General features: G+C 60.9%; 98 protein-coding genes and 1 pseudogene (1 of these 99 running past the window's edge). 54 read left to right on the forward strand and 45 right to left on the reverse strand.

The features are described 5' to 3' along the window. Positions 1-254: 254 nt before the first annotated feature. Both CKW21_RS15920 and CKW21_RS15925 read left to right on the forward strand, forming a co-directional pair. Positions 255-674, forward strand: coding sequence for a cupin domain-containing protein (locus tag CKW21_RS15920; protein WP_095194908.1), 420 nt, complete (start codon positions 255-257; stop codon positions 672-674). A gap of 228 nt (positions 675-902) precedes the next feature. Further along, positions 903-1,613, forward strand: a complete 711-nt coding sequence (locus CKW21_RS15925; protein ID WP_095194909.1) for an ATPase — start codon at positions 903-905, stop codon at positions 1,611-1,613. 167 nt (positions 1,614-1,780) lie between these two features. Here the strand turns inward: CKW21_RS15925 and CKW21_RS15930 are convergent, their stop codons facing one another. Continuing rightward, positions 1,781-6,688, reverse strand: coding sequence for an NAD-glutamate dehydrogenase (locus tag CKW21_RS15930; protein ID WP_095194910.1), 4,908 nt, complete (start codon positions 6,686-6,688; stop codon positions 1,781-1,783). A gap of 505 nt (positions 6,689-7,193) precedes the next feature. Here CKW21_RS15930 and CKW21_RS15935 point away from each other — a divergent pair. From CKW21_RS15935 to CKW21_RS15980, 10 genes are all read left to right on the forward strand, one after another. After that, on the forward strand, positions 7,194-7,547 hold the full coding sequence (locus CKW21_RS15935; RefSeq protein WP_095194911.1) for a hypothetical protein: 354 nt from the start codon (positions 7,194-7,196) through the stop codon (positions 7,545-7,547). A gap of 288 nt (positions 7,548-7,835) precedes the next feature. Further along, entirely contained in the window at positions 7,836-8,795 is a 960-nt protein-coding gene (locus CKW21_RS15940; protein ID WP_003218556.1) for a MoxR family ATPase, read from the forward strand. Between the two features lie 5 nt (positions 8,796-8,800). Further along, positions 8,801-9,745, forward strand: a complete 945-nt coding sequence (locus CKW21_RS15945; RefSeq protein ID WP_095194912.1) for a DUF58 domain-containing protein — start codon at positions 8,801-8,803, stop codon at positions 9,743-9,745. Next, positions 9,742-10,236, forward strand: coding sequence for a DUF4381 domain-containing protein (locus tag CKW21_RS15950; protein WP_095194913.1), 495 nt, complete (start codon positions 9,742-9,744; stop codon positions 10,234-10,236). The genes CKW21_RS15945 and CKW21_RS15950 overlap by 4 nt, the downstream gene beginning before the upstream one ends. Beyond that, positions 10,229-11,308 carry a VWA domain-containing protein gene (locus CKW21_RS15955; protein WP_095194914.1) on the forward strand — a complete coding sequence of 360 codons (1,080 nt, stop codon included), beginning with the start codon at positions 10,229-10,231 and terminating at the stop codon, positions 11,306-11,308. The genes CKW21_RS15950 and CKW21_RS15955 overlap by 8 nt, the downstream gene beginning before the upstream one ends. Continuing rightward, positions 11,305-13,044 carry a tetratricopeptide repeat protein gene (locus tag CKW21_RS15960; RefSeq protein ID WP_095194915.1) on the forward strand — a complete coding sequence of 580 codons (1,740 nt, stop codon included), beginning with the start codon at positions 11,305-11,307 and terminating at the stop codon, positions 13,042-13,044. Before CKW21_RS15955 ends, CKW21_RS15960 begins: the two co-directional genes overlap by 4 nt. After that, positions 13,041-14,681, forward strand: a complete 1,641-nt coding sequence (locus CKW21_RS15965; RefSeq protein ID WP_095194916.1) for a BatD family protein — start codon at positions 13,041-13,043, stop codon at positions 14,679-14,681. Before CKW21_RS15960 ends, CKW21_RS15965 begins: the two co-directional genes overlap by 4 nt. Before the next feature lie 212 nt (positions 14,682-14,893). Beyond that, positions 14,894-16,138, forward strand: a complete 1,245-nt coding sequence (locus CKW21_RS15970; RefSeq protein ID WP_095194917.1) for an exonuclease SbcCD subunit D C-terminal domain-containing protein — start codon at positions 14,894-14,896, stop codon at positions 16,136-16,138. After that, complete coding sequence (locus tag CKW21_RS15975) at positions 16,135-19,776, forward strand: AAA family ATPase (protein WP_095194918.1); 3,642 nt, start codon at positions 16,135-16,137, stop codon at positions 19,774-19,776. The genes CKW21_RS15970 and CKW21_RS15975 overlap by 4 nt, the downstream gene beginning before the upstream one ends. Beyond that, positions 19,773-20,369 (forward strand): glutathione S-transferase, encoded by a 597-nt coding sequence (locus CKW21_RS15980; RefSeq protein WP_095194919.1) that lies wholly within the window; start codon positions 19,773-19,775, stop codon positions 20,367-20,369. Before CKW21_RS15975 ends, CKW21_RS15980 begins: the two co-directional genes overlap by 4 nt. A 149-nt stretch (positions 20,370-20,518) precedes the next feature. On the opposite strand, the gene CKW21_RS15985 is transcribed toward CKW21_RS15980, so the two are convergent. From CKW21_RS15985 to CKW21_RS16020, 9 genes are all read right to left on the reverse strand, one after another. After that, positions 20,519-20,776 (reverse strand): hypothetical protein, encoded by a 258-nt coding sequence (locus CKW21_RS15985; RefSeq protein WP_095194920.1) that lies wholly within the window; start codon positions 20,774-20,776, stop codon positions 20,519-20,521. Continuing rightward, positions 20,773-20,985 (reverse strand): hypothetical protein, encoded by a 213-nt coding sequence (locus tag CKW21_RS15990; protein ID WP_095195122.1) that lies wholly within the window; start codon positions 20,983-20,985, stop codon positions 20,773-20,775. Before CKW21_RS15990 ends, CKW21_RS15985 begins: the two co-directional genes overlap by 4 nt. Positions 20,986-21,100: 115 nt before the next feature. Beyond that, positions 21,101-21,226, reverse strand: a complete 126-nt coding sequence (locus CKW21_RS31815; RefSeq protein WP_256590244.1) for a hypothetical protein — start codon at positions 21,224-21,226, stop codon at positions 21,101-21,103. Between the two features lie 207 nt (positions 21,227-21,433). Beyond that, positions 21,434-21,613 carry a hypothetical protein gene (locus tag CKW21_RS15995; protein WP_095194921.1) on the reverse strand — a complete coding sequence of 60 codons (180 nt, stop codon included), beginning with the start codon at positions 21,611-21,613 and terminating at the stop codon, positions 21,434-21,436. 155 nt (positions 21,614-21,768) lie between these two features. Continuing rightward, positions 21,769-22,938 (reverse strand): lactonase family protein, encoded by a 1,170-nt coding sequence (locus tag CKW21_RS16000; RefSeq protein WP_095194922.1) that lies wholly within the window; start codon positions 22,936-22,938, stop codon positions 21,769-21,771. Next, positions 22,931-23,227: a DUF5629 family protein gene (locus tag CKW21_RS16005; RefSeq protein WP_095194923.1), complete on the reverse strand. Its 297-nt coding sequence runs from the start codon at positions 23,225-23,227 to the stop codon at positions 22,931-22,933. The genes CKW21_RS16000 and CKW21_RS16005 overlap by 8 nt, the downstream gene beginning before the upstream one ends. A gap of 203 nt (positions 23,228-23,430) precedes the next feature. After that, a complete protein-coding gene (locus tag CKW21_RS16010) occupies positions 23,431-25,011 on the reverse strand; it encodes an aldehyde dehydrogenase (NADP(+)) (protein WP_095194924.1) in 1,581 nt (526 codons plus the stop codon). A gap of 10 nt (positions 25,012-25,021) precedes the next feature. After that, positions 25,022-26,014, reverse strand: a complete 993-nt coding sequence (araD1, locus tag CKW21_RS16015; protein ID WP_095194925.1) for an AraD1 family protein — start codon at positions 26,012-26,014, stop codon at positions 25,022-25,024. 155 nt (positions 26,015-26,169) lie between these two features. Beyond that, entirely contained in the window at positions 26,170-27,492 is a 1,323-nt protein-coding gene (locus CKW21_RS16020) for an MFS transporter (protein WP_095194926.1), read from the reverse strand. 193 nt (positions 27,493-27,685) lie between these two features. Here CKW21_RS16020 and CKW21_RS16025 point away from each other — a divergent pair, with 193 nt between their 5' ends. Beyond that, positions 27,686-29,422: an IlvD/Edd family dehydratase gene (locus CKW21_RS16025; RefSeq protein WP_011334608.1), complete on the forward strand. Its 1,737-nt coding sequence runs from the start codon at positions 27,686-27,688 to the stop codon at positions 29,420-29,422. A 124-nt stretch (positions 29,423-29,546) separates the two neighbouring features. After that, the gene (locus CKW21_RS16030; protein ID WP_170948679.1) at positions 29,547-30,266 is read left to right on the forward strand and encodes a FadR/GntR family transcriptional regulator; all 720 of its coding nucleotides are present in this window, start codon (positions 29,547-29,549) and stop codon (positions 30,264-30,266) included. Between the two features lie 178 nt (positions 30,267-30,444). Here the strand turns inward: CKW21_RS16030 and CKW21_RS16035 are convergent, their stop codons facing one another. From CKW21_RS16035 to CKW21_RS16075, 8 genes are all read right to left on the reverse strand, one after another. Next, positions 30,445-32,829 (reverse strand): RND family transporter, encoded by a 2,385-nt coding sequence (locus CKW21_RS16035; RefSeq protein WP_095194928.1) that lies wholly within the window; start codon positions 32,827-32,829, stop codon positions 30,445-30,447. Between the two features lie 28 nt (positions 32,830-32,857). Continuing rightward, complete coding sequence (locus CKW21_RS16040) at positions 32,858-33,910, reverse strand: YCF48-related protein (protein ID WP_095194929.1); 1,053 nt, start codon at positions 33,908-33,910, stop codon at positions 32,858-32,860. A 1,192-nt stretch (positions 33,911-35,102) separates the two neighbouring features. Beyond that, positions 35,103-37,760, reverse strand: a complete 2,658-nt coding sequence (gene pepN, locus CKW21_RS16050) for an aminopeptidase N (protein ID WP_095194930.1) — start codon at positions 37,758-37,760, stop codon at positions 35,103-35,105. A 10-nt stretch (positions 37,761-37,770) separates the two neighbouring features. Further along, positions 37,771-38,601 carry a DUF2797 domain-containing protein gene (locus tag CKW21_RS16055; RefSeq protein ID WP_095194931.1) on the reverse strand — a complete coding sequence of 277 codons (831 nt, stop codon included), beginning with the start codon at positions 38,599-38,601 and terminating at the stop codon, positions 37,771-37,773. Next, complete coding sequence (locus CKW21_RS16060; RefSeq protein ID WP_095194932.1) at positions 38,598-38,858, reverse strand: YeaC family protein; 261 nt, start codon at positions 38,856-38,858, stop codon at positions 38,598-38,600. Before CKW21_RS16060 ends, CKW21_RS16055 begins: the two co-directional genes overlap by 4 nt. A 33-nt stretch (positions 38,859-38,891) precedes the next feature. After that, a complete protein-coding gene (locus tag CKW21_RS16065; RefSeq protein WP_095194933.1) occupies positions 38,892-39,761 on the reverse strand; it encodes a rhomboid family intramembrane serine protease in 870 nt (289 codons plus the stop codon). 13 nt (positions 39,762-39,774) lie between these two features. Further along, complete coding sequence (locus CKW21_RS16070) at positions 39,775-40,749, reverse strand: metallophosphoesterase (RefSeq protein ID WP_371917526.1); 975 nt, start codon at positions 40,747-40,749, stop codon at positions 39,775-39,777. Further along, positions 40,746-41,636 carry an NAD(+) kinase gene (locus CKW21_RS16075; RefSeq protein WP_034146463.1) on the reverse strand — a complete coding sequence of 297 codons (891 nt, stop codon included), beginning with the start codon at positions 41,634-41,636 and terminating at the stop codon, positions 40,746-40,748. Before CKW21_RS16075 ends, CKW21_RS16070 begins: the two co-directional genes overlap by 4 nt. Positions 41,637-41,748: 112 nt before the next feature. Here CKW21_RS16075 and CKW21_RS16080 point away from each other — a divergent pair, with 112 nt between their 5' ends. After that, positions 41,749-42,699 (forward strand): DUF1853 family protein, encoded by a 951-nt coding sequence (locus CKW21_RS16080; RefSeq protein ID WP_095194935.1) that lies wholly within the window; start codon positions 41,749-41,751, stop codon positions 42,697-42,699. Positions 42,700-42,804: 105 nt separating this feature from the next. Here CKW21_RS16080 and CKW21_RS16085 read toward each other — a convergent pair whose 3' ends face one another. Together CKW21_RS16085 and CKW21_RS16095 are read right to left on the reverse strand one after the other, a co-directional pair. After that, complete coding sequence (locus CKW21_RS16085) at positions 42,805-44,088, reverse strand: arsenic transporter (RefSeq protein ID WP_095194936.1); 1,284 nt, start codon at positions 44,086-44,088, stop codon at positions 42,805-42,807. Between the two features lie 175 nt (positions 44,089-44,263). Beyond that, positions 44,264-44,818: an NADPH-dependent FMN reductase gene (locus tag CKW21_RS16095; RefSeq protein WP_095194938.1), complete on the reverse strand. Its 555-nt coding sequence runs from the start codon at positions 44,816-44,818 to the stop codon at positions 44,264-44,266. Between the two features lie 182 nt (positions 44,819-45,000). Between CKW21_RS16095 and CKW21_RS16100 the strand changes: the two genes are divergently transcribed. Together CKW21_RS16100 and CKW21_RS16105 are read left to right on the forward strand one after the other, a co-directional pair. Beyond that, positions 45,001-45,225, forward strand: coding sequence for a hypothetical protein (locus tag CKW21_RS16100; protein ID WP_095194939.1), 225 nt, complete (start codon positions 45,001-45,003; stop codon positions 45,223-45,225). 88 nt (positions 45,226-45,313) lie between these two features. Beyond that, complete coding sequence (locus CKW21_RS16105) at positions 45,314-46,207, forward strand: LysR substrate-binding domain-containing protein (RefSeq protein WP_095194940.1); 894 nt, start codon at positions 45,314-45,316, stop codon at positions 46,205-46,207. Here the strand turns inward: CKW21_RS16105 and CKW21_RS16110 are convergent. From CKW21_RS16110 to CKW21_RS16130, 5 genes are all read right to left on the reverse strand, one after another. After that, the gene (locus CKW21_RS16110; RefSeq protein WP_095194941.1) at positions 46,173-46,787 is read right to left on the reverse strand and encodes a GNAT family N-acetyltransferase; all 615 of its coding nucleotides are present in this window, start codon (positions 46,785-46,787) and stop codon (positions 46,173-46,175) included. The two genes, CKW21_RS16105 and CKW21_RS16110, sit on opposite strands and share 35 nt — an antisense overlap. 14 nt (positions 46,788-46,801) lie before the next feature. Further along, on the reverse strand, positions 46,802-49,057 hold the full coding sequence (locus CKW21_RS16115) for an Orn/Lys/Arg decarboxylase N-terminal domain-containing protein (RefSeq protein WP_095194942.1): 2,256 nt from the start codon (positions 49,055-49,057) through the stop codon (positions 46,802-46,804). A 298-nt stretch (positions 49,058-49,355) separates the two neighbouring features. Beyond that, positions 49,356-50,114 carry a DNA polymerase III subunit epsilon gene (gene dnaQ / locus CKW21_RS16120; RefSeq protein ID WP_095194943.1) on the reverse strand — a complete coding sequence of 253 codons (759 nt, stop codon included), beginning with the start codon at positions 50,112-50,114 and terminating at the stop codon, positions 49,356-49,358. Between the two features lie 197 nt (positions 50,115-50,311). Next, positions 50,312-50,764, reverse strand: coding sequence for a ribonuclease HI (gene rnhA / locus CKW21_RS16125; RefSeq protein WP_095194944.1), 453 nt, complete (start codon positions 50,762-50,764; stop codon positions 50,312-50,314). 93 nt (positions 50,765-50,857) lie between these two features. Beyond that, positions 50,858-51,616 carry a methyltransferase domain-containing protein gene (locus tag CKW21_RS16130; RefSeq protein ID WP_095194945.1) on the reverse strand — a complete coding sequence of 253 codons (759 nt, stop codon included), beginning with the start codon at positions 51,614-51,616 and terminating at the stop codon, positions 50,858-50,860. 65 nt (positions 51,617-51,681) lie between these two features. Here CKW21_RS16130 and gloB point away from each other — a divergent pair, with 65 nt between their 5' ends. From gloB to fabI, 8 genes are all read left to right on the forward strand, one after another. Beyond that, on the forward strand, positions 51,682-52,449 hold the full coding sequence (gene gloB / locus CKW21_RS16135; protein WP_095194946.1) for a hydroxyacylglutathione hydrolase: 768 nt from the start codon (positions 51,682-51,684) through the stop codon (positions 52,447-52,449). A gap of 99 nt (positions 52,450-52,548) precedes the next feature. Next, positions 52,549-53,997 carry a transglycosylase SLT domain-containing protein gene (locus tag CKW21_RS16140; protein WP_095194947.1) on the forward strand — a complete coding sequence of 483 codons (1,449 nt, stop codon included), beginning with the start codon at positions 52,549-52,551 and terminating at the stop codon, positions 53,995-53,997. Between the two features lie 342 nt (positions 53,998-54,339). Beyond that, a complete protein-coding gene (locus CKW21_RS16145) occupies positions 54,340-56,148 on the forward strand; it encodes an extracellular solute-binding protein (RefSeq protein ID WP_371917527.1) in 1,809 nt (602 codons plus the stop codon). Further along, a complete protein-coding gene (locus tag CKW21_RS16150) occupies positions 56,145-57,986 on the forward strand; it encodes an extracellular solute-binding protein (protein WP_095194949.1) in 1,842 nt (613 codons plus the stop codon). The genes CKW21_RS16145 and CKW21_RS16150 overlap by 4 nt, the downstream gene beginning before the upstream one ends. Before the next feature lie 4 nt (positions 57,987-57,990). Next, positions 57,991-59,064: a microcin C ABC transporter permease YejB gene (locus CKW21_RS16155; RefSeq protein WP_095194950.1), complete on the forward strand. Its 1,074-nt coding sequence runs from the start codon at positions 57,991-57,993 to the stop codon at positions 59,062-59,064. Position 59,065: 1 nt separating this feature from the next. Continuing rightward, a complete protein-coding gene (locus tag CKW21_RS16160) occupies positions 59,066-60,085 on the forward strand; it encodes an ABC transporter permease (protein WP_095194951.1) in 1,020 nt (339 codons plus the stop codon). Position 60,086: 1 nt separating this feature from the next. Then, positions 60,087-61,697 carry an ABC transporter ATP-binding protein gene (locus CKW21_RS16165; RefSeq protein ID WP_095194952.1) on the forward strand — a complete coding sequence of 537 codons (1,611 nt, stop codon included), beginning with the start codon at positions 60,087-60,089 and terminating at the stop codon, positions 61,695-61,697. A 21-nt stretch (positions 61,698-61,718) separates the two neighbouring features. Further along, the gene (gene fabI, locus CKW21_RS16170) at positions 61,719-62,513 is read left to right on the forward strand and encodes an enoyl-ACP reductase FabI (RefSeq protein WP_007956947.1); all 795 of its coding nucleotides are present in this window, start codon (positions 61,719-61,721) and stop codon (positions 62,511-62,513) included. 171 nt (positions 62,514-62,684) lie between these two features. On the opposite strand, the gene CKW21_RS16175 is transcribed toward fabI, so the two are convergent. Continuing rightward, positions 62,685-63,545, reverse strand: coding sequence for a LysR family transcriptional regulator (locus CKW21_RS16175; RefSeq protein WP_095194953.1), 861 nt, complete (start codon positions 63,543-63,545; stop codon positions 62,685-62,687). Between the two features lie 115 nt (positions 63,546-63,660). Here CKW21_RS16175 and CKW21_RS16180 point away from each other — a divergent pair, with 115 nt between their 5' ends. Beyond that, positions 63,661-64,086 (forward strand): VOC family protein, encoded by a 426-nt coding sequence (locus tag CKW21_RS16180; RefSeq protein ID WP_095194954.1) that lies wholly within the window; start codon positions 63,661-63,663, stop codon positions 64,084-64,086. Between the two features lie 124 nt (positions 64,087-64,210). Here CKW21_RS16180 and CKW21_RS16185 read toward each other — a convergent pair whose 3' ends face one another. From CKW21_RS16185 to CKW21_RS16210, 6 genes are all read right to left on the reverse strand, one after another. Next, positions 64,211-64,783, reverse strand: coding sequence for a GGDEF domain-containing protein (locus CKW21_RS16185; RefSeq protein ID WP_095194955.1), 573 nt, complete (start codon positions 64,781-64,783; stop codon positions 64,211-64,213). A gap of 74 nt (positions 64,784-64,857) precedes the next feature. Continuing rightward, positions 64,858-65,439 (reverse strand): hypothetical protein, encoded by a 582-nt coding sequence (locus CKW21_RS16190; protein WP_095194956.1) that lies wholly within the window; start codon positions 65,437-65,439, stop codon positions 64,858-64,860. Position 65,440: 1 nt separating this feature from the next. Beyond that, a complete protein-coding gene (locus CKW21_RS16195; protein ID WP_095194957.1) occupies positions 65,441-67,609 on the reverse strand; it encodes a xanthine dehydrogenase family protein molybdopterin-binding subunit in 2,169 nt (722 codons plus the stop codon). A 7-nt stretch (positions 67,610-67,616) separates the two neighbouring features. Then, positions 67,617-68,072, reverse strand: coding sequence for a (2Fe-2S)-binding protein (locus CKW21_RS16200; RefSeq protein WP_095194958.1), 456 nt, complete (start codon positions 68,070-68,072; stop codon positions 67,617-67,619). A 269-nt stretch (positions 68,073-68,341) separates the two neighbouring features. Continuing rightward, the gene (locus CKW21_RS16205; protein ID WP_095194959.1) at positions 68,342-69,496 is read right to left on the reverse strand and encodes an NnrS family protein; all 1,155 of its coding nucleotides are present in this window, start codon (positions 69,494-69,496) and stop codon (positions 68,342-68,344) included. After that, complete coding sequence (locus CKW21_RS16210) at positions 69,496-69,744, reverse strand: transmembrane sensor/regulator PpyR (protein ID WP_095194960.1); 249 nt, start codon at positions 69,742-69,744, stop codon at positions 69,496-69,498. Before CKW21_RS16210 ends, CKW21_RS16205 begins: the two co-directional genes overlap by 1 nt. 367 nt (positions 69,745-70,111) lie before the next feature. On the opposite strand from CKW21_RS16210, the gene CKW21_RS16215 reads away from it, so the two are divergent. Then, the gene (locus tag CKW21_RS16215) at positions 70,112-70,615 is read left to right on the forward strand and encodes a VOC family protein (RefSeq protein WP_095194961.1); all 504 of its coding nucleotides are present in this window, start codon (positions 70,112-70,114) and stop codon (positions 70,613-70,615) included. 33 nt (positions 70,616-70,648) lie between these two features. Then, positions 70,649-71,488 carry an AraC family transcriptional regulator gene (locus tag CKW21_RS16220; RefSeq protein ID WP_095194962.1) on the forward strand — a complete coding sequence of 280 codons (840 nt, stop codon included), beginning with the start codon at positions 70,649-70,651 and terminating at the stop codon, positions 71,486-71,488. Positions 71,489-71,662: 174 nt separating this feature from the next. Here the strand turns inward: CKW21_RS16220 and CKW21_RS16225 are convergent, their stop codons facing one another. Next, a complete protein-coding gene (locus CKW21_RS16225; RefSeq protein WP_095194963.1) occupies positions 71,663-72,250 on the reverse strand; it encodes a LysE family translocator in 588 nt (195 codons plus the stop codon). Positions 72,251-72,338: 88 nt separating this feature from the next. Beyond that, complete coding sequence (locus tag CKW21_RS16230) at positions 72,339-73,670, reverse strand: PLP-dependent aminotransferase family protein (RefSeq protein WP_095194964.1); 1,332 nt, start codon at positions 73,668-73,670, stop codon at positions 72,339-72,341. Positions 73,671-73,759: 89 nt separating this feature from the next. Between CKW21_RS16230 and CKW21_RS16235 the strand changes: the two are divergent. From CKW21_RS16235 to CKW21_RS16275, 9 genes and pseudogenes are all read left to right on the forward strand, one after another. After that, positions 73,760-74,655, forward strand: a pseudogene (locus CKW21_RS16235) (DMT family transporter). A gap of 91 nt (positions 74,656-74,746) precedes the next feature. Further along, entirely contained in the window at positions 74,747-75,367 is a 621-nt protein-coding gene (locus tag CKW21_RS16240; protein WP_095194965.1) for a LysE family translocator, read from the forward strand. A 188-nt stretch (positions 75,368-75,555) separates the two neighbouring features. Next, positions 75,556-76,638, forward strand: coding sequence for a bifunctional transcriptional activator/DNA repair enzyme AdaA (locus CKW21_RS16245; RefSeq protein WP_095194966.1), 1,083 nt, complete (start codon positions 75,556-75,558; stop codon positions 76,636-76,638). A 32-nt stretch (positions 76,639-76,670) separates the two neighbouring features. Further along, positions 76,671-77,483, forward strand: coding sequence for an isocitrate lyase/phosphoenolpyruvate mutase family protein (locus CKW21_RS16250; protein ID WP_095194967.1), 813 nt, complete (start codon positions 76,671-76,673; stop codon positions 77,481-77,483). A 4-nt stretch (positions 77,484-77,487) separates the two neighbouring features. Then, complete coding sequence (locus tag CKW21_RS16255; RefSeq protein WP_095194968.1) at positions 77,488-78,105, forward strand: DNA-3-methyladenine glycosylase; 618 nt, start codon at positions 77,488-77,490, stop codon at positions 78,103-78,105. A 64-nt stretch (positions 78,106-78,169) separates the two neighbouring features. Beyond that, the gene (locus tag CKW21_RS31520; protein WP_170948678.1) at positions 78,170-78,448 is read left to right on the forward strand and encodes a hypothetical protein; all 279 of its coding nucleotides are present in this window, start codon (positions 78,170-78,172) and stop codon (positions 78,446-78,448) included. Further along, positions 78,445-79,947, forward strand: a complete 1,503-nt coding sequence (locus CKW21_RS16265; RefSeq protein ID WP_095194970.1) for a serine protease — start codon at positions 78,445-78,447, stop codon at positions 79,945-79,947. Before CKW21_RS31520 ends, CKW21_RS16265 begins: the two co-directional genes overlap by 4 nt. A gap of 137 nt (positions 79,948-80,084) precedes the next feature. Further along, the gene (locus CKW21_RS16270; protein WP_095194971.1) at positions 80,085-80,573 is read left to right on the forward strand and encodes a GFA family protein; all 489 of its coding nucleotides are present in this window, start codon (positions 80,085-80,087) and stop codon (positions 80,571-80,573) included. Positions 80,574-80,674: 101 nt separating this feature from the next. Continuing rightward, on the forward strand, positions 80,675-81,463 hold the full coding sequence (locus tag CKW21_RS16275; RefSeq protein WP_095194972.1) for a MipA/OmpV family protein: 789 nt from the start codon (positions 80,675-80,677) through the stop codon (positions 81,461-81,463). Between the two features lie 114 nt (positions 81,464-81,577). Here CKW21_RS16275 and CKW21_RS16280 read toward each other — a convergent pair whose 3' ends face one another. The 3 genes from CKW21_RS16280 to CKW21_RS16290 form a co-directional block, all read right to left on the reverse strand. Beyond that, positions 81,578-82,864 (reverse strand): ATP-binding protein, encoded by a 1,287-nt coding sequence (locus tag CKW21_RS16280; protein ID WP_095194973.1) that lies wholly within the window; start codon positions 82,862-82,864, stop codon positions 81,578-81,580. Further along, on the reverse strand, positions 82,865-83,572 hold the full coding sequence (locus tag CKW21_RS16285) for a winged helix-turn-helix domain-containing protein (RefSeq protein ID WP_095194974.1): 708 nt from the start codon (positions 83,570-83,572) through the stop codon (positions 82,865-82,867). 149 nt (positions 83,573-83,721) lie between these two features. Next, positions 83,722-84,330 (reverse strand): tRNA-(ms[2]io[6]A)-hydroxylase, encoded by a 609-nt coding sequence (locus CKW21_RS16290; protein ID WP_095194975.1) that lies wholly within the window; start codon positions 84,328-84,330, stop codon positions 83,722-83,724. Positions 84,331-84,492: 162 nt separating this feature from the next. Here CKW21_RS16290 and CKW21_RS16295 point away from each other — a divergent pair, with 162 nt between their 5' ends. Next, a complete protein-coding gene (locus CKW21_RS16295; RefSeq protein WP_095194976.1) occupies positions 84,493-85,356 on the forward strand; it encodes a universal stress protein in 864 nt (287 codons plus the stop codon). A 101-nt stretch (positions 85,357-85,457) separates the two neighbouring features. Here CKW21_RS16295 and CKW21_RS16300 read toward each other — a convergent pair whose 3' ends face one another. Continuing rightward, complete coding sequence (locus CKW21_RS16300; RefSeq protein ID WP_095194977.1) at positions 85,458-85,928, reverse strand: DUF1289 domain-containing protein; 471 nt, start codon at positions 85,926-85,928, stop codon at positions 85,458-85,460. Between the two features lie 459 nt (positions 85,929-86,387). Between CKW21_RS16300 and acnB the strand changes: the two genes are divergently transcribed. Then, positions 86,388-88,988: a bifunctional aconitate hydratase 2/2-methylisocitrate dehydratase gene (acnB, locus tag CKW21_RS16305; protein ID WP_095194978.1), complete on the forward strand. Its 2,601-nt coding sequence runs from the start codon at positions 86,388-86,390 to the stop codon at positions 88,986-88,988. A 199-nt stretch (positions 88,989-89,187) separates the two neighbouring features. On the opposite strand, the gene CKW21_RS16310 is transcribed toward acnB, so the two are convergent. Beyond that, entirely contained in the window at positions 89,188-90,468 is a 1,281-nt protein-coding gene (locus CKW21_RS16310) for a serine/threonine transporter (RefSeq protein WP_095194979.1), read from the reverse strand. Between the two features lie 775 nt (positions 90,469-91,243). Between CKW21_RS16310 and CKW21_RS16315 the strand changes: the two genes are divergently transcribed. The 3 genes from CKW21_RS16315 to CKW21_RS16325 all read left to right on the forward strand — a co-directional run bounded on the left by CKW21_RS16315 (position 91,244) and on the right by CKW21_RS16325 (position 93,381). Further along, positions 91,244-91,627 (forward strand): tautomerase family protein, encoded by a 384-nt coding sequence (locus CKW21_RS16315; RefSeq protein ID WP_095194980.1) that lies wholly within the window; start codon positions 91,244-91,246, stop codon positions 91,625-91,627. Positions 91,628-91,657: 30 nt separating this feature from the next. Next, positions 91,658-92,248: a TetR/AcrR family transcriptional regulator gene (locus CKW21_RS16320; protein WP_095194981.1), complete on the forward strand. Its 591-nt coding sequence runs from the start codon at positions 91,658-91,660 to the stop codon at positions 92,246-92,248. Between the two features lie 164 nt (positions 92,249-92,412). Beyond that, complete coding sequence (locus tag CKW21_RS16325) at positions 92,413-93,381, forward strand: 2-hydroxyacid dehydrogenase (RefSeq protein WP_095194982.1); 969 nt, start codon at positions 92,413-92,415, stop codon at positions 93,379-93,381. Here the strand turns inward: CKW21_RS16325 and tssA are convergent. From tssA to CKW21_RS16350, 5 genes are read right to left on the reverse strand one after another with little or no spacing between them, the layout of a single operon-like run. Further along, positions 93,378-94,466, reverse strand: a complete 1,089-nt coding sequence (tssA, locus tag CKW21_RS16330; protein ID WP_095194983.1) for a type VI secretion system protein TssA — start codon at positions 94,464-94,466, stop codon at positions 93,378-93,380. The two genes, CKW21_RS16325 and tssA, sit on opposite strands and share 4 nt — an antisense overlap. Next, complete coding sequence (locus CKW21_RS16335; protein ID WP_095194984.1) at positions 94,463-98,275, reverse strand: type VI secretion protein IcmF/TssM N-terminal domain-containing protein; 3,813 nt, start codon at positions 98,273-98,275, stop codon at positions 94,463-94,465. The genes tssA and CKW21_RS16335 overlap by 4 nt, the downstream gene beginning before the upstream one ends. Beyond that, a complete protein-coding gene (locus CKW21_RS16340) occupies positions 98,272-99,030 on the reverse strand; it encodes a DotU family type IV/VI secretion system protein (protein ID WP_095194985.1) in 759 nt (252 codons plus the stop codon). The genes CKW21_RS16335 and CKW21_RS16340 overlap by 4 nt, the downstream gene beginning before the upstream one ends. Before the next feature lie 18 nt (positions 99,031-99,048). Then, positions 99,049-100,380 (reverse strand): type VI secretion system baseplate subunit TssK, encoded by a 1,332-nt coding sequence (gene tssK, locus CKW21_RS16345; protein WP_095194986.1) that lies wholly within the window; start codon positions 100,378-100,380, stop codon positions 99,049-99,051. 50 nt (positions 100,381-100,430) lie between these two features. Next, complete coding sequence (locus CKW21_RS16350) at positions 100,431-100,883, reverse strand: type VI secretion protein (RefSeq protein ID WP_095194987.1); 453 nt, start codon at positions 100,881-100,883, stop codon at positions 100,431-100,433. A 227-nt stretch (positions 100,884-101,110) separates the two neighbouring features. On the opposite strand from CKW21_RS16350, the gene tssB reads away from it, so the two are divergent. From tssB to CKW21_RS16400, 10 genes are all read left to right on the forward strand, one after another. Further along, the gene (tssB, locus tag CKW21_RS16355; RefSeq protein ID WP_095194988.1) at positions 101,111-101,659 is read left to right on the forward strand and encodes a type VI secretion system contractile sheath small subunit; all 549 of its coding nucleotides are present in this window, start codon (positions 101,111-101,113) and stop codon (positions 101,657-101,659) included. 28 nt (positions 101,660-101,687) lie between these two features. After that, positions 101,688-103,169 (forward strand): type VI secretion system contractile sheath large subunit, encoded by a 1,482-nt coding sequence (gene tssC, locus CKW21_RS16360; protein WP_095194989.1) that lies wholly within the window; start codon positions 101,688-101,690, stop codon positions 103,167-103,169. Positions 103,170-103,377: 208 nt separating this feature from the next. Next, on the forward strand, positions 103,378-103,875 hold the full coding sequence (locus CKW21_RS16365; RefSeq protein ID WP_095194990.1) for an Hcp family type VI secretion system effector: 498 nt from the start codon (positions 103,378-103,380) through the stop codon (positions 103,873-103,875). A gap of 15 nt (positions 103,876-103,890) precedes the next feature. Next, positions 103,891-104,334, forward strand: coding sequence for a type VI secretion system baseplate subunit TssE (tssE, locus tag CKW21_RS16370; RefSeq protein WP_095194991.1), 444 nt, complete (start codon positions 103,891-103,893; stop codon positions 104,332-104,334). Then, a complete protein-coding gene (gene tssF / locus CKW21_RS16375) occupies positions 104,318-106,111 on the forward strand; it encodes a type VI secretion system baseplate subunit TssF (RefSeq protein ID WP_095194992.1) in 1,794 nt (597 codons plus the stop codon). Before tssE ends, tssF begins: the two co-directional genes overlap by 17 nt. Beyond that, positions 106,075-107,100 (forward strand): type VI secretion system baseplate subunit TssG, encoded by a 1,026-nt coding sequence (gene tssG / locus CKW21_RS16380; protein ID WP_095194993.1) that lies wholly within the window; start codon positions 106,075-106,077, stop codon positions 107,098-107,100. The genes tssF and tssG overlap by 37 nt, the downstream gene beginning before the upstream one ends. Before the next feature lie 2 nt (positions 107,101-107,102). After that, positions 107,103-109,646: a type VI secretion system ATPase TssH gene (gene tssH / locus CKW21_RS16385; RefSeq protein ID WP_095194994.1), complete on the forward strand. Its 2,544-nt coding sequence runs from the start codon at positions 107,103-107,105 to the stop codon at positions 109,644-109,646. A gap of 115 nt (positions 109,647-109,761) precedes the next feature. Next, complete coding sequence (locus CKW21_RS16390; RefSeq protein ID WP_095194995.1) at positions 109,762-110,787, forward strand: hypothetical protein; 1,026 nt, start codon at positions 109,762-109,764, stop codon at positions 110,785-110,787. Between the two features lie 42 nt (positions 110,788-110,829). Continuing rightward, complete coding sequence (gene tssI, locus CKW21_RS16395) at positions 110,830-112,839, forward strand: type VI secretion system tip protein VgrG (protein ID WP_095194996.1); 2,010 nt, start codon at positions 110,830-110,832, stop codon at positions 112,837-112,839. Between the two features lie 12 nt (positions 112,840-112,851). Continuing rightward, complete coding sequence (locus tag CKW21_RS16400; protein ID WP_095194997.1) at positions 112,852-113,394, forward strand: toxin-antitoxin system YwqK family antitoxin; 543 nt, start codon at positions 112,852-112,854, stop codon at positions 113,392-113,394. 175 nt (positions 113,395-113,569) lie between these two features. On the opposite strand, the gene CKW21_RS16405 is transcribed toward CKW21_RS16400, so the two are convergent. After that, positions 113,570-113,965, reverse strand: a complete 396-nt coding sequence (locus CKW21_RS16405) for a DUF4280 domain-containing protein (protein WP_095194998.1) — start codon at positions 113,963-113,965, stop codon at positions 113,570-113,572. A 191-nt stretch (positions 113,966-114,156) separates the two neighbouring features. Between CKW21_RS16405 and CKW21_RS16410 the strand changes: the two genes are divergently transcribed. After that, entirely contained in the window at positions 114,157-115,224 is a 1,068-nt protein-coding gene (locus CKW21_RS16410; RefSeq protein WP_095194999.1) for a phosphotransferase family protein, read from the forward strand. A 44-nt stretch (positions 115,225-115,268) separates the two neighbouring features. Then, on the forward strand, positions 115,269-115,343 hold the beginning of the coding sequence (locus CKW21_RS16415) for an SDR family oxidoreductase (RefSeq protein ID WP_095195000.1). Its footprint extends 693 nt past the window's final position; only the first 75 of its 768 coding nucleotides appear in the window; it begins with the start codon at positions 115,269-115,271; its stop codon lies off the right edge, out of view.

The following is a 115,343-nucleotide window of genomic DNA, read 5'->3' on the forward strand; positions in this document are numbered from 1 at the left end:
CTGGAGCACGATCTACATCACAGGCAAAAAGCCTAAGGAGCTGCACGGCTTCCAAGTCCCTCCCTCGATGATCAGTCGAGAACTATCGCTCCTGATGGAGCGATAGTCGAGATACAAGGAGCTGCCGAAGGCTGCGATCTTTTGTTTTTACATCCCGATTGGTCCCCTGGCCTTCTCGAATATTGGCTGTTTGATTGCCCGCCACAGCGCACTAGATTGGTTCCTGACCACTAAACCACCGCAGGTGATGAACCATGAACGTTTTGCGCTTCTGTGCCGCCCCTTTTGTCGCCCTGACCTTGACCGTATCCGCCTCGGCCTTCGCCCATGAGGCGGGTAATCCGTCGGAAAAGGTCACGGTATTGCAGGACAAAATGCTGAAAAACGTACCGGGCAAAAAAGCCTTGATGATCGAAGTCGACTACAAGCCCGGCCAGGCGTCCATTGCCCACAGGCACGACGGCACCGCCATGGCTTACGTTCTGGAGGGGGCCGTCACTTCGCAGGTGAAAGGCGAGAAAGAAGTGACCTACAAGGCCGGGCAATACTGGTACGAAGCGGCCGGTTCCGAGCATCTGGTCTCGAAAAACGCCAGCGCCACCCAACCGGCCAAGTTACTGGTATTCATGGTGTTGTCGCCGGACGAAGAAGTTCTGGTCCCCCTGAAAAACTGATCGCTGAACGGTTAGCCATAAATAAAAAGGCCCGAATTACGCATTCGGGCCTTTTTATTTCTTCGGGTAATTACGCCGACATCTTTACATCAAACAAAACTAGTGGCTCCCCCATAAAGACTGATATTGGCTATTTCATTGTGCCCATCCCGGTTTAGTCTGGATGCACCGCCGGTTATTTCCGGCACCCTAACTTTCCGACTGATGTTGTTTCACTGGAGAAACACCATGAAACTTGCACTTGTCAGTACGTTGACGATAACGGCGCTGTTAACCGGCTGTTCGATTCCCACTGCACCGTCCGCGGTTTCCTCGCTGGACGGTATCTTCAGTGAACCGGTGGGTCGCAGCAGCGTAACCGGCGTTCCCAGCGGTAGCCATGTCTCCCTGGGCGTGGTGTACAGCCGCAATACCCAGGCCAACCGCGCCTATCTGCAGGACTACCAGGCCAACGCCGGCACCGGTTTCGGCCAGAGCCTGCTGGTGCAGTCGATCCACGACGCCTACGTGGCCACGTCCAATCCCGACCTCGCGGTAGACTGGATCAAGGCCTCGTTGCAACGGCAGTTCGGATCGGTCACGGTGTATCCGGACATGCAAAGCCTCAAGGCCGCCAAACCGGATGTCATCGCGGTGGTCGACAGTCGCAGTCAACTCATGACTTCGCGCAGTTCCGATATTGAAGCGGATGTCCGTGCGCACTTCTACGACCGTAACCTCAACTATATTGCCACTGCACAAGGGCATGACGCCAAAGCACTCAGCCCGGTGTGGGCAGACTACAAGCGCAGTGAAGAAATTGTTGCAGATATAAATGAACAACAAAATGTGCAAACAAGGGCGCTGCAGAAGTTTGACCAGTCTCTCAGTAATTTATTGACCAGCCCGACAGATAAAGTATCGATGACAGATAATAAACCAGGCATGAATTTGTATTGATATTAATGGCCCCTTCGCGAGCAGGCTCGCTCCCACATGTTTTTGCGTTGCACATAGAACCAGTGTGGGAGCGGGCTTGCTCGCGAAGGGGCCATAACAGGCACCCAAAAAAATCAGGCAAAAAAAACCCGCATCTCTCAATGCGGGTTTTTTCATTCAACAGCCTATCAGGCAGCCGGCTCCAGCTCGGCATTGGCCGAGACAGTAGCAGGCGGCACTGTCGGCGTTTGACCGCTCAACGCCACGTCCAGCAACTCACGGTTGGCGACCGCGTACATGGCGTAGTCCGTACCGCTGGCGGCACGGATCTCCACCAGCATGGCACGCCAGCGTTCGATCGTGCTTTCGTGCTGCGCCATCCACTGCGTCAGGCGTGTTTCCACATCCTGGCTGCCGTCGCCCTGTTGCAGGACCGAGATGGTGATCGCGCGTTGCTGCCAGTCGACGTCATCGCGGAACGCTTCACGGGCCAGGGCTTGCCAGTTGTTTTCAACCGGCAGTGCGCTGATCTGTTGCAGGTACCAGGTGATGTCCAGCGCACTGCCCACGGCGAAGTAGGCCTTGGCCACGTCCGCAGGGTCCTGGCCGGTCACGTCGGAGGCCTCGATGATCGGCAGCAGGGTGTACAGGTGCGTGGTACCCGCCACCATGCGCGCCAGCAACTCCGGCACACCGGCTGCGACGTAGGCCTGGTAACGGGTCTGCCAGGTTTCGCGGATCTCGCCACTGAGCAGTTCGTCGAGCTTGAGGCCCAATGCCGCCAGATGCGGACCGAAATGCGCGACGTCACGGGCAGCATTCTGCTCGTTGCGGCGGGCACGCAGGAACCAGCGCGTGGCGCGACGGCCCAGGCGCATCAGCTCGTCCATCAGCTCCAGTTGCACATCGGCGGAAACCTTGTAGTCCAGGTTTTCAATCTGACGGAACCAGTGCGGGAGATGGAAAATGTCGCGCACGATCACGTAGGCGCCAGCCACGTTCGCCGGGCTCATGCCGGTCGACTCCTTGAGTCGCTGAACGAAAGTGATGCCCATGTGGTTGACCAGGTCGTTGGCGATCTGGGTGCTGACGATTTCGCGCTTCAGGCGGTGACGACGCATGGCTTCGGAGAACTTGCTCACCAGGCTCGGCGGGAAAGCGGTTTCCATGTCGCGGGTCAGGTAGTCGTCGTCCGGCACCAGGGAGCCCAGCAGCTGCTCCTTGAGGTCGATCTTGCTGTAGGAGATCAGTACCGACAGCTCGGGACGCGTCAGGCCATGGCCTTCAGCGACGCGCTCGTTGATCGCGTCTTCGGCCGGCAGGAACTCGATGGCGCGATCCAGCTTGCCGCGGCCTTCCAGATCGTTCATCAGACGCTTGTATTCAGCGATGCGTGGCAGGGCACGACGAGCCGCCAGGGACAGGGCCTGGGTCTGCTTGTAGTTGTTGCCCAGCACCAGGCCACCGACTTCGTCGGTCATGCTTGCCAGCAACTCGTTGCGTTGCTTGGCGGTCATGTCGCCGGCCTGAACCACTTCGTTCAGCAGGATCTTGATGTTTACTTCGTGGTCGGAGCAGTCCACGCCACCGGCGTTGTCGATGAAGTCGGTGTTGGAACCGCCGCCATTGAGGCCGAATTCGACACGACCCAGCTGGGTCATGCCGAGGTTACCGCCCTCGCCCACGACTTTGCAGCGCAGCTCGTTGCCGTTCACGCGCAGTGCATCGTTGGCCTTGTCGCCGACATCGGCGTGGCTTTCGCTGCTGGCTTTGACGTAGGTACCGATACCGCCGTTCCACAACAGATCCACCGGTGCCTTGAGCAAGGCGTTGAGCAGTTCGGTCGGGGTCAGCTTGTCGGCCTTGATGTCGAAGCGCTCTTGCATCTGCGGGGAAATCGCGATGCTCTTCGCGCTGCGGGAGAAAATACCGCCGCCTTCGGACATGATGCTGGTGTCGTAATCCGACCACGCCGAACGCGGCAGGTCGAACATGCGCTGACGCTCGGCGAAGCTGGTCGCCGGATCCGGATTCGGGTCGATGAAGATGTGCATGTGGTTGAATGCCGCGACCAGTTGCAGCTTGTCGGACATCAACAAGCCGTTACCGAACACGTCGCCGGCCATGTCGCCGACGCCCACCACAGTGATGCTGTCTTCCTGGACATTGATGCCACGCTCGCGGAAGTGGCGCTGTACGCCAACCCACGCGCCCTTGGCGGTGATGCCCATTTTCTTGTGGTCGTAACCGGCCGAACCACCGGACGCGAACGCGTCACCCAGCCAGAAGCCGTAGTCGATGGCGATGCCGTTGGCGATGTCGGAGAAGGTAGCAGTGCCCTTGTCCGCTGCCACGACCAGGTACGGGTCATCGTCGTCATGACGTACGACGTTGGCCGGTGGCACCAGAGCGCCGTCCTTCAGGTTGTCGGTGATGTCCAGCAGGCCGGAAATGAAGATGCGGTAGCAGGCAATACCCTCGGCCGCGATCTCGTCTCGGCTGCCGCCCAACGGCAGGCGACGCGGCAGGAAACCGCCCTTCGCGCCCACCGGCACGATCACCGAGTTCTTCACTTGCTGGGCTTTTACCAGGCCCAGGACTTCGGTACGGAAGTCTTCTTCACGGTCGGACCACCGCAGGCCACCGCGAGCGACGTTGCCGAAGCGCAGGTGCACGCCTTCGACGCGTGGCGAGTAAACGAAGATTTCGAACTTCGGCACAGGCTTGGGCAGTTCAGGAATCAAGTGCGGGTTGAACTTGAAGCTGAAGTACGACTTGTTATGGCCGTTGGCGTCGGTCTGGTAGAAGTTGGTCCGCAGGGTGGCCTTGATCAGGTCCAGGTAGCGACGCAGGATGCGGTCTTCGTTGAGCACCTGGACGTCGTCCAGTGCGCTCAGGATCGCGTGTTCCAGGCGCTGTTGCTTGTCGTCCAGATCATCGGCGGTGAGCTTGCGCGCCAGGTAGAAGCGGGTCTTGAACAACCGGGTCAACTCGCGGGCGATGTCGGTGTGGTTGTTCAGGGTGCTGGCGATGTAACCCAGGTCGAAGCCCAGGCGGATCTGCTTCAGGTAACGGGCGTAGGCACGCAGCAGTGCCACATCACGCCATGGCAGGCCGGCGGTCAGTACCAGGCGGTTGAACGCATCGTTTTCGGCATCGCCACGCACGATGTGGACGAACGCGTCCTGCAGGGTGTCGTTGAGCTGCTGGATGTCCAGCTCCAGGCCTTCGGCGGCGGTGAACGCGAAATCGTGAATCCAGAACTCGCGGCCGCTGTTGTGACGCAGGCGATACGGGAACTCGCCCAGCACGCGCAGGCCGAGGTTTTCCAGGATCGGCAGCACGTCGGAGAGTGCCAGCGGGGTGTCGGCGTGGTACAGCTTGCAATGCAACTGGCGCTGACCGGAGACCTGGCCCAGCGGCTGATAGAAGCTCATCACCAGCGGGTTTTTATCGCTCAGGTTCAGCAAGTGCTGCATGTCGACCACAGCCGAATGCGCTGCGAAACGCTCGCGGTAACCGGCCGGGAAGCCTTTCGGGAAGTCGGCCAGCACGTTGGTGCCCTGGGCTTCGCCGAAGCTTTCGACGGTCAAGGCTGCGTAGTCGTCCTGCCAGCTGCGGCAGGCCTGGATCACTTCGTTTTCCAGTTGCTGCGGGTCGATGTCGATGCGGTTTTTCGGATCGACGCGCAGGATCAGCTGCACGCGTGCCAGCACGGACTCAGAGAAGAAGGTCCAGAACTCGCAATCCGAGGCTTTCAGGCGATCCATCAGCACCTGCTGGATCTTCTGGCGCACTTCGGTGGAGTAGATGTCACGCGGCACGTAGGCCAGGCAGTAGCAGAAGCGGCCGTACGGGTCCTTGCGCAGGAACACACGGATCTTGTTGCGCTCCTGGATCTGGACGATCGACATCACGGTGCTGAACAGCTCATCCACCGGGGTCTGGAACAGATCGTCGCGCGGCAGTACTTCGAGTACCTGCGCCAGTTCCTTGCCCAGGTGAGCCTTGGCCTGGAAGCCGGAACGGTTTTCGATTTCCGCGACCTTGTGGCGGATATAGGGAATGGTACGCACGCTCTCGCCGTACACCGACGAGGTGTACAGGCCCATGAAGCGGCATTCCTTGATGACCTTGCCGTTGGCGTCGATTTCACGGATCGACACATAGTCAGGATAAGCCGGACGGTGCACACGGCTCGGGTGTGCGGCCTTGGCGAACGACAACAAGGTCGGTTCGCCCAGGTAGTTCACCGCGTAATCTTCGATGCGCCGGTCATCGTAGGTCAGGCCGGTACGCAGCAGTTTGGTCAGGCCGAGGAACGAGTTCTGGTCGTATTCGATGTGACCGCCATCAGGCTGGTCGGTGACCACGAACTCTTCGTAGCCCAGGAAGGTGAAGTGGTTGCCCACCAGCCATTCCAGGAAGCTCTTGATTTCGCTCTTTTCGTCGGCATCGACTGCGAACTGGCTGTTGTCCAGCTTGGTCAGGATTTCCTGGACCTTGGCTTTCATCGGTTCGAAATCGGTGACCGCGACGCGCACTTCACCGAGTACCTGCTCCAGCTCTTTGGTCAGGACGTTCAGTTCGGCGGTGTTGGCGCAGCGGTCGATTTCCAGGTACATCAACGATTCGTGCAGAACGTCGTCGCCCTGGGTGCCTTTGGGCAGGATTTCCAGCAACTCGCCCTTGCTGCCACGGCGTACGCTCAGCACGGTGGTTTGCAGGGTATGGATGCTGTAGCCACGGCGGTTCAGCTCGGTACGCACCGAATCCACCAGGAATGGCAGGTCGTGGTGCAGCACTTCGACCGCGGTGTGGGTCGACTGCCAGCCGTGACGTTCGTAATCGGGGTTGAAGACGCGCACTTGCGGTTGCGCGTGATCGAAGCGCTCAAGCAGGCGCCACGCAGAAAGGGTACAGCCAGCGAGGTCGGACAACCGACGTTGGGTCAGTTCGTCCAGGGAAATGATGCCGAAGAATTGTTCAGCGAACAGCGCCACTTGTGGCAGTGCCTGTTCACTGATGTGCTGCGCCAGTGCCGCTTGCAGTTGGTGCTGGAAGTCGGCTTTGCTGGCTGCGGTGAAGAACGCCATCTGTGGTACTCCGCTTGGGCTTGTTATTGATGGAAGCGTCGCGTGCAAAACCCCTATCGGGGCTACCCGTCACCCTGTTCCTGATTCTCGGGCAGAGGAAACAGGGCGACAGGTGGGTGAAGCTGGACGAGACACTCGGGTCACATTCACCTTCCCTGAATGGGCATCTGCAAAAACGACTGGGCTGCGGGCAGCGCAATGCCTTTACAGGTGCTCATCCGTTGCGCAGCTTAACGAGTGCGGCAAGGCCCGTGCTTGCGATGCTGCGACATATTCGGTCAACGGTATGCAGCTTGGTGGCGGTGCATCGCACAACACTAGCAGTCGCGCAGGAAAATGGCGGTTTTCTGTCGGTTTTTTGCGGCACATACGTACCAGAAATGACCAGCAACACATTGACCGTCCACATCACGCCCTTCGACACTCGGGCGAGCAGAAATTCGCCGGGACTGGCAGAATCACCTTTTGTTCGCCTTCATTACGCTCGTCGAGCCAGGAACTACCCATGCAAATGACCACCGCCCTCTTGATCGTCAACCCGTGCGACGACGAAGAAGACAACATGGCCATGCTCTGCTGCCACAGCGACAAGGGCGAAATGTTCCTGATGAGCCGCTACCCGGACGAGGATGAACTGGAAATCACCCTGGACGGCGAACCCTCGACCCTGGACGGTGTGAAAGTCACGCTGAGCCCTACCCGCCTGTTGATCGAAATCGCTGCGGCGGATGCGGATGCGTTGAATGGGGATGATGTGCTGGAGATCACCCATAGCACTGATGCCAGCGATCTAGCCGAGGTGGAAGAGACTTTGCAGAATATTCTCAAGGGGGCCGGGACCTACATCAGTCAGCTCTAGCATTCAGTAGCTGTACCGGCCTCTTCGCGAGCAGGCTCGCTCCCACAATTGATCGCGTCCTTTGCGAAAGAATCCGGCCACCTGTGGGAGCGAGCCTGCTCGCGAAGAGGTCCGAAAACACGACGCCGCTCTCCCACCCGTACAAACTTCCAACATTTTTCGCCAACCATTTCCCGCACTTTGCTCAAAATGCCGTTAGTCGCCGCCCCCCGCGATGGATTAAAGTAACGCCCCCAGCCCTGGCGTTATACGAACGTCTTCGGTCACCCTTTCCAGGAACAGTCATCGATGGAACATCGTGAAGCGCTGCTCGCGCTGCGAACCTTTCTTTCAACGCAGATTCTCGGCCAGGAAAAACTCATCGAGCGCTTGCTCATCGCCCTGCTTGCTGATGGCCATATGCTGGTCGAGGGCGCCCCTGGCCTGGCCAAGACCAAGGCCATCAAAGAACTTGCCGAAGGCATCGAAGCCCAGTTCCACCGTATCCAGTTCACCCCCGACCTGTTGCCGGCCGACATTACCGGCACGGAGATCTATCGCCCGGAAACCGGCAGCTTCGTGTTCCAGCAAGGCCCGATCTTCCATAACCTGGTACTGGCCGACGAAATCAACCGTGCCCCGGCCAAGGTTCAATCGGCGCTGCTCGAAGCCATGGCCGAGCGCCAGGTCAGTGTCGGGCGCAGCACTTATGAGCTGTCGCCGCTGTTTCTGGTAATGGCCACGCAAAACCCCATCGAGCAGGAAGGCACCTATCCGCTGCCCGAAGCCCAGCTCGACCGTTTCCTGATGCATGTGAAAATCGGTTTCCCGGACGCCGCCGTTGAACGCCGCATCCTGCAACAGGCCCGTGGCGAAGCCCTGAACGGCGAGACCAAGCCCGAGCGCCGGGTCAGCCAGCAGGCGATTTTTGCCGCGCGCAAGGAAATCCTCGGCCTGTACATGGCCGATGCCGTGGAGGAGTACCTGGTGCAACTGGTCATGGCCACGCGCACCCCGGCCAAATTCGACCCCGAGATGGCCGAGTGGATCGCCTACGGCGCCAGCCCTCGCGGCTCGATCGCCCTGGACCGCTGCGCCCGGGCCCACGCCTGGCTCGCCGGGCGCGATTTCGTCAGCCCGGAGGATATTCAGGCAGTACTGTTCGATGTGTTGCGCCACCGCATCATTCTTTCCTTTGAAGCCGAAGCCGCCGGCATCGACCAGGACCGCGTGGTCCAGCGGATTCTCGACGTCGTAGCTGTCGCTTGACCCCGATGAACGCCCTCCCGCCAGCCCAGCCAGGTATCCGCGTCACGCTCGCCGAGCTGATCGAGATGCGTCATCGCGTACGCGAAGTGCAGCTGTTCTCTACGCCAAGTCAGCGCAGCCCGCTGATCGGCCTGCATCACTCCAAGCTGCGCGGGCGTGGCGTGGACTTCGATCAGGTGCGGGTCTATCAGGCCGGCGATGACGTGCGGACCATCGACTGGCGTGTCACCGCGCGGACCCAGGAGCCGCACACCAAACTCTTCCACGAGGAACGCGAACGGCCGATTTTCATCATGGTCGAGCAAAGCCGTCGCCTGTTTTTCGGTTCGGGGCTGATGTTCAAATCGGTGCTCGCCGCCCAGGCCGCGAGCCTGATCGGCTGGGCTGCGCTAGGGCATAACGATCGGGTCGGCGGGCTGGTGTTCGGTGACAACGAGCACTACGAAATCAAACCGCGACGCAGCAAACAGAGCCTGCTGCAATTGCTCAACCGCCTGGTGCGGGTCAATCAGTCGTTACATACCGAAAGCGAACCTGACCGTGATGCCTTCGGCATTGCCCTGCGCCGCGCCCGCGAGGTGTTGCGTCCAGGCAGTCTGGTCATCGTGATTTGCGACGAGCGCGTCTTGTCCGAAAGCGCCGAACAGCAGCTGAGCCTGCTGTCGCGCCACTGTGACCTGTTGCTGTTGCCGCTGTCCGATCCGCTGGATCACGCCCTGCCCGCCGCCGGTTTGCTGCGTTTTGCCGAGCGCGGCGCGCAACTGGAACTCGATACGCTGAATTTCGAACTGCGCCAGACCTACCGCGCTCAGGCCGAAGCACGCATCGCCCGCTGGGAGTTGCTGGCGCAAAAGCTACGGGTGTTGCTGATGCCGTTGAGCACCCAGAGCGAAATGGTCGAACAACTGCGCGAGTACCTGAACCCTCAGAATTCGGGGAAAGGTCGATGAACGGTCTGGATCAACTGCAACCGTTGATTTCTCCACCCCCAATCGCCTTCTGGCCGCCTGCGCCGGGCTGGTGGTTGTTGCTGTTGCTGCTGCCTGCCATCGGCTTCGGCCTGTGGAAACTGCGGCGCTTCATTCCACAAAAACGCCGCATCGTGCGCGCCGAGCAACCGCTGGACCCGGTACGCCTCGCCGCGCTGGCGGAGCTGGCGCTGATGCCCAAGCCGTACGACGGCGCCCCCGCCGGTGCCTGGCTGCAGCAACTCAACGGGCTGCTCAAACGCCTGTGCCGCAACCATTACCCCTACAGCCAGAGCCACACCCTCAACGGCCGCAAATGGCTGGCTTTCCTCGACAACCGCTGCCCCGCTGCCGGGCTGACCCGCTGGATGGTGCTGGTCGAAGGCGCCTACAAACCCGAGTGCAGACTTGACGACAAGGCCATCGCCGGGCTGACCCAGGCTGTCGATACCTGGATTCGCAAACATGTTTGAGTTCGCCTGGCCATGGATTTTCGCCCTGCTGCCGTTGCCGTGGCTGATGCGTCTGGTGCTGCCTGTGGCCGACAGCGGCGAACCGGCGCTCAAGGTCAGCTTCCTCGGTGACCTCGAAGGCCTCGCCCGGCGCCGCGCCCGCGCCAACCTGCCGGCGTGGCGCCAACAGGCGCCGTTCCTGCTGCTGTGGTTGATGCTGCTGACCGCCGCCGCACGCCCGCAGTGGCTCGGCGAACCGCTGCCCATTGCCGCCAGTGGCCGCGATCTGTTGGTGGCGGTAGACGTTTCTGGCTCCATGGACTTCCCCGACATGCAGTGGCAGAACGAAGAAGTCAGCCGCCTGACGCTGGTCAAGCACCTGCTCGGCGATTTCCTCGAAAGCCGCGAGGGTGACCGGGTCGGTCTGATCCTGTTCGGTAGCCGGGCCTACCTGCAAGCACCGCTGACCTTCGACCGGCATACCGTGCGCGTCTGGCTCGACGAAGCACGCATTGGCATCGCCGGCAAGAACACCGCCATTGGTGACGCCATCGGCTTGGGTCTCAAACGCCTGCGGCAACGCCCGGCACAAAGCCGCGTGCTGATTCTGGTGACGGACGGCGCCAACAACGGCGGTGAAATCGATCCCCTGACCGCAGCGCGCCTGGCGGCCAAGGAAGGGGTGAAAATCTACCCGATCGGTATCGGTGCCGATCCGGAAGAAAGCGGCACCCTGGGTTTCCTGGGTATCAATCCGAGCCTGGACCTGGATGAGCCTTCCCTGACAGCAATCGCGCAGGCGACCGGCGGACGCTACTTTCGGGCGCGGGACGCCAAGGAGCTGCTCGCGATCAAAAACACCCTCGACCAACTGGAACCCGTGACCCAGCAACCGACCCAGGCCCGCCCGGCCCAGTCGCTGTATCACTGGCCGCTGGCGATGGCGCTGTTACTGAGCATGCTGTTGGTGGTCCGCGAGCTCTGGCCGGACAATCCACTGCAACGGCTGTTTACCAAGGACCTGTTTTTGCAATCGCAACTGCCCGACTGGCGCCAGCGTCTCAAACGCCTGCGCCTGCGGAGGCGCCGATGAGCGCGCTCTGGCCTTACTGGTTCCGTCCCTGGTGGCTGCTGTTGTTGCCCCTGCTCGGCTGGTTGCTGTGGCAACTCTGGCATCGACAGAAACGCGCCGGGCGTTGGCAGATGATTCTGCCACCGGCCTTTCATGCGGCGTTGCTCAGCGGCGGCAGCGGGCGTAACAGCAAGCTGCCTTGGGTGGCCCTCGGAGTGGCGTGGCTGCTGACGGTGTTCGCGTTACTGGGTCCGGGCTGGGAGCGTGTCGAACAGATCAGCCAGAAACCTGCCGACCCCTTGGTGGTGATCCTTGAACTGACCCCGGAAATGCTCGCCACCGACGTTCAACCCAACCGCCTGGAGCAGGCCCGGCGCAAGCTCCTGGACCTGCTGCAAAACCGCAGCGACGCGCAGACCGCCATCGTGGTCTACGCCGGCAGTGCGCACACGCTGGTGCCGCTGTCGGACGACCTGTCCACCAGCCGCAATCTGCTGGATGCCCTCAAGCCGTCATTAATGCCCGAAGCCGGTCATCGCGCCGACCTGGCGGTGACCAAAGCCCTGGCCTTGCTGGAGCAAGGCGCCCTGGGCGACGGCCGGATTCTGTTGATCGGCTCGACCCTGACGGAACAGGAACGCCTGGGCATCCGTCGTGCACTGGGCGGCAAATCCACCCAGTTCCTGATGCTGGGCGTCGGCACTGCCGAAGGTGCGCCGATTACTCAGGAGGACGGTAGTTTCATGAAGGACGAACAGGGTGCGATTCTGGTGCCGCATCTGGACGACCCCGGCCTGAAAGCCTTCGCCAATGATCTGGACGGACGCTATCGCCATGCGCGCCTGAGCGACTCCGACCTGCGCGCGCTGGGTCTGCTCGACGGCCCACGCAACCTGCGCGACGACGGCCAGACCCTGCGCCTGGATGCCTGGGCCGATCAGGGTTACTGGTTGCTCTTGCCATTGCTGCTGCTGGCCGCCTGCGCCGGTCGTCGCGGCTGGTTGTTCTGCCTGCCGCTGTTGCTGGCGCTGCCACAACCGAGCCATGCCTTCGATTTCCAGGACCTGTGGCTGCGTCCCGACCAGCGAGGCCTGCACCTGCTCAAGCAGAAACGCCCGGCCGAGGCCGCCCAGCACTTCGAAGATCATCAGTGGCAAGGCGTCGCGCTCTATGAGGCCGGCGACTACAGCGGCGCCGCCCAGCGGTTCGCCGAGGGCAACGATGCCCACGCCCACTACAATCGAGGCAACGCCCTGGCCAAAAGCGGTGAACTGGAGGCCGCGCTGGATGCGTATGATCAGGCACTCGAGCGGCAGCCCGACCTGCGTCCGGCCCTGACCAACAAGGCATTGGTGGAAAGCCTGCTCAAGCTCAAAGCCAACCCGCCCGCCGCCGAACCGGATAAAACCGCCAGCGAAGAGCCTCAGGCGCAGCCTCAAGAACCGCCACCCGGCGCTGCCGCCCAGGCGCAGAGCACCGGCGAGCCGAAGAGCGCTGACCAACAGACCGGCTCCGATGACGAGCAATCGCCCACGAGGCCGCCCAAACCAGGCACCAACGAAGTCCCGGGCAGTGAACTGGGAGACGAACAACAGACCACGCCGCCCATGCGCCCCGCCAGCGACAGCATCGAGGGCGAACAGCAGCAAGCGCTGGAGCAATGGCTGCGGCAGATCCCGGATGACCCGGGGGAACTGCTCAGACGCAAATTCTGGTACGAACAGCAACAACATCAGGATCAGGAAAAAACTCGATGACCCGCTTCACCGCTTTCATGTTCGCCTTTGTGTTGTGGACCGTTCAGGCCCAGGCAGCCGAGCTGGTCGCCAGTGTCGATCGCACGCGTCTGAACTCCGGCGAGACGATCGAGCTGACCCTGGAATCCAACGACGTGACCCAGTTCGGCAAGCCGGACCTGACGCCGCTGGAACCGCTGTTCGAAGTGCGTGGCACCCGTCAGGTCAACCAGTTGAACACCCTCGGCGGCGACAACCGCGCCACCACCCGCTGGATCGTCACCCTGCTGCCGCTGCAAAACGGCAGCGCGGTGATTCCTGCGCTGAAACTGGGCGAAATCCAGAGCCAGCCGATCACCGTGCAAGTGGTCGAGAGCGAAACCCAGGAAACCTCGAACAAACTGGCCCCGGTGTTCATCGAGGCCAGCCTCGATCAAACCAGCGTGTATGTGCAGGCCCAGGCGATCCTGACCTTGCGCATCTACCATTCGGTGTCGCTGTACGACGACAGCAGCTTGCCGCCGCCACAGATTCCCGATGCGCGCATCGAACAGCTGGGTGAATCGCGCACCTACGAAAAAGACATCAACGGCGTGCGCCATGGCGTCATTGAAATACGCTACGCGATCTACCCGCAGCACAGCGGTGAACTGATCATTCCCGGGCAGATTTTCAATGCCGCACTGGTGGATGCCCAGCCCACCCAGGATGCCACGTCGCAGGCGCCCAAGTCCGGCAAACTGATGCGCATCAGCTCCAAGGAAATGCTGCTGACGGTCAAGGCCAAACCCATCACCTACCCCGCCGACTTGCCCTGGTTGCCGGCACGCAGCCTGACCTTGAGCGAGACCTGGAACCCGGAGCCGGAACACGTTCAGGTCGGCGATTCGTTGACCCGCAGTCTGACAGTGAAAGCCGAAGGCCTGGCCAGTTCGCAGCTGCCACCATTGCCCGGCACCGAGGTCAGCGGCTTGCGCCGCTATCCGGATCAACCGGTGCTGGGCAACCAGAACAACGAACGCGGCCTGGTTGGCAGTCGCGAAGACCGTGAAGCCCTGGTGCCGGCCCGTAGTGGTTCAATCGAGTTGCCGTCGGTTGAAGTGGTCTGGTGGAACACCTTCGAAGATCACCTGGAACACAGCAGCCTGCCGGCCAGAACCCTGCAGGTGGCGACCAATCCGAGCCTGATGGTCGACACGCCGGCCGGCACCTCGCCACTCAATGCGACGGCCGACAGCGAAACCCTGTGGCGCTGGAAAGTCAGCACCCTGATCTTCGCGTGCACCACCCTGCTGGGCTTCGGCCTGTGGTGGCGCGCGCGCTGGCAACCGGCAATCCTGCGTGCCGCGCAAACCGGCCCAAGCCCGCGCACCGTGCTCGACGACCTCAAGCGCGCCTGCCAGGCCAACGACTCCCACGCCACCCGCCAGGCCCTCGACGCCTGGGCCCGGCAGCAACCGGAAACCCTGGCCGACATGGCCGCCCGCTTCGTCCCGCTGTCCGACGCCCTCGACGGCTTGAACGGCGCGCTGTACAGCGAAACCGGTCAGCACTGGCAGGGTGAGGAACTTTGGCGGGCTATCCGCACGATCCCGACGGCCGAACGGGTTCAAGACCCGGTAGGCGACAGCGGGCTGCCGCCGCTTTATCCCAAGTAATACTCCGAGCGAGGCAAACCTGTGGGAGCGAGCCTGCTCGCGAATGCGTTGTGTAAGAGACCTCGTTGTTGAATGTGCCGCCTTATTCGCGAGCAGGCTCGCTCCCACAGTTAATCGTGTACGTCCGCAAACGCGTTTGCCAGTAAACTCTCTCCCCTTTCGCCGCTGTCATTTTCCTAGCGGCCATCACCTTTCCAATAGCGGAGTTCGCCTTGCGTCTGTTTCACACCTCCGACTGGCACCTGGGCCAAAATCTGCACGGCCAGGATCGCGATTTCGAGCACGGCTGTTTTCTCGACTGGCTGCTGCGTCAGCTCAAACTCGATCAGCCCGATGTGCTGCTGATCGCCGGCGATATCTTCGACACGGTCAACCCGCCGGTCAAAGCCCAGGAACGCCTGTACGACTTCATCGTCAGCGCCCACGAACAACAACCGTTGTTGACCATCGTGATGATTGCCGGCAACCACGATTCCGGCTCGCGGATCGAACTGCCCGCGCCCTTGATGCGCCGCTTGCGCACCCATGCGCTGGGCCGGGTGCTGTGGCTGGATGACGGCCAACTGGACGCCGAACGTCTGTTGCTGCCGCTGCCCGATGCCAGCGGCAACATCGCCGGCTGGTGCCTGGCACTGCCGTTCCTGCGCCCGGCCGAGGTGACCGGAGCGCATCTGGGTGACGATTACCTGCGCGGCATCGGTCAGGTACACGAATGGCTGATCGAAGCGGCCAACGCCAAGCGTCAACCAGGTCAGGCGCTGATCGCCATCAGCCACGCCCACATGGCCGGAGGTTCGGTGTCGGAAGACTCCGAGCGCAGCCTGATCATCGGTAACGCCGAAGCGCTGCCCGCCAGCCTGTTCGGACCGAGCATCAGCTACGTCGCCCTCGGTCACTTGCACAAGCCGCAGAAGGTCAACGGCGAAGAGCGGATTCGCTACAGCGGTTCGCCGATCCCACTGTCATTCTCCGAAATCAGTTACCAGCACCAGATTCTCGACATCACCCTGGAGGGTGAGACCCTGGTCAGCGTCGAACCCCGGCTCATTCCCCGCGCGGTGAATCTGCAACGCCTCGGCCCCGCGCCCTTGGCAGAGATCCTGCTGCAACTGGCCGACTTGCCGAACATCGACCTGCTAGCCGACTACCAACGCCAGCCCTGGCTGGAGGTGCGAGTACGCCTGGACGAGCCGCAACCGGACTTGCGCCATCAGGTGGAAACCGCCCTGCAAGGCAAGGCCGTACGCCTGGTGCGCATTGCGGCTGAATACGCCGGCAATGGCAGCCGTGAAGGCGCCGAAGACGGTGCCGCGTTGATCGAACTGGACCAGTTCACGCCCCAGGAACTGTTCAGTCGCGCCTGGATGGACAATTACGGCAGCGAGGTCGACGAGCAAACCCTCAAGGACTTTGCCGAACTGCTGCAAGACGTGCAGATGGAGGGCGAACAGCCATGAAGATCCTCGCCATCCGCCTGAAAAACCTCGCGTCCCTGGCCGGCCCCTTTGATATCGATTTCACTGCCGAGCCCTTGGCCAGCGCCGGCCTGTTCGCCATCACCGGGCCGACCGGCGCGGGTAAAAGCACCTTGCTCGACGCCTTGTGCCTGGCGCTGTTCGGCACGGTGCCGCGGCTCAACAGTGTTCAACCATCGGCCAAGGCACCGGACATCGACGGTGATATCGGCACCGCAGATCCACGCACCCTGTTGCGTCGCGGTACCGGTGAAGGCTATGCGGAAGTCGATTTCGTCGGCATTGACGGCCGTCGCTATCGTGCTCGCTGGGAAGCCAACCGTGCGCGGGAGAAAGCGGGCGGCAGGCTGCAGGCCAGTCGGCAAAGCTTGCGTGACATCGATCAGGACCAATTGCTGGCCAGTCAGAAGCTCGAATTCAAAAGCCGTATCGAGTCCGTACTGGGCCTGAACTTCGAGCAGTTCACCCGCGCCGTGTTGCTGGCGCAAAGCGAGTTCAGCGCCTTCCTCAAGGCCGATGACAACGATCGCAGCGAACTGCTGGAAAAACTCACCGACACGGCGCTCTACACCCGCCTGGGCCGTCGTGCTTTCGACAAGACCAAGGAAGCCCGCGAAACCCACAAACTGCTGCAGGATCAGGCCACCGGGGTCACACCGCTGGCGCCCGAAGCCCGGGCAGCACTGGATGAGCGCTTCAATACCGCACAGCAACAACTCAAATTGCAGCAAGCGCAGCTCAAGCAACTTGAGTTGCAGCACACCTGGCTCAAGGATCTGCGTCAGTTGCAGGACGCGCAACACAGTGCCTGCGAGCAGCTGCAATCGGCACAGGCCCAATGGCAAAGCCTGGCCGGCGAACGCCTGAAGCTGAACCGCCTGGAGCAACTGGCGCCACAACGGCACCAGTTCGCCCGCAAGGCCGAGATCGACGCGCAACTGACCCCGTTGGCAGCGCATATTGCCGGGCAAACCCGGCAGCATGCCGAACTCGCCGAGCGTCAGACCCAGCTGGAGCAACAGCTCGGCGCAGCCCGGATCGCGTTGAGCCAGGCGCAGCAACAACAGACCGACAGCACACCGTTGTTGCGTCAGGCCTTCGAAGAACAAAGCACCCTCGCCCGCCTCGCCAAGGACACCGCCCTCGGCGCCGAAACCAAACACAACGCCGAACAGGCCTGTGCCCAGGGCCAGAGTGCGATTCAAGCCTTGCTCGACCGGCAGGCCCAGGTCGCCGAACACCTGCAGCGCATGGCTGCCGGGCTGGAACAAAGCGCTCATCTGGCACCGCTGAGCGATGCCTGGAATGCCTACCGAGATCGCCTGCAACAGTTGATGTTGATCGGCAACCGGCTGAATCAGGGGCAGGCCGAACTGGCCACTCTCGAACAGAATGCCAGCCGTACCGCGCAAGCATTCACCGCGCAGAAGCAGCAACTGGAAGTGCTGTTCAAGGAAGCCGGCGCCGAACCGGATGCCGTTGCCGAGCAGATCGGCATTCTCGGCAGCCTGTTGCAGGACAACCGCAAACAACTGCGGGCCATCGAAGACCTGGCGCGGTTGTGGGCCAGCCAGCAGGATCTGGACAAGCGCGCTGCCGAGCTGCAACAACGCCAGCTCGCCGCACAACAGGAACGCGATCGCCTGACTCAGGACGGGGTTAAAGCCAAGGCTGATCTGAGCGTCGCCGAGCAAACCCTTAGCGTTACCCGCGAGCTGCTGGAGCGTCAGCGCCTGGCCCGCAGCGCGAGTGTCGAGGAACTGCGCGCGCAGTTACAGGATGATCAGCCGTGCCCGGTCTGTGGCAGCCACGAGCATCCGTATCATCGGCCCGAAGCGCTGTTGCAAAGCCTTGGCCGTTTCGATGAAAGCGAACAGGCCAACGCCCAGAAAGCTGTCGACGTGCTCAAGGAAAAACTCACCGACCTGCGTGCCGAGGTCGGCGGCCTGATCGCCCAACAAAAGGAGCTGCTGCAACAGCAGGAGTTACTGGCGGCGCAACAGCAAGCCCTGGCGCCTACCCTTGCAGCGCACCCGTTGGCCACCTCGCTGTTGAATCAGGACGCGGACAAACGCGACGCCTGGCTCGCCCAGCAAAACAGCCAATTGAATCAAAGCATCACCCAGGATGAGCAACGGCAAACGGCCCTGCTCACTTTGCAACAGGATGCGGCGCGCCTGACCCAGCAACTGCGCCAAGCCGAAACCGCGCACCAGCAAGCGGCCCAGCACCTGGACAATCAACAGCGCGAACTGGGCAGCGACCGTCAGCGCCTGGACGAAGAACTGGCCACGTTCGCCAGCCTGCTGCCGGCCGAGACCCTGCAAGCGCTGCGCGTTGAGCCGGCCGCGACCTTCATGCAGCTCGATCGCCAGATCAGCGAGCGCCTGGCACAACTCGAGCAACAGAAGGAAGAACTGGTCGAACAGCAACAACGTCAGCAGAACCTGGAAAAGGAACAGGATCGGCAGCAGACCCGCGTCCTGCAACTGCAAACCGCGCAGCAGCAATTCAGTGCGCTGCTGGAACAGCAGCAGGCGAGCCAGCAGAAACTCGGGCAGCTGCTCGGCGAACACAGCAGCGCCGAGCATTGGCAACAGCAACTGGAACGGGCCGTGGAAACCGCACGCAGCGCCGAAACCAGCACCGCCCAGGAACTGCAAAGCGTACATACGCAACAGGTACGAATCGCCGCCGAGCTCAAGGCGCAGCAGGAACGTTTGCAGGCTCTTGAAAGCGAACACACGGAACTGGCGGGCAAGATCGCCGACTGGCGCGGCCGCCATCCGGAGCTGGATGACGGTGGCCTGGAAGACCTGTTGCGGGCCGACGACGCGCAGGTCAGCGAGTTGCGTCAACGCTTGCAGCTCTGCGAAAAAGCCATTGAACAGGCCACGGTCCTGGTGGAGGAACGCGACAAGCGCTTGCTCGATCACCAGGCGCAGCACAACGGTAACCTTGACGCAGAACAACTCGACAGCGCCCTCAGCGAGTTGCAAAACCAGTACGCCGTCAACGAACAGCTCTGCGCCGAACTGCGCGCCGAACAGGCCGAGGACCAGCGCCGGCAGAATGCCAATCAGGCGCTGGCGCAGCAAATTGCCGAGGCTTACGCCGAGTATCAACGCTGGGCGCGCTTGAATGCATTGATTGGTTCGGCCACCGGCGACACCTTCCGCAAGATCGCCCAGGCCTACAACCTCGATCTCTTGGTGCACCATGCCAACGTGCAACTGCGTCAGCTGGTGCGGCGCTATCGCCTCAAGCGTGGTGGCAGCATGCTCGGTTTGCTGGTGATGGATACCGAGATGGGGGACGAGCTGCGTTCGGTGCATTCGCTGTCCGGAGGCGAGACGTTCCTGGTGTCGCTGGCCCTGGCGCTGGGTCTGGCCTCGATGGCGTCAAGCACGCTGAAAATCGAATCGCTGTTCATCGACGAAGGCTTCGGCAGTCTCGATCCGGAGTCCCTGCAACTGGCCATGGATGCCCTCGACGGCTTGCAGGCCCAAGGGCGCAAGGTCGCGGTGATTTCCCACGTTCAGGAAATGCATGAGCGCATTCCGGTGCAGATCCAGGTCCGCCGTCAGGGCAACGGCCTGAGCACGCTGGAGGTGAAATGACCACGCTCTACTCTTTCCGGCGCTGCCCTTACGCCATGCGGGCGCGCATGGCCCTGCGCTACGCCGGGGTTGCCGTGGACATCGTCGAAGTCAGCCTCAGGGCCAAGCCCGCCGAGATGCTCGCGCTGTCGAGCAAAGGCACAGTGCCGGTGCTGAGCGTCGACGGTCGGGTCATCGATGAAAGCCTGGACATCATGCGTTGGGCCGTGGCCCAGCATGATCCGCAGGACTGGTTGCTCAAGGACGATCCGCAAGGGCAGCTCGCCCTCGCGGCATTGATCGAAGAGAACGATCAGGCGTTCAAAGTGCACCTGAACCGCTACAAGTACGCCGAACGCTATCCCGAACAGCCGATGGCGTTTTATCGCGCCGAGGGCGAGGCGTTCCTGCGTACGCTGGATGAGTTGTTGGAAGGTCGCGACTATTTGCTGACCGACCACCCGACGCTGGCCGACGTGGCGTTGATGCCGTTCATACGGCAATTCGCCCATGTCGATCGCGAGTGGTTCGCGCAGACGCCGTATCGACGGCTGCAGGACTGGTTGCAGCGGTTTCTGGGGTCAGAACTGTTTACCGGTGTAATGCAGAAATAAGAGCACTGTTTTTTGTGGCGAGGGAGCTTGCTCCCGCTGGGCTGCGAAGCGGCCCCAAATGGTTTCAAGCGAATGACGCATAGCGGTTGCTGCGCAACCGAGCGGGAGCAAGCTCCCTCGCCACAAAAGCAATAGATGACCGTTGGCTCTTACGCCAAAACTTCACACATGCCGATCACCGAGCAATCGACATGGAATGGCCCGAAAAACCCGCTATCGGGTTTGAGCGGCGGGTTGCCGGCCAGCATCCCCATGGCCTTGGCTGTCTCTATGTTGCGCGTGATGTTGTGGTTGGCCTCGATGGCCCGTGCCACCCCGCCTACCGAACCTTGACCGATCCCCAACAAGGAAAATCCATTGGTGATGAATGCCAGGAAGGCGATAACCAAAAGTTTGCAACGGTTCATACGCCGCCCACTCCCGCGAGATCAGCCTGATCCGCCAGCGCCTGTTGCGCGCGGTGTTCAAACTGGATGCCAGGATGGGCGACGTGAATCGGCGGTTCGACGGTTTGTTGCGATTGCGGCGAAAGACTGACAACCAGCACCATGACCAGGTAAAGACCGATAGCCACATAGGCGCCGTGTTTGGCAGAAGTGATGATTGCGCTGGCCATGATGAACTCCGTGGACATGTTTCAGAGTCCACAGAATCGATCAAAAAAGCATCGACCACCAACTAGACGTGTCTATATCAACTATCAGCTGCGTTGATCATTAAGCCAGACTATCTCAGTCTTCGATAAAACTAATCATGCGCTCGCGGGCAGCGTCAGGCTCCCCGGAAATGGGCTCTGCCGCGGACAGGATGGGAGTGGAATAGAGAAACAGCAGCACCACTGCAAGACGCATCGCCATGTCATCGATCCTTTTCTTGAGAAGGAGTCAAAAAATCAGCGTCAAAGTTAAACGCATGGCCATGTGATATCAAGCAATAGATTGATGGCGATATGATGCTGTCGTAAACGCGTTATGCAGGAGCGACATCACTTCAGACTTTTCGAACGCTCAACGCTCGATCGGCAAGTGACTTCGCTCCTGCATAAAGGGTGCGGGGAGACAATTTCAGTGCTGGGCTTTGTGATCCAGCGCGGCGTAGAAGTTGGCGCTCTGTTGCAGGTATTTCTGGGTGTAGCTCTGGGCGTGGGATTTTTTGTCGCTGATTTCAACGTTGGCACTGGCTGGCAGAGCAACGGTGGCCGAGATGGCGGAAGCGGCGATTACAGAGAAGAGATTGAAGTTCATGCGGTATTCCTCGGAGTCAGTTGGCTTGCTTGCCCGGTGGGGCCGTGAAGCAAACTTAACCCTCGAGGAACGAGGCCTTGAAATGCTTTGTAGCATTACCAAATATCAGTCTCATTGATAGAAAGCTGCAGGCCCCGCGCACCGGGGCCTGCGGCCTATTGTCGCAGCACAAACTTGAGATCGCTCGGGGCGTCCATCGGCAGTTTTTGCACGGTTTTGCCCAGCAGACCGCTCTTGGCATCGCGCTCGACGACGACAATCTGGTTGCTTTTCTGGTTGGCGATCAGCAGGAATCGGCCACTGGGATCGAGGCTGAATTCCCTTGGATGGTCACCCTCCACCGAGCGCCGTTGCAGTTCCTTGAGATGGCCGGTCACAGGGTCGATGGCGAACACCAGCAATTGATTGGCAGTGCCGCGGTTGCTGACGTAGAGGAACTTGCCATCCTTTGATGCATGCAGTGCAGCGGCCGCCTTGTCCGACACCGGCTGACCGGCAGCCAGATCGACCATTTGCGTCTGCTCAAGCTTGCCGTCGCGGTAATCGAACACTGCCACCTGGGCGCTCATTTCCATGGTCAGCCAGGCGTGTTGGCCATCGGCGCTGAACAGCAGATGACGCGGACCGCTGCCGGGTGGCAGCTGGACGAATGCCGGCGTGGCCGGGGTCAACGGCAGGTCCGGATTGGCCTTGGGGTCGAAGCGGTAGACAAAAACCTTGTCCGCGCCCAGGTCATTGGAAAACACGTACCTGCCATCCGGCGAGGCAATCGTCGAATGCACATGCGCCGACATCTGCCGTTCGGGATTGACCCGGCTGGCCGGATGACTGCTCATCTGCACCACCGGTTTGAGCGCGCCATCGGCGCCCACCGGCAGCACCGCCAGGGTACCGCCCGGGTCTTCGGCTACCGAGTAATGACTGACAAACAGATGGCTCGCCTCTGCGCTGAGGCTCGAATGGGTCGGTTCGTTGCCCAGGCTCTGCACCTGATTGATCAGGCTCAGCTCATGGCTCTTGGGGTCGATCGCATAACTGCTGACCCGACCGACCGGATCAGTCTGGCCGGGGCCATTTTCGTTGACCACGAACAGCCGCCGCTGATCCTTGCTCAAGGTCAGCCATGATGGATTTTCGCTGTTGATCACTTGCAGCGGCCTGGCGTCGATCTGCCCGGTTGCACTGTCGAAACTCAGTCGATAAATGCCCTGACTTTGCCCGGCGGTATAGGAACCCACGAGCAATTGATAGTCGTCGGCGCAGGCGGCCTGAACACCCATCGCGCCGATGCTGCCGGCGATCAACAGAGGCCAGAGGTTACGCATCCTCTTGGGCGTCGTCTTCGTTATCGCCGCTGATGACATCACCGAGGCAGACCAGACGGTGTTCACCAGAATCACCGGTGATCAACCAGCTTTGCAAGGTGGTGTCGTAGGTCGCCGCCTGGACCTGTGCCGGGGTGAATTCCCAGTGCTTGGCCGCTCGGCCATCCATGCATTCGATGTGCAGGTTGTCGTCGACATCAAGGGCAAATTCGAAGGCATGCAGCCCGTCGATTTCCACCATTCCGCAGTGTTCGAGGGCATTGAGCAAGGTATCGGTTACAGCAGTCATGGCAGTCAATCTTTGAGTGGGAAAAACGCAATGATAGCTCAATGTGGGCACTCATCAGTGCCCGTCACAGCACTCCAGGACCACACTGAACAATTGTGGGAGCGAGCCTGCTCGCGAAGGCAGAGTGTCAGTCGATAAATTTCCGGACTGTTCCGCCGCTTTCGCGAGCAGGCTCGCTCCCACAGGGGGTTAGTGCGTGACGGTTAGATCGCGCTCTGTGACGGCTTGCCATCCACCAGTCGCTGGATGCCCAGCGGATTGGCATTTTTCAGCGCATCCGGCAGCAGGCTGTCCGGGTAGTTCTGGAAACACACCGGGCGCAGGAAACGGTCGATGGCCAGGGTGCCCACCGACGTGCCGCGCGCATCGGAGGTCGCCGGATACGGTCCGCCATGGACCATCGAATCACAGACCTCTACCCCGGTCGGATAGCCGTTGAGCAGGATCCGCCCGACCTTCTGTTCCAGCAACGCCGTCAGCTCTGCGAACTGCTCGAAATCCGCGGGCTCGCCGATGATCGTCGCCGTCAATTGACCGTGCAGCCCATTCAACGCAGCACTGAGTTGCGCCTGATCCGCCACTTCGACCACCACCGTGGTCGGGCCGAACACTTCCTCTTGCAGAACCTCATCACCGTTGATCAGCAGGCTGACATCAGCCTTGAACAACTGCGGCTGTGCCTGGCGTCCTTGTTGCGGGTGACCCGCCAGGTGCTCGATGCCTGGATGATCGAGCAGTTTCTGCAAACCTTTGCCATAGCTGCCCAGGGTCCCGGCGTTGAGCATGGTTTGCGCCGGTTGATCAGCCATCATGTCTGCCAACAACGTCAGGAAAGCGCTGAACTGTGGCGAACGAATGCCGATCACCAGTCCAGGGTTGGTGCAGAACTGGCCGCAACCCTGAACCACCGAAGCCGACAGGCCACGGGCGATGGTTTCCGTGCGTTCGTGCAACGCCTGGGGCAGGACGATCACCGGGTTGATGCTCGACATCTCGGCGAACACCGGGATCGGTTGCGGGCGTGCCGCCGCCATGTCGCACAGCGCCCGACCGCCCTTGAGCGACCCGGTAAAGCCCACCGCCTGAATCGCCGGGTGCTTGACCAGCGCTTCGCCGACCCCGCCGCCGTAGATCATGTTGAACACACCCGCCGGCATCGCGGTTTTTTCCGCCGCGCGCAGGATCGCATCAGCCACTGACTCAGCCGTGGCCATGTGGCCGCTGTGGGCCTTGAACACCACCGGGCAACCGGCGGCCAAGGCCGCGGCGGTGTCGCCACCGGCGGTGGAGAACGCCAGGGGAAAGTTGCTGGCACCAAACACCGCCACCGGACCGAGGCCGATGCGGTACTGGCGCAGGTCGGGACGGGGCAGCGGTTGACGCTCTGGCAAGGCCAGGTCGATGCGCGCACCGTAGAAATCGCCACGACGCAGCACCTTGGCGAACAGGCGCATCTGGCCGCTGGTGCGCCCGCGCTCACCGATGATCCGTGCCGCGGGCAACGCGGTTTCGCGACAAACCAGGGTCACGAAATCATCACCCAGCGCGTCCAGTTCATCGGCAATCGCATCGAGAAACTGCGCACGCCGCTCGGCGCTCAAGCCGCGATAGGTCGGGTATGCAGCAGCGGCAGCCTTGGCGGCGGCATCGACTTCTTCCGGCGTGGCCTGGATGAAATCGTGGGGCAGCGCCTCGCCGGTTTGCGCATCGACGCTGTGCAGTTTGACCCTGCCCAACGCACTGCGCTGGCCGCCAATATAGTTATGACCAAGAATTCGGGTCATCAGTAACTCCTCAAAGTGAACCGACGGTGCCGGGTTCGAAAGCCGCTTCAACCGGTGCGATGCCATTGATCAACGGCGCGCCGAACTCAGCCTGGCTGATCTCGAACACATCGCCGGGCCGGGTGCGCACGCCATCGGCGAACGACAGGGTCGCGGTGCCGAAGAAGTGGATGTGCACATCCCCCGGACGCAGGAACTGGCTGTACTTGAAGTGGTGATACTCGAGGTTCGCCAGGCTATGGCACATGTTGGCCTCGCCACTGAGGAACTCGTTTTGCCACAGCACTTCACCGTCACGCAGGATGCGGCTGGTACCGGCCAGATGTTGAGGAAGTTCACCGACCCGCAGTTCCGGGCCGTAGCTGCAACTGCGCAGCTTCGAGTGAGCCAGGTACAGGTAGTTCTTGCGCTCCATGACGTGATCGGAGAACTCGTTGCCTACCGCGAAACCCAGGCGATAGGGCTTGCCGTCGTGACCGATGACATACAGGCCACTCAGCTCAGGCTCTTCACCGGCGTCTTCGGCAAACGGCGGCAACGGGAACGGCTGGCCCGGGCGCACGACGATGCTGCCGTCGCCCTTGTAGAACCATTCCGGTTGCACACCGGCCTGCCCTTCTGCGGGTTTACCGCCCTCCACGCCCCATTTGAAAATGCGCATGGTGTCGGTCATCGCCGCTTCATCGCCGGCCTGCTGATGCATCTTGTCCCGGGCTGAAGCGCTGCCCAGGTGAGTCAGGCCGGTGCCGCTGACCAGCATGTGCGCCGGATCCGGATGATCCAGCGGTGGCAGAATGCGCAGTTGTGCCAGGAGTTCGGCGTAGTCGTGACTGATACCCAGCCCCATGCCTTGCACCTGTTGCTCAAGGTTGACGCCCGCCTCGATCGCCGCCAGGGCCAGGTCGCGAACCGTGCGTGCGTCCCGCACTTCGCGCACCAGCCCTTCCTCGACCATGCCGACCCGGCGTTCGCCGTTACTCAATTCAAATTGCACCAAACGCATGAATTTTCTCCTGTAAGCAGAACTGCCCCCCACCAATCCCTGTGGGAGCAGGCTTGCCCGCGATAGCGATCTGTCTGGCTCATCAATGTTGAATTGCCGCCGTCATCGCGGGCAAGCCCGCTCCCACAGGGTCAGTGGTCATTTTGTGTTTTGTGTCAGGTACGGGATGCGCCTCGGGCGCTGGCCGCAAACTCATCCGCCGGCAGCACGTGCTTGCGCTCCAACAGGCGATACACCACGCCGGTCAGCACCAGGCCGAACAGCATCACGCAAGACAGGAAGTACAGGCCCGAGGCCAGGTTGCCGGTGTACTCCTTGAGCGCGCCGATCACGAACGGGCCGATGTAGCCGCCCAGGTTGCCCACCGAGTTGATCAGGGCAATCCCCGCCGCCGCACTGGCGCCGGCAAAGAACCGGCCGGGCAAGGTCCAGAACACCGCAGTGCAGGAAAACAGCGCAAACGCCACCAGGCACAACGCCGCCAGTTGCAGCACCGGCACCGACAGCCAGGCACTGAGGAACAGGCCCAGCGCGCCCAGCACATAAAGCACCGCCAGGTGGCCGTAGCGATCATTCAAACGGTCGGAACTGCGCGGAATGATCAGCAGGCCGATGATCCCGAAAATGTACGGCACCGAAGACACGAAGCCGGTCACCAGGTCGCTGCCGCCGAACTGCTTGATCAGGGTCGGCAGCCACAGGCCCAGGCCATAGATGCTCAGGGTCACCGGCAGGTAGAACAGCGCCAGCAACAGCACACGCTTGTCCTTGAGGGCGTGCAACGGGTTGCCATGACGGGTCTGGCCGTACTGCTCCAGGTCCTTTTTCAGCTCGCCGGCCAACCAGTCTTTTTCAGCCTGATCCATCCACTTCACCTGTTGCGGGCCGTCCGGCAGCCAGCGCAACGTCGGCCAGGTCAGCAGGATCGCCGGGGCGCCGATGACGATGAACAGCCACTGCCAGCCATGCAGCCCCAGCACGCCGTCCATGCCGAGCAAGCCACCGGACACCGGACCGGTAATCATCATCGCGATTGGTTGCGACAGGATGAACAGCCCGAGGATCTTGCCGCGATGGCGCACCGGGAACCATTGGGTGATGTAGTAGAGAACGCCCGGGAAGAACCCGGCTTCCGCCGCACCGAGCAGAAAGCGCATCAGATAGAAGCTGTTCGGTCCCTGGACGAAGGCCATGCCGATGGTGATGGCGCCCCAGGTGACCATGATCCGCGCGAACCAGCGCCGTGCGCCAAAGCGGTCAAGCATCAGGTTGCTGGGGATTTCCAGCAGGAAGTAGCCAATGAAGAACAGCCCCGCGCCCAGACCGTAAGCCGCGTCACCGAGGCCGATATCGGCCCCCATGTGCAATTTGGCGAACCCCACGGCGGAGCGATCCACATAGGCGATCAGGTACAGCAGGATCAGGAAGGGAATCAGTTTCAACGTGATGCGACGGATAAGCCGCAGTTCCTGGCTCATGAGATCGGTCTCCGATTGTTGTTTTTATAGAACCTCGGGGGACGCCTCTCACGGCAAACCGTCAGGGCCATCCCTCCGCTGAAAACGACTATATAGTAATACTAATTAACCAACAACACTTCCAAAGCGATGAGTTTGCGCTTATGTTACGCTTCAGCTCGAACAATATAGTCATACAATAAGAGAATCGATCATGTCTGATAAGAAACCCACCCTGCGCTCCGCCCAATGGTTTGGCACCGCCGACAAGAACGGCTTCATGTACCGCAGCTGGATGAAGAATCAGGGCATCGCCGACCATCAGTTCCACGGCAAGCCGATCATCGGCATCTGCAACACCTGGTCGGAACTGACCCCGTGCAACGCGCATTTCCGCCAGATCGCCGAACACGTCAAACGCGGCGTGATCGAGGCCGGAGGCTTCCCGGTGGAATTCCCGGTGTTCTCCAATGGCGAATCCAACCTGCGCCCCACCGCCATGCTCACCCGCAACCTGGCAAGCATGGACGTTGAAGAGGCGATCCGTGGCAACCCGATTGACGGTGTGGTGCTGCTCACCGGTTGCGACAAAACCACCCCGGCCTTGCTGATGGGCGCGGCCAGTTGTGATGTGCCGGCCATCGTCGTCACCGGCGGGCCGATGCTCAACGGCAAGCACAAGGGCAAGGATATCGGTTCGGGCACCGTGGTCTGGCAGTTGAGCGAGCAGGTCAAGGCCGGCACCATCACCATCGATGACTTCCTGGCGGCCGAGGGTGGCATGTCCCGCTCGGCCGGTACCTGCAACACCATGGGCACCGCCTCGACCATGGCCTGCATGGCCGAAGCACTGGGCACTTCCTTGCCCCACAACGCGGCAATTCCGGCGGTCGATGCGCGCCGCTATGTGTTGGCGCACATGTCCGGCATGCGTGCAGTGGAAATGGTTCGCGAAGACTTGAAACTGTCGAAGATCCTGACCAAGGAGGCCTTCGAGAACGCCATTCGGGTCAACGCCGCGATTGGCGGTTCGACCAATGCGGTCATTCACCTCAAAGCCATCGCCGGCCGCATCGGCGTGGAACTGGATCTGGACGACTGGACCCGTATCGGTCGCGGTATGCCGACCATCGTCGACCTGCAACCGTCCGGGCGTTTCCTGATGGAAGAGTTCTACTACGCCGGCGGTTTACCCGCGGTACTGCGCCGCCTGGGTGAAGCCAACCTGATCCCGAACCCCAACGCCTTGACCGTCAACGGCAAGTCGATTGGCGAGAACACCAAGGACGCCCCGATCTACGGCGAAGACGAAGTGATCCGCACACTCGACAATCCTATCCGCGCCGACGGCGGCATCTGCGTGCTGCGCGGCAACCTGGCGCCGCTGGGTGCAGTGCTCAAGCCCTCGGCCGCCACACCGGAGCTCATGCAGCACCGTGGCCGCGCCGTAGTGTTCGAAAACTTCGACATGTACAAGGCACGGATCAACGACCCGGAACTGGACGTTGACGCCAACTCGATCCTGGTGATGAAAAACTGCGGTCCGAAGGGTTATCCGGGCATGGCCGAAGTCGGCAACATGGGCCTGCCGGCCAAGCTGCTGGCCCAGGGCGTAACCGACATGGTGCGCATTTCCGATGCACGCATGAGTGGTACGGCGTACGGCACCGTGGTCTTGCATGTTGCACCGGAAGCGGCGGCTGGCGGACCTTTGGCGGCGGTGAAGGAAGGCGACTGGATCGAGCTCGACTGCGCCAGTGGCCGCCTGCACCTGGACATCCCGGATGCCGAACTGGCGGCGCGCATGGCCGACCTGCAACCGCCGCAACAATTGTTGGTCGGTGGCTACCGTCAACTGTACATCGACCATGTGCTGCAGGCGGACCAGGGTTGCGACTTTGACTTCCTGGTCGGTTGCCGCGGGGCTGAGGTACCGCGCCACTCTCACTGACATCCCCCATCCTCCTGTGGGAGCGAGCCTGCTCGCTCCCACATTTGCCTTTCACCCAGCTCAAGATTGCGCCGTGCCTGTTATCATGCGCGGTACCCTATCGCACAGGACCGCGTCGCTCCCCATGGATTACCGCAAACCCTCCGACCGCAAAAGCATGCACTCGCGTATCGTCCAGGAACTGGGCATGCAGATCGTCTCGGGACGCTTCCTGCCCGACGACAAACTGCCCGCCGAAGCGCTGTTGTGCGAGGAATATGCCGTCAGCCGGCCCGTCCTGCGCGAAGCCACGCGGGTGCTGGTCGCCAAGGGCCTGGTGTATTCCCGTCCGCGAGTCGGCACCGTGGTCAAGCCGCGCAAGGACTGGCATATGCTGGACCCGGATGTGCTGCACTGGTTGATGCAAAGCAGCCCGCAGAATGAGTTCTTCGACTTGCTCACCAGCGTGCGCAGCATCATCGAACCGGCGGCCGCCGCCCTCGCCGCGCAATTCGCCACCGACGCCGACATTGCCTCCATCGGCGAAGCCTACCAACGCATGGAAGCCGCCCCCACGCCGGAAGCCTTGCTGCAACCGGACCTGGATTTCCATAGCCGCATCGCCGATGCGACCCACAACGATCTGCTGGCCAACCTGTGCAACATGCTCTCGGTGGCAATTGCCGAAGCGTTGAAGCATTCCAACCAGCGACCGAACCTGCATGAACTGGCGCTGCCACGGCACAAGGCGATTCTCACGGCGATCGAGAACCGTGATGCGTTGGGTGCGCGGCATGCGACGCTGGTGCAACTGGATGACGCGCGTAGTGCGCTGAATGTTGTGCTGGGCAGCGATCCTTCATAAACACCCAATAACCTTGTGGGAGCGAGCCTGCTCGCGAAAGCGGTGTTTCAGTCAATGCTGCTGTCGACTGACACTACGCCTTCGCGAGCAGGCTCGCTCCCACAGGGATGTTGTTTGGATTTGAGATGTAAAAAAGCCGCAACCCTGAGGTTGCGGCTTTTGTGTTTCTGATCGTGGATCAGTGAGCAAACAGCGAGTTGCCCTTCTGCCCCGCCAGTTTCTCCGGCTTGATCAGGAAGCGCGCCAGCGCCGGCAACAGCCACAGTGCGCCGAACATGTTCCACAGCAACATGAAGGTCAGCATCAGCCCCATGTCGGCCTGGAACTTGATGGCCGAGAAGATCCAGGTGCACACGCCGATGGCCAGGCACAGACCGGTGAACAACACGGCTTTACCGGTGGACTTGAGCGTCTGGTAGTACGCCTCTTGCAGCGGTAGCCCGGCACGCAGGAAGCTTTCCAGACGGCTGTAGATGTAGATGCCGTAGTCCACGCCAATCCCCACACCCAACGCCACCACCGGCAGGGTCGCGACCTTCACGCCGATACCCATGAAGGCCATCAGGGCGTTGCCGAGTACCGAGGTCAGCACCAGCGGCAGCACGATGCACAAGGTCGCCGCCCAGGAGCGGAAGGTGATCATGCACATGACCGCCACGCAGATGTACACCAGGATCAGGATGGTCAACTCGGACTTCTTGATCACCTCGTTGGTGGCCGCCTCGATCCCGGCGTTACCGGCCGCGAGGATGAACTCCAGGCCGTCCTTGTTGTTTTCCTTGGCGAACTCTTGCACCGCGTGCACCGCGCGATCCAGGGTCTCGGCCTTGTGATCGTTGAGGAACACCAGTACCGGCGCTAGCGAGCAGCTGTTGTTGTACAGGCCATCGGCCCGGGCAATGGAGTTGTTCAAAACGTCCGGGTTACGCGACAGGGTTTCCCATTTCAGGTTGCCCTCGTTCATGCCCTTGATCATCTGCTTGGACACGGTCACCAGGGAAATCGCCGACTGCACGCCCTCGGTGTTCTGCATCTTCCACATCAGCTCGTCGATCGGCGCCATCGCTTCATAGCGCGAGCAGCCTTCGGACTTGGTCTTGACCATCACCACCAGTACATCGGAGCTGGTGGAGTAGTTGCTGATGATGAAGTTGTTGTCCTTGTTGTAGCGCGAGTCCGGACGCAGCTCCGGCGCGCCCTGGTCGAGGTCGCCGATTTTCAGGTTCTGGCTGTACCAGAGGCCGCCGCCAAAGGCGATCAACGCCAACAGGATCGAGACCGGAGCGACTTTCGCGCTGGCAAAATTCGACAGCAGGCGCCAGAACGGATGCTCGCGGGTCGCGTCTTTCTTGCTGCGATCCACGGCACGCTTGCTGATGCCGACGTAGGAAATCGCCACCGGCAGCAGGATCAGGTTGGTGAACACGATCACCGCCACGCCGATGGATGCGCCGATGGCCAGCTCACGGATCACGCCGATGTCGATGATCAGCAGCGTGATGAAACCCACGGCATCGGCAAGGATCGCGATCATCCCCGGCAGGAACAGTTGACGGAACGTCCGGCGCGCCGCGGTCAGGGCGTTGTCCGCTTCACTGGATTGCAGGGCAATGCCGTTGATCTTCTGCACGCCGTGGGAAATACCGATGGCGAAGATCAGGAACGGCACCAGCATCGAGTACGGATCCAGGCCGAAACCGAAGAAGTGCATCAGGCCCAGCTGCCAGATCACCGCCACCAGCGTCGTGCTCAACACCGCCACCGTACTGCGCATGCAGTTGGTGAACCAGTACAGCAGGATCAGGGTGATGACGAAGGCCACACCGAAGAACATCACCACCATCACCAGGCCATCGATCAGGTCGCCGACCTTCTTGGCGAAACCGACGATGTGGATCTTGACGTTGGGGTTCTGCGCTTCGAATTTGTCGCGGATCTTTTCTTCAAGATCGTGGGAGAACTTGCGATAGTCCAGCGCCAGCAACTTGCCCTGGTCCTGCGGGTCCGGGTAGGACTCCAGCAGCGGGATGTCGACGATGCTCGACTTGAAGTCGTTGGCCACCAGCCGCCCGATCTGCCCGGACTTGAGCACGTTGTTGCGCAGCAGGTCGAGACTTTGCTGGGAGCCGTTGTAGCTCTGCGGGATCACTTCACCACCGGCGAAGCCCTCCTCCGTCACCTCGGTCCAGCGCACGCTCGGACTCCACAGCGACTTGAGGCCGGAGCGGTCGACACCAGAGATGTAGAACACTTCGTCGTTGATCTGGCGCAGGGTCTCCATGTACTCCTTGGAGAAGATGTCGCCGTCGGTGGCTTCCACGGAGATCCGCACGGTGTTGCCCAGGTTCGCCAGATCGTTGCGGTGCTCCATCATTTTCTGAATGAACGGATGCTCGAGCGGGATCATTTTTTCGAAGCTGGTAGACGGCCGGATCAGCGTCGCCTGCCAGAACAGGAAGATGCTGACCAGCAGGCAGATGGTGATCACTGCCGGGCGGTTGTTGAAAATCAGGCGTTCAAGAAACGTCGCCTTGTCCTGATGATGAGTGCTCAAGGAAGTCATAGCCCCGCCTTCTTATTATTAACGTAGCTCATTTGCCCAGCTCCGCGCCGTTTGGCGAAGTGGCGCGAACGCCGCCTTGTCCACCCAGAATCAGATTGCCGTTTCCTGCACCGACCACCGAAGAGATGGAAATACGATCCCGGCGGTTGAAGACACTGAAAGTCTGTCCGTCATCGCTGCTGCTGATCACCGAACCGCCGTTGCCGACGATCACGATGGAACCGTCGTCGAGCAGCGTGCCGCCGGACAGACCGAACTCCAGGGCACCGCGTTCAGCCTCGAGCTCGACTTGCTCCCAGGTGCTGCCGAAATCCGTGGAGCGGTAAAGATTGCCGCGCAGGCCATAGGCCAACAACGTATTGGGTTGTGCGGTGCCGATCACGCCGAAAAACGAACCTTCGTACGGGCCTTCGAGCTTCTCCCAGGTCTGGCCCCAATCGGCGGAACGGAACATGCTGCCCTGCTCGCCGACGATGAACAGCCCGGCGTCCTTGACGGCGGCAATGGCGTTGAGGTGGTACTGGTCTTCGTTGTCCAGGCGGTCGCTGACGTCTTCCCAGTTCTTTCCACCATCGGTGGTGGCCATCAACGCACCGTAAGCGCCCACGGCAAAGCCGCTGTTGGCGTCCTGGAACCAGACGTCGAGCAGCGGCGATTCGCGATTCAGATCTTCGAACTGCTTGGTCCAGGTGACGCCACCGTCCTCGCTGGCGAGAATCTGCGCGTCATGACCGACGGCCCAGCCGTGCTTGTCATCGACAAAGAACACCGAGGTCAGCAGTTGCCGGGTCGGTACCTTGGCCTGGGTCCAGGTCGTACCCTGGTCATCGGAATACAGAATATGCCCGCGATCCCCGACCGCCACCAGACGCTTGCCTGCGTGCACGACATCGAGGACCAGGCTTTTGCTGGCCTTGGCCGATTCAACGGAATAAACAACGTCGGATGCCGGCGCATCAGCCGCCAGCACAGGTGCCGACCACACGGCACAGCCCAACAGCGAGAGCGCTGTAGCCAGCAACGCGAATTTGCGTAAAGCCGGCGGGCGGCAAATACCCACACCCATGACAGGCTCACTCATAGACCTTCCCCCTTTATTATTGTTAGGTCATTCAACCTTTCAGGGCGCCGCAAGGGTGCGTATCGGGATGACCTGTTTCAGAGCATAGTCCTGAAACCCGCAATCCAGAGCCCCTTCGGAAGCTGGCTTATCCTATCGGTGTTTTTCGACGGCTGACAATCGACGGTGCGTTATGTTTTGTTAACCGTGGGGGGTATGGGGGGAGCTGAATGATGGGGTATTTGGTGGGGTGATTGGGTTTTGGTTTTGGTTTTGGTTTTTGTGATCGGTGTACATATCCGTTGCTGCGGTAACGGCTACTTATGGTTTCGCTCTTACAGCGAGTCCCTTTTTCAAACGCCAAAAAGGAACCAAAAGGCTTCGCCCCGGCGTACGGCACCTCGCTGAGGCTCGGTGTTCCCTCGCTACGGTGTCCATCAGGGGGCATCGCCTACGGTTTGCTTCGCTGTACCTCCTCTCGATGTGTGCGGCTTCGCCGCACGGCGCTACGCGCCTAACCCCCTGATGAACACCTACGCTCGGCCTGCCGAAGGGGCGAAAGATCAAAAGCAAAAGCAGAGCGAGGCGGCCTGACAGCCGACCTGACTTTGGCGGATGTCCTCATACCCCTGTGGGAGCGAGCCTGCTCGCGAAGGACGTCAACGATAACGCGGCCTGTCTGAATGACTGCGTTGCCTTGATGTTTTTCGCGAGCAGGCTCGCTCCCACAGGGGATCCGGGTATATCTGCAAGAAATTGGTCGGCTGGCAGGCCGTCTTCGCGAGCAAGCCCGCTCCCACAATGGGTCGACGTACACCCGCTGCTTTTCACCACTCATCAGGCCGAGCGTTAGCTCGCCTTAAGCTTTTGATCTTGATCCACCCGCCCCTTCGGCAGGCTGAGTGGAGGTGTTCATCCGGGGATTGGCGCGCAGCGCCGTTCGACGCAGTCGAACACATCGCATGTAGGTGCCAGCGAAGCCAACCGGAGGGCGATGCCCCCGGATGAATGCCGGAGCGAGGGAACGCCGAGCCCCAGCGAGGGGCCGAACGCTCGGGGCGAGACTTTTTGGTTCCTTTTGTGTCGTTTGACAAAAGGGACTCGCCGTAAGGGCGAAACCATAAGTGGCCGTTACCGCAGCAATGGATATGTACTCAATCAACCAAGAACCTGGTCGGCCCGAAGGCCGCCAAGTCCAAGGCCAAACCGAAGATCAAGCCAGGCTCTTGCTGACCACCTCAAACACATCACTAGACAGTTGCCCCGAAGCCCGAATCCGTTCCAGCTCCCCTTTCATCAACGCCTGACGGGAACTGTCGTACTTGCGCCAGCGCGTCAAAGGCGCCAACTGCCGAGAAGCGATCTGCGGATTGAACCCGTTCAGCTCGATCACCAGATCCGCCAGGAAGCGATACCCGGAACCATCCGCCGCATGGAAGTTGATCAGGTTCTGCCCGGCAAACGCGCCGATCAACGCCCGCACCTTGTTCGGGTTCTTGATGTTGAACGCCGGATGCTCCATCAACGCCTTGACCCGCTCCAGACCACCCGGCAACACACTGCCCGCCTGAACACTGAACCACTGATCCATGACCAGCGGGTTGTCACTGAAGTGCGCGGCGAAGCTGGCCAGGGCCTTGGCTTTCTGCTCTTCGAACGGCGAGTTGACCAACACGGCCAGCGCAGTCAAACGCTCGGTCATGTTGTCGCATGCGTCGAACTGCTCCAGCGTCGCCGCCAGAACTTCCGGCTTGCCACTGAGCATCAGGTACGACAGCGCAATGTTCTGCAACGCACGACGGGCGAAGTGTTCGGCCTCGGCCACGTACGGGGTTTGCTTGGACAGGTCGCGGTTGGCCTGATAACGCAGCCACAGGCCTTCGAACAGCGCGTCGGCCAATTGCTTGCGGGCAAATTCGCGGGCGATGTGAATGGCTTCGACATCCGCCACGTCACTGATTTCAGTCAAGTACGCTTCGCTCGGCAGCGAGAGCATTTCGGCGACCATCGCCTGATCCAGCGACTCATCGGACAGCACCGTGCGCAAGGCCGAAACCAGTCGCTGATCGAGGACCAGCGCTTCGCCTTTCTGTTGCTGGGCGATCAGTTCTTGCAGCACCTGCACCGACAATTGCTGGCCGGCATCCCAGCGATTGAATCCGTCGCTGTCGTGCTGCATCAGGAACATCAGCTGATCGCGGTTGTACGGGAAGCTCAGTTTCACCGGCGCGGAGAAGCCGCGCAGCAACGACGGCAGTGGCTGTTCGGCGATGTCGACGAAGGTGAAGGTCTGTTCGGCTTCGGTCACCGAAATGACCCGAGAAGTACCTTGCGCCGCCGCTTCACCGGCAAGGCGCAGGGCAATTTCGGCGCCCTTGCTGTCCAGCAGGCCCAATTCAACCGGGATCACGAACGGCAGTTTTTCCACCTTGTCCGGGGTTTGCGGGCAGCTCTGGCGGAAAGTCAGGCTGTAGGTTTTCGCCACCGCATCGTAAGACTCGCTGACCGCAAGGCGTGGCGTACCGGCCTGGCTGTACCAGCGCTTGAATTGGCTCAGGTCGACAGCGTTGGCATCTTCCATGGCCTTGATGAAGTCATCGCAGGTTACGGCCTGGCCATCGTGGCGCTCGAAGTACAGGTCGCTGCCTTTACGGAAACCTTCGGCGCCCAGCAAGGTGTGGATCATGCCGACCACTTCCGAACCCTTTTCGTACACGGTCAGGGTGTAGAAGTTGGAAATCTCGATGAAGCTGTCCGGACGTACCGCGTGGGCCATGGGGCCGGCATCTTCAGCAAACTGGTGGGTGCGCAGGTAGGCCACGTCCTGGATGCGCTTGACCGTGGCCGAATTCATGTCAGCGGAGAAATGCGAATCGCGGAATACGGTGAAGCCTTCCTTGAGCGACAGCTGGAACCAGTCGCGGCAGGTCACGCGGTTGCCCGACCAGTTGTGGAAATATTCGTGGGCCACGATGGCTTCGACCCGCTGGTGCGCGGCGTCGGTGGCGGTTTCGGCCTTCGCCAGCACGGCGCTGGAGTTGAAGATGTTGAGGCCCTTGTTCTCCATCGCGCCCATGTTGAAGTCGTTGACCGCGACGATCATGAAGATGTCCAGGTCATACTCGCGACCGTAGACTTCTTCGTCCCAGCGCATGGACTTCTTCAGGCTGTTCATCGCGTGCTGGCATTTGTCGATGTTTTCCGGCTCGACATAGATGCGCAGCGCCACGGTGCGCTCGGTCATGGTGGTGAAGGTGTCTTCGACACACCACAGATCACCGGCCACCAGGGCGAACAGGTACGCCGGTTTCTTGAACGGGTCTTCCCAGGTCGCCCAGTGCCGGCCGTCTTCGCCGGGACCGCTGGCGATCGGGTTGCCGTTGGACAGCAGCACCGGATAGCTGTGTTGCTCGGCAACCACGGTTGTCGTGAACGTGCTCATCACGTCCGGACGGTCAAGGTAATAAGTGATCTTGCGGAAACCTTCGGCTTCGCACTGGGTGCAGAACATCGTGCCGGACTTGTACAGGCCTTCCAGCGCAGTGTTGGTTTCCGGGTGGATGCGCACGCTGGTGTCGACCGTGAAACTGGCGCTGGTCGGGTGCAGCGTCAGGTGATTCTCGGTCAGTTGATAGTCGGCGGCCGTCAGATCGCGATCAGCCAACTTGACCGACAGCAGGTCGAGTTGCTGACCGTCCAGCACCAGCGGCGGCAGGCCCGGGCCGCGCTCGGGGTTGCGGCGCATCACCAGTTGCGCATGGACCAGGCTGTGGTCCTCGAACAACTCGAAGGTCAGGTGTGTTTCGTCGATCAGGTACTCGGGCGCCTGATAGTCCTTCAGGTAGATCATCTTCGGTTGTTCGGTGCGCATGCTGGAGTCCTTACTGATGCACGGCGAGTTGATAGGCCGTGTACTTACGAATGTTGATCACGCCGGTATCGAAGATCAGGTATTGCCCCTTGATCCCCAGCAGCGTGCCTTCGGCAATCGGGTTCTTGTCCAGGTTGAAGCTGACGATCTTGGCCGGGTATTGCTCCACCGGAAAACGGATTTCAAGCGGTTCGACATCGCTGATCGTCTGGATCGCCTGCAGGCCAAATCGTTCCTGCAAACCTTGCAGGCCTTCGGCGCAGCTGTCGAACAAGTGGTCGCGAACCCCGGCCAGATCCACCGAAACCGCATCACCCTTGAGCAAGGCCCGCCAGTTGGTCTTGTCGGCGACCTGACTGCGGAACAAGTCTTCGACGAAACCGGATTGCTGGCGGGTCGCGACGCGCACGATCGGCAACGCCTGGCTGGCGCCCTGATCGATCCAGCGGGTCGGCAACTGGGTGGCACGGGTAATCCCGACCTTCACCCCGGATGAGTTCGACAGGTAGACGATGTGATCGGTCATGCAGAATTTTTGGCCCCACTCCGGCTCCCGGCAGGTGCCGGCGTCGAAATGGCAGCGTTCCGGGCTCATGATGCACACGTCACACTGGGCCAGTTTGGTCATGCACGGATAGCAATAGCCCTGGCTGAAACTGGTTTTGGTCTTGCGTCCGCAATGGATGCAATGGATCGCACCCAGGTATTCCAGGCGCACCGTGGTGCCGATCAACGGATTGACCGGAACCTCGACGTCGCCCAGACGAAATGCGTATTGCACGTTCGGCCCGTCCAGGCGCGCCGACATTTTACTGATTGCACCGCGGCCAATCTCGATCAATGGATGGCATCCGACTTGAACAGGATATTCGGCACTTCGATCGACTTCGACGCACATTCCTGCGGACCCATGTAGCCAGTGCGCTCTTCCTCGGGCAGGTTCTGGATTTCCCAGGCGATCATCGCTTGCAGCGATAATTCGCGTTGCTCGGTGGTGAGCTTGCCACCGTCGGACCATTTACCGATTTCCACCGCCAGTTTCAGGCTCTGGTAGATGTCCGGGGTGATGTTCTTGATCATTTCGTTAAAAGAGGACATTGGGTCTCCGCGTTCTCTACTTACAAGACTGTTTCAGACGGCCAGTTTACGGCGGTTGTACAAACCACCCAACAAACCGGTCAAGCATCCGACGAGCAACCCGCTGACATGGGCCGCGTTGGCGATTTCACCGAAGCCGATCATCGAGACCAGCCCCGACAGGCACAGCAGCAACCAGACCAGCATCATCACCAGTACCCCGCGAGGCAGGCGATAAGCGGCGTTCGGCGACAACAGCTGGAAGATCCAGCAGTGTCCGAGCAGGCCGTACAGCACCCCGGACAACCCGCCGAACAGGCTCGGGCCGCTGAAAAGAAATTGGGTGTAATTGGATACAAGGCTGAACAGCAAGGTCAGGCCGATCAGGTTGACGCTGCCCTGGCGCGACTCGATGCGCCGTCCCAGCTCCCAGTACCACATGCCGTTCATCGCCAGGTGCAGGATGCCGAAGTGGATCAGCATCGGCGTGACCAGTCGCCACCACTGCCCCGCCGCCAGGCTGTCGGCCAAAGGCGTGAAGTGGATGTACTCGCCGACGATGCGGAAATCGAGGAAGGTCAGCCAGTGCATCGTATTCAGGTTGTCGCCCAGCATCGTCAGCGCGCCGACCAGCAGGCTCAACAGCAAGACCAGCGCAGTGGCTTTGGCGTAGCGCAGCTGCTCGACGAAACCCGGACGGCGAACGGTTTGTGCCACGGGAACATCCAGTTGCTGATCGGGATCGCCCTCCGGAAACCGCTCATACAAGGCGCGCACGTCTTCGCTGATGTTGTCCGGCACCCACAACACCTGCTCGCCCGCCTCTTCGCTGACCCGGTGCGGCACTTGCATGCGCTGCAACAATTTGACGAAACCGCTGAGGTCCACCGCCAGCGGCAGACGCAATACCGCCACAGCACTCATTGCAACCTCTCTTTCATTGCAAAACCTCTGGCCGCTCGACATCGACCCAGACAAATTTATGCGGATCGAGCCGCGTTTCCTGATCCAGCCGATAGGCGACCAGTTTGCCGTAGAGCACGGCGCTGTAATCCAGGCACGCCAGGTTCGGGCGGATCGGCGCGGGTTTGCCGCTGCGCCAGTAGTGGCCGACAAACAGCAACGGCTCGTCGATGCCGTAACGCAGCAGGTTGTTCTTCTCACTGGACGACAGCGGCGTTTGCGCCACCGGGTCGGGCAGCGCATCGGGCTGGAACACGATGTCGCCATAGGTCTGCGGGTCGTCCTCCCAGAATTTGGTGCGGAAGAACGAACGGGTCAGGCCATCGCCGCTGGTCATGGTCAGGCCATGGGGCAGGCGCATGTCGGTGCCGCGCAGCAGGCGGTCGAACACGGTGCAGGCGAAACTGCCCGGCATGGCCGACGCCTGCAGGAAGTGTTCATCGACGCACCCATCGGGAAACAGCGCCCGCAGCGGTTCGATCAGGCCGGCGTCCCAACAGGCATGCACCACCCGGAAGCGTCCGGCGTCGACGAACAGCGGCAGCTCATAGAACCATTGCTGGAAGTCATGCCAGTCACCCGGATGATGTTCGAACTGGGTCAGGGTTTCATTCAGCAATCGGGCGTGGCGCGGCGTGTGCTCACGGACGAACTGCTTGCCACTGCCAGGCAGCGCCGGCGTGACCCAGCCCAGGGCGTTGAATTCATGGTTGCCCATGATGCACAGCGCCTGACCGGCCTCGACCATGTCGTGGACGATGTGCAGCGCCTCGCGAATCCGCGGGCCGCGGTCGATGATGTCGCCGACGAACACCGCCATGCGCGAAGGATGGCGCCAGACGCCACCTTGTTTGTGATAACCGAGCCGGTCGAGCAAATGCTCAAGGGTCAGAGCGCAACCGTGCACGTCACCGATCAGGTCGTAGCTACGCGCGGGATCGAGCATCAGTCGCCTCCACCACCCAACTTGCTGCCCCAGCCGAGCTTGGTCCGGCAGACTTCGTAGTAGTTGTGGTCGAGCGGGTGGATCAGCCGCAACTTCTGGGCTTTCTTGCTCACGGTGATGGTATCGCCGGGCGCGCAGGTAAAGTGGTTCTGCCCGTCACACGAGACTTGCGGGTAAATCTGCATATCCTTGGACACGACGATTTTCAGCTCACTGTTGCCATCGACCACAATCGGTCTGCCCGACAAGGTATGGGGGTACATCGGCACAATTACAATGGCGTCGAGCTTGGGGTGCATGATCGGTCCACCCGCCGACAGCGCATAGGCGGTCGAACCGGTGGGCGTGGCGACGATCAGGCCGTCGGCCTTTTGGCTGCAGACGAACTGGCCGTCGATGTACAGTTCGAACTCGATCATCCGCGTCGATTTGCCAGGGTGCAGCACCACGTCGTTCAGCGCATCGCCCTGGCCGATGGCCTCGGCATGGCGACGGACTTCGGCCTGCAGCAGGAAGCGGTTTTCCACCAGATAATGACCGTCGAGCACCTCGGCGACCTTGACTTCCAGCTCATCGGGACGGATATCGGTCAGGAAACCCAAACTGCCCCGGTTGATCCCCAGCACCGGGATATTGTGCTTGGCCAGCGCCCGGGCGGCGCCGAGCAGGCTGCCGTCACCGCCGACCACAATCACCATGTCACACACTTCGCCGAGCATCTTGCGCGACGAGGTTTGCAGGCCGTGGCCCGGCAGGACTTCGGCGATGGTGTCTTCGAGGATCACGTGCAGGTGACGATCGAGCAGAAACCGTTTCAGTCGGCGGACGGTATCGAGTACCTGCGAACTGCCGAGACGTCCGATGATGCCGATATTACGAAATTGCTCCATGGGGTCCCTAAGCTCTGCGACGGCGAAAAGCACGATTATGGGCGAAAGCTCGGGATAGACAAAATCCTTTCAGCGACAAGGATGTACTCCTGTTTGAGGCTATGCTCGCAAGATGATCCTATTTCCAGATTTGTTGCAGTTACCCCACCGGTTGCACCACCCCGAAGTGCGCGACCTGGCGTGGGTCATCCTGGCGCCGCCGATGCTCGCCGACACGCCGTGGCCGCAGCGCCATCCGCTGGCCGGCAGCGACTGGGTACAGGCGCCGGATCGCCTGGAACACTGGCTGCGGCGCCTGGACCAGGACAGCTACGGTTTGCTGCACTGGTTGTCCCAGGCCCGCACCCGGCGCCTGGGCCTTTACTACGAGCGTCTCTGGCAATTTGCCGTCGAACACGCACCGGGCATCGAACTGATTGCCGCCAACATGCCGATCCGCCGTGAAGGCCACACCCTGGGCGAACTGGACATGCTGCTGCGCGATCGCGACGGCGTGCATCACCTGGAACTGGCGATCAAGCTCTATCTTGGCCCGCAGAATGGGGATGGACGCGACACCGCACAGTGGCTCGGACCCGGGTGCCACGATCGACTGGATCGCAAACTCACGCACCTGAGCCAGCATCAACTGCCGATTTCCGCCCGACCGGAGAGCCGCGAAGTCCTCGCGGCGCTGGATATCCGGCAATTCAGCGCACATTTGTGGCTGGGCGGCTACTTGCTGTATCCGTGGCCCGGCCCAGCGGTGCCTCCGGGCGGTGCCCATCCACAGCATCTGCGCGGTCGCTGGCTGCATCAGAAGGATTGGCCCGAATTTATCGGGCAAAGTCCACCCGGTCGCTGGCAACCCCTGCCCCGCCATGCCTGGCTGGCGCCGGCGCATTACCCTGCCGAACAGACCTGGAGTAACGGGCAATTGCAGGCGTGGTTGAGTGAGTTGTCGCCCGTAGCACCGGCGCAGTTGTTGGTGCGGTTGACGGAAAATGCCAATGGCGACTGGGAAGAAGCCGAGCGGTTGTTTCTGGTGGCGGATCTTTGGCCGAACGTGCCGGGCCAGGGTTGAGATTTTGTAGTGACTGGACCGGCCTCTTCGCGAGCAGGCTCGCTCCCACAATTGGAATGCATTTCCCTGTGGGAGCGAGCCTGCTCGCGAATGAGCCAACGCGGTTTAAAGAGATAACCGCAAAGCCAACGCCGCCAACGTCGCCAACAACACCGGCACCGTCAACACAATCCCGACCTTGAAGTAATACCCCCAGCCGATCCGGATACTCTTGCGCTCCAGTACATGCAACCACAACAGCGTCGCCAGGCTGCCGATCGGGGTGATTTTCGGCCCCAGGTCGCTGCCGATGACGTTGGCGTAGATCATTGCCTCCTTCACCATCCCCGTCGCCTGGCTGGCATCGATGGATAACAGGCCGATCAGCACCGTCGGCAAATTGTTCATGATCGAAGACAACAGCGCCGTCAGCACCCCGGTGCCCATGGCTGCGCCCCATACGCCATATTCGGCGAAACCGTTCAGCCACCCCGCCAGGAACCCGGTGAGCCCGGCGTTGCGCAAACCGTAGACCACCAGGTACATGCCCAACGAGAAGATCACGATCTGCCACGGCGCTTCTTTCATCACTTTGCGCGTGGAGATCTTGTGGCCGCGGGCAGCGATGGCCAGCAACAGGGCGGCACACACTGCCGAAATCGCGCTGATCGGAATGCCCAGCGGCTCCAGCGCAAAACAACCGAGCAACAGGATGACCAGCACCGCCCAACCAGCATAAAACGTCGCTTTGTCGTGGATGGCGGACGCCGGATGCGCCAGTTGCTCAGGGTCATAATCCCTTGGAATGTCACGACGGAAAAACCACATCAGCATGGCAAGCGTCGCGGCAACGCTCACCAGGTTGACCGGGATCATCACCGCCGCGTAGCGATTGAAACCGATGTCGAAGAAGTCCGCGGAAACGATGTTCACCAGGTTCGACACCACCAGCGGCAGGCTCGCGGTATCGGCGATGAAACCGGCGCCCATGACAAACGCCAGGGTCGCCGCCGGGGAAAAACGCAACGCCAGGAGCATGGAGATCACGATGGGCGTGAGAATCAGTGCCGCACCGTCGTTGGCGAACAACGCCGAGACCAGCGCCCCGAGCAGCACCATGTAAGCGAACAACTTGCGCCCGTTGCCTCGCCCCCAGCGGGCCACATGCAGCGCTGCCCAGGCAAACAGCCCGGCCTCGTCCAGCAACAGGCTGATGATGATCAGCGCGATAAAGGTGCCGGTGGCATTCCAGATGATCTGCCACACCACCGGAATGTCACCCAGGTGCACCACGCCGAAAATCAGCGCCAGCACCGCGCCGAACACCGCACTCCAGCCAACGCCGAGGCCTTTGGGTTGCCAGATCACCAGGGTAATGGTCAACAGGAAAATCAGTGACGCGACAAGCATTCAAGGCAGCCTTGGAACAAATGAGCAAACAGGATGACAGGCCGCCCAACCGACGTCACCTTCCGAAAAAAACAGAGCCCTGTAGGAGCGAGCTTGCTCGCGATGAACCCGAGAGCAACTCGCTTAACCAGAAAACACGCGTAATCGTTTACGACCATCGCGAGCAAGCTCGCTCCTACAGGTGCTGTTCGACCCATTTCGCGTAAGCGTCGATGAATTTTTGCAGAAACGGCCGGACCGACTCGGACGGATTGCCCGCCTCGTCGAACGCCGAGCCGGCGCCGCCCAGATAAGATTCAGGTTGCTGCATCATCGGTACATCGAGAAACACCATGGACTGGCGCAAGTGATGGTTTGCCCCAAATCCGCCAATCGCACCCGGCGAAGCACTGAATACCGCACCGGGTTTGCCGCTCCAGGCACTCTTGCCGTAAGGGCGTGAACCTACGTCAATGGCGTTCTTCATCGGGGCTGGCACCGAGCGGTTGTATTCCGGGGTGACGAACAGCACTGCGTCGGATGAACTCACTTGTTGTCGGAAAGTGCTGTAGGCTGCCGGCGGTGAATCGCCGTCAATGTCCTCGTTGTAGAGCGGCAGATCGCCGATCTCGACAATATTCAGCTTCAGGTTGGCCGGCGCCAGTTCCGCCAGCGCGAGGGCAACCTTGCGGTTGATCGATGCTTTGCGCAGGCTGCCGACCACTACGGCGACGGTATAGACATTGCTCATGGAAGACTCTCGATTGTCCGTGGGAGGAGCCAGTAGTTATAGATGATCAGGCGGCGGTTCACCCAGTGAACACAGGTATATCCGCGTCCTGATTATTTTTTTTACGCAGGAAAACTTACCGTGCTCGGTGGTGGTCTACACAGCCGCAAATCAAGCGTTTTATCTCCAGAGGTTCTAAGCAGATGGCAGCAGTACTCGTCGGTCAGTTCCATGCAAGAGACGCGGAAGGCCGCATTTATTCCGTGCATGAGTTCCAGGACTCCACACCGTCGGCAGACGGCGCGCCTGTCACCACGTACAAACTGGCAATTGGCGATCGCGTCAACAAACTCGATGACAACGAGTTTCAGTTGGTGCAAACGGGCGTAACCCTGACCCGTGAACCGGAATCGATTGTCGCTTCATAACTTGGCGTTATGAGCAGAAGTCATATGCTTGGACTTGGGTTAGGATTCAGTCACTGACTCCTTCACCTGCTGAACATGGACTTCACGCATGCGTTTACGCCATATCGAAGTGATCCAGGCACTCCTGCAGACCGGTCACCTGGGCACCGCCGCCGAATGGCTGCAATTGCCGGTGACCGAGGTCGAGCGCATTTTGCGCGAGGCCGAGGATCAGTTGGGTTTCATGCTGTTCTCCAGCGTACGCGGGCGTTTGCAGGCCACCCGCGAAGCGCGGGAGTTGCAGGTGGAAATTGCCCACGTCTACGATGCGCTCGAACCCGTGCAGCGCTTGGCCAACAGCCTGCGGCAATACCTGGCCCCGCCGCTGCGCATCATCTGCACCCCGCCCCTGGCCCAGCAATTGTTGCCGCAGAGCATCGCGGCCCTGCGTCGACGCTTGCCCGACGCGCCCTGCACTCTCCTGAGCCAACCCACCCGTGACATCGTCAGAAGCCTGTTGCTGCGTGAAAGCGATCTGGGCCTGAGCCTGCATGATCCCGATCGCGCCGAGATTCATTGCCAGGTGATCGCCCAAGGCAAGCTGCAACTGCTCGCCCCCCACGGCTGGTTGCAACCGAAACAGAAGTACATCTCGCTGCAGGATCTGGCCGGGCAAGCGATGGTCGGTCTCGAAGGCCATGATCCACTCAGCCCGGCCCTGGAGCACAAGCTGCACGCCCTGCGCCCGGCGCCGGTGATTCAGACCCGGGTCCAGACGCATCAGATGATGCGCAGCATGGTCGAGGCCGGAGAAGGCCTGGCCATCGTCGACCCCTTCACGGCCCTCGGCGCCAAATCCGCCGGCCTCGACGCCTGCCCACTGGCACCCGCGGTGCCGGTCAGCGTCTACGCCCTGACCCTGAAGAACGGCGAACCCTCGCCGGCCGTTCAGGCTCTGTTGGACATCATCACGGAACAAGCCGCGGCGATGCTGGGGAGCTGATCGGGTTTTCCAGCGGGTTATCGAACATTCGATACCAGAACAGCGCCACCTCGGCGGTATTGGGGTCGATGCCCCGATAGCGCAAATGATCGATGCCGCCGATCACATAGCCGCAACGCTCATACAAGCGGCACGCGCCGAGGTTATTGTTCTGGGTTTCCAGCATGATGCCCGGCAGTTTCTTCTTGCGACTCCAGAACTGCGCCACGTCCAGCAACGCCTTGGCCACGCCGTGGCGTCGCGCCGGGGCATGCACCGCCAGTTCGTCGATATGGGCGAAACCATTCCAGTTGGTACTGATCACCAGGTGCCCCACCGGCTCGTCATCGAGGAAGGCCATGAAGATTGCACTGTCGGCGGCGTCGCGAAAACTGCTGAACTCTTCAGGATCGATGCCATAACATTTGCGATAAGGCGTAATCGGTGTGACCGACCATTCTTCCACCGACCGGCTTATTTCCGGCGCACCGTAGGCAGCCACTTCAAAACTGAAATCACTGCCCCAGATGTAGGCGGCAAAGCCGTCGTCGGCGACGCGCACCGACAACCCCGGGTGATTTGGATTCATGACAGGTTGCATACTCGCAAAGGTCCTCATTCCTTGATGCAATCGACGGTGTAATGCCGTCCATTGCCCTCATCTTCGTGTTGCAAGCCGTGCACATCGGCGACGAACCCCGGAAAACTGCTGTCGAACGTGCGGGCAAACGCCAGGTAGTCGATGATCGAACGGGTCGACTCGGTAAAGCGTTCACCGGGCATGATCAACGGAATGCCCGGCGGGTAAGGCACCAGCATCACGGCGGCGATGCGCCCATCCAGCGCATCGATCGACACCGCCTCGACTTCGCCACGCACCAATTGATCATAGGCATCAGCCGGCTTCATCGCGACTTCCGGCAGCACCGTGTACATGCGCTTGAGATGTTTGGCCGTGGCATTGCTGCGATAGCAGCTGTGCAACTGGTTGCACAGGTCGCGAAGGCCCATGCCCTGATAGCGCGCGACATTTTGTTGCGCCACGCACGGCAGGCAGGTCGCCAGACTGACGTTGGCATCGTAACTGCGCTTGAACTCCAGCAGCTCGGTGAGCAGCGTGCTCCATTTGCCCTTGGTGATGCCCATGGAGAACAGCACCAGGAACGAATACAACCCGGTCTTTTCCACCACCAGCCCGCGCTCCCAGAGGAATTTGCTGACGACCGCCGCCGGAATCCCGCGCTCGCTGAGTGCGCCGCCCGCGGTCAGGCCCGGCATCACTAGCGTGACCTTGATCGGGTCAAGCAATACGTAATCGTCGGTCACGTCGCCAAAGCCGTGCCAGTCAGCCGTCGGTTGCAGCAGCCAGTCCTCGGTCGCAATCTGGTCGATGCCCTCTTCCGAAGGCGGCTGCCAGATGGAAAACCACCAGTCGTCCGCTGCGATGTGCTGTCGCAAATTGGCCAGCGCCCGGCGAAAGCTCAGGGCTTCGTCGAACATTTCCTGCAACAGCGAACGCCCGGCCCCACCCTCCATCATCGCCGAAGCGACATCCAGCGAAGCGATGATGCCGTATTGCGGCGAGGTGGAGATGTGCATCATGAACGCCTCGTTGAAGCGATCACGGTCAAGCTGCCGGGCACCGCCGTCCTGTACGTGAATCATCGACGCCTGACTGAACGCCGCCAGCAGCTTGTGAGTGGAATGGGTGGTGAACACCAGCGGACCGTCATGGCTGCGCGAGGTGCCCATGCCATAACGTCCGGCGAAAAACTCGTGGAAGGCCGCGTAGGCGTACCAGGCCTCGTCGAAGTGCAGCACCTCGACACTGTTGCCCAATTGCTGCTTGATCAGTTCGGCGTTGTAGCAGAGGCCGTCGTAGGTCGAATTGGTCACCACCGCCAGTTTGACCTTGGGCGCCCGGCCCTTGGTCAGCGGGCTGGCGTCGATCTTGGCCCGAATCGATTGCGGACTGAACTCGCTCAACGGAATCGGGCCGATGATCCCCAGCTCATTGCGCTCCGGGCACAGGTACAAAGGGATGGCGCCGGTCATGATGATCGAGTGCAGCACTGATTTGTGGCAGTTGCGGTCCACCAATACCAGGTCATCGCGGGCCACCATGGAGTGCCAGACGATCTTGTTGGCGGTCGAGGTGCCGTTGATCACGAAGAAGGTGTGATCGGCGCCGAAGTTGCGCGCAGCCCTGGCCTCGGCCTCGGCCAGCGGCCCGGTGTGATCCAGCAGCGAACCGAGCTCGGGCACCGAGACCGACAAATCCGAACGCAGGGTGTTTTCACCGAAGAACTGATGAAACGCCTGCCCCACCGGACTCTTGTGATACGCCACGCCCCCGCCGTGACCGGGGGTGTGCCAGGAATAATTGGAATCGGCGGTGTGCTGCACCAACGCCTTGAAGAACGGCGGCAGCAGTCCATCCAGGTACTTGCGCGCCGCCCGTGCCACCTGCCGCGCGAGAAATGGCACGGTATCTTCGAACAGGTAGAGAATCCCGCGCAGTTGATTGAGCTCGGCCATGGCGTCGGCGGGCGCATTTTCCAGGGTCACTTGCTCGCCCAGGGCGAAGATCGGCAAATCCGGCGCGCGTACCCGCGCCAGTCCGATCAGTTCAGCCATATTTTGTAATAAATGCGAGTGGGCGCTGGCGTCTTCCGCCGCGATCAACATGCACGAGAGGCCGTGATGCGTCGAAGCAACCAGGCGCCCTTCGGCGTAATCCATCGCCGAGACGATGCTGAAACCTTCCTGCTCCAGCTCCCGGGCGATGCCCCGCACACGATCGCCGGCGACGGTATCGGCCTTGATGTCGCGATGGACGATCAGCACCGGGAATTTCAGATCTTTATACATGAGGCTCAGTGTCCTGAGGCGGCAGGCCAGAGCCTGCCAATCACCTCAGGGTAGAGGGTTGAAGCGGATGTGGCGAGTGCGATGCACTGAAGCGGGTCAGTCGCCGCACCATGCCAGAGCAAAAAAAAGCAATTTGGTACGAACCTTTGTGGCGAGGAAGCTTGCTCCCGCTCGGCTGCGAAGCAGTCGTAAATCCGACCAGCTCGGTTTGGCTGAAGGAGCGCTTGGGGGCTGCTTCGCACCCCAACGGGAGCAAGTTCCCTCGCCACAAAAAGCGCTTTTGCCTTACATCTGCAAATTACGCCTGCGCTTCAGCCTCGGCCAATTGCAACCACAACGCCGGCCCACCCGCCGACTTGCTGATGATCTCCAGACGCGCCGCGTGCCGGGCCAGGTCGTCTTCACTGGCGTGAATGATACGGGTCCGTTTGCGGTCGGCCGGCAGGCGACGAATTTCAGTGGCCGAGTTGTCCGCGCCCTCACCGGAACCGTTGCCATCGGAGGCATTACCGGCCAGGGACAGGCTGGTCTGGCCGCCGGTCATGGTCAGGTAAACGTCGGCAAGGATCTCGGAGTCGAGCAAGGCGCCGTGCAGTTCACGACCGGAGTTGTCGACGCCATAGCGTTTGCACAGGGCGTCGAGGCTGTTGCGCTGCCCCGGGTGACGCTCCCGGGCCATCATCAGGGTGTCGAGGATCGAGCAGTGTTGCGTGATGTCCGCACGGTCGTGCTGACCCATCAAGGCAAATTCGTTGTTGATGAAGCCAACGTCGAACGCCGCGTTGTGGATGATCAGCTGCGCGCCTTTGATGAACTCGAAGAATTCTTCAGCCACCTCGGCAAAACGCGGTTTGCCCACCAGGAACTCGTTGGTGATGCCGTGGACGCCGATGGCGCCTTCGTCACTTTCGCGGTCCGGTTGCAGGTAAACGTGAAAATGCCGGCCGGTCAGGCGCCGACCGATCAACTCGACACAACCGATTTCGATAATCCGGTGGCCGTCGGTCACCGGCATGCCGGTGGTTTCGGTATCGAGTACAACGGATCTGGTGGCCATCAGTGCTCAGCTCTCAACGGGTCATTCTTGCAAAAGCGGCGATGTTAACACGCTCGCCGGGGTCTTTCAGATAGACCGTGTGCACCCATTCGCGAGCAGGCTCGCTCCCACAGTTGATCTCCAGTGAACACAACTTTGTGTCCACTCCAGATTCCATGTGGGAGCGAGCCTGCTCGCGAAGACCGCAACTCGGTCGTTCAGGCCTGCTTGAACCCGCGCACTTCATCCACGCCCCGGTTGGCCAGTTGGTCGGCGCGCTCGTTGCCGTGGTGGCCGATGTGCCCGCGCACCCATTTCCAGGTGACGTTGTGGCGGTTGACCTGTTCGTCGAGCATCTTCCACAGGTCGGCGTTTTTCACCGGTTCTTTCGCGGCGGTTTTCCAGCCGCGTTTCTTCCAGTTGGCCATCCATTCATTGATGCCTTTCATCACGTACTGGGAGTCGGTCACCAGCAGCACGTCGCAGGGACGCTTGAGCTCTTCCAGGCCACGGATCGCGCCCATCAGCTCCATGCGGTTGTTGGTGGTGTTGGCTTCGCCGCCCCAGAGTTCCTTTTCAACGCCCTTGCACACCAGCAACGCCCCCCAGCCGCCAGGACCGGGGTTGCCTTTGCAGGCGCCATCGGTGAACAGTTCTACGCTATCGCTCATGCCAATCTATCCAGAAAATGCGGTGGCTCGCCGATGGGTGATCGACAACGCCCGAGACCGGGGGCAACCCCGGCCGGAAAAATAAAGTAGGTATTACGGCTCGATGCGGCGGCGGTTGACCTTGGCCATCGGCAATGGAATAAGCTTGCCCATCGGTTCGCGGCGTTCCTGACGGACCGGCCGCAGGCCCACCACGATCTTGCGCGCCACCAATAAATAGAAGCCGCCACCGGACAATTGCCAATCACCGGCCTTGCGCTCCCAGCCGGCAAGACGGGTCTGCCAGGCGGGCGAAGCAAGCGGCGGACGATAGCACCCGAAGCGGCGTTTCTCCAGCGCGAAGCCCAGCAGATTCAGCCAGTCGGCCACCCGCGACGGAGAAATGCAGCGCGCCTTGCGCAAGGCATCGTGAGCAAACACATGACGCAGGCCCCAGCTGCTCCAGGGGTTGATCCCGATGATGAGCAGATGACCGCCCGGCCGCACGCTGCTCGCCGCTTCCCGCAACAAACCATGTGGCGACAGGCAGAAATCCAGCCCGTGCTGCAACACCACCACATCGGCGGCATGCTCGCTCAACGGCCAGGCTTGTTCCTCGCAGACTATTTCGACCCCCGGCAACGGCGCACCCAGGCGCACATTGCGCTGCACCTGCGGCGCCGACGGTGGCGTCTGGGCCGAGGGACCGTAATGCACCAGGTAACCGCCGAAGAAACGGCCCAGCTCTTCTTCGAGCATCAGCCGCTCTTCATCCAGCAAAAACTGTCCGAGTGGACCGGACAGCCACTCACGGGCGGCGCTGATCAACGCCAGCCAGTCAGGATCGGCCTGAGCGAACGCTTTATCGGTCATTGCATTCTCCAACGCGCCAGGAAGTTCTAAGATGCGCCATTGTTTTCCGCTTGGCGAATCCGACGATGATACAGATCAGTGCCCTGCCCGCCTTTACCGACAACTACATCTGGTTGTTACAAGACCCCAGCACCCGGCGCTGCGCGGTGGTCGACCCGGGCGATGCCGCGCCGGTTCAGGCCTGGCTCACGGCTAATCCGGGCTGGGTGTTGAGCGATATTCTGATCACTCACCATCATCATGACCATGTCGGCGGCGTCGACCAGTTGAAGAAAGCGACGGACGCCAACGTCTACGGTCCGGCCAGCGAAAGCATCCCGGGGCGCGACATCGCGCTCAAGGATAACGATCGCGTCAATGTGCTGGGCCATGACTTCGAGATCATTGCCGTCCCCGGTCATACCCTGGGGCACATCGCCTATTATCACCCCGGCCTGCTGTTCTGTGGCGATACCCTTTTCGCGGCGGGTTGCGGACGCCTGTTCGAAGGCACGCCTCAACAAATGTACACCTCGCTGTCGCGCCTTGCCGCGCTTCCCGAAGACACCAAGGTGTACTGCACCCATGAATACACCCTGAGCAATCTGCGCTTCGCCGCGGCCGTCGAACCAGGCAATCCGGACACCCTCGAACGCCTGGGCAGTGTCACCCGTCAACGGGAAGCGGGGATCATCACGCTGCCTTCGACGATAGCCCTGGAAAAGCGCACAAATCCGTTTTTACGTGCCGGAGAAACATCCGTTAAAGAAAAAGCGGACGAACGGACCGGCACCGATAACTCTGCGCCCGATATGGTTTTTGCGACACTGAGGGCTTGGAAAGACACGTTCTAAACAGCTTGCACGATGGTACGAAAACCATGAATGGTTGACCGTTAGGGGTGCGCTTTCTAGAATCGCCCGACATTTTTGCCCGGAACTTACTTCCAGCCAATGTCGTCATCTATTCGCAAAGCCATCAATTCGGACGCTCTGACCCGCCTGGCGCAAGCCATAGCGGTGGCTGTGTCCGCGACATTGGCGGGCTGTTCCAGCCATGCGCCGCAGACCGATGCGACGCATGCTCCGAATATTGCCGCGCGTGCCAAGCAGAAGCCCATCTGGATCAGCGAAAAGCCGAGCCCGCAGATCCCGCAGGATGTCTGGGAGCGCATGCGCCAGGGCTTCCAGCTGCAGGACGGCTTGGGCGTCAACCCGCGCATCGAGCAACAGCGCCTGTGGTTCGCCAGCAATCCATCGTTCCTCGAAAACGCCGGCGAACGCGGCAGTCTCTACATTCATTACATCGTCGAACGTCTTGAAGAACGCAACATGCCGCTGGAACTGGCATTGCTGCCAGTGATTGAAAGCGCCTACAACCCGATGGCCTACTCCCGGGCCAATGCGGTTGGCTTGTGGCAATTCATTCCATCCACCGGACGTTACTTCAACCTGCGTCAGACCCGCTTCTATGATGGCCGTCGCGATATCACCGCTTCGACCACCGCCGCAATGGACTACCTGACCCGTCTGCACGACATGTTCAACGGCGACTGGCTGTTGGCCCTGGCCGCTTACAACGCCGGTGAAGGCACGGTCAGCCGGGCCATCGAGCGCAACGAAAAGCTCGGCCTGCCGACCGACTACTGGAACCTGCCGCTGCCCGCCGAAACCCAGGCCTATGTGCCGAAGCTGCTGGCCTTGTCGCAAGTGGTACTGGCGCCTGACGCCTACGGCGTGAACCTCAACCCGATCGCCAACGAACCGTATTTCCAGGTCGTCGAAATCAACCAGCGCATGGACCTGTCCAAGGTCGCGGCGGTGGCCAACATCGACGAAGACGAACTGTTCCAGCTCAACCCGGCCTTCAAGCAACGCACCACCATCGACGGCCCCCAGCATTTGCTGGTGCCAACCTCCAAGGCACAACTGCTGACCACCAGCCTGCAGACCATGCGTCCTGAAGAGTTGATCAGCAAGAAGCAGCTCAAGCCGGTCTTCGACGGCGCGGACGAGACCCAGGTGGCCGTTGCCAAACGCAACTACCGGGTCAAGCGCGGCGACAACCTGGGCTCCATCGCCAAGGCCAACAATGTCGACGTCAAGGACCTGCAGCGCTGGAACAAGCTGAGCGGCAAGAACCTCAAGCCCGGCCAGACGCTGGTTATGCAGGACACCAGCAAACGCGGTAAGGGGCGCATCAACACCGTGGTTGCGGCCAACGCCAAAACCAGGGGCGATGCCAAAAAGCCACAGACCCAATACAAGGTCAAGCAAGGCGACTCGCTGTACATCGTGGCCAAGCGCTTCAACGTTGAAATGCAGCACCTCAAGCGCTGGAACCCGAAAATGGGTCAGGCGCTGAAGCCGGGGCAGATGCTGACGGTTTCCAATCCGCACTAAAAAAACGAGCCCCTGATTATCAGGGGCTTTTTTTTGTTTTTGCGGCATCGAAAGACTTTGTGGCGAGGGAGCTTGCTCCCGTTGGGCTGCGCAGCAGCCCCAAACCCTGCCCCCTGGATAATTCTGACATACCGCGTGCACAGGGTTTACGACGGCTTCGCCGCCGCGCGGGAGCAAGCTCCCTCGCCACAGGATGGGCGCAAGCAGAACTGTCTCGTCCGCAATTAACAGCGCATTAACCCCCCGTCTTTTTCCTGTCCATACAAGCTGTTACTGTACGAGCCACAAAGCCCAAGCCGCCTGGATCGGATTCACTACTTGAAGCGTCCCCTCCTCTCGCTCCTGATCAGCCTGGCCTTGAGCTCCACCGCAAGCGCGACGATCAGCGAAAGTCATGGTTATGCGCAGTTCGGCACGCTCAAGTACCCGGCCAGATTCACCCACTTCGATTGGGTCAACCCGCAAGCGCCCAAGGGCGGTACGTTGCGGGTGATGGCGTTTGGCACGTTCGATACGCTCAACCCTTATACCTTCAAGGGCACCAGCCCGGTTGCCACGCCGAATTTCCTGCAATATGGCATCAACGAGCTCAACGAGCCGCTGATGGTCGGTACCGGCCAGTACGCCCCCTCCGGGGACGAACCGACCTCCAGTTATGGCCTGATCGCCCAATCGGTGGAATACAGCGAGGACCGCAGCTGGGTGGTGTTCAATCTGCGCCCCGAAGCACGCTTTCACGATGGCACGCCGATCACCGCCTACGACGTGGCGTTCTCCTACCGCCTGCTGCTCAAGGAAGGTCATCCGCAATACCGCACCAACCTGCAGGAAGTGTTGCGGGTCGATATCCTCAATCCCCGGCGCATTCGTTTCGTCTTCAAGCGTGCCGGCAATCCCTTGCTGATCCTGCGCCTGGGTGAGTTGCCGGTGCTGCCGCAGCATTACTGGAAAGATCGCGACTTCAAGGCCACCACCTTCGAACCGCCGCTGGGCAGCGGGCCGTACCGCATTACCTCGGTCACGCCGGGGCGGCAGATCGTGTTCGAACGGGTCAAGGACTACTGGGGCAAAGACCTGCCGGTCAATCGCGGCAAGTACAATGTCGATCGGATGCAAGTCGAGTTCTACCGCGACAGTGACGTGGCGTTCGAAGCGTTCAAGGCCGGTGAGTTCGACATCTATATCGAGCATCAGGCGAAGAATTGGGCCACCGGCTACAACTTTCCGGCGATACGTCGTGGCGATGTGATCAAGGCGCAGATCCCGCACCAGATCCCGACCCAGACTCAAGGGCTGTTCATGAACGGCCGGCGCCCCACCCTGTCCGAAACCAAGGTCCGTGAGGCGCTGGGGCTGATGTTCGACTTCGAGTGGACTAACCGCACGCTGTTCAGCGGTGCCTACAATCGCGCCATGAGCTACTACCCCAACAGTGAATTTTCTGCCACGGGTCTGCCGGTCGGCCATGAATGGCTGTTGCTCAAGCCCTGGCGCGAGCAGTTGCCCGCCAGATTGTTCAGCGAACCGTTCAGTCTTCCGCAGACTCAGGGCCGCGGCATTCCCCGAGACACCATGCGCCAGGCACTGAGCCTGCTCGCCGAGTCCGGCTGGAAGCTCAACGGCCAGCGCTTGCAGAACGCCGCCGGGCAGCCGTTGCGCCTGGAAATCCTGCTGGTCAATCCGAACCTGGAACGCATCCTTCAGCCCTACGTCGAGAACCTCGCCAGCATCGGCATCGACGCACGGCTGCGCACGGTCGATCGCGCCCAGTACAAACAGCGCCTGGATCAGTTCGATTTCGACATGATCCTGATGACCCTCAACCAGACCCTCAGCCCCGGTCTGGAACAGTGGCAGTACTTCCATTCCAGTCAGGTCGGGGTCAAGGGCAGCAAGAACTACGCCGGCATCGCCAACCCGGTGGTCGATCATCTGCTCGATCAATTGCTCGCGGCCAAGACCCGCGATGAGCAAGTCGCCGCCGGCAAGGCGCTCGACCGGGTGCTGCTCTGGCAGCACTACATCATTCCCAACTGGTACCTCAATTATCACCGCCTGGCTTACCGCAACCGGTTCGCCTTCGTCAGCACGCCGCCCTACACCCTGGGCCTGAGTGCGTGGTGGCTGAAATCTTCGGAGAAAGATCGATGAAACCCATCAGCGCCCTGCTGTTGCAGGCCAGCGCCCTGTTGTTCGCAGGGTGGGCCTGTGCCGCCCCGCAACATGCCCTGACCCTGTACAACGAGCCGCCGAAATACCCGGCCGACTTCAAACACTTCGAGTACGTCAACCCGGACGCGCCCAAGGGCGGCATCTTCCGCCAGGCCGGTTTCGGCGGTTTCGACAGCCTCAACCCCTTCATCAGCAAAGGGGTATCGGCCAACGACATCGACCTGATCTACGACACCCTGGCCAGGCAGAGCCTGGATGAACCCTTTACCGAATATGGCCTGATCGCCGGCAAGATCGAAAAAGCCCCGAACAACGACTGGGTGCGTTTCTACCTGCGGCCCGAAGCCCGTTTCAATGACGGCCATCCGGTGCGGGCCGAGGATGTAGTGTTCAGCTTCCAGACCCTGATCAAGGATGGCGCACCGATGTACCGCGGCTACTACAACGACGTCGAAGACGTGGTCGCCGAAGATCCGCTGACCGTGCTGTTCAAGTTCAAGCACAGCAATAACCGCGAGCTGCCGTTGATCCTCGGCCAATTGCCGGTACTGCCCAAGCACTGGTGGGCCACTCGCGATTTCAACAAAGGCAACCTGGAAATTCCGCTGGGCAGCGGCCCGTACAAGGTCACCGAGGTCAAGGCCGGGCGTTCGGTACGCTACGAGCGGGTCAAGGATTATTGGGGCAAGGACCTGCCGATCAACCGCGGGCTCTACAACTTCGATGTCATGACCACCGACTACTACCGCGACAACACCGTGGCGCTGGAAGGCCTCAAGGCCGGGCAATTCGATTACTGGCTGGAGATGACCGCGAAGAACTGGGCCAACGCCTACAACATTCCAGCCGTCACCGAAGGCCGCCTGATCAAGGAACAGATCCCCAACGGCAACCCCACCGGCATGCAAGGCTTCGTGTTCAACCTGCGCCGCCCGGTGTTCCAGGACGTGCGCGTGCGCCAGGCACTGACCCTGTTGCTGGACTTCGAATGGACCAACAAGCAGTTGTTCAACGGCGCTTACGCGCGCACCCGCAGTTACTTCGAGAATTCGGAAATGGCCGCCACCGGCCTGCCGGATGCCGATCAGCTGGCGATCCTCGACCCGTTTCGCAGCAAACTGCCGCCACAGGTGTTTTGCGAGGCCTTTGAGAACCCGACCACCGATGGCAGCGGCATGATCCGCACCCAGCAACGCCAGGCCTATCAACTGCTGCAAGAGGCCGGCTGGCGCATCGTCGATGACAAGATGGTCGACGCCACCGGCAAACCGGTGAGCATCGAATTTTTGCTCGCCCAGACCGAATTCGAACGCGTATTGCTGCCGTTCAAGCGCAACCTGAGCGACCTGGGCATCGAACTGGTGATCCGCCGGGTCGATGTCTCGCAATACGTCAACCGCGTGCGCTCGCGGGACTTCGACATGATCGTCGGCAGCTTCCCGCAGTCCAACTCGCCGGGCAACGAACAGCGCGAATTCTGGATGACCGCGGCTGCCGACAAACCCGGCAGCCGTAACTCCATGGGCCTCAAGGATCCCGTGGTGGACCAGTTGGTCGAGCAATTGATCAATGCCGATTCGCGCAAAAGCCTGGTGGCTCATGCACGCGCACTGGACCGGGTGCTGCAATGGGGCTATTACGTGATTCCCAACTGGCACATCAAGACCTGGCGTGTGGCTTACTGGAACCACATCGGTCACCCTAAGGTCTCCCCCAAATATGACATCGGCACCGCCACCTGGTGGGTCAAGCCCGATGCCAAACCGGCCATAGAGATCGAAACCAAATTGCAAGCCGACCCTGCGGGCACGGAGTAATCAGATGCTGGCGTATATTTTTCGGCGACTGTTGCTGATCATTCCGACCTTGTTCGGTATTTTGCTGATCAACTTTGTGATCATCCAGGCCGCTCCCGGCGGGCCGGTGGAGCAGATGATCGCCAAGCTCGAAGGCTTCGAAGGCGCCACCAGCCGTATCGCCGGTGGCGGCGCGGAGGTGTCGGTGGCCGGTTCCGCCTATCGTGGTGCCCAGGGCCTGGACCCGGCGCTGATCAAGGAAATCGAACACATGTACGGCTTCGACAAATCGGCGCCGGAACGCCTGTGGATCATGGTCAAGAACTACGCCACCCTGGATTTCGGCGACAGTTTCTTCCGCGATGCCAAGGTCATCGACCTGATCAAGGAAAAGCTGCCGGTGTCGATCTCCCTCGGGCTGTGGAGCACCCTGATCATGTACCTGGTGTCGATCCCCCTGGGGATCGCCAAGGCCACTCGGCACGGCAGTCACTTCGACGTCTGGACCAGCTCGTTGATCATCGTCGGCTACGCGATCCCGGCGTTTCTGTTCGCCATCCTGCTGATCGTGGTATTTGCCGGTGGCAGTTACCTGGACTGGTTCCCGCTACGCGGGCTCACATCGAACAACTTCGATGAACTGAGCATGAGCGGCAAGGTACTCGACTACTTCTGGCACCTGGCGCTGCCGGTGACCGCCCTGGTGATCGGCAACTTTGCGACCATGACCCTGCTGACCAAGAACAGCTTCCTCGACGAAATCAACAAGCAGTACGTGGTCACCGCCAAGGCCAAGGGCCTGACCAATCAGCGTGTGCTGTACGGCCATGTGTTCCGCAACGCCATGCTGCTGGTGATCGCCGGTTTCCCGTCGGCCTTCATCGGGATCTTCTTCACCGGTTCGTTGCTGGTGGAGGTGATCTTCTCCCTCGACGGCCTCGGCCTGATGAGCTTCGAAGCGGCGATCAATCGCGACTACCCGGTGGTCTTCGGCACGCTGTTCATCTTCACCCTGCTGGGGTTGGTGGTGAAGTTGATCGGCGACCTCACCTACACCTTTGTCGATCCGCGCATCGACTTCGAAAGCCGGGAGCAGTGAGATGAACCTGTCCCCTCTCAATCGCCGCCGCTTCGAGCTGTTCAAGGCCAACAAGCGCGGCTGGTGGTCGCTGTGGCTGTTCCTGATCCTGTTCGGCGCCAGCCTCGGCGCCGAGTTGATCGCCAACGACAAACCGCTGGTGGTGCACTACGACGATGGCTGGTATTTCCCGGCGCTCAAGCGTTACCCGGAAACCACCTTCGGCGGTGAGTTCCCGCTGGAAGCCAACTACAAGAGCCCATACATCCGCGAACTGCTCAAGGCCAAGGATGCCTGGGTGCTGTGGGCGCCGATTCCGTTCAGCTATCAGAGCATCAACTACGACCTGAAAGTCCCGGCTCCCGCGCCACCGTCGGCGGACAATCTGCTGGGCACCGATGACCAGGGCCGCGACGTGCTGGCCCGGGTGATCTACGGCTTTCGCGTGTCGGTGCTGTTCGCCCTGACGCTGACCATCCTCAGCTCGATTGTCGGGGTGATTGCCGGTGCCTTGCAGGGTTTCTACGGCGGCTGGGTCGACCTGGCCGGACAGCGCTTCCTGGAGATCTGGTCCGGGCTGCCGGTGCTGTACCTGCTGATCATCCTTGCCAGCTTCGTGCAGCCGAATTTCTGGTGGCTACTGGGGATCATGCTGCTGTTTTCCTGGATGAGCCTGGTGGACGTGGTCCGCGCCGAGTTCCTGCGCGGGCGCAACCTGGAATACGTGCGTGCGGCCCGGGCGCTGGGCATGCAGAATGGCGCGATCATGTTCCGCCACATTCTGCCCAACGCGATGGTCTCGACCATGACCTTCATGCCGTTCATCCTGACCGGCGCCATCGGCACCCTGACCGCCCTGGATTTCCTCGGCTTCGGCCTGCCGGCGGGCAGCCCGTCGCTGGGTGAGCTGGTGGCCCAGGGTAAATCCAACTTGCAGGCGCCGTGGCTGGGCATGAGCGCATTTGCCGTGCTGGCACTGATGTTGAGCCTGCTGGTGTTCATCGGCGAGTCCGCTCGCGATGCCTTCGACCCGAGGAAGTGAAATGAATCAGGACAATCTGATCGAAGTGCGCGACCTCGCCGTCGAATTCGTCGTTGGCGAGCACTGCCAGCGCGTTGTAGAGAATGTCAGCTTCGATATCAAGCGCGGCGAAACCCTGGCGCTGGTGGGCGAAAGCGGCTCCGGCAAATCGGTGACCGCCCACTCGATCCTGCGCCTGCTGCCCTACCCGCTCGCCCGCCATCCATCGGGCACCATCGAGTATTCCGGGCAAAACCTGCTGGACCTGAAAGAAAAAACCATCCGCCACATCCGCGGTAACCGGATCGCGATGATCTTCCAGGAGCCGATGACCTCGCTCAATCCGTTGCACTCGATCGAGAAGCAGATCAACGAGGTGCTGGGCATCCACAAAGGCCTGGTCGGCAAAGTGGCGACCAAACGCACCCTCGAACTGCTGGAAATGGTCGGCATTCCAGAACCTGAGAAGCGCCTTAAAGCCCTGCCCCACGAATTGTCCGGCGGTCAGCGCCAGCGGGTGATGATCGCCATGGCCCTGGCCAACGAGCCGGAATTGCTGATTGCCGATGAGCCGACCACCGCGCTGGACGTGACCGTTCAGCTGAAAATCCTCGAATTGCTCAAGGAATTACAGGCTCGCCTGGGCATGGCGCTGTTACTGATCAGTCACGATTTGAACCTTGTGCGAAGAATTGCGCATCGCGTATGTGTCATGCAGCGCGGTTGCATCGTCGAACAGGCATCGTGCGAAGAGTTGTTCCGCGCGCCGCAGCATCCGTACACTCGGATCCTGCTGGCAGCGGAGCCCAGCGGGACGCCGGCGACCAACGTGATCGGCCCGCCCTTGCTGGCGGTCGAAGACCTGAAAGTCTGGTTCCCGATCAAGAAAGGCCTGCTCAAGCGCACGGTGGATTACGTCAAGGCGGTGGACGGCATCAATTTCAGCCTGCCCCAGGGACAGACCCTGGGCATCGTGGGCGAAAGCGGTTCCGGCAAATCGACGCTGGGCCTGGCGATTCTGCGGTTGATCGGCAGCCAAGGCGCCATCCGTTTTGAAGGCAAGCAGCTAGACTGCCTGACGCAGCAACAAGTCAGGCCGCTGCGGCGGGAGATGCAGGTGGTGTTTCAGGACCCGTTCGGCAGCCTGAGCCCACGGATGTGCGTGAGCCAGATCGTTGGCGAAGGCTTGCGGATCCACAAGATCGGCACCGAGGCGGAACAGGAACAAGCGATTATTGCGGCACTCAAGGAGGTAGGTCTGGACCCGGATACCCGGCACCGCTACCCCCACGAATTTTCCGGTGGGCAACGGCAGAGAATCGCCATTGCCCGGGCATTAGTGCTAAAACCGGCGTTGATTCTGCTGGACGAGCCGACTTCGGCCCTCGACCGCACCGTGCAACGCCAAGTGGTGGAGCTGCTGCGTTCACTGCAAACCAAGTACAACCTGACGTATCTGTTTATCAGCCATGACCTGGCTGTCGTCAAGGCGCTGAGCCACCAGCTGATGGTGGTCAAGCATGGCCAAGTGGTCGAACAGGGAGACGCGCAAAGTATTTTTGCCGACCCCCAACATCCGTATACACAGCAGTTGCTGGAAGCCGCCTTCCTGGTTCCAGACACTGCGCAATAACCTGAAAGAGAGGAGCAACACATGGGTTTTCTCGCCGGTAAGCGCGTACTGATCGTCGGTGTCGCCAGCAAGCTGTCCATCGCATCCGGCATCGCTGCCGCCATGCATCGCGAGGGCGCTGAGCTTGCCTTCACTTATCAGAACGACAAACTCAAGGGTCGTGTCGAAGAGTTCGCACAAGGCTGGGGTTCGAGCCCTGAGCTGTGCTTCCCGTGCGACGTGGCCAGCGATGAAGAAATCGCCAAGGTCTTCGAAGAACTGAGCAAGAAGTGGGACGGCCTGGACTGCATCGTGCACTCCGTGGGCTTCGCCCCGGGCGACCAACTGGACGGCGACTTCACCGAAGCCACCACCCGTGACGGTTTCCGCATCGCCCACGACATCAGCGCCTACAGCTTCGTGGCCCTGGCCAAGGCCGGTCGCGAAATGATGAAAGGCCGCAACGGCAGCCTGCTGACCCTGTCGTACCTGGGCGCCGAGCGCACCATGCCGAACTACAACGTGATGGGCATGGCCAAGGCTTCCCTGGAAGCGGGCGTTCGTTACCTGGCCGGCTCCCTGGGCCCGGACGGTACTCGCGTCAACTGCGTATCGGCTGGCCCGATCCGCACCCTCGCCGCTTCCGGCATCAAGAACTTCCGCAAGATGCTGGCCGCCAACGAAGCGCAAACCCCGCTGCGTCGCAACGTCACCATCGAAGAAGTCGGCAACGCCGGTGCATTCCTGTGCTCCGACCTGGCGTCCGGCATCAGCGGCGAAATCATGTACGTGGACGGTGGCTTCAACACCACGGCCATGGGCAATATCGAAGAGTGATCTTCGGTTAGCCATCAAAAAACCCGCCTGTTTTGGCGGGTTTTTTGTGCCTGCGATTCCGCGCACAACATGGCCCCTTGTGGGAGCGAGCCTGCTCGCGAAGGCGGTGTGCCAGCCAACATCAAAACTGAATGTCAGTCCGCTTTCGCGAGCAGGCTCGCTCCCACAGGGTTATTCGGTGTTCAGGCATTTCGCGAACAACTGCTGGATCGGTTGCATCCGCTGGCTGTAGCGCTGCAACAGGACGATTTCGCGGTAGAAGGTCAACTCGCCCAAGCGAATTACCCTGACCTTCGCCCCATGCTCCAGCCACAACCCCGCCTCCGGCAACAGCGAAACCCCCAACCCGCATTCGACCATTTTCACAATGGCTTCCAGCTCATCCAGTTCCAGTGCGACCTGCACATCGATCTGCCGCTCCCGCAGAAATCGCGTCACCAGGCGCCCGCCGAACGAGTTGCGGTCGTAGCGCACATGGGGATGTTCGGCGAGCAGCGTGAGCGGGTCATCGCCTTCAAGGTCCATCGGCGCGATCAGCACGAACGGTTCGCGGCGGATCACTTGCGCCGACAGTTCCTTGGGCAGGTCGAACGGCGGCTTGATCAGGATCGCCAGGTCCACCTCTCCCGTGTCCACCTGGCTCAACAGGTTCAGGGAAACGCCCGGCACCAGTTTCGGCTCCAGGCGCGGCGCCTGCTGGCGCAATCGCAACAATGCCTGGGGCAGCAATCCGGTCTGCACCGTGGCCACGGCGCCGATCTTCAATTCGCCACGGTACTCGCTGACGTCATCACTGACTGCCATGCGATTGAAGATTTCCAACATCTGCCTGGCCATCGGCAACGCGCGCTGGCCCGCCGCATTGAGCAGCGCCTGACGCCCGGTGCGATCGAACAGACGAATGCCGAGGGCCTGTTCCAGATTGCGGATCTGCGCGCTGACCGCCGATTGCGTCAGGCCGATGTGCATGCCCGCGGCGGCGAACGTGCCATGGCGCGCCACGGCGATAAAGGTTTTCAGTTCTCGAAGCATGGCGGCCACCGATTGATCGAAATAATTTGAGCTCGATGCAAAAACTATCGTCTTTCAATCGAAAAGCACAGGACTAAACTCTGCCTGAACTCCCCATGCAAGCGAGGCAAGCCTGATGCAACTGTCCCCTTTTCACCTGGCCATTCCCGTGTATGACCTGGCGGCTGCGCGGCACTTCTATGGCAGCGTATTTGGCCTCGAAGAAGGTCGTTCGAGCGATCATTGGGTCGACTTCAACTTTTTCGGCCATCAACTGGTCATCCACCTGGCGCCGAAAAACGCCTCGCAGGAAGCGGCCCATACCAACGCCGTCGACGGTCATGACGTACCGGTGCCGCATTTCGGCGTGGTGCTGGGGATGGCGCAATGGGAGGCACTGGCCGAGCGGCTGAAGGCATTGCAGACGCGCTTCGTGATCGAGCCGGGGATTCGTTTTCAAGGGCTGGTGGGCGAACAGGCGACGATGTTTCTGTTCGATCCGTGCGGCAATGCACTGGAGTTCAAGGCGTTCAAGGATATTGGGCAGTTGTTTGCCAAGTGACGGAATGCGTTGCCACTAAGGCCGCCTTCGCGAGCAGGCTCGCTCCCACCTTTGATCGAGTTTAAATGCGATCAACTGTGGGAGCGAGCCTGCTCGCGAAGAGGCCCGCAAATACAACGTCACTCTACTTGCCTATCACTCTTTCAGCCTCTTCCAACAGCTCTTCAGCCGTTCCATGAACCGCCGGGTCATGCTCGATCTGCCCGATACTGAAGCGTATGTCATACCCGCGATGCGCCGTGGCATTGCGTTCATCGAGCATTTCTTCGAGCCGCGCCTTGATTGCATGGGTGTCCACCGAGGCGGACCCCGTCAGCAAGGCAACGAAGGTGGCACCGTCCAGCCGCCCGATCACATCGCTTTCACGAAAACCTATACGCAGTACATCGGCGAAGGTTTTCAGCGCGTTGTCACCCTCGGTGCGACCGAACAGGTAGTTGATGCGTTTGAATTCATCGAGATTGAAGAACAGCAACGTCGCCGGTCGGCCCAGTTGCCCGCAGGCGTCCAGTCCCAGTTGGGCCAGCGCCAGGAAACCGTGCCGGTTGGGCAGCAGCGTCAACTCATCCATGCTCGCCATCTGTACCCCGATCAGCTCTTGCTCCGCCTTGCGGGCGAGATCGCGCAGTAGCTCACGCTCCTGCTGCGGCGTCCCTGCACGCTTACTGGATTTGTGCGGTTTGCCTGAGATCAGCATCACATACTCCATGGGTGGGTATGCTCTTTAGAGTCCTCGATACCGGGTTTGACTCCATGTCGACTCGCCGTTGGTCAGCTACCCACTACCGGACACGGCCCGCCGGCGTCCGCCCAGCGCTTGAACTGCGTGACAAAAATATCGTGCGGCACCGGCACCGGCGCACGATCACCGCCCGGATTCCAGCCCCAAAGCACCAGTTTGTCTTCACGGACATGCTTGATCAGCGCCGCGAAATCACGGTCGCCGTTTCGTGTACGGTCCTTGATCATGCTGCACAACTGGTCGGGCGGCAGGCCGATCCAGGCCATTTTGTGCGCCGCCGGCGGCAAACTCCAATGCGGTGCACCGGGTGGCGCTTTCGGGCCGTAGCTGGCCGGCGGATTGGCTTCGGCATGACAACTGGCACAAGGCAAGCCCGCCGCCCCCTTGCCGTCCATGCCGCGCACAACGTTCATCGCGTGGGGCGTTCCCGCGTCGAACTGCAACGGCGAATCGCCGGGAATGTGGCAGTTCTGGCACCGCGGGCTCTGGAACACTTTCTGTACCGTGTCGAAGGCCTTCACGGCCTCTTTATCTTCGGCGAACAGCTCGGTTGCATAGACAAAAAGGCCAACCAGTATCAGCGCTCCAAGCACCCAATGATGTCGTCTCATCTCACACCCCCGACAGTTGCAGCGGCAGCTCCCGCAGGCGTTGCCCGGTCAGGGCGAACACCGCGTTGGCTACCGCCGGCGCCGTGGGTGGTACACCGGCCTCGCCAATGCCTCCGGGTTTTTCGCTGCTGTTCAGGATATGCACTTGCACCACCGGCATCTCGTTGAGCCGCAGCACCTGGTAATCGTGGTAGTTGGACTGCACCACCTTGCCGTCCTTGATCGTCAGTTTGCTGTGCAAGGTGAAACTCAGGCCAAAGGCGATGCACGACTCCATTTGCGCCGCGATACTCTGCGGGTTGACCGCAATCCCGCAGTCCACCGCGCACACCACGCGATGCACGCGAATCGCCAGGTTCTCCTGGGACACCTCGGCGACCTGGGCCACGTAGCTGCCGAACGATTCATGCACCGCCACGCCCAAGGCATGGCCGTCCGGCAGTGGCGCTTTCCAGTTGGCTTTCTCTACCGCCAGGTTCAACACACCCAGGTGCCGTGGATGGTTCTTGAGCAAGGTCCGTCGGTATTCCACCGGGTCCTTGCCCGCCGCCGCGGCCAGTTCATCGATCAGCGATTCCATGACGAAGCCGGTGTGGGTATGCCCCACCGAACGCAGCCACAGCACGCTGATACCGGTTTTCGGCGAATGCAGGTCAACCTGATGATCGGCCAGTCCTTCGAGATACGGGCTATCGGCCACGCCCTCGACCGAGGTCTTGTCGATGCCGTTCTTGACCATGGCCGCTTCGAGCGAGGTACCGACCATGATCGACTGCCCGACCAGCACATGCTTCCACGCCATCGGCAAGCCGTCGGCACCCAGGCCGACACGCGCCTGGTGCAGGAATGCCGAGCGGTAGTAGCCGCCACGGATGTCATCCTCCCGCGCCCACACGGTTTTCACCGGTGCGCCCGCGGCCTTGGCGACCTGCACCGCTTCGGCGACAAAATCCGACGTCGGATTGGCCCGGCGGCCAAAACCGCCACCCAGGAACTCGGTATGGATCTCCACTTGCTCAGGCTTGAGCCCGGTGATTTTCCCGGCAATCATCTGGTCCAGGGTCTGGAACTGCGTACCGGTCCAGATCTCGCATTTGTCCTGGGTAATTTTCACCGTGCAATTGAGCGGTTCCATCGGTGCGTGGGCCAGATACGGCACGCTGTACTCGACGTCGAGGGTCTTGGCCGCTTTGGCCAATGCGGCCTTGGTATCGCCGGCCTGGCTGGCCGGAAGGCCGGGGGTGGCGGCGAGTTTGCGAAAGTCTTCCAGCAATTTCTGACTGTCGAGCCCGGCGTTCGGCCCCAGATCCCATTCGACGTGCAGCGCATCACGCCCCAGTTTCGCCGCCCAATAGTGATCGGCAATCACCGCCACGCCCGTCGGCACCTGCACCACTTTGTGCACGCCAGGAATCGCCAGCGCCTCGGCGCCTTCAAAGGATTTGACGCTGCCGCCGAATACCGGGGGACGGGCGACCATCGCGGTCATCAGGCCTTCGAACTGCACGTCCATGCCGAACCTGGCGCGCCCGGTGATCTTCTCTGGCGTGTCCAGGCGTTTCGTGGGTTTGCCAATGATTCTCCAGTCCTTGGCCTCCTTGAATTTGATGGTCTCAGGGTCCGGCACCGGCAACTTGCCGGCGTCGTCGGCCAGTTCGCCATAAGTGGCGCGCTGGTCGCCGGCAATCACTACACCCGATTCGGTACGAATGTCGGAAGGTGCGACGTTGAAGCGCTTGGCCGCCGCCTCGATCAACATCAACCGCGCCGCCGCGCCGGCCTGGCGGTAGCGGTCGAACTCCATCCAGGTCGAGGTCGAGCCGCCGGTGATCTGCATGCCACCAAAACCCGCCAGGCCATAGTCCTTGGCGGAGGCCGGGGAATGTTCGACGCGGATTTTTGACCAGTCGGCGTCCAGTTCTTCGGCGATCAACATGGTCAGGCCGGTCCAGATGCCCTGGCCCATTTCCGAATGACCGAGCAGCACGGTGACGCTGTTGTCATTGCCGATGCGCAGGAAGGCATTGGGGGCGAACGCGTTGCCCTGGTTCTCGGCCCCCACGGCAAAACGATGGCCACCGGGGATGACAAACGCCACCACCAGACCGCCGCCCAGCACGGCACTGCCTTTGAGAAAACCACGACGCGAGAGCGGATAAATGCTGTCCATGGCCACCTCAACCCAGCTCGGCGGCGCGTTTGACCGCGGCACGAATTCTTGGATAGGTGCCGCAACGGCAGATGTTGCCCGACAGCGCCTGATCGATATCGCTGACGGTCGGTTGCGGGATCTTCGCCAGCAACGCCGCCGCCGACATAATCTGCCCGGACTGGCAGTAACCGCACTGCACCACATCGAGTTCGGCCCAGGCTTGCTGCACCGGGTGCGAACCGTCAGTCGACAAGCCTTCGATGGTGAGGATTTTCTGGCCGTGTGCCACGGCTGTAGCCGGCGTGATGCAGGAACGTAATGGCGTGCCGTCGATGTGTACGGTACAGGCGCCACACTGGGCCATGCCGCAGCCGAACTTGGTCCCGGTGAGGTGCGCGACATCGCGCAGGACCCAGAGCAAAGGCATGTCCGCGGGGACATCCAGTTCCTGGTCCTTGCCATTGATATTGAGGGTCAGCATTGCGAAGCTCCTCAGACTCACGGTGTTCTGAAGGGGGCGTCGCTGTGGCAATGAACAACCTACGCGCGCCTTGGTTATCCCTACAGCTAAGTCCAATTTGCTTCGCTGGCCGAGGTGTATCGACCACCGGTCACACAAGAACCCTCTAACAGACGATGAGTAACCTGTGGCGAGGGAGCTTGCCCCCGCTGGGCTGCGAAGCGGCCCTATAAAGAAAGGGACTGCTACGCCGTCCAGCGGGAGCAAGCTCCCTCGCCACAGTGTCGGGGTCAAACCCTCGGCTTGAACAAAATACCGGTGTAACGCAACAGAAACAGCCCGAACGCCATACACCAAAGCAGCGCCGACAATCCCAGTCCCAACCCGGAAAACGGCACCAGCAACACCCGTGACAGGCCCGCCACCAGCACCAGGGCAAACCCCAGGACGATGGCTTTCGACGGCTGCAACGGCCGCCCGGTGTGACCCAGGCTGACCCGGGCAATCATTGCCAGAATCAACCCACCCACTCCACCCACCGCCAGCGAATGGGTCGCCAGGCTCTGTTGCGGCATCAGGCCGACATGCCACAGCGCCATCGCGAACACCGCCACCACCAGCCAGACGTAGGACAGGTACAGCGACCACAACAGCGGCACGCGCCACATGCCCCGATCATGCCAACGCCACAGGCGCAGCAGATGCAAAGCCCCCATCAGCACAAACAACGCCGCCAGCCAGAGCCTGGGGACATCATGTAAACCGAGGGCGAAGGTCAACGCCACAAGCAAACTACTCAGCAACAGGAACCGGGTCGGCCATGGACTGATTGCAGGCTGTGCCGGGCGATTCAAGCCGCGCTGGATGAAGAACGGGATCACGCGCCCGCCAATCACGCTCATCATCGCACCCACCAGCCACAAGGCGGCCAGTACACCACGCCGCTGCAGGCCTGCGTCATCCACCGACATACCCCACAGCGTCATGGCCTGACAACCGGCCAGCAGCATGACCATCAGCAGAATCGGATAATTGTCGCGCTTGCCGGCCGCTATCAGGTCGCGGCCCAGAGCAATGGCCAGCAGTGGCAGGAAAGGCAACTGCGATAGAAGTAGTAGCGCAGGAGGAATCGGCATCCACCAGGCCAGGCGCGCCAGCACCCAGACCAGCACCAGCCCGATCAATGGCCAGCCCTTGAGCGCAGGTCGGCCGGTCCAGTTCGGCACCGCCGTCAACAGGAACCCGCCGATGATTGCCACGGCGAACCCGAACGGCATTTCGTGTCGATGCCAGGCAAGCATGCCGCCCACTGGTTGCGCGCCGGGCAAGCGGCCGTACAACCACAAGGCCCAGATCGCCACCGACAGTGCGGCGAACGTGGCCCCCATCAAAAAAAACGGACGAAAACCCAGACTCAGGACCGGTGCCGCGAGCAGTTTGCGCATCAGACGAGCGCCCCGGCCAGTGGCTTGCTCAACCGGTGCTGGGCCAGCAGGCGCATGACGTAACCGATTTTCAGCAAGGTCGGGCCGACAATGGTCATGGCGTGCAATGACACTTGCGCCAGGATCGACAGGTGACCGTCATAAAGGTACGCGCCGTAGATCCCCGCCAGCAGCATGGCCAGGCCAACGCCGAGTACACGGCTGGAAAGGTGCAGAACATTCTGAGGATTGCTGAAGAAATGGAACATTTTCCGTACTCCTGTAGCAGTTCAGTTGTACGTTGGATGTATCAAGTCTCGTGCCATATATTTAAGCCATATGAATCAATAGATTGGAGCGATCCATGTCAAAACGACTCCTCTCAAAAGGAGTCATTTGGACACACATAGAAGTCATATTGACTAACAGCAACCTTGTAGGAGCGAGCTCGCTCGCGAAGGTGGTGAACGATAACGCGCAAGACCAGATACTCAGCGGTGCCCTGGAGCCCATCGCGAGCAAGCTCGCTCCTACAAAGAGCAAAAGAGCGTTTTGTCGATCTACGGCACAACCAGACAAGCACAGGCTGGCTACGCTGATAATCCAGCATGCAAAAACCTGCCAGGGAGACCCGCCATGCTACACGTTCAAAAACTCACCCCCTGCCTCTGGTTCGACGGTCAGGCCGAAGAGGCTGCGAAGTTCTACTGTGCGATCTTCGATCACGCAAAAATCACCGCCATCACTCACTACGGCAAGGCCGGCCAGGAAATCCATGGTCACGAGGAAGGCTCGGTGCTGACGGTCAGTTTCGAACTCGACGGGCACAGTTTCACTGGCCTTAACGGTGGCCCGAACTTCAAGTTCAATGAGGCGATCTCGTTTCAGGTCAATTGCCAGACCCAGGAAGAAGTCGATCACTTCTGGGGCAGGTTGTCCGCCGGCGGACCGGTGGAGGCACAGCAGTGCGGCTGGCTCAAGGACAAATTCGGCGTGTCGTGGCAGATCGTGCCGGTGGCGATGATGGAGATGCTTAAAGACCCTGACACAACCAAATCCCAACGCGCCATGGCGGCGATGATGCAGATGAAAAAATTGAATATCGCCGAGCTGCGACGAGCCTTTGATGGCGAGAGCTAATACACTCCGGGGCTGATCTGCCGAGGATTGACCATGACGTTCTCCAAGCCCAGGCCCAAGGAACCGGACAAGGCTCCGCGCTTCTGGCGCGATGATGCCCTGCCCTTTATCGAGGCACGCGCCATCGCCGACGGGCGCGAAGTCTGTTACACGCGGCATTCCCACGAGCATTTTTCCATCGGTGCGATCACCGCCGGACGCAGTACCTATGTCCACGAGCAATCACGATTCGAGGTCAGTACCGGCACCGTGGTGCTGATGAACCCTGGTGATGTTCACGCCTGCAACCCCATCAATGACCAGCCCTGGTCCTACCTGATGCTGTATGTCGATACCCCGTGGCTCACCGACCTGCAGCATCAGCTCGGCTTCAGCGACGACCTGGCGTTTCGCCGCTTCAGCGTCACCCATACGCCGGATGTCGACCTGTTTGAGGGTTTGAAGGATTTGTATGAGTTGCTGGTCGATCCGCAGCAGGACGTTTTGCATAAACACAGTGCGGCGGTGGAGTTTTTCACCGAGGTGCAGCTAAGGCTGAACCCGGTCGATCAGCCGTTGCGCGAGCCCAACTTCAAGCTCGAACGCGCCGCCGAATTCATCCGTGAACACTGCACGCAAATGCTCAAGCTCGAAGACATTTGCAAAGCGGCACAATTGTCGCCGTCCTACCTGATCCGCGCCTTCAACCAGCATTACGGCATGACGCCTCACGCCTTCCTGGTCAACCGCCGCATCCAGTTCGCCCAGGATCAACTGCGCAACGGCAAGCTGATCGCCGACGTCGCGCTGGAAGCCGGATTTGCCGATCAGGCGCATTTTCAACGGGCGTTCAAGCAGCATCTGGCGGCGACGCCGGGACAGTATCGGGGGTGATCCCACTCGCCGGAACTTGCTCACACGGGCTTTTGTGGCGAGGGAGCTTGCTCCCGCTCGGCGGCGAAGCCGTCGCAAGACCTGCATGCAAGGTCTGTCTGAAGGAATGTCGGGGCCGCTTCGCAGCCCAGCGGGAGCAAGCTCCCTCGCCACAAAAAGCCTGCTTGTCGATGTCTACGGCAGCAGTAAATACACCGCACTCACCGCCAACATCAGCGCCATCACCCGATTGAACCAGCGCATCCCCGCCGGGTTGTTCAGGTAGCCGCGCAAAAACGTCCCGGCATATGCCCAGCAACCGACCGACAGGTAGCAGATCACCAGGTACACCGCCGCGAACTGCCACACCAACCGCGCCTCACCATCGGCGACAAACGCGCCCATGCCGGCCACGCAGGCCAGCCAGGCTTTGGGGTTGAGCCATTGCATGACGGCCCCGTACAGCATCGACGGCGCACGGCCCGCCTCTTTCGCCTCAAGTTGCCCGTTGTCGGCCGCCAGCTTGAACGCCATGTACAACAGGAACGCCACGCCGGCCCACTGCACCACCTGAGTCATGGCCGGCCACAGCAGCAACAACTCATGCAATCCCAGCCCCATCAGCACCAGCAGCAACACAAAACCCAGCGTCGCCCCCGCCACATGCCGCTGACTGGCGCGAAAGCCGAAGCGCGCCCCCGAACTCAACGCCACGATATTCACCGGCCCCGGCGTTATCGAAGCGGCCAAAGCAAACGCCGCCATGGACATCATCAGACTCATCGCACACCTTCTTCCTGTCAGTTGAACCAGGCCTCAAGGTAATGAGCCCCTTGGCGTGCGTATTGAAGAAAACTGCCCTGCGAGACCACTACGCGTAATAGCCCACCACCCGTTTCACTTTCACCAAGGCTTCGCGCAGCAAGTCCATGTCCACCGAGCCCAGCGCCAAGCGAATCGCGTGCGGCACATGGGGGGTTATCGCAAAGGGTTCGGCAGGCGACACCGACACCTGCTCGCGCATCAGCGCCATGGCGATCTGGTCGGCCCGGGCGTCTTCGGCCAATGGCAGCCAGATGAAGTACGAAGAGGGATGGCTGATCGTCCTGAGTCCCGCCAGCACCTCCTGCGCCAAGGCTTGCCGGGCTCGTGCGTCCGCACGCTTTTGCCCCTCCAGCCTGCTCACGGTGCCGTCGTCGAGCCAGGCCGTGGCAATGGCCGTCATCACACCGGGGGTGTTCCAAGTGGTTGCCATGATCGTGCGTTCGAATCCCGCGATCCATTGCGCGGGCGCGGCCACGAAACCGACACGCAGGCCAGTGGCGACATTCTTCGATAAACCGGACACGTAGACCGTTCTTTCCGGTGCCATTTCCGCCAGGGGTGGCGGCGCGTTTTCCGCCAGGAACGCGTAGGCCGCGTCCTCGATGATCGTCAGGTCATGCTGGCGCGCCATCGCCACCAAGCGCTCGCGCTGATCGGCGTCCATCACCCAGCCCAGCGGGTTATGCAAGGTCGGCATCGAATAGACGGCCCGCACCGGTCGATTGCGGCAGAGCTTTTCCAGGGCCGGCAAATCCGGCCCCTTGTCGGTGACCGGAATCGGCAAGACTTCAAGGTGCAGCGTTTCGGCCAGCGTCTTGAAACCGGGATAGGTCAAGGCATCGGCGGCGATGACATCGCCGGGTTTGAGCAGCGTCATCATCACCACCGCCAGGCCATGCTGCGCACCACTGACGATCAACACCTGCTCGGCCGGCACGTTCAGGCCGCGATCGGCAAGATGGCGCGCGACCGAGGCCCGCTCATGCATGCGCCCCGCGTGGGGCTGGTAACGCAACAGGGCTTCAAGGTCGCCGGACAGCGCGAGCTGGCGCAAGGCCGTGCGCAACAGATCCGCCTGACCGGGCAACGACGGGTAGTTGAAGTTGAGGTCAATCATCCCCGCTGCCACCACGGACTGTGAAATGCCTTGCCCAGGTGGCAACGCTGTCTCCCTGACAAAGGTCCCGCGTCCGGTTTCGCCGCTGATCAGGCCCATACTTTCAAGCTCGGCGTACACCCGGCTGGCAGTGACCAGCGCCAGACCATGCTCGGTGGCCAGTTGCCGATGCGTCGGCAAGCGTGTACCGGGCGGCAAACGCCCTGAACGGATGTCGGCGGCAAAGGCATCTACGAGAGACTTGTAGCGGGAGCGCGGCATGTCGAGATGTATCCATGACAATTTTTTGATTGTATCGATAGTCAGCCATAGGATGGGTTTCATGCAAGCCAACAATGAGTGTGAGCGAAATGGAACGGACGTCGAACCTGCAAAACCGGGCGCTGGACAGCAATGCGAGCGGCTGGATCAATGGCCTGATCGGTGTGGTGATTTTCAGCGGCTCACTGCCGGCGACACGGGTGGCGGTACTGGAATTCGACCCGGTATTCCTCACGGTGGCCCGCGCGACGATCGCCGCGATTCTGGCCCTGTGCCTGCTTCTGGCGTTCAAGGAAAAACGTCCCGCACGCCATCAACTGGTGCCTCTGGCCATCGTCGCCCTGGGCGTGGTGGTGGGGTTTCCGCTGCTGACCGCGCTGGCGCTGCAGTACGTGACCTCTGCTCATTCCATTGTGTTCGTCGGCCTGCTGCCGCTCGCGACCGCAGTATTCGGTGTTTTGCGTGGTGGTGAACGCCCCCGCCCGGTGTTCTGGATCTTCTCGGTGCTGGGCAGTCTGCTGGTGGTCGGTTTCGCCGTGGCCCAAGGCCTGACCGCCTCACCCCAGGGCGACATCCTGATGCTGTTGGCGATCCTGGCCTGTGGCCTGGGGTATGCCGAAGGGGCCAAGCTGTCCCGCACGCTTGGCGGCTGGCAGGTGATTTCCTGGGCGCTGGTGCTGGCGTTACCGGTCATGGCGGCACTGACCTGGTGGCGCCTGCCGGTTTCGTTCAGCGGCATCAGCACACCCGCCTGGTTCAGCCTGGCGTACGTGTCGCTGTTCAGCATGCTGATCGGTTTCGTGTTCTGGTATCGCGGGCTGGCCCAAGGCGGAATCGCCGCCGTCGGACAACTGCAATTGCTGCAACCGTTTTTGGACTGGCCCTGGCGGCGACCTTGCTGCACGAGCATGTGAGCATCGGCATGCTCGGGGTGACCGTGGCGGTGATTCTGTGCGTGGCCGGGGCGAAAAAATTCGCCCGTTAGCCACTGCTATGGCGCTTGCCGTCATGACTGTACGGGTCAGCCCAACCGCCTCTCGTGATAAAAACAGGGCTCTCGTTACTGGAGCCCGCCCATGGACCTCGCCGCCCTCACACTCTTCCTTCCGGCCTGCTTCGCCCTGAACATGGCGCCAGGCCCGAACAACCTGCTGTCGGTCAGCAACTCCACCCGCTACGGCTACCGCATCGCCTGTGTGGCGGGGATGGGTCGTTTGCTGGCGTTCGCCGGGATGATCGCCCTCGCCTCGGCGGGCCTGGCGGTGGTGCTGCAAACCTCGGAGTTGTTGTTCTACGCGATCAAGATCCTCGGAGCGGCGTACCTGTTCTATCTCGCCTGGCAACTGTGGCGTGCCGACCCCGGGATGGAAAGCACCGTGACCGGTGCACCCGTGGGCATGCTGGCGCTGGCCCGACAGGAGTTTCTGGTGGCGGCGGGCAACCCGAAAGCGATCCTGATCTTCACCGCGTTCCTGCCGCAGTTCGTCGACTCGAGCCGCGCCATCACGCCGCAATTCGCGGTGCTGGGCGCGCTGTTCCTGGCGCTCGAATGGGTCGCCATCGCCGCCTACGCCTACATGGGCCTGCACATGCGCCGCTGGTTCGCCAAGCCGTCGGGCAAGCGGATGTTCAACCGCTGCTGCGCGGGGCTTCTATCAGCCGCTGCCTCGGTGTTACTGATGGCACGGCGCACCTGAAACATGAAACCAACTGCGGGAGCGAGCCTGCTCGCGAAAGCAGTGGTACAGCCAACATTAAAGTGGCTGACACTACGCCTTCGCGAGCAGGCTCGCTCCCACAGGGGCATTGATCTCATGGCGAATGAACAAAATTCCCTGTCGATTTTCCGGTGGAGGCTGCCCCTGCCCCGTTCTATGCTGCGTCCATGAACCTACAACACACGCAGCTTCCGCCCCACGCCGAGATGGTTCGCGCCATGCTCGAGCGCGACACCGCCTACGAGGGGGTGTTTTTCACTGCGGTGAAAACCACCGGGATCTTTTGCCGTCCCGGCTGTACGGCGCGCAAGCCCAAGCCCGAGAACGTCGAGTTCTTCGCCCACGCCGATGAATGTCTGTCCGCCGGCTACCGCGCCTGCCTGCGCTGCAAACCGTTGAATGCCGCAGCCACCGCCCCGGACTGGGTGCAGAAGCTGCTCAAAGCGGTGGACGCCAACCCCGAGCAGCGCTGGACTGACGCCCAGTTGCTGGCCGAAGGCATCGAGCCGCTGAAGTTGCGCCGCTGGTTCAAGCAGTATTTCGGCATGACTTTTCATGCCTGGATGCGCACCCGGCGCCTGGGCATGGCATTGGGCGGAATAAAGCAGGGCGATTCCATCGACAGCGCGGCATTCGACTCAGGCTACGAATCCCTGAGCGGTTTCCGCGATGCGTTCCAGAAATCCTTCCACATCACCCCCGGTTGCGCCGCCAACAGCGAACCCTTGCTGTTCACCCGGCTGACCACGCCTCTGGGGCCGATGATCGCCATGGCCGAACGACGTGGGCTGGTATTGCTGGAGTTCCTCGATCAGGCGTCATTGACCCGGGAAGTCGAAGCCCTGCAAAACCGGTTCGGTTACGCCGTGGCGCCGGGGCATAACGCGCATTTGCAGCACATCGAAGAACAGCTGGCTGAGTATTTTGCGGGCAGTCGCAGCGAATTCAACGTTGCCCTGCACATGCCCGGCAGCGAGTTCTCCCGCCAGGTCTGGGCCGAGCTGGCAAAAATCCCCTACGGCCAGACCACGACTTACGGTGCTATCGCCAGCCTCTTGGGCAAGCCCGGCGCCAGTCGCGCAGTGGGCCTGGCCAACGGTCACAACCGCCTCTCGATTGTGGTGCCCTGCCATCGCGTGATCGGTGCCGACGGTTCGCTGACAGGCTACGCTGGAGGCCAACCGCGCAAGGCGTTCCTGCTCAGGCTGGAAAACGCTGCGATACAGCTCACCGAACAACTCGCATTCTGACCCCCTGTGTTTTTCATAAGGAAGGAAATTCGATGGACAGGCTCGACACTCAATTTCATCAACTGCATCAGGACGGTCTGCTGATCCTCACCAACGTCGCCGACGCCGCCGGGGCGCGGCTGGTGGAGCAACTGGGCAACAAGGCGGTGGCCACCAGCAGCGCGGCGGTGGCCTGGGTCCATGGTTACCCGGATGGCAACACCCTGCCCCTTGAACGCTTGGTATCGACGGTCGAATCCATTGCACGGGTGATCTCGGTGCCGTTGACCGTGGACATCGAGGCCGGTTACTCCGACGACCTGGCTCGGGTTGCCCAGGTGGTAGACGCGGTTATTGCCGCCGGTGCGGTGGGGATCAATATCGAGGACGGTGCCTCATCACCCGAACTGCTCGCCCGCAAGATCGAAACCGCCCGCGAGGTCGCCGTTCGGCGTCATGTGAATCTGTTTATCAATGCGCGCACTGATGTGTACCTGCGAGGCCTGGTTCCCGCCGAAGATCGCGTGGCAGAAACCCTCCAGCGCGCCGCGCTGTATCAAGCGGCCGGTGCCAACGGCTTGTTCGCGGCGGGTGTCACGTCGGATTATGAGATCAAAGCGCTGTGCCAGGGCACACCACTGCCGTTGAATGTGCTGGGGTTACCCGGCCTGCCGTCGCCTGAAGCGTTGCAAGGACTCGGCGTGCGTCGCCTGAGCGCCGGCTCGAACATCGCCGAGTTTCTCTACGGCGCCATGGCTTCACTGACCAAAAGCTTTCTGCAGAACGGCAAACTCGACAGCCACGACATCAAGGCGTTGACCTATGGCGAAATCAACGCGCTGTTGAAACCGTCCGGGAAAGCCTGAGCCCATGCGCGACCGCTACCAGCCAGCCACTGAGTTTTTATCGTCACTCGATGATGACTGGCATCAGCACATCGCCGTGGTCGGCCCGTGCCTGCATCAACCCCATGCCGCACGCGATCCTTATGAATCGCTGGTCCGGGCGATTGCCTACCAGCAACTGCACGCCAAGGCGGGCGATGCGATTGTCGGGCGGCTGCTGGCGTTGTTCCCGTCGGTTTCGTTTCCCAGGCCTGAGCAGATCGTCGCCACGGATGTCGATCAATTGCGCAGTTGCGGGTTTTCCGCCAGCAAGATCGCGACCATCCAGGGCATCGCCCAGGCGACGCTGGACGGCGTGGTGCCGGATTACGCCACCGCGCTGGCGATGGATGATGAAGCACTGATCGAGCGCCTGATCACCCTGCGCGGCGTGGGACGCTGGACCGTGGAGATGTTGTTGATCTACAGCCTGGAACGACCGGACGTTTTGCCGGCCGATGACTTCGGCGTGCGCGAGGGTTATCGGCGGCTCAAGGGGCTGGAGGTGCAGCCGACGCGCAAGCAAATGATCGAGATCGGGTTGGAATGGAGCCCGTATCGGACGGTGGCTTCCTGGTATTTGTGGCGAGTGCCTACCCGATAGACCGCGTTATCGTTCTTCGCGAGCAGGCTCGCTCTCACATTCGACCTGTGTACGCAGGACCAATGTGGGAGCGAGCCTGCTCGCGAAGGCGTCTGCACAAACAACACATCCCGCCACGCCCGCTCACAGGTCGGACTTCAACCGACTGAACGCCCTGATCAACGCCCTGTTGAACGCCTTGCCATTGTCATTCTTGCTGTACAACGTTATTTCCTCGCGCAACACCTTAAAACAGTTACAAGTCTCGCTATATGCACCCGGCAGTTTTACTGTTTCTCCGACAATGAAAAACTTCATTGCAGGCATCAATAAACTCATTGAAACAACCAGGGATTGGTTATGACACAAAGAAAGCCGAGTGCCTTATGCACACTGACAACCACATTAATATTCTCTACATCCATTTTCGCAACGGACTTCGGCGAAGGCCTTGCCAATGAATCCGACGCGGTATTACTTAAAAATCAGGATGAACATTACAAGCGCTGGAATGGTATTGGAAAGATATTCCGGAACGACGATCCCGGCTGTACCGCCAGCCTTATGGACACTCGCGACGAAAACGCCCGGGCCGTCGGCCCGGCTTACTTGCTCACCGCCGCGCACTGTGCGCCTGGAGTGCTTAACCGCCCTCTGGCTCCAACAGAAAGCCACAGCGTAAAGTTCAATTATTTCACCGACACTTCCACCCGCTATAAAACCTATGCCATCAAGGACATCGTCTGGAAAGATTTGTACCAGACTGACCTGGCAATCATGGAATTGGACGTCGCACTCGATACCCTGATCAAGCAAGGCATCACCCCGATTGCTCTCGCCTCTCAATGGTCGAAGGACGCTTCAGATGTGCTGATCGTTGGCGCCCCCAAAGGACTGGAACAATCCGGCTTGCGTTTGGCGGCCTGCTCTCAGAGGTCTACGGCGGCCACACTGGTGGAAGGCGACCGGGTCTATTTCGCCACATTGAAAAACAGCTGTCGTGACGTACGCCCCGGCTCCTCGGGAAGCCCTGTGCTTGACAGGCAAAGCGGCGAAATCCTCAGTGTTCTGGCGACGAGCACCCACGGTGCAACGGCGGACGAGCAGTGCTTTGAAAATGCACCCTGTGAAGTAAAAAACGGGAAAGTCATGTGGTCACCCGACACGCACTATGCTTTTCCAGTGGACTATTTAATGAGTTGTTTCAGCGACGGCGTTTTCATCAGGAACTCGAACATCTGCAAGTCCGATGCTACTTTCCAGCTGACCGAAATGAAATATTGGCCAACCCAGTATGTGACCATGCCAGAACATGCAACCAGCCCGGACCCTGTTCTCAATGCACAGTTTTCGTTAAGTACTCCCTATTACCGCTTCAAGACGGTAAGAGATGCCATGGATTGCAGGTCTCCGCGAAACTACAGCGGCACTCTTGATGCCAGGGACGCAATGCTCGACACGCCTGTCAGCCGAGATGTCGGTATGCACTACCTGTGTGTCATTGGTGTGGAATCCGCCGAACAAAGACCGACTGCAGCCTTAATGAAAAGCGCCTGGATTACTCCAGCACAACTGGTGGAAAGAACGCCGGTTCGGCCACCGGAACCCACCATCAGGTTGGGCGCCGACTGGAATTACAGCGTCAAATGGCGCTATCGGGTTCCCACCCACTTCGGCGCACTTTATTACTCCGGCCCAATGGCAGATACCGACTGCAGCAAGATAAAAATTGCTGATTACACAAAAACCTTTGATGAGGTGACGTTTATGGCCGAGCAATTGCCCTTGAGGCTTTGCAGCAGAAATGAGGATATGAGTGGCCGTTACTCGGATGTTCGTGCTGACCTGCTGGCGTTGCCCTGACGGTTGATCGCGAGCCGACTCGCTCCCACAGGAGACTGCGTTCCGACTGTGGGAGCGAGCCTGCTCGCGAAGACGTCGGCACTCTCGCCGCCAATCTTCTAGGCTAAACCGCATCACTTCAGCCACCGGAGGCCACCATGCATCTCGAAGGCTCCTGCCATTGCGGCGCGGTCTCGTTCAGCCTGCACAGCGCCCACCCCTACCCTTATCAACGCTGCTACTGCTCGATCTGCCGCAAGACCCAGGGCGGTGGCGGTTTTGCGATCAATATTGCCGGTGATGCCAACAGCCTCAAAGTTCGCGGGCGCAAGAACATTGCTATTTACCATGCCCTGCTCAAGGGCGAAGGCGAAAAGCGTGCCCACCGCAGCAGTGCCGAACGGCATTTCTGCTCGGTTTGCGGTTCGGGTTTGTGGCTGTTCAGCCCCGAATGGCCTGAGTTTATCTACCCGTTTGCGTCGGCCATTGACACACCGCTGCCGGTGCCGCCGGAGCACACGCATTTGTTGCTCGGTTCCAAGGCACCCGGGGTTGAAGCCCAAGTCGCGCCTGGTGACAAGCAGTTCGATGACTACCCCGAAGAATCCATCGCGCAATGGCATGAGCGCCTGGGGTTGAGCCGCTAGGTCCTTTCACAGTCTTTGACAGTTTTGCGACAAAGCTGCCAAAGATTGCACGTCGCCAGCCACCTAGCATGGGGGCATCCAAATTTCCCTCGGGTGTCCCCATGTTCCGTCCGCTGTGTCTGTCGTTGACTTCCTGCTGCCTGCTCCTGCCTTTCACCGCCTTGCATGCTGAAGACTGGCGCTACAGTCTGCGTGCCGGTGCCATCAGCGCACCGCGCTACAGCGGCAGTGACGAGCGAGTGGTCGCCCCGCTGGTGGGCGGTGAGATCGTCAGTCCTTATGGCCTATTCCTCGACAGCGAGCGGGGCCTGGGCTGGGCCTTTGACGAGGATGATTTCGGCCTCAGCGTGTACATCGGCGCCAGTGATGTGCGCAAGGATCGCAAGACTGGATACAAAGGCTCGGACGAGCTCAACGGCATGGGTTCGATCAAGTCGCGGCCAGTGCTCGGACTGGACGGGAGCTATCACATGGGTCCGCTGATACTCGGCGCGGAGTTTGAGCATGCGTTGGAGAAAGACGATGACGACCACGACACGGGTTCGTCGTGGAACCGCTTGAAACTGAGCATCAGCGCACCGCTTTATGACGGCGAGCATGGCAAGGTGGTGGGCAGCCTCAACAGTCAGTTCGGCGATGGCGACTATGTGCGCACCTGGTATGGCGTCAGCACGACCCAGGCGTCACGCAGTCAGTTCAAGGTCCATGACACCCATGGCGGGCTGATCAGTCGCGGGGCGGACCTGACCTGGTCCCTGCCGATTGATGAACAATGGAGTGTTTCGACGATGCTGGCGGTGCAGTATCTGGTGGGCGATGCGGCGCACAGCCCGATTGTCGAGCGGCGGATGCAGGCTTCGTTGGCTGGGCGGGTGGTGTACACCTTTTGACGATCCGGTAATGCTGATGACCCTTTCGCGAGCAGGCTCGCTCCCACATTTGGAATGTATTCCCCCCTGTGGGAGCGAGCCTGCGCGCGAAGGGGCCAGCAAAAACAACACAATCTAATCCAGATGCGCCCAGGTCATCCGAAACGACGCCCCGCCCCACGGCGAATCCGCCACTTCCACGTGCCCGCCGTGGGACTGCGACACTCGCCTGACCAGCGCCAGGCCCAGGCCGAAACCACCGGTGCGACGATCGCGACTGGCATCGAGGCGCGAAAACGGTTCGAAGATTTTCTCGCGACCGTCCAGCGGCACGCCCGGTCCGTCGTCATTGACCCGCACTTCGTAGTGGTCGCCGCTGCGCACCAGCGACACCTCGACACGCTCCCGGGCATAACGGATGGCATTGCGCAGCAGGTTGATCACCGCCCGCGCCATGAAGCGCGGCTCGATGCGAACCTCATCGACCTGGCACTCGATAATCAGCAATTGCACCCCGGCCGCTTCAGCCTCCAGGGCGACACTGCCGACGACGCTGTCGAGCCAACTCAGCGCCTGAATGTTTTCCCGGGTGATGACCGTGGCGCCACGCTCCAGGCTGGCGTAGGTCAGCAATTCCGATACCATTTCTTCCAGCTCGCCGAGGTCGGCGTACATGTCGGCAATCAACGCGCGGTTGCGGCTCGGATCAGCGTGCTGCTTGAGCTGGTCGAGTTCGAACGACAGCCGAGCAATCGGTGTGCGCAACTCGTGGGACACCGCGTTGGTCAATTCCCGCTGGTTGGCGATCAGGCCTTCAATGCGCGCCGCCATCAGGTTGAAGTGTTCGGCCAGATCGCGGATGTTCGAGCGCTTTGACAGCTGGATACGCGCCGACAGGTCATTGTCACCGAAACGCTCGGCCGCCAGCCGCAGCTTCTCCAGATCACGCCAGTGTGGCCGCACCCAGAAAAACAGCACGATGCCGATCAGGCCGGCGAGCATCACGTACGCGCCGGCCATGTAGAACGGCATCAGGCTCGGCTCGGCCGGCAACTTGATGCTCAGCAACTGCGAACCGCCATCAATCGAAGCAATGAACTGCGTGTAATCCTGGCGGATCACCAGCGTTCCTTCAGTCAACAAGGCTTTTTCCTGATCATCGAGATTCAGTTCGGCGGACTGCACCAGGCTCAGGCCCAGGCCGTAATGCGGGCGCAGTTGTTGCAGTTGCTGCTCGCGCCGGGGACCGTCGAGCCCGCGCAACTGTTCGACCAACGACCAGGCCTGCCCGCGCACCGCTTCACGGTTATACGCCTGCATCTGGTCGTCGAGCAGCGCGTTGAACGTGTGTTCGACCGTTTGCAGTGCCAGCACCAATCCCACCGCCAGCACCAGGTACAACCCTAGAAATAACCGCAGCATCTACAGCTCCCACGCAAACGGATTGAACAGGTAACCTTTGCCCCAGATGGTCTTGATGCACACCGGTTCGCGGGGATTGTCCTTCAACTTGCCACGCAGCTTGCTGATGTACACATCGACGCTGCGGTTGAGGCCGTCGAAGGCAATGCCGCGCATGCGGTTGAGAATGTCATCGCGGGACAGGATCTTGCCGGCGGCACTGGCCAGCAGCCATAGCAGTTCGAACTCCATGGTGGTCAGTTCGATGCCCTCGCCCGCCAGCCGGACTTCGCGGCAGCTGCGGTCAATGCTCAGATGACCGAACTCCAGCGCATTGCACACGCCACTGTCCGGAGCTTGCCGGCGCTGCAAGGCGCGCAGACGGGCCAGCAGCACCGGAGGTTTGATGGGTTTGATCACATAATCGTCAGCGCCGGATTCGAGACCGAGAATGTGGTCGAGGTCGTCTTCCTTGGCCGTGAGAATGACGATCGGCGTGTCGGACACGCTGCGGATCTCCCGACACACATGCAGGCCGCTCTGGCCCGGCAACATCAGGTCGAGTACGACGATTTTCGGCTTGAAATCGAGGAACGCGGCCAATGCGAGATCGCCGCGATGCACCTGCTGCACCTCGAAGCCGTGTTGTGCCAGGAAATGCGCGATCAGCCCGGAAAGCTTCTCGTCGTCTTCCACCAACAATACTTTGCCAAAACCCAGGTTATCCATGACGCCCGACTGCCAACGCTTGATTGAGGGGTCGGCATTATGCCGCCAATCGTTGCCGGGACAGAGACAAGAAGCAGCGAAAATCGGCCATGAAGGCCGGTTTTCAGTGATGTTTCATGCTTTTAAGAGTTTTTTACATTCTCAGTGCATCAGGCCGCTGCCGGCACGCCGCTGTGGAAACGGAACTCCACATCCGGCGACTCAATCAACGCCTGCTCGGCAGCGCGAACCTTGTCGATGACCTGAGCAATGTCCTTGGCCTCCCCGTACTGGTAAGCCAGTTTCAGGTAACCCTGGAAGTGCCGGGCCTCGCTTTTCAGCAAGCCAAAGTAGAACTTGCCCAGTTCTTCGTCCAGATGCGGCACCAGCGCCTCGAAACGCTCGCAACTGCGGGCTTCGATGAACGCGCCGACCACCAGGGTATCCACCAGTTTTACCGGTTCGTGGCTGCGCACCACCTTGCGCAGACCCGAGGCGTAACGCCCGGCGGACAGCTGGCGCAGTTCGATCTTGCGCTTTTTCATCAGGCGCATGACTTGCTCGTGGTGTACCAGCTCTTCCCGGGCCAGCCGCGACATCATGTTGATCAGGTCGACATGGGAGTGATATTTAGCTATCAGGCTCAGCGCGGTGCTGGCGGCCTTGAATTCGCAATTCTTGTGGTCGATCAGCAGGGTTTCCTGATCGGCCAGCGCGGCCTGGACCCAGCCGTCGGGGGTGCGACAGCCAAGGAACTCGTGAATTTCGGGAAGGATCATGGGGCCCACGGGATAATAGGTTCAAAACGAAGGGCGCCGATTATACCGGCCTGCCGGCAGACCACCAGTCGCCGACCGTTGATATGTATCAACACCCGGGCGTCAGGGCAGCAACTATAGTTGTGCAACGCCATGCTTTTTCATTTTCAGGAGATCCCGATCATGCAAGCCATACGCAGCATTCTGGTGGTCATCGAACCCGAACACTCGGAAAGCCTGGCGCTCAAACGGGCCAAACTGATTGCCGGCGTGACCCAGGCGCACCTGCACCTGCTGGTGTGCGACCCCAAGCATGATCACAGCGCCATGTTGAGCGTGCTCAAGGCCGCGCTATTGGAGGACGGTTACAGCGTCACCACCGAGCAGGCCTGGAATCAGAGCCTGCATGAAACCATCGTCGATGTGCAGCAGGCGGAGGGCTGCGGCCTGGTGGTCAAGCAGCATTTCCCCGACAGCGCGCTGAAAAAGGCCCTGCTGACCCCGGCAGACTGGAAACTGCTGCGTCACTGCCCGACGCCGGTCCTGCTGGTGAAAACCGCCGGTTCGTGGAAGGACAAGGTGATCCTGGCGGCCGTCGACGTTGGCAACGTGGACCCGGAACACCGCCACCTGCACAACACCATCATCGATTACGGCTATGACATCGCCAGCCTGGCTAAGGCCCATCTGCACGTGATCAGCGCCCACCCCTCACCCATGTTGTCGTCGGCGGACGCCACGCTGCAACTGAGCGAAACCATCGAGGCGCGCTATCGCGAACAGTGCAAGGCGTTCCAGGCGGAATTCGACATCGACGATGAGCACCTGCACATTTCAGAAGGCCCGGCGGACGTATTGATTCCGTTCATGGTGCACAAACTGCAGGCGGCAGTGACGGTGATCGGCACCGTGGCGCGTAGCGGGTTGTCCGGAACGTTGATCGGCAATACGGCGGAAGTGGTGCTCGATGCGGTGGAAAGCGATGTGCTGGTGCTCAAGCCGCAGGAGATCGAGGATCATCTGGAGGAGATTGCGAACAAGCATTGAGATTTTCGGCGCTTGTCAGGGCGCCTTCGCGAGCAGGCTCGCTCCCACAGTTGAAATGCATTTCCCTGTGGGAGCGAGCCTGCTCGCGAAGCTTCAAGAAATCAGCCACCAAACGCATCCTTGAGGAAACCGGGGGCGATGTATCGCTGGTAATGCGCCTCGGACAGCAGAAAAAACTCCCGATCAATGGCATCGCGCAATTCAGGCAGGTTCCAGTCGCGGAACTCCGGCAACAAAACCATCCCGTAGGCTTCCAGATTATTGATCACCCGCGCGCCCCGGGCGATCAATTGGTAGGCCCAGCAATAGGCCGACTGATGCGGCACGAAGCGGATCTTGCGCTGCTCCAGCTGGGTTCTAAGCAGCGACGCATCGAAAATCTCGACCTTGGCCGCCATCACCTGGGACAACAGTTGCTCCAGGCGCAGCCATATCGCACGTTTTTCTTCTTCGTTGTAACCGTTCCAGTGAATCACTTCATGGTGGAAACGCTTGCAGCCACGGCACACCAGGTCACCGTAGACAGTGGAGCAAAGGCCGACGCAGGGGGTCTTGATGGTCTGATTGGGCATAGGTAGGCAGAACACGAAAAAGCAAAACAGGCCGGCATGTTAGCCCTTTGTCCGGTATTGATCACCCCTCAAAGTTCAGCGCTTGAGGCTCTGTCGCACTCCCGAGGCTGTTCGCCACCAAAGTCCAATAGAGCCTGACTTACCTTTAATTTTTTTTTGCCGTAGAATCAGCCAGCCTTTTTAGGCGCCAATGTCCGTTAGAAGCTGTTTTCAAAGCGTCACGAGCACAGTCGTTCCTTCAGAGCGGTGTTGGCGGAGGTTTTTTCCAGCGGGGAAGAATCCGACGCCAACCCTCATCAGCTCCCGTTCTGCAGGCGTAAAACTTTGAAAGCAGCTTCTGTAAGGAATTGTCGGTAATTCTGGCTAAGTGGCTCACAACGCCATGCAGCGCATGAGTACGGCAATTTCGGGATGAGCGTCCCGGACACCCATTTGGGACCACTGATGAGGGTAATAACTGTGCTTGAAGCCTACCGCAAACATATCGAAGAGCGTGCAGCACTGGGTATCGTTCCCCAGCCGCTTAACGCCGAACAAACTGCAGGCCTGGTCGAGCTGCTGAAAAATCCCCCGGCTGGCGAAGAAGCTTTCCTCGTTGACCTGATCACCAATCGCGTTCCACCTGGAGTGGACGAAGCCGCCTATGTCAAGGCCGGCTTCCTGTCCGCCATCGCCAAAGGCGAAGCCAAATCCCCCCTGATCGACAAGAAGCGCGCTGTTGAACTGCTCGGCACCATGCAGGGCGGCTACAACATCGTGACCCTGGTGAACCTGCTGGACGACGCCGAACTGGCGCCAGTGGCCGCCGAAGAACTCAAGCACACCCTGCTGATGTTCGATGCCTTCCACGACGTGGCTGAAAAAGCCAAGAACGGCAACGTTCACGCCAAAGGCGTACTGCAATCCTGGGCTGACGGCGAATGGTTCGTGAAGCGCCCTACCCTGGCCGACAAGATCAGCCTGCGCGTCTTCAAGGTGACTGGCGAGACCAACACCGACGACCTGTCCCCTGCTCCTGATGCCTGGTCCCGCCCGGACATCCCGCTGCACGCCCTGGCCATGCTGAAAATGGCTCGCGACGGCATCGTGCCTGACGCACAAGGCGTCACCGGTCCGATGAAGCAGATCGAAGAAATGCGCAACGCCGGCTTCCCGATCGCCTATGTCGGCGACGTGGTCGGTACCGGTTCTTCGCGTAAATCGGCCACCAACTCGGTTCTGTGGTTCTTCGGCGACGACGTTCCTTACGTGCCGAACAAGCGTGCCGGCGGTTTCTGCTTCGGCAGCAAGATCGCTCCAATCTTCTACAACACCATGGAAGATGCCGGCGCACTGCCAATCGAATTCGACGTCTCCAACATGCACATGGGCGACGTGATCGACCTGTACCCGCATGCTGGCAAAGTCTGCAAGCACGGCACCGACGAAGTCCTGACCACCTTCGAAATGAAGACTCCGGTCCTGTTGGACGAAGTTCGCGCCGGCGGCCGTATTCCGCTGATCATCGGCCGTGGCCTGACCGAGAAGGCTCGCGCCGAACTGGGTCTGCCACCTTCCGACCTGTTCAAGAAGCCTGAAGCACCGGCTGAAAGCACCAAGGGCTACACCCTGGCGCAGAAAATGGTCGGCAAGGCTTGCGGTGTGACCGGCATCCGTCCGGGCACCTACTGCGAACCGAAGATGACCACCGTGGGCTCCCAGGACACCACCGGTCCGATGACCCGTGACGAACTGAAAGACCTGGCGTGCCTGGGCTTCTCGACCGATCTGGTGATGCAGTCCTTCTGCCACACCGCGGCCTATCCAAAGCCGATCGACGTGACCACCCACCACACCCTGCCTGACTTCATCATGACCCGTGGCGGCGTGTCCCTGCGTCCGGGCGACGGCATCATCCACTCGTGGCTCAACCGCATGCTGCTGCCGGACACTGTCGGCACCGGTGGTGACTCCCACACCCGTTTCCCGATCGGTATCTCGTTCCCGGCCGGTTCCGGCCTGGTCGCCTTCGCCGCCGCCACCGGCGTCATGCCGCTGGACATGCCTGAGTCGATCCTGGTCCGCTTCAAGGGCAAGCTGCAACCAGGCGTCACCCTGCGTGACCTGGTTCATGCCATCCCTTACTACGCGATCCAGAAAGGCCTGCTGACCGTCGAGAAGAAAGGCAAGAAGAACGCCTTCTCCGGCCGCATCCTGGAGATCGAAGGTCTGGAAACCCTGACCGTCGAGCAAGCCTTCGAACTGTCCGACGCCTCGGCCGAACGTTCGGCTGCCGGTTGCACCATCAAGCTGTCCAAAGAGTCGATCGCCGAATACCTGAAGTCGAACATCACCCTGCTGCGCTGGATGATCGGCGAAGGCTACGGCGATGCCCGTACCCTGGAACGTCGCGCTCAAGCGATGGAAGCCTGGCTGGCCAACCCTGAGCTGCTGGAAGCGGACAAGGACGCCGAATACGCCGAAGTCATCGAGATCGACCTGGCCGACGTCAAGGAGCCTGTGCTCTGCGCGCCGAACGACCCGGACGACGCTCGTCTGCTCTCCAGCGTTGCTGGCGAGAAGATCGACGAAGTGTTCATCGGTTCGTGCATGACCAACATCGGTCACTTCCGCGCTGCCGGTAAACTGCTGGATCAGGTCAAGGGTCAGCTGCCAACCCGTCTGTGGCTGTCGCCGCCGACCAAGATGGACGCTCACCAGCTGACCGAAGAAGGCTACTACGGCATCTACGGCAAGGCCGGCGCCCGTATGGAAATGCCAGGCTGCTCGCTGTGCATGGGTAACCAGGCACGCGTAGAGCCGAACTCGACCGTTGTGTCGACGTCGACCCGTAACTTCCCGAACCGTCTGGGTGACGGCGCGAACGTCTACCTGGCTTCGGCCGAGCTGGCGTCCGTGGCGTCCATCCTGGGTCGCCTGCCGACCGTCGAGGAGTACATGGAATACGCTGGCAAGATCGACAGCATGGCGGCCGATGTCTACCGCTACCTGTCCTTCGACCAGATCGCCGAGTTCCGTGAAGCTGCTGCGAACGCCAACATCCCGGTCGTTCAAGCCTAACGCTGCAACGCAATAAAAAACGCCGCCCATCGTGAGATGAGCGGCGTTTTTTTATGCCCCGGCATACCTGAAGACTGCACAAAAAAATGTGGGAGCGAGCCTGCTCGCGAATGCGGCAGCACATCCAGCATTGATGTGTCTGATACACCGCATTCGCGAGCAGGCTCGCTCCCACAAGGTTTAGTGCATGCCTGGGGTATCAGGCACTCAGCGAATAGATCAACGCCGAAATCGCCACCAGCCCCACCGCCACCACAAACACATTCGACGCCTGGCCGCGGAAGCGCGCCATGGCCGGTACCTTGCGGATGGCGTACATCGGCATCAGGAACAGGATGGCCGCGATCACCGGGCCGCCCAGGGTTTCGATCATGCCGAGGATGCTCGGGTTCAGCGTGGCGACGATCCAGCACACCACCAGCATGAATGCCGCGGTCATGCGGTCCAGGGTCTTGGCCGCCGGACGTTTGCCGCTTTTGACGATCAAGCCTTTGAGGCCTTCGCTGGCGCCGATGTAGTGCCCCAGGAACGACTTGGATATGGCCACGAATGCAATCAACGGCGCCGCGAAGGCGATGGTCGGATTGCTGAAGTGGTTGGCCAGGTACGACAGGATCGACAGGTTCTGCGCTTTCGCTTCGGCCAGTTGCGCCGGGGACAGGGTCAGCACGCAGCTGAAGACGAAGAACAGCACCATCACCACCATCAAGGCGTGGGCGCGGGACAGGATCTGCGAGCTACGCTGCTCGGCGTGGTCGCCGTAACGACGCTTCTGGTCCACCGCGAACGCCGAGATGATCGGCGAGTGGTTGAACGAGAACACCATCACCGGGATCGCCAGCCACAAGGTGTGCAGCAACGCCGACGGCTCAGGCAGCGTACTGGCCGTGGTCAGGATGCCGCCGTTCCAGTGCGGAATCAGGAACACCGCCAGGAACAGCAATGCGACGATGAACGGGTAAACCATCAGGCTCATGGCCTTGACGATCACTTGCTCACCGCAACGCACCACTGCCAGCAGGCCGAGGATCAACACGAACGACAGCACCGCGCGTGGTGGCGGCATGATGTGCAGTTGATGTTCGAGGAAGCTGCCCACGGTGTTGGTCAGGGCCACGCTGTAGATCAACAGGATCGGGAAGATCGCGAAGAAGTACAGCAAGGTGATCAGCGCGCCGGCCTTGAGACCGAAATGCTCTTCCACCACTTCGGTGATGTCGGCGCCTTCACGGCCGGACAGCACGAAGCGGGTCAGGCCGCGGTGTGCGTAGAAGGTCATCGGGAACGCCAGCAACGCCAGGATCAGCAGCGGCCAGAAGCCGCCCAGGCCTGCGTTGATCGGTAAAAACAGGGTGCCTGCACCAATCGCCGTGCCAAACAGGCCCAGCATCCAGGTGGTGTCTTGGCGATTCCAGCTCGAAAGGGTCGCGGGTGTCGCTGCTACATAGCGTTCGTTAACGCTATTGGCCTGATCATTCATCCGGTGGGATCTCCACATTCCGGTCACTTGCCACCCGGCCAGAACGCGTCGGAATACCCGACAGGCAGCGCCCGGCCGAAACAGGGGCGCGATTGTCCGGGATTAGTGAAAAGAAGCAAAGACTTAGGTGAGGAACGGTGGTGCCAATTGAGAGGTGAGAGACACAAAACCCCGTGGGAGCAAGCCTGCTCGCGAAAGCGGTGTGTCAGTCACATCAATGCTGGATGTGCCGCCGTCTTCGCGAGCAGGCTCGCTCCCACACTGGTGTTGTGCCGAGTACAAAACTAAATTCAACAAACATTCCCTGTGGGAGCGAGCCTGCTCGCGAAAGCGGTAGGTCAGTCGCATCGATATTGGATGTGCCGCCGTCTTCGCGAGCAGGCTCGCTCCCACACTGGTTTTGTGTCGAGTACAAAACTGAATACAACAAAGATTCCCTGTGGGAGCGAGCCTGCTCGCGAAAGCGGTGTGTCAGTCGCATCAATATTGGATGTGCCGCCGTCTTCGCGAGCAGGCTCGCTCCCACACTGGTTTTGTGTCGAGTACAAAACTGAATTCAACAAAGATTCCCTGTGGGAGCGAGCCTGCTCGCGAAAGCGGTGGGTCTGACACTTTGATGTCGGATGTGCCGATGTCTTCGCGAGCAGGCTCGCTCCCACAGGGATTCCAGGATATTCAACCCCCTGCGTTTCATCGCCAAACAACGATCCGCACTTGATAAAGGTCCATCATCATGTATTTTTAAACAACCCTGTCTTCGATCTGGAGTCACTCCATGCCACTGGTTCGCGTCGAAATCAAAAAGCAGCAGGACCCCACCTACGCCAAACGCATCGGCGAGCTGATCTACGCCGCCATGCACAGCACCATTGGCGTGCCCAAGGACGATAACTTCCAGATCCTCGCCGAACACGACGAACATCATTTCATTTTCGATCCGAACTACCTGGGCATCCCGCGCAGCGACAAGCTGGTCATCATCCAGATCACCCTCAGCGAAGGCCGTACCGTCGAGCAGAAGAAACTGCTCTACAAAACCATCGCCGAAAGCCTGAACTCAGAACTGTCAGTGCGCCTGGAAGATGTTTTCATTAATCTGGTGGAAGTGAAGAAGGAAAACTGGTCGTTCGGCAACGGCATTGCCCAGTACGCCCTCTGATTTTTCAATCCTATTACCTGTGAGCCGCCAATGCCCCGAGTTTCCCGCAAGCAAGCCGACCTCAATCGCGAAACCATTGTCGACGCCGCTACACGGCTGTTCCGCGAGCGCGGCCTGCATGGGATCAGCGTCGTCGATGTGATGGCCGCGGCCGGCCTGACCCATGGCGGCTTCTATGGTCACTTCGAGTCCAAGGAAGCCTTGGCCAAAGAGGCCAGCGAACGGGTATTCAAAGAAGTGGGTGCTCGCTGGCGGGAACGCATCTCCACCACCGACGACAAAGCCGCTGCGCGCCGCGCACTGATTGAGCCGTACCTGTCCGCCCACAGCCGCGACAACCCCGGTGACAGCTGCCCGGTGGTGGCCTTCGCCGGCGACATGTGCCACGAAACCGCCGATAGCGGCCTGCGCGAGCCGTTCATGGAGGGTCTGAACCGACTGCTCGATTCGTTTGGCAACCTGATGGATTCGGACGATGCCAGCGAAAGCCGGCAACAGGCGCTGGTGCAGTATTCGATGATGGTCGGCGCCCTGACACTGGCCCGGGCCACCCGGGGCGAGGCCTTGTCCGATGAAATCCTCGAGGCTGCGCTCAGCTTTCTGACAGCGCAAAAGCCATGACCCTGCCCCAACCTGAATATTCAGTGTCATAGAAAACAATCGCAGGCCGCTCCAGCTCCTACACTGAGAGACGCGGCTGCGAAGACAGCGTTGCCAAAACGCCCCGGAGCCAGCACTTTCAAGCGACGTTCGAGCCCGATATCTGCCGCCCACAGGAGCCAAGCATGCCCGCAACCGTTCTGGTACTGGTTGAAACCATCAATGATTACCTGCCCATCCTCGAACATCAGGGTTTCCACCTGATCCTTGCCCCGACCCCCGCCGAGCGCGCCGAAGCCATCAGCCGCCACGGCGCCCGGATCGATGCCGTTCTGACCCGCGGCCCGCTGGGCCTGTATACCGACGAAATTGCCGCCCTGCCTAACCTGAAGATCATCTGCGTGATCGGCGCCGGCTATGAAATGGTCGACCTGCAAGCGGCCGCCGACCGAGGCATCGCTGTCACCAATGGCGCCGGCGTCAATGCCTCGTCCGTGGCCGACCACGCCATGGCCCTGCTGCTGTCACTGGTGCGTGATGTGCCACGCTGCGATGCCGCCGTGCGCCGGGGCGAGTGGCCAAAAATCATGCGCCCGTCCCTCGCCGGCAAACACTTGGGCATTCTCGGCCTCGGCGCTGTCGGCATGGCCATTGCCAAGCGCGCCGCCGCAGGCTTCGACATGCGCGTGTGCTACCACAACCGCCAGCATCGCAGCGACGTGCCCTACGACTTCTGTTCGACCCCCACGGAACTGGCACGCGCCTCGGACTTCCTGATCGTCGCCACCCCTGGTGGCCTGGGCACCAAACACCTGATCAACCGCCAGGTACTCGACGCGCTCGGGCCGAAGGGCTTTCTCGTCAACATTGCCAGGGCCAGCGTGGTGGCGACCGCCGACCTGATCACCGCGCTGGAACAACGACGGATCGCCGGTGCCGCGCTGGATGTATTCGATGCCGAGCCGCAGGTGCCGGACGCCCTGAAAGTCCTGAGCAATGTGGTCCTCACACCCCATGTCGCCGGCCTGTCGCCGGAAGCGACCCAAGGTACCGTGGAGTTGGTGGGCAAGAATCTGGTGGCGTTTTTCGCCGGTCAACCGGTGCTGACACCCATCGAGCTACCGCTGCCGAGCGTCAACGTGCGGGTCCATTAAAGGACGCCGAGCAATGTCCAGAGCCGGCGGGATTCAGCGTCGGCGCTGATCAACTCACCCAGCAATTCGCTCAACGGCTTGTTGCCCCACTCCACGCCTCGTTTAATCAGATACGGCACGGGGCTGTGGGGCTCGGTACGCGACAGATAGTCGGCAATGACCAGAAGTTGCCGATAAGCTTCCTCGCGACTGGCCGGCTCGCGAAACACCTGTGGTGCTGGCGTTGCGGGTGAGTCGGATGGAGGTTCCAGCATTGCAGCCGGTGCAGCGTCGACGGAAGGTGGGGCGGGCTGTCTTGGGTGCATGGCAATGAACTCCCGGACCAGCGTCATTAACGCTTCAATGATGTCTTGCAAGGGACGAAACCCCGGCCCCTGATCGCCAAGTTGCTGATCGCTCCAATCCTGGAGCCGCTGCAGTTGTTGCAGACTGAGCTGCAGGTTGTCCTGTTTGCGCAACCAGGAGGACAAAGGCGCTGCGCGGACCTGCTCGACGAGTTTTTTCTGTTCACCGCGCGCGTTTTCCGCCGAAGCCTTGGCTCCCTTGCTGTCATTGCCCTGGACCTGTTGCAGCTGCAAACGTCGCCAACTGTCGAGGCAGAAACCTTCGAACTCACTGTTGCCGGGTTCGAACAGTGGCACACGGGTCAACAGCACTTCACTGTAGCGCCGCACCAGCCATTCCAGAGGAATCACCCGCCAGGACTGATCGCCGTCCTCGGCCTGTGGGTGAAGCTGTTGCGGATAGCGCTCACACAACCCGGCCACCAGCGCCAGACTGTCAGGCAATCGCTCAAGCCCGGACTGATGCAGCCAGGCTTCCCCCAGCCAGGCGCTGAGCATCAGATCCTTGCTCCGTTCGTGCAACAGGCTCGTCGCCAGCGCTTCCACCTCTGTCGATTGCGCCCGTTTGATCGACGATTGCCATACCCCCGTGGGCAGGCTGGTGTCGTCCTCGCGGCGCATTTCACGCAACAGATCGAATTCACGCTCGTATCGCAGATCCTGCCCACAGGGAGCCTCGGCGCTGATCGGTTCCAGCAGTTGGCTGATCCGTTGCGACAGTGACGTTGATGGCAGGCTCACATGCCCTCCTCCTGCAGCGAATTGACGGCGGTTGTCCCCGTGAACGCAAATGGCGAGCGCGGAGCCCGGGTTGGCGGCGGTTGAATCGACAAGGGCAATTTCGAGCCTTGGCTCATCAGCGACAGGCGCACAAACATCAGGGTTTGTCCGGAAGTTACGTTGGGTTGCGCCGTGACCGGCAGGCGCAAGCTCAGCGGGAACTCCGTGTAGTCCACATTCGGCTGACGCTGCACGGAAAAATGCGCGCGCATCAGCCGCAACAACGACCAGGGACCGCTGTACTCCCAACCGGCCTCAAGGTCGCGCACGACCAGGTTCGGTTGCAACGGATCGTTGGCAGGACGCTGGGAACCATTGCGCGCCCAACGCAAGGTCAGGCGGATCGGCTGGCCGACCATCCAGCGCAGGTTCGGCTGCGGTTCACCGGGATAACTGACCTGCTGGTTGCCAGCGATCAGGCTCCAGGCAATCACCTGATCGGCACCCCGCTCTTCGTCACGATCGGTACGCCAGCGCACATCCATTTCAACCCCGAGGATGCCGCTCTTGTCCCGAATGAACATCGGCCCCAACCAGGTGCCGGCCTGTTTCAGGCGGTTGAGAAAGTCCTCGGCGGCCAGTCGTTCGGGGGTCTGGTTCTGTTGCAACCCGGCCTGGGCCACCGGCAGGCGCTTGTCGATCAACTCAAGCAAATGCTGCACCCGCGCCGGATCGGCATCCGCGACCTGCAGGCCATTGGCAAAGGGGAAGCGATCCGCCAGGTACTGATTGAAGTAGTTGGCCAGGTCATTCCAGGCGGCTGAAGCCTGTTGCTGTTGCAGCCACTGACAGCGCTGCATGGCGCTTTGCTGCAGATCAAGCGCGCGCATCGCCAGGGTGCCGCGACCGCCGGACAGGTTGGCCGTTTGCAGGATCTGGCCGCAGGACCCGGTGTCCATGTCAATGAAATCACGGCTGACCAATTGCTCGATCTGCGCCGGCGAGCTGGCCGGGTTCTGATCCTTGTACTTGAGCAGTTCTTCATTAAGCGCACTGAACTGGGTCACGCGCTCGTAATCCAGCGCCGGCAGGTTCTGTTGCTGCGTCTTGAGCCACTCCAGCGCCGAGGTGCGGCGTTCGGTGATGCCGAGCATGGTGTTGAACTGCTGTTTGAGGGTCAGTTTCAATTCCTGCACATCGCTGGCGCCAAACAGTTGCAAGCCGAGGTTCTTCGAGCCGTCCCACCGGCTGATTTCCGCGCGCCCGCCGAACAGCGGCTGCGCCACCACTTCATTCAGGCCTTCGGTAATCTGCGCCATGGCACGGCGGTTCAGGGCGCTTTGCAAACGGGTGGCGAGGTCGCTGCGGCGCACTTCGACAAAGGCTTTTTGCAGCGCGATCGCCTGGGGGGCCTGCACATTGAACACGCTATAGGCGTGAGTCTGGTCATTATGATTCTTGATGCTCTGCCACATGGCCTTGGCCACCGCGCCTTCGGCGGCCTGCATCAGGGCGCCGCGATAATCCGCCGGGATGCGTGGCAACTCTTCGGCAACGTAGCTCTTGTAGCTGGCAAAGTAATTCAGTGCCGCGTTGAGGTCATCGCCATCGACGTTTTCACCCTGTATGGCCACGTCATCCGACTGATCCGAGTGCATCGCCAGCGAAACGAAGTCACGCTTGAACAACGCCTGCACCGCGTTGTCCAGTTGCACCACATGTTCCTGCAACACCAGTTGCCCACCGCCCTGCTGCGCCAGCAGATTGCCCCGCGCGCCCAACTGTGCGATCCATTGGTCACGGAAACGCTGTTGCAAGGTCGACGCTTGCAGCTCCAGGCGCTGTTCCACCTGCGGCCCGAGCAAGGCACTCTGGCGCACCTTGTTCATCATTTCCCGATAACCCGGTACCAGGTCCTGCCCCTTGCCCCGGCCCCACGCGGAGTTGGTCAGGCCGATCTGCGCTTGCAGGTCATCCACCAGGCCGCGCAAGTCTTCGAGTTCGGTCAGGGAATTGCCGCTGCCGGCTTCCAATTGTTCCAGGTGCAACTTGAGGTAGCCGGCCTGGCGCACGAAGTTGTCGGCCAGGAAATATTGATCCAGCCAGCGCTCCATGAGCCCGGAAAAGTTTTCCTCGATCAGCGCCCGGTCCGTGCTCAGGTCCAGGGCCTTGAAATCGGTATCGAACAACAAGCGGTTGTAGTAATTGGCGTGGCGCAGCGTGCCGGCATTGAGGTTCAGCGACAGGGCGTTGTTACTCAGTTGCACCAGATCTTCAAGTGGCGCCTTGGGGCTGTTCAGGGCCTGGCTGAACCACTGGTTCTGTTGCTCAAGGCTGACCGCCAGCGACACCAGCTCATTGGCCTTGACGTAGTTCTGCCATTGGGCCGGGTCCTCGCTTTCCACATTGCCGCGGCGTTCGGTGTTACGGATGGATTTGAGTTGGGTCATCTCGGACGTCAGCAGCGTTTGCAGCGGAAGCAGCAAATGACGCCGGGACGTCTCACGCAGCTCGTTCTCCAGTCGTTCATCCAGCGAAGAGAACCAGGACGTGGGGTATGCCAGGGAGGTGAATGTCCAGCGCGGTGCCTTTTCCAGCACCCGCCAGAAACTCTGGACATTGCGCCGCGTCGGCTCCAGCCAATGATTGTCGTCAGTGACCACCACGAAGTTTTTCTGCGCCGCCTGCAGGTGGCGCGCCAGCTCATGGGCGTCTTTGACCGACTGCTGCCAGACCCACACCATGCACCCTGCCCAGATCACACCGATCACCAACGACACCGTGACGGCCAGACGCTGCCAGCGTTGGCGCAGGCGCAAAAGGCGAGGCACCACCTGCGCCAGGCCGCGCTCGGCCACCACTCGCTGACGCCACAACTGGCGGATAAACGCGTTCTGCTGCAAGTCGCTGTCATAGGCTGAAAAGCTATCGGGCGCTGCATCCGCCGGCTCGTTCGCGGTGAAGTAAATACCGCGAAAGCGTGGCGCCTCGCCTTGAGAGTTACCCTGGAACACGGGCTCCAGAAGGGTTTGCAAGGGTCGGCGCAGGGTTTCGAAACGCTCCGGCAAAGCATACAGGTCACTGCTCAGCTGCCCGGACAAGGCACCGATCTCGATGATTGATTCCGACAGTGCCCGGTACACTTGATCCAGCGCAGTATCCGTGTTCTGCGATTGCCAGGCCGCGTCCGGACCAAACGGCGAAGACCATCCCAGCGTGCGCTCTCGGGCCTCTTGCGGCAGGGCCGAGATCAGTTCCTGAAACCCCGGCAACTCTTCCAGACCGGTCACCACCACATACACCGGCAAGCTCAGCCCGAACCGTTGCAACAGGTCGATAAACCGCCGACGCGCTTCGAGCCCCAGGCTGGCGGCCTGTTCCACGTTGCCCAAGCGGCTGGCCGGCACGGTCCAGATCACGCCGTCCAGCGGCCGCTTGCTGCGCAGGCGCAAGATCAAGCCCAACAGTCGCCACCAGCCACCGCGTTGCCGTTTAATCGCTTCATCCGGCAAAAAAAGCGCCTGGGGAACGACCAGCACCGCGCCATCGGAATCGGACCACCAGCGTCCGAACCACGCGGGTTTGTCCGTGGGTTGCAGCTGCCACCGGCGGCACAACTGCGAGCCCTGGGTTTCATTGCCGAGCATCAGCAGCCAAGGCATCTGGTAGCGATCCTGAATGCCCTGTTCCTGCTCCATGGCACGCACGGCCATGTAGAAACTGCGAATCGCCGCGCCGCTCTGGGTGCGCCACCACCACAGCGCCAACAGCACAACCGCCAGCAGCAACAGCGCCACGACGATCAACGCGACGATCGCCAAGGGACTCATTCGCCTTGCTCCGCGGCCACATCAGACAGCTGCAATACCGGCTCAAGCTCCTGGCCGATGTCGCGCCAGAACAACTGCCCCATGCCTGTCAGCAATATCACCATCCCGAGGATGCCCAACCCCAGACGCAAGCCGTCGGGCAATGAGAGCCGCACCGGCAACTGCACCGGCGCAACGAGCGCCGGCTGTTGCAGCCTGGCGCTGACATCGTCGTAACCGGCCTCGTGTTGCCAGGCGAAGGTGTACAGCGCCAGCCGCCATTTTTCATGCTGCACCTGACTTTGCTCGCCGCGCAGCCCCCCCTGGAATCCGAGAATCAGGCATTGCAAATAGACATTGGCCAGGTCGCGGGTAGTAGGAACCTGTTCGTCCAGCAGCGCCTTGATCGCCAATGGCAACTGCTCACCCGCCTGACGACTGGCGTAGAGCCGCGACTCCAGGGGTTTTTCCTGCCAGGCCGCTTGCCCCGGCCACGGGGTGAACAACAGCGTTTCATCGATCAGCGCCACGAAGGCATAGACCAGCGCCTTGACCTGATCGGTGGCGGCATCACCGACCCGGGCAAACGCCGTGCGCCACAGGCGTTGGGAGGCCTGGGTGGACATTTCGACGACCGCCTCCACCAAAGAATCGTCTTCGCTATCCTTGGGCAACTCGTTCCAGGCCTGAAACCATTGCTGCCAGGCATCGCGAAAAGCGCTGCTCAACGGTGCATCCTGAAGGCCTCGTGTACCCTTTGCACTGACTTGCGACATGCCACGCCCCTTCCCTGATCAAGCCCCTTCGTTGGCCTGAGCGACAAACAGCACCACTTGCCACGGACTGCTGGCCGGCTTCGAGGCCGGTGCCGCGATCACCAGCGGCAACTGCCCGTCGAACCACGGACCTTCGGCCGTCACCACGAACAACCGAGTGTCGTCGCCGACGCTATAGGCCACCTGTTCATTGCGACTCATGGCCTGGTGCGCCAAGCCACTCATGCGCTGGCGGCCGAGCAGCGCAATGTGCGGCGTAGAGGCGATGATCGCCCCACGCAGCCATTCGCCAGCGGCCTGTTCGCTGGCGCCGTTGGGCATGCGCAAGCCGATGACCAGTCGTTGGCTCGGTTGGTCGTCGGGCAGTTGAATCGTAAACATCTGCTCGCTGCGGTCGAAGTTCAGGCTGCGATAGCCGGCGCGGATCAGCTCCAGTGTCCGCTCCAGCCAATCGAGCACCTGCTCATAGCCGCGTTGCAACTCAAGAAAATCCAGGGGAGCAAACGCCGGGACCCCAGCCAGCGGATCGAGGGCCGACCAGGCACCGGCCATGCCGAGCAGTTGACCGTACAGTCCTTGCGGCGTCGCCAGGCGATTGTTCAGCGTGCCTTCGACCTCCGGCAGGCGCGCCCAGAGCGCGGTCAGTTGCCGGCGAATCTCCAGCGCATCGTCCTGATTGCCGGCCTGCTGCGCCTGACGCAGACGCCCGGTGAGGAACATGCATTTTTCCCGCGCCCGGGCACACAGCCCGGCCACTCGCCGGCCGAGCACCGACTCGGGCAACAGGCAAGGCGTGGGTGGTGTGTAAGGCAACGCGTGGAAGCCGCCACCTTCCTTGCGGATCTTCAGCAACGGCAGACAGATCGAATCAGCCTTGTTCAATTGCGTGCACAGCCGTGGATTCGGCCGCCATACGGTGATCGACTCCGGGTATTCGCCGCTGGTCAGATCCGGCAGTGCCTCGCCGACCACCGATTGCAGGCGCCCCTTGAGCGGCAGCAACTGACCGGCACGCCACAGCGGGCTGATCGCCAGGTAGACCGTGACCGTGGCATCGTCGGTGGCGTTGACTGCCTCGCCGATATCCAGCTCCAGCATCGGTCCTACACCGGCTTGAATGTTGACCGGCAAACCGTCGGGCAAGGTCGCCTGGAGCTGAAGCACTCGCACCAATCCGCCGCTCAAGGCCGAAGGATCGAACTCGATTCGGCTGACGCCCCAGAACCACGGATTGCAGGCGTGCGCCAGATGCGCCACCAGCGCTTCGGCCCGCAACCCTTGCAACTGAAAATGCTGAGGCAGCAATTGCATGCCTTCATGCCAGCAAACCGCGTCAGGTAGCAGACTCATACGATTCCCTTCGACGTCCTTGGGTGCCGCACACACCGCGGCTGGCGCTGTTACTGCGAGGGAGCGTTACTGACCAGGTTCATCTCGCGACTGTCGAACTTGAGCCAGGCGTCGCTCTGATCATCCAGGCGCAACCGGTGCGCTCCGGGAGTGTTATAGCTGGCGAAGACCAAAAGTCCAGCCGCCCGCTTGCCCTCCAGGGGGAAGGGTTGGCGATCGATGAACTGGCCCGGCACCAACTCCAGCCCCCACACCGAGAGCAGCTGACGGTAGTCGCGCTGGAACTGCTCGCGCTCGGCGAACCATTGCCGGGCAGTGATGCCGGATAATTGCTTGAGCAGGTCAGGATCGTTGACCGCGATGAAGTCCACGGCGATCGGTGTGTTGTCGTTGGCCCGTGGGGCGACATCCAGGGTCAGGCTGTCGAGGTCGACCCGTGGCCCGAACAGCGAGCACCCGCAGAGACTCAAGAGCAAGGTCGCGGCAAACACTCGTGCAAACAAAATGAATTTTCCTTTTCGCTGGTCAGTCCGAATTTGTTTTCGCTTGCATTTTTATAGACCTGTTCTAGCGTCTTGGGTAGTTCGGCACCCAAGCCGAATGTGGAAGGTTTGTCAAAGGAACGACAGGTCCATCTGCCACCCTTTCTAACCTACGGTCCAGTAAGGGAAAGCGATGAGCGGGCCACCCCGATGCATTGCGCCCGCCTCATGCATCGGAGTCAGCCGCCATGGCAGAAAGTACTCAGCACAAACTCGACCGGGTTCGCCCGCCCAGAGTGCAAATCACTTACGACGTAGAAATCGGCGACGCCATCGAAAAAAAGGAGTTGCCGCTGGTGGTGGGTATTCTTGCCGATCTCTCCGGCAAACCCCTTGAGCCCCTGCCCAAACTGAGTGAACGGCGCTTCACCGAAATCGACCGCGACAACTTCAACGAAGTGCTCGCCTCGATTACTCCGCGTGCCACCTTGCAGGTCAACAACACCCTCAGCGGCGACGACAGCAAGCTCAACATCGAGCTGAACTTCAAGCACATCGACGACTTCGACCCGGTCAAGGTGGTCGAGCAAGTGACCCCGCTGCGGCGGCTGTTCGAAGCCCGCCAGCGCCTGCGCGACCTGCTGACCAAACTCGATGGCAATGATGATCTGGACAAGCTGTTGCGCGACGTCATCGCCAATACCGAGGGTCTGCAGGAAATCAAATCGGCCCGCCCGGACACCGCCGCACCCGCTGGCGACACCGACGCCGAAACCCCGGCCGAACCGCAAGCCTGATCGCTCACTCATTCAGGGAGACTCCGTCATGCCCGCCACCGCCTCAAGCCAAGCCAGCGACAGTACGACCCAGACTTTATCCCTGCTCGACCGCATCATCGCCGAAGGCCGCATGGCCCATGACGATAGCCAGCAGGATTACGCCCGCGACATGCTCGCGGAGTTCGCCACCCAGGTACTCGACGAAGGCATGGCCATCGACAAGGACACCGTGGCGATGATCAACGACCGCATCAGCCAGATCGACGAGCTGATCAGCGCCCAGCTCAACGAAGTGCTGCATCATCCGGACCTGCAGAAACTCGAAGCCTCCTGGCGTGGCCTGCACCTGCTGGTGCAGAACACCGAAACCAGTTCACGACTGAAACTGCGCTTGCTCAATGTCACGCAGAAAGAGCTGCAGAACGACCTGGAAAAAGCCGTCGAATTCGACCAGAGCGCGTTGTTCAAGAAGATCTACGAAGAGGAATACGGCACCTTCGGCGGCCACCCGTTCAGCCTGCTTGTGGGTGACTACACTTTCGGCCGGCATCCCCAGGACATCGGCTTGCTGGAAAAACTGTCAAACGTCGCCGCCGCTGCCCACGCCCCATTCATTGCCGCCGCCAGCCCGCGACTGTTCGACATGAACAGCTTCACCGAACTGGCCGTGCCGCGGGATCTGTCGAAAGTCTTCGAAAGCCAGGAGTTGATCAAGTGGCGCTCGTTCCGCGAGAGCGAGGATTCGCGCTACGTGTCGCTGGTGCTGCCGCACTTTCTCCTGCGCCTGCCATATGGCCCGGAAACCTCGCCGGTGGAAGGCATCAACTACGTCGAAGACGTCAACGGCACTGATCACAGCAAATACCTGTGGGGCAACGCTGCCTGGGCCCTGTCGCAGCGGATCACCGAAGCCTTTGCCAAATACGGTTGGTGCGCGGCGATTCGTGGCGCCGAAGGCGGCGGCGCGGTGGAAGGCTTGCCGGCGCACACGTTCCGCACCAGTTCAGGCGACCTGTCGCTCAAGTGCCCGACCGAAGTGGCGATCACCGACCGCCGGGAAAAGGAGCTCAACGACCTCGGTTTCATCGCCTTGTGCCACAAGAAAAACAGCGACATCGCCGTGTTCTTCGGCGGCCAGACCACCAACAAGTCCAAGGTCTACAACACCAACGAGGCCAATGCCAACGCGCGGATCTCGGCGATGTTGCCGTACGTGCTCGCCGCGTCGCGCTTCGCCCATTACCTGAAGGTGATCATGCGCGACAAGGTTGGCAGTTTCATGACCCGCGACAACGTCCAGACCTACCTCAACAACTGGATCGCCGACTACGTGCTGATCAACGATAACGCGCCGCAAGAGATCAAGGCGCAGTACCCGTTGCGGGAAGCCCGGGTGGACGTCACCGAAGTCGCCGGCAAGCCCGGCGCCTATCGGGCCACGGTGTTCCTGCGACCGCACTTCCAGCTTGAAGAGCTGACCGCGTCGATCCGCCTGGTCGCCACGTTGCCGCCACCGGTCGCTGCCTGACCGCTGCAACTAGTGGCTGCACTGAAACCTGTGGCGAGGGAGCTTGCTCCCGTTGGGTCGCATAGCGACCCCGGAAAATGGGACTGCTACGCAGTCCAACGGGAGCAAGCTCCCTCGCCACAGGTTCAGCGTTCGGCTTAACAGGTTCGGTGTTCGGCCAATGGGTTGTTCCTCCACTTATCACGATAACCTTCAGGAGTCTCATGCGATGGATGCAATCATTCTCGACCTCGGCGGTGACATCAAAGGTGACAGCCTGCTCGAGGGCTACACGGACAAGATCGAAGTCATGTCCTACAGCCACAACGTGGCGATGCAAGTGACCAACGATGTCAGCAACTCGGAGCGCACCTCCGGCAAGCCGCACATCGGCGAGTTCACCCTGACCAAATTCGTCGACAGCTCGACCCCTTCCCTCAACGAATACTGCTGCGCCGGCAAGCCGATCCCGGAAGCCAAGATCACCATCGGTCGCAACGCCGCCGAAGGCAGCGGTAAGCTGATGCCGTTTATCATCTACACCCTGACCAATGTGGTGCTGTCCAATGTCAGTGTCAGCGGTGGCACCGGCGGTAAACCGGTGGAAACCCTGTCGCTGAATTTCACCAAGATCAAGTGGGAGCTCACGGCGCAAAAAGACGACGGCACCAAGGAAGGCACGGCCGCCTCGACCTGGGATATGGCCGCCAACAAGTTGGTCAAGTAAGCGGGCGCGGCGGCCATGGCAGGCACCGGCATACTCCCCCCGCTGTTCGAGCGCCTGGCCTCAAGCGAGACGGATACCGCGCAGGTATTCGATCGCCAGGACCTGCTCGACTCGGTGCACACGGAGTTGCTGCGCCTGTTCAACACCCGCCGTGGACCACGGGCGCTGACCTCCCCGCCAAGCATCCTCGACTACGGCATCGCTGACTGGACCGCCCTGCAACAGCAGCGCAGCGATGACCGGCGTCAGTTGACGCGGGAAGTCCGCGCGGCCATCGAGCATTTCGAACCGCGCCTACTGCTGGGGGAGGTTCAGGTCAATCCGTTACCGGGGCAACCACAGCAACTGAGCATTCGCCTGCTCGGTCAATTGCGCAGCGGCCGCCAGCACTGGCCGGTGGCGTTTGTCATCGAACAGACCGGCGAGGGTCTGGAGGTGCGCCATGAGCGACTCGATTGACCCGCAACTGCTCGACTATTACCAGCGCGAACTGACCTGGCTGCGACACGCCGGGAGCCAGTTCGCCGAGCGCTACCCCAAGGTCGCCCGGCGCCTGGAACTGTCGCCGGACGAGTGTCCCGACCCGCATGTCGAACGCTTGCTGGAAGGCTTCGCGCTGTTGGCGGCGCGCTTGCAACGGCGGCTCGATGACGATTACGCCGAATTCAGCGACGCCCTGCTTGAACAGCTCTACCCATTGGCCATGCGTCCGCTGCCGTCCTGCGCAATCGTGCAGTTCGAGCCCGATCCGGGCAAAGGCAAACTGGATGAAGGTTATCCGTTACCCCGGGACACCCCGTTGTTCGTCACCACCAGCAAAGGCGAAAGCATTCACTTTCGCACCAGTGCGGCGGTGCGGTTGTGGCCGGTGGAAATCACCGAAGCACTGTTGCTGGGCAGCGATGAAGCCCAGGCATTGACCGGCGTGATGCAGGCCCGTTCGGCACTGCGTCTGAGCCTGCGCTGCCTGGGGGAGACCCGCTGGGAAGATCTCGGTATCGAACAGTTGCGGGTGCACCTGGCCGCATCGCCGGTGACCAATGCCTGCCTCTATGACTTGCTCGGCGCCCATGCGGTCAGCGTCCTCGCGGGGCCACCGGGCAGCGTTCCGAAGGCCTTGCATGGATTACCGAAAATCGTCGGTTTCGCCAGTGAGGAAGTGCTGCTGCCGGACGAAGACGGCGTGCATCCCGGCATGCGCCTGCTGGCCGAATATTTTGCGTTCCCGGAAAAATTCAATTTCTTCGACCTGCCGCTGGCCGGCGCCACCAGCACTGACCAGACGCTTTTTCTGTACATCGCCTTCGACCGTGCCCCGACTGGCCGCCTGCCGCTTCAGGCCAGCGACATTGCCCTGGGTTGCGCACCGGTCGTCAACCTGTTCCCGCGCACCTCGGAACCGTTGCGCCCGGACGGCACCCGCAGCGAATACCGATTGATCGCTGACAGTCACCGGGAAAACAGCGTCGAAATCCACAGTATCCGCACCCTGCGCGCCAGCTCCACCCAAGGCGTGCAGCGCGTACCTGCCTATTACGGCAACCAGCACGGTGGCGGTGAGCGTCAGCGCTATTGGCATGCGCGTCGGGTCAGCGCTTTGACCCCCAATCGCCTGGGCAGCGACTTGCTGGTAAGCCTGGTGGACGCGCGACTCAACCCACTCACTGATCTGTTCGACTACAGCCTTACCGCCGACCTGCTCTGCACCAATCGACACCTGGCGCAAAGCCTGCCGGCCGGCACCCCCTTGGGTTTCGAACGGCCGGGACCGGTGGCCTGGGCGCGATTGCGCAATCCCCCCAGCGCCCAGAGTCTGCCGCAACTGGGCGGTGAGTCGCGCTGGCGGCTGGTGTCGCAATTGACCCTCAATCATTTGTCGCTGGTCGAAGGTCCACAGGCACTGGACGCCCTCAAGGAAATCCTGCAGTTGCACAACCTGCGCGATGAGCCTGCGGCCTTGCGTCAGATCCAGGGCCTGCTGGGCCTGGGTTGCGAGCGGGTGATCGCCCATATCGGCGAAGACGCCTGGCGCGGGTGGCGCAATGGACTGGAAGTGCGCCTGCACCTCGACCCGCAGCATTTCGTCGGCAGCAGCGCCGTGTTGTTTTCGGCGGTGCTGGCACAGTTTTTTTCCCTGTATGCCACGGCCAACCGCTTCGTGCGCACGGTGCTGGTGCAGTCCGATAAGGAGGTCAAGGCATGGCAACCCCAAGCCGGCATGCCCCTGTCGCTCTGAGCCTGAGCCAACGCCTGCGCCGCGATCCGCAGGCGTTCGAGTTATTGCAGGCATTGTTACTGCTGGAGCGCGAGCACCCGCAAGCCGCGACGCTGGGCAACGGCAGCGCGCCCCAGGCCGAAGCCTTGCGCTTGCGCGGGCCGTTGACGCCGCTGTTCGCCGCCAGCCAGGTCGAAAGCCTGAGTGAAACACCCGGCGCGCCCCCGGTTCTCTGCACCCCGGTGTTTGGCCTCGGCGGTCCCGACGGCCCCCTGCCCTACGCTTATCAGGAATGGTTGCAGCAGCGGGCCAAGGCCAGGGATCACGCACCCGCCGAGTTTCTCGATCTGTTCCAGCATCGGCTGTTGAGCCTGCTGTACAAAGTGATGCGCAAACACCGGATTGCCGTGGGATTCACCCCGCCCGGCGCCTCCCCGGTACACGCGCAGTTGCGAGCGCTGACCGGTTTGCTGCCCAAGGCCTTGCAGGAGCGCCAGGCCATCGCCGACAGCGCCGTCCTGGCGTGCAGTGCCTTGTACGCCGATGGCCGTCGTTCACTGGCCGGTTTTGCCGCCATCGTGCGCGAGCAGTTTGAATTGCCGGTGCAACTCGGTGCTTATGAAGGAGCCTGGCGCGAAATCCCGCCGGCCAGCCGCAGCCGACTGCAACCGGGTGGCCGCAACCTGCAACTGGGGCGCAGCGCAGTGGCCGGTACGCGGGTGTGGGACGAACACGCCGGGATCCGCCTCACGCTCGGCCCGCTGAGCCCGGCGCAAGCGGCACGCTTTCTGCCGAACGGTGAAGCCCACCCGCCATTGGCCAGCCTCAGCGCCCTGTATTTCGGACCGGACCTGGACATCACCCTGGTGTTGCTGGTGCGCGGTGCCGGACCTCTGAAACTCGGTCGCGACGCTGCGCCCCTGCTCGGCTGGAACGGCGGTTTGCATCGCCAGAGCAGCCTCGCCGTGCAACGCATCGAAACCCGCCTTCGTCAGCTGGAGATCACCTGAACATGGAACTCGCCAGCCTCATCGGACGCCTCAACCCGGACAACCGCCGCGCCCTCGAACGGGCGGCGCAACGCTGCCTGCAACGGGGTCATCACTACGTTGAAATCGAACACCTGCTGCTGGAGCTGCTGGATATCGAAGGTGGCGATTTTGCCTTGCTGCTGCCGCGCTTCGGCCTGGAGCGGGATGCCTTGAGCGCCGAAATCAACAAGGCGCTGGAGTTGTTCAAGTCTGGCTGCACCCGCACACCGGCACTTTCGACCCATACCCTCGGCCTGCTGGAGGACGCCGTGGTCCAGGCCAGTGTGCTGGGCCTGGACAGCATCCGTTCCGGCCTGTTGCTGTTGGCACTGATCGACCGCGACGAGCGCCGCAGCCTGCTGCTCAACAGCGCGTCTTCGCTGCTGCGCATCCCCCGTGAAGCCCTGCGCGCCAACCTGCTGGAGTGGACGGAAAAGTCACGGGAACACGTCGGCGCTGCGCGCGCTGTCGCCAAGGACAATGCGCAACCCAAGCAAGACCCGGTGCTCGATCAGTACACCCAGGACCTGACCGCCGACGCCCACGCCGGGCGCATTGACCCGATCGTCGGTCGCGATGGCGAAATCCGCCAGTGCATCGACATCCTGCTGCGGCGCCGGCAAAACAATCCGATCCTGGTCGGCGCACCGGGCGTCGGCAAGACCGCCGTGGTCGAAGGGCTGGCCCTGCGCATTGCCGCCGGCGATGTGCCGCCGTCGCTGCAGGACGTCACCTTGCGAGTACTCGACCTTGGCCTGTTACAGGCCGGAGCCGGGGTCAAGGGCGAATTCGAACAGCGGCTCAAAGGAGTGATCGACGCCGTGCGCAGTGCCGAAAAACCGATCATCCTGTTTATCGATGAAGCCCACACCCTGATCGGCGCCGGTGGTGTCGAAGGCGGCAGTGATGCCGCCAACCTGCTCAAACCGGCGCTGGCCCGTGGCGAGTTGCGCACCCTCGCCGCCACCACCTGGCTGGAATACAAAAAATATTTCGAGAAAGACCCGGCCCTCGCCCGGCGGTTTCAACTGGTACAAGTGGAAGAACCGGACGAAACCACCGCCGTGGAAATGCTTCGCGGAGTTGCCGCCAAACTGGAAGAGCATCACGGCGTGCAGGTACTCGACGCGGCCATTCATGAAGCCGTAAAGCTTTCGCACCGCTACATCTCCGGGCGCCAGTTGCCGGACAAGGCCATCAGCGTGCTCGACACCGCGTGCGCCCGGGTCGCCCTCGGCCAACATGACGTGCCGCCCCCGCTGGAGAGCCTGCGCCACCGCCAGCAAAGCCTGAAAGACGAAGTCGAACGCTTGCGCCGGGAACAGGCCACCGGACTGGACCATCGCGAACGCATCACCGGGCTCGAGGGCGAATCGCTGAGCAACGAACAGACCATTCGCGAACTGGAAACCCGCTGGGGCGAAGAGCGGGTGGCGGTGCGCGAACTGCTGGATACCCGTCGTGAATTGCTGGCCTTGAGCGAGCGCGCCGACAGCGACAAACCTGATGAAGCCACCGACACCCGCATCGATCACCTGGCCGCCGAACTGCTGCGCCTGGAAGCCGGGCTCGACGCGATCCGCCAGGACGATCCGCTGGTGCCGGAACAGGTCGATACCAAAACCGTGGCAGCGGTGATTGCCGGCTGGACCGGCATCCCGGTGGGCAAAATGCTCGCCGACGAAGCCCATGCCGTACGCACCGTCGGCCAGCGCATGGGCCAGCGGGTGATGGGCCAGAGCATCGCGCTGAACACCATCGCGCAACGCCTGCAAGCCTATCGTGCCGGGCTCACCGACCCGCAAAAACCGGTCGGCGTGTTCCTGCTCGTCGGTCCCACCGGCGTCGGCAAAACCGAAACCGCCTATGCCTTGGCCGATGCCCTATACGGCGGCGAACGCAACCTGATCAGCATCAACCTCTCGGAGTATCAGGAAGCCCATACCGTCAGCCAACTCAAAGGCGCACCACCCGGGTACGTCGGCTATGGCAGCGGCGGCGTCCTCACCGAAGCGGTGCGGCGCAAACCCTATTCCGTGGTGCTGCTGGACGAAATCGAAAAGGCCCACCCGGACGTGCTCGAAGCCTTCTACAACGTCTTCGACAAAGGCGTGATGGAGGACGGCACCGGGCTGGTGGTGGACTTCAAAAACACCGTGATGCTCGCCACCAGCAACGTTGGCGCTGAATTGCTGCTCGACACGCCGGTGGCGCAACTCGGCACCGACGCCTTCAACGAAGCCCTGCACAAGGTGTTGCTGCAAGCGTTTCGCCCGGCCTTTCTGGCGCGCATGACGGTGGTGGCGTACCGGCCGCTGGATGAGACGACACTGGAAGCGATTGTGTTGGCGAAGCTGGAGAAACTGCGCGGGCGTTACAAGGCTGCGACCGGCAAGCAGTTTGAGTTCGATACCGGGATTGTGCAGGCGGTGCTGGCCAAGTGCAGCGCGGCGGGTGCCCGGGATGTTGAAAATGTGTTGATGACGCAGGTGACGGGGAAGTTGGCGGAGTGGGTGTTGGAGTAGTACAGGCAAATACCGGACCGACTCAGGCAGGAGCGCTCAGCTTCACTGGAGCACTTTTATTATGACCTTATGAAACTATCGACTTTAATACAGGACGGATAACAGCGAGGCTACTATGTTATTCATGCATAAAGGATCAGAACTTCGTATTTTCGACGGCGTCTACTCGGAAGATACGCCCAAAGGCAATGATGATAAATACTACTTAATTAAAGACAGAGAGTGCCTCGCGGTAGTTTCACGATTCATGCAAGTGTGTAACGCCTTGAGCATCGATAAAAAAGATATTCCCAGCATGTTCAGGATCCTGACGAACTGGATGCGTTACTCCGATTATGACAGCGACAAAAAGACAATGTACGCCATGATGAGTAGCGACGGCATGGCTGCTCGAAAAAGAGAGGGGGTGGTTGCGCAGTTTCGTTACTACAACAATTACGTAGACCTGGCACTGGCCATCTACGGCGAATATACCTCGACACCCACACTCATTACAGAAACCGCACTCGCCGGTGACATACTCAGATCAAAAGGCATAGAAAAAATAATGGTAACACTCTCCAAAAAGATCAACACCTATGCTGAAAATAATATTATCGAGGTGGAGCGCGATAAGTTACTAAAGGAAAAGTACTCAACACTGCACGCCCCTTTGGATTGGAAAGCCTGGACTGACTGCTACTGGACTCTGGACTCGGCAACTTTGTTGCCTTACTTATATGACATTACACATAACCTTGCCGGCACGATAAAATGGACGGAAACGCCCATGGATAACGGTCGTATTACCAAAGAAACAATGCGAGTCAATGTCGGCACACCTCGGGAAGACCATAATTGGACCGCCAGAGCACGCAGAAGCAATCTACCGATCTGGGCTGGCCCTTCATACACGACTCACCTGATGCTGAGCGTCGCCTTAAAAGCCGGGGCTAGAGAGGAAGAAATTCAGGCATTCGCTTATGTGATTTTTGCTTATTGGAATCAAATATATCCCGATACCGCAACACCGGTTCACAGAATGTTCGGGGTAATGACCGCGGCAGTAGAGTTTGGTGTAAACCCGTTAGCCAGTCTGCCAGAGAGTATGTATAACCAAGCGTTGTATTTCCTGGCCAGATTTCGCGTGGCCAGCTTATAGAATTGCGTTGAGGTTCTTGACTATCATCTTTGAGGTTACTCGATGCCTCGTTCCATCGACACTAACACCAGTCTTTCCCTGACCGCTGCATCGCTGGCGGTGCTTTATCCTGAGTCGATTTCCGGTGAAGAAGCCCTCAACCAGTTTGGCCAGCAAATCCTCAACGGCCTCACCGACGAATCTTCGCTGAACCTGACCACCACCATCGCCACCCATGTCACCACCACCCTGCACAACGACGCCCAAACCCGCCCGCTGGACGCGCTGGTCGCCGAAATCCGCCAACTCCCCGCCGATGCCACGGCCGAGCGTTATCAGCTTGTTTTAAGGCCATGGCTCTGGTGGCTGACCCTGGCCAGCAACAACCGGGTGTTCCAGAACCTCAGCACCTCGGACATCGTCACCACGATTTTCAAGGCCCACGGCTTTACTGACTTCAAACTCTCGCTCACCGGTAGCTACACCCCGCGCGAGTATTGTGTGCAGTACGGCGAAACTGATTTCAGCTTTATCTCGCGACTGTTGCAGGACGAAGGGATTTTCTGGTTTTTCACCCACGAAGAAGGCAAGCACACGCTGGTACTGGGCGACAGCAACGATGCGTTTGTGCCGATTCCCAACGGCCCCAAGGTCAATTATCTCGGCCAGCAACCGGGCGAGCGCGAGCTGCACGGTATTCGCGCGGGCCAGGTGTGTGTGCAGGCGGTGGCCGGGGTGTATCGAGCGACGGATTACGAATTCACCACCCCGACGACCTCACTGTACGCCCAGGCCGAAGCGGTGGCCGGGCCACGCTCGCTGTATGAGCATCCGGGCGGTTACACCGCCAAGGCCCGAGGCGATGCGCTGACCAAACAACGGGTGGACGGCTTGCGCAGCGAGGAGAAGCGGTTTGTCGGCGAGAGCGACTGCCGCTGGCTGGTCCCGGGGCATTGGTTCACCCTCGCCGGGCACGATGACTCGACGCTGAACATCGACTGGGTGGTGACCCGGGTGACCCATGACGTCAGCCATGAGAACTATCGCAACCGTTTCGAGGCCATCCCCAAGGCCACGCCTTTTCGTCCATCGCGCACCACGCCAAAGCCGCGAATGCATCCACAGACAGCGGTCGTGGTGGGCAAGTCCGGGGCAGAAATCTGGACCGACGAATACGGTCGAATCAAGTTGCAGTTTCCTTGGGATCGCGATGGCAAAAATGATGAGACCAGCTCGTGCTGGGTGCGCGTGGTGCTGCCCTGGAGCGGCAAGGGTTTCGGCATGCAATTCGTGCCGCGCATCGGCCAGGAAGTGATCGTGACTTTCATCGACGGCGATCCGGATCGGCCATTAGTCACCGGTTGCGTCTACAACGGCGACAACGCCCTGCCCTACGCCTTGCCCGCCAATCAGACGCAATCGGGGATCAAGACTCAGTCGTCCAAGGGCGGTGGCGGGTTCAACGAGTTGCGCTTCGAAGACAAGAAAGACGCCGAAGAGGTGTTTTTACAGGCGCAGAAAGATCTGAAGATCAACGTACTCAACGACACCACCGCCACGGTCGGTCACGACGAAACCCTCACGGTGCAAAACGCGCGCACCCGGACAGTGAAGGACGGTGACGAAACCGTGACCCTGGAGAAAGGCAACCGGAGTGTGACGATACAGACCGGCACCGACAGTCTCGACGTCAAGGACAGCCGCACGGTGAAGGTCGGTGCCGACCAGAACCACAGCACTGGCGGCAATTACGAACACAAGGTCACCGGCGATTACAGCCTGACGGTGGACGGCAACCTGACCATCAAGGTGAGCGGCACCCTGACCCTGCAAAGCGGTGGCAGTTTTACGATCAAGAGCGGTGCCGACCTGGCGGCCCAGGCCAGCACCTCGATCAGTCAGAAAGCCGGGACGTCGTTGAGCAATCAGGCCGGAACATCGCTGGAAAACAAGGCCGGCACCACGATGACCAACGATGCCGGAATCAGCCTGACCAACAAGGCAGCCGCTTCGCAGACCGTGGATGGTGGCGGCATGCTGACCATCAAGGGCGGTCTGGTGCAAGTCAACTGACAGGGAGCGCCCATGGCCATAACGCCGCTGGATGTGCAGCAGAACGATAAACAGCTCAAGGGTCACTTGCTCGACGGACAACTCGACGGCGCGCTGCACATCAAGGATGGCGGTCGCGCCCAGGCCGATTTGCACTACAGCCAGGGCGCATTGCAAGGCACGACCCTGCTTTATCACCCCAATGGCAAGCTCTCGGCGCAGCTGCCTTTCGTACAGGACAAACTGCAAGGCGTCGCCAGTTTCTACGCCCCCGAAGGCTGGCTGCAACGCAAGGCCTCTTACCGTCGCGGGCTGCTGGATGGCGAGGCCTTCAATTACTTCCCCGACGGCCAACTGGCCGAAGTCGAGCTCTACCGCGATGGTGTTCGCGAGGGGCGTTACCAGCGTTTTCATCCCAATGGCAAACCGGCGGTGGAGGCCCACTATCTCAATGGGCAACTGATCGAGCCGGAACAAGGCTACACCAGCGATGGGCGGCCGCTGGATGTCCAGGGCAAGCCGATCTCAAGGGTGCGCTGGTGGTTTCGGCGCTGGAACGAGCCGGCCGAGACCTGAATGTGTTGCTGTGACTGTACCGACCTCTTCGCGAGCAGGCTCGCTCCCACATAGGATTTATGAACGACGCAGATCAAATGTGGGAGACCTGAATGTGTTGTGGCGAATGTTCGGGCCTGCTCGCGAAGAGGTCGGCACGATCAACATTTTCGGTGAATGCTGTACCTGCAAAAAATCAAGGAATGAGCATCTGCATCTGCCCCGGCATGACGATTTTGATCACCCCGGCCCAGTTGCACATCAAGGTGCTGTTGGCATCCAGCGCCGGCATGCTGCCCAGCAGCACGGTCGGCGCCCCCCCGGGAATCCATGGCGTAGCGGTGGCCGGGATGCATGGCATCGGCGTCAGCACCCCGAGTGCCGCGGCAGTCGCAGCGGCGACCGTCGGGTTGGCCAGGCTCGTACACATGCCGAACGTCGTGACATTCACCAGCGGAATGTGATCCATGATGTTCGCCGCCGGCAGCCCGCCTGTCAGCGTGCGGTTCACCGGCAGCACATTGAGCACCGCCGGCGCGGCGCCGAAGCTGCATTGCAGGGTGGCGCTGGCGCACACTTGCGGACAGCCCATTTCACACCTCCTTCCTGGAAACCATCAGCCCCTTTCAACCATAGCCCCCGAGACCGTTTCTCACACATCAGGAACGCTGATTATCCGGCAACACGCTAACCTATAAGACCGTGTCGCACTTGTGGCGCTCAAGGCACACCATTAGATTAGCCAATGATGTCTGGCATCCAAAATAAGCAGAAGGGATAAGCATGGCGCTTACTGACCAGTCCACCCGTATCCGCTCCGGCGAAGAACTCGATGCCAGCCTGATCGATCCATACCTCAAGGCGCACATTCCGGGCCTCAGCGGCTTGCCGCAGATCAGCCAGTTTCCGGGCGGCGCGTCCAACCTCACCTATTTGCTCGAATACCCCGAACAGGAGTTCGTCCTGCGTCGGCCGCCGTTCGGCCACAAGGCCAAATCCGCCCATGACATGGGGCGTGAATTCCGTATCCTCAATCAACTGCGCGACGGCTTTCCGTATTGCCCGAAAGCCTATGTGCATTGCACCGATGAATCGGTGATCGGCGCCGAGTTCTACGTGATGGAGCGACTCAAGGGCATCATCCTGCGTTCCGAACTGCCCCCGGAACTGGGCCTCGATTCAGCGAAAACCGAAGCGCTGTGCAAGAGTTTCATCGACAAGTTCGTCGAGCTGCACCGGGTCGACTACAACGCCTATGGCCTGGGCGACCTGGGCAAGCCCGAAGGCTACGTGGCACGACAGATCAAAGGCTGGAGCGATCGCTACGAGAAGGCCCTGACCCCCGATGCGCCGCAGTGGGAAGCGGTGAAAGCCTGGCTCAACGACAAGATGCCGGCCGATCACCCGACCTCCAGCATCGTGCACAACGACTACCGCTTCGACAACGTGATCCTCGACCCGAACAACCCGATGCAGATCATCGGTGTGCTCGACTGGGAACTGACCACCCTCGGCGACCCGCTGATGGACCTGGGCAACACCCTCGCCTACTGGATCGAAGCCGGGGACCCGGCGCCGGTGCAACTGATGCGCCGCCAGCCAAGCCACGCACCGGGCATGTTGACCCGTCGCGAGTTCGTCGATTACTACGCCCAGCGCTCCGGCATCCAGATCGACAATTTCGACTTCTACTACACCTACGGCCTGTTCCGCCTGGCCGGCATCGTGCAGCAGATCTACTACCGCTTCTACCATGGCCAGACCCAGGACAAACGCTTCGCGCAGTTCATTCACATGAACAAACTGCTGGAACAGATGAGCCTGCAAGTCATCCAGAAGTCCGATCTCTGATTACGCCCCTGGCTCCATAACAAGACTTTTCATAAGGGAACCCCATGTCCAAGACTCAGTTGTTCGACCTCGACGGCAAGATCGCTTTCGTCTCCGGCGCCAGCCGCGGCATCGGTGAA

The organism is Pseudomonas sp. Irchel 3A7 (genome assembly GCF_900187565.1).
In the GTDB taxonomy this organism is placed as follows: Bacteria; Pseudomonadota; Gammaproteobacteria; order Pseudomonadales; family Pseudomonadaceae; genus Aquipseudomonas.

What these genes read in the sequence shown, in the direction of transcription:
- CKW21_RS16365 (WP_095194990.1), top strand. Translation starts at nt 103,378, where the DNA reads ATGGATGCAATCATTCTCGACCTCGGCGGTGACATCAAAGGTGACAGC.
- tssC (WP_095194989.1), top strand. Translation starts at nt 101,688, where the DNA reads ATGCCCGCCACCGCCTCAAGCCAAGCCAGCGACAGTACGACCCAGACT.
- CKW21_RS16005 (WP_095194923.1), bottom strand. Translation starts at nt 23,227, where the DNA reads ATGACTGCTGTAACCGATACCTTGCTCAATGCCCTCGAACACTGCGGA.
- CKW21_RS16220 (WP_095194962.1), top strand. Translation starts at nt 70,649, where the DNA reads ATGACGTTCTCCAAGCCCAGGCCCAAGGAACCGGACAAGGCTCCGCGC.
- CKW21_RS15920 (WP_095194908.1), top strand. Translation starts at nt 255, where the DNA reads ATGAACGTTTTGCGCTTCTGTGCCGCCCCTTTTGTCGCCCTGACCTTG.
- gloB (WP_095194946.1), top strand. Translation starts at nt 51,682, where the DNA reads ATGATACAGATCAGTGCCCTGCCCGCCTTTACCGACAACTACATCTGG.
- CKW21_RS16295 (WP_095194976.1), top strand. Translation starts at nt 84,493, where the DNA reads ATGCAAGCCATACGCAGCATTCTGGTGGTCATCGAACCCGAACACTCG.
- CKW21_RS16175 (WP_095194953.1), bottom strand. Translation starts at nt 63,545, where the DNA reads ATGCTTCGAGAACTGAAAACCTTTATCGCCGTGGCGCGCCATGGCACG.
- CKW21_RS15940 (WP_003218556.1), top strand. Translation starts at nt 7,836, where the DNA reads ATGGAACATCGTGAAGCGCTGCTCGCGCTGCGAACCTTTCTTTCAACG.
- CKW21_RS16270 (WP_095194971.1), top strand. Translation starts at nt 80,085, where the DNA reads ATGCATCTCGAAGGCTCCTGCCATTGCGGCGCGGTCTCGTTCAGCCTG.
- CKW21_RS15975 (WP_095194918.1), top strand. Translation starts at nt 16,135, where the DNA reads ATGAAGATCCTCGCCATCCGCCTGAAAAACCTCGCGTCCCTGGCCGGC.
- CKW21_RS16400 (WP_095194997.1), top strand. Translation starts at nt 112,852, where the DNA reads ATGGCCATAACGCCGCTGGATGTGCAGCAGAACGATAAACAGCTCAAG.
- CKW21_RS16390 (WP_095194995.1), top strand. Translation starts at nt 109,762, where the DNA reads ATGTTATTCATGCATAAAGGATCAGAACTTCGTATTTTCGACGGCGTC.
- CKW21_RS16320 (WP_095194981.1), top strand. Translation starts at nt 91,658, where the DNA reads ATGCCCCGAGTTTCCCGCAAGCAAGCCGACCTCAATCGCGAAACCATT.
- CKW21_RS16155 (WP_095194950.1), top strand. Translation starts at nt 57,991, where the DNA reads ATGCTGGCGTATATTTTTCGGCGACTGTTGCTGATCATTCCGACCTTG.
- CKW21_RS15985 (WP_095194920.1), bottom strand. Translation starts at nt 20,776, where the DNA reads ATGAACCGTTGCAAACTTTTGGTTATCGCCTTCCTGGCATTCATCACC.
- CKW21_RS16300 (WP_095194977.1), bottom strand. Translation starts at nt 85,928, where the DNA reads ATGCCCAATCAGACCATCAAGACCCCCTGCGTCGGCCTTTGCTCCACT.
- CKW21_RS16100 (WP_095194939.1), top strand. Translation starts at nt 45,001, where the DNA reads ATGGCAGCAGTACTCGTCGGTCAGTTCCATGCAAGAGACGCGGAAGGC.
- CKW21_RS16105 (WP_095194940.1), top strand. Translation starts at nt 45,314, where the DNA reads ATGCGTTTACGCCATATCGAAGTGATCCAGGCACTCCTGCAGACCGGT.
- tssE (WP_095194991.1), top strand. Translation starts at nt 103,891, where the DNA reads ATGGCAGGCACCGGCATACTCCCCCCGCTGTTCGAGCGCCTGGCCTCA.
- pepN (WP_095194930.1), bottom strand. Translation starts at nt 37,760, where the DNA reads ATGCGCACCGAACAACCGAAGATGATCTACCTGAAGGACTATCAGGCG.
- CKW21_RS15960 (WP_095194915.1), top strand. Translation starts at nt 11,305, where the DNA reads ATGAGCGCGCTCTGGCCTTACTGGTTCCGTCCCTGGTGGCTGCTGTTG.
- CKW21_RS15980 (WP_095194919.1), top strand. Translation starts at nt 19,773, where the DNA reads ATGACCACGCTCTACTCTTTCCGGCGCTGCCCTTACGCCATGCGGGCG.
- CKW21_RS15995 (WP_095194921.1), bottom strand. Translation starts at nt 21,613, where the DNA reads ATGAACTTCAATCTCTTCTCTGTAATCGCCGCTTCCGCCATCTCGGCC.
- CKW21_RS15955 (WP_095194914.1), top strand. Translation starts at nt 10,229, where the DNA reads ATGTTTGAGTTCGCCTGGCCATGGATTTTCGCCCTGCTGCCGTTGCCG.
- tssG (WP_095194993.1), top strand. Translation starts at nt 106,075, where the DNA reads ATGGCAACCCCAAGCCGGCATGCCCCTGTCGCTCTGAGCCTGAGCCAA.
- CKW21_RS16280 (WP_095194973.1), bottom strand. Translation starts at nt 82,864, where the DNA reads ATGCTGCGGTTATTTCTAGGGTTGTACCTGGTGCTGGCGGTGGGATTG.
- CKW21_RS16410 (WP_095194999.1), top strand. Translation starts at nt 114,157, where the DNA reads ATGGCGCTTACTGACCAGTCCACCCGTATCCGCTCCGGCGAAGAACTC.
- CKW21_RS16075 (WP_034146463.1), bottom strand. Translation starts at nt 41,636, where the DNA reads ATGGAGCAATTTCGTAATATCGGCATCATCGGACGTCTCGGCAGTTCG.
- CKW21_RS15965 (WP_095194916.1), top strand. Translation starts at nt 13,041, where the DNA reads ATGACCCGCTTCACCGCTTTCATGTTCGCCTTTGTGTTGTGGACCGTT.
- CKW21_RS16315 (WP_095194980.1), top strand. Translation starts at nt 91,244, where the DNA reads ATGCCACTGGTTCGCGTCGAAATCAAAAAGCAGCAGGACCCCACCTAC.
- CKW21_RS16130 (WP_095194945.1), bottom strand. Translation starts at nt 51,616, where the DNA reads ATGACCGATAAAGCGTTCGCTCAGGCCGATCCTGACTGGCTGGCGTTG.
- CKW21_RS16275 (WP_095194972.1), top strand. Translation starts at nt 80,675, where the DNA reads ATGTTCCGTCCGCTGTGTCTGTCGTTGACTTCCTGCTGCCTGCTCCTG.
- CKW21_RS16215 (WP_095194961.1), top strand. Translation starts at nt 70,112, where the DNA reads ATGCTACACGTTCAAAAACTCACCCCCTGCCTCTGGTTCGACGGTCAG.
- CKW21_RS16060 (WP_095194932.1), bottom strand. Translation starts at nt 38,858, where the DNA reads ATGTCCTCTTTTAACGAAATGATCAAGAACATCACCCCGGACATCTAC.
- CKW21_RS16265 (WP_095194970.1), top strand. Translation starts at nt 78,445, where the DNA reads ATGACACAAAGAAAGCCGAGTGCCTTATGCACACTGACAACCACATTA.
- tssI (WP_095194996.1), top strand. Translation starts at nt 110,830, where the DNA reads ATGCCTCGTTCCATCGACACTAACACCAGTCTTTCCCTGACCGCTGCA.
- CKW21_RS15935 (WP_095194911.1), top strand. Translation starts at nt 7,194, where the DNA reads ATGCAAATGACCACCGCCCTCTTGATCGTCAACCCGTGCGACGACGAA.
- CKW21_RS31815 (WP_256590244.1), bottom strand. Translation starts at nt 21,226, where the DNA reads ATGGCGATGCGTCTTGCAGTGGTGCTGCTGTTTCTCTATTCCACTCCC.
- CKW21_RS16165 (WP_095194952.1), top strand. Translation starts at nt 60,087, where the DNA reads ATGAATCAGGACAATCTGATCGAAGTGCGCGACCTCGCCGTCGAATTC.
- CKW21_RS16065 (WP_095194933.1), bottom strand. Translation starts at nt 39,761, where the DNA reads ATGAGTGCTGTGGCGGTATTGCGTCTGCCGCTGGCGGTGGACCTCAGC.
- CKW21_RS16285 (WP_095194974.1), bottom strand. Translation starts at nt 83,572, where the DNA reads ATGGATAACCTGGGTTTTGGCAAAGTATTGTTGGTGGAAGACGACGAG.
- CKW21_RS16035 (WP_095194928.1), bottom strand. Translation starts at nt 32,829, where the DNA reads ATGACTTCCTTGAGCACTCATCATCAGGACAAGGCGACGTTTCTTGAA.
- CKW21_RS16325 (WP_095194982.1), top strand. Translation starts at nt 92,413, where the DNA reads ATGCCCGCAACCGTTCTGGTACTGGTTGAAACCATCAATGATTACCTG.
- tssF (WP_095194992.1), top strand. Translation starts at nt 104,318, where the DNA reads ATGAGCGACTCGATTGACCCGCAACTGCTCGACTATTACCAGCGCGAA.
- CKW21_RS16230 (WP_095194964.1), bottom strand. Translation starts at nt 73,670, where the DNA reads ATGCCGCGCTCCCGCTACAAGTCTCTCGTAGATGCCTTTGCCGCCGAC.
- tssH (WP_095194994.1), top strand. Translation starts at nt 107,103, where the DNA reads ATGGAACTCGCCAGCCTCATCGGACGCCTCAACCCGGACAACCGCCGC.
- tssK (WP_095194986.1), bottom strand. Translation starts at nt 100,380, where the DNA reads ATGAGTCTGCTACCTGACGCGGTTTGCTGGCATGAAGGCATGCAATTG.
- CKW21_RS16020 (WP_095194926.1), bottom strand. Translation starts at nt 27,492, where the DNA reads ATGAGCCAGGAACTGCGGCTTATCCGTCGCATCACGTTGAAACTGATT.
- CKW21_RS16240 (WP_095194965.1), top strand. Translation starts at nt 74,747, where the DNA reads ATGGACCTCGCCGCCCTCACACTCTTCCTTCCGGCCTGCTTCGCCCTG.
- CKW21_RS16110 (WP_095194941.1), bottom strand. Translation starts at nt 46,787, where the DNA reads ATGCAACCTGTCATGAATCCAAATCACCCGGGGTTGTCGGTGCGCGTC.
- CKW21_RS16210 (WP_095194960.1), bottom strand. Translation starts at nt 69,744, where the DNA reads ATGTTCCATTTCTTCAGCAATCCTCAGAATGTTCTGCACCTTTCCAGC.
- CKW21_RS16255 (WP_095194968.1), top strand. Translation starts at nt 77,488, where the DNA reads ATGCGCGACCGCTACCAGCCAGCCACTGAGTTTTTATCGTCACTCGAT.
- CKW21_RS16115 (WP_095194942.1), bottom strand. Translation starts at nt 49,057, where the DNA reads ATGTATAAAGATCTGAAATTCCCGGTGCTGATCGTCCATCGCGACATC.
- CKW21_RS16160 (WP_095194951.1), top strand. Translation starts at nt 59,066, where the DNA reads ATGAACCTGTCCCCTCTCAATCGCCGCCGCTTCGAGCTGTTCAAGGCC.
- CKW21_RS16180 (WP_095194954.1), top strand. Translation starts at nt 63,661, where the DNA reads ATGCAACTGTCCCCTTTTCACCTGGCCATTCCCGTGTATGACCTGGCG.
- araD1 (WP_095194925.1), bottom strand. Translation starts at nt 26,014, where the DNA reads ATGCGTTTGGTGCAATTTGAATTGAGTAACGGCGAACGCCGGGTCGGC.
- dnaQ (WP_095194943.1), bottom strand. Translation starts at nt 50,114, where the DNA reads ATGGCCACCAGATCCGTTGTACTCGATACCGAAACCACCGGCATGCCG.
- CKW21_RS16405 (WP_095194998.1), bottom strand. Translation starts at nt 113,965, where the DNA reads ATGGGCTGTCCGCAAGTGTGCGCCAGCGCCACCCTGCAATGCAGCTTC.
- CKW21_RS16150 (WP_095194949.1), top strand. Translation starts at nt 56,145, where the DNA reads ATGAAACCCATCAGCGCCCTGCTGTTGCAGGCCAGCGCCCTGTTGTTC.
- CKW21_RS16200 (WP_095194958.1), bottom strand. Translation starts at nt 68,072, where the DNA reads ATGCTGACCCTCAATATCAATGGCAAGGACCAGGAACTGGATGTCCCC.
- CKW21_RS16245 (WP_095194966.1), top strand. Translation starts at nt 75,556, where the DNA reads ATGAACCTACAACACACGCAGCTTCCGCCCCACGCCGAGATGGTTCGC.
- CKW21_RS16340 (WP_095194985.1), bottom strand. Translation starts at nt 99,030, where the DNA reads ATGTCGCAAGTCAGTGCAAAGGGTACACGAGGCCTTCAGGATGCACCG.
- CKW21_RS16185 (WP_095194955.1), bottom strand. Translation starts at nt 64,783, where the DNA reads ATGCTGATCTCAGGCAAACCGCACAAATCCAGTAAGCGTGCAGGGACG.
- CKW21_RS16010 (WP_095194924.1), bottom strand. Translation starts at nt 25,011, where the DNA reads ATGACCCGAATTCTTGGTCATAACTATATTGGCGGCCAGCGCAGTGCG.
- CKW21_RS16080 (WP_095194935.1), top strand. Translation starts at nt 41,749, where the DNA reads ATGATCCTATTTCCAGATTTGTTGCAGTTACCCCACCGGTTGCACCAC.
- CKW21_RS16085 (WP_095194936.1), bottom strand. Translation starts at nt 44,088, where the DNA reads ATGCTTGTCGCGTCACTGATTTTCCTGTTGACCATTACCCTGGTGATC.
- CKW21_RS15950 (WP_095194913.1), top strand. Translation starts at nt 9,742, where the DNA reads ATGAACGGTCTGGATCAACTGCAACCGTTGATTTCTCCACCCCCAATC.
- rnhA (WP_095194944.1), bottom strand. Translation starts at nt 50,764, where the DNA reads ATGAGCGATAGCGTAGAACTGTTCACCGATGGCGCCTGCAAAGGCAAC.
- CKW21_RS16205 (WP_095194959.1), bottom strand. Translation starts at nt 69,496, where the DNA reads ATGCGCAAACTGCTCGCGGCACCGGTCCTGAGTCTGGGTTTTCGTCCG.
- CKW21_RS16225 (WP_095194963.1), bottom strand. Translation starts at nt 72,250, where the DNA reads ATGAGTCTGATGATGTCCATGGCGGCGTTTGCTTTGGCCGCTTCGATA.
- CKW21_RS15990 (WP_095195122.1), bottom strand. Translation starts at nt 20,985, where the DNA reads ATGGCCAGCGCAATCATCACTTCTGCCAAACACGGCGCCTATGTGGCT.
- CKW21_RS15925 (WP_095194909.1), top strand. Translation starts at nt 903, where the DNA reads ATGAAACTTGCACTTGTCAGTACGTTGACGATAACGGCGCTGTTAACC.
- CKW21_RS16140 (WP_095194947.1), top strand. Translation starts at nt 52,549, where the DNA reads ATGTCGTCATCTATTCGCAAAGCCATCAATTCGGACGCTCTGACCCGC.
- tssB (WP_095194988.1), top strand. Translation starts at nt 101,111, where the DNA reads ATGGCAGAAAGTACTCAGCACAAACTCGACCGGGTTCGCCCGCCCAGA.
- CKW21_RS16025 (WP_011334608.1), top strand. Translation starts at nt 27,686, where the DNA reads ATGTCTGATAAGAAACCCACCCTGCGCTCCGCCCAATGGTTTGGCACC.
- CKW21_RS16310 (WP_095194979.1), bottom strand. Translation starts at nt 90,468, where the DNA reads ATGAATGATCAGGCCAATAGCGTTAACGAACGCTATGTAGCAGCGACA.
- CKW21_RS16190 (WP_095194956.1), bottom strand. Translation starts at nt 65,439, where the DNA reads ATGAGACGACATCATTGGGTGCTTGGAGCGCTGATACTGGTTGGCCTT.
- CKW21_RS16030 (WP_170948679.1), top strand. Translation starts at nt 29,547, where the DNA reads ATGGATTACCGCAAACCCTCCGACCGCAAAAGCATGCACTCGCGTATC.
- CKW21_RS16250 (WP_095194967.1), top strand. Translation starts at nt 76,671, where the DNA reads ATGGACAGGCTCGACACTCAATTTCATCAACTGCATCAGGACGGTCTG.
- CKW21_RS16335 (WP_095194984.1), bottom strand. Translation starts at nt 98,275, where the DNA reads ATGAGTCCCTTGGCGATCGTCGCGTTGATCGTCGTGGCGCTGTTGCTG.
- CKW21_RS16040 (WP_095194929.1), bottom strand. Translation starts at nt 33,910, where the DNA reads ATGAGTGAGCCTGTCATGGGTGTGGGTATTTGCCGCCCGCCGGCTTTA.
- CKW21_RS16095 (WP_095194938.1), bottom strand. Translation starts at nt 44,818, where the DNA reads ATGAGCAATGTCTATACCGTCGCCGTAGTGGTCGGCAGCCTGCGCAAA.
- CKW21_RS15930 (WP_095194910.1), bottom strand. Translation starts at nt 6,688, where the DNA reads ATGGCGTTCTTCACCGCAGCCAGCAAAGCCGACTTCCAGCACCAACTG.
- CKW21_RS16290 (WP_095194975.1), bottom strand. Translation starts at nt 84,330, where the DNA reads ATGATCCTTCCCGAAATTCACGAGTTCCTTGGCTGTCGCACCCCCGAC.
- CKW21_RS15945 (WP_095194912.1), top strand. Translation starts at nt 8,801, where the DNA reads ATGAACGCCCTCCCGCCAGCCCAGCCAGGTATCCGCGTCACGCTCGCC.
- CKW21_RS16195 (WP_095194957.1), bottom strand. Translation starts at nt 67,609, where the DNA reads ATGGACAGCATTTATCCGCTCTCGCGTCGTGGTTTTCTCAAAGGCAGT.
- CKW21_RS16000 (WP_095194922.1), bottom strand. Translation starts at nt 22,938, where the DNA reads ATGCGTAACCTCTGGCCTCTGTTGATCGCCGGCAGCATCGGCGCGATG.
- fabI (WP_007956947.1), top strand. Translation starts at nt 61,719, where the DNA reads ATGGGTTTTCTCGCCGGTAAGCGCGTACTGATCGTCGGTGTCGCCAGC.